Below are 115,343 nucleotides of genomic sequence, written 5' to 3' on the forward strand. Positions count from 1 at the left end.
GGCCAGTGGTAGAAAGTACTTGGACATGACCGAGTACTTGGAGTGGCGAAAATCCAAAGAAAAACCTCAGCCAAAAGTCACACGCATAAGTTGAACGCCGACTTTTTCTGACCGTGGAAATTTACACATAATTTTGGACTTGATCCTGATCAATCATTAATTATATTATATTTAAAATTTGGATATTATTATGAAAATAATACCTGCCTTTTTTATATGGAGGTGGAAGGGATTTAATGCGTAATTTGATCATCATTTTCTTTTCTATTTTCGTTTTGGCAGGGTGTACAATGCATGAAGAATCAAAGAAAACCAATATCGTAAAAGTCGATGATCGAGCCTTTTTCATTTCAGATCAGCAATTTCCTGAAAGAGCATCGTTCTTTCGAAAAGCTTTCAGAGTAACGAAGACCGCTGCTTGTACGTTGGATCGTAAAAATGCAGGAGCCAGAAACAAAGAAGCGTTAAAGAGCTATCCACCAAAGGATGGATTTGATCGGGTGCAGTGGCCGCTTGCCATTTGCAGGGAAGGCGGGGCCGGCGCTTATGTTGAGTATATTGAGAGTGAAAAGAATGAACAGGTTGAGAAATGGTTACAAAAAGAGTTAAGTAAGTATCCTGATGGTACACCTCTTTTCTTTCACATAGGAGATCGTCCGAAGATGAATATCATAACAGATCAAAAGGAACGAAATTAGTATGAAGCACTCTTGCTTGAAATAAGTTTCCTTCAAACAATCCGTGCTTTAAATAGTAGGAAGATGAAGAAAAAATGAGCTTTTATCTGTCTGCTGATTTGTTTGAAGGCGATCATCCCGCATGGGATCAAGTTTTATGAGAACGAGGGCGATTTAAATCCGAATTTAAACTGGGAGTGCTCTTGTTTCGATTAACGCAATTGCCGATACAACTGGGAGATATTCCTGAGAAGTGAATTGGGGTGTGGACAGACAGCAGCTTTGAAGTTGATTAAACCATAAAGCGAGCCTTCATGTTGAGCCTCGCTTTTTCTTTATGGTAAGATAAACCAACTGAGTTTGGAAAAGTGGAGTGATCTTTCCGTGAAAAAAGCCAACCGATTAATCAACGAAAAATCTCCTTACCTTCTGCAACACGCCTATAATCCTGTCGATTGGTATCCATGGGGACCGGAAGCATTTGAGAAGGCAAAACTGGAAGACAAACCGATTTTTCTTTCGATCGGCTACAGCACTTGCCATTGGTGCCATGTGATGGAACGCGAAAGTTTTGAAGATGAACAGGTTGCGAAGGTATTAAATGAAAATTTTGTTTCGATCAAGGTGGATCGTGAGGAGCGTCCGGATGTGGATCACATCTACATGACGGTGTGCCAGGCGATGACGGGACATGGCGGTTGGCCGCTGACGATCATTATGACGCCGGAGCAGAAGCCGTTTTTTGCCGGCACTTACTTTCCGAAAGAGAGCCGGTACGGACGGACGGGCCTGATTGAGCTGCTTGAACGGGTGGCACGGCTTTGGAAGTCGGAGCGCAAGCGGGCCGATGAGATGAGTGGCCGGGTCACGGAGGCGGTGCAAGCTTATCTTGCTCCCGATGAAGCAGGGGAGTGGGGCAAGGAATTGTTTGATTATGCTTTTGAACAATTTGCCAGTCAATTTGACGAGGTGTATGGCGGATTCGGGGATGCCCCGAAATTTCCGCGGCCGCACGATTTCCTCTTTTTGCTGCGGTATTGGCGGCAGACGGGTGAAAATGAAGCGTTGCGCATGGTGACGTCTTCACTTGCAGCGATGCGAAAAGGGGGTATTTTTGATCATCTCGGTTATGGATTTGCGCGCTATTCCGTTGACCGGGAATGGCTGGTTCCCCATTTTGAAAAAATGCTGTACGATCAGGCGCTCTTGGCGCTCGCTTACATAGAAGCGTTCCAGGCGACGGGTGAGAAAAGCCATGCGGAAGTGGCGAGCGAGATTTTTACTTATGTCCTGCGGGATATGACTTCCCCGGAAGGCGGTTTTTACTCGGCGGAAGATGCGGATTCCGAGGGAGTGGAAGGGAAATTTTATGTCTGGACTCCCGGGGAGATTCAGGAAGTGCTCGGACCGGAAGAAGGGGCGTTCTTTTGTGAAGTGTACGGAGTGACGGAAGAAGGGAATTTTGAACACGGTACATCGATTTTGAACCGGATTGGAGTTTCCCTGGAGGAGATGGCAAAACGACGCGGTTTGTCTGTGGAGGAGCTTAACCGGAAGCTGGCCGAACAGCGGGAAAAATTGTTTGCCGTCCGGGAGAAGCGGGTTCATCCGTACAAAGATGATAAAATCCTCACTTCCTGGAACGGGCTGATGATTGCGGCACTGGCCCGCGGCGGCCGGGTTTTGGGAGAGACGGAGTATACGGATGCGGCCGTGCGTGCGGTGGAGTTTATCTTTAACAATCTGACCCGGGAAGATGGCAGGTTGCTTGCCCGTTTTCGCGATGGAGAAGCGAAATACCCCGGTTATCTGGATGACTATGCTTTTTTGATTTGGGGTTTAATCGAGTTGTATGAGACGACATTCCAGGCAAACTATCTCACACGGGCCATTTATTTGACCAAAAAGATGATCGAGCTGTTTGGCGATGAGAAAAATGGCGGTTTTTATTTTTACGGAAAAGATGCGGAGACGCTTTTGGTCCGGCCCAAGGAGATTTATGACGGAGCGACACCTTCGGGCAATTCGGTGGCTGCTTACAATTTGATCCGGCTGGGAAAATTGACTTCGGACGAGCAGCTTTTGAAGGAGGCGGATCGCCAACTTCGTGCTTTTGCCAAGGCGATTGATTCCTCGCCGATTTCCCATTCCTTTTTCTTGATTGCCATGATGTTCGCCCAGGGGCCGAGCAAGGAGATCGTCATTTCCGGACGTCCCAATGATGTCGATACGAAGGAAATGATTCGGATGGTGCAGCGGGCTTATCTGCCGGAAGCGGTGATTGCACTGCAACCGCGGGGAGATGTGGCGACGACGATGAAAATTTTCATTCCCAATGTGAAGGAGAAAGAGCCGGCGCAAGCGGAAAAGCCTGCCGTTTACATCTGCGAGAATTATGCTTGCCAGGCGCCGATCAGGGAGATAAAAGAATTGAAAGAAGCGCTCAAATAATAAAAGGGACAATGAAGGGCACAACCGATCAAAAAGGTTGTGCTTTTTTCTGTTCCCTTCCCGGGATCATCTTGATGTGGAACTTTTTCTTTTGAGAGGCTTCGGTTTGGACGATTATATAAGTCGGCTGATACCCGTTTTTTTGGAAACGGAATTGATAACGGCCGGGAGGAACGTGCCATGCAAAACAGCCGTTTCGGTCTGTATAAACTGCAATGTCCGGGATCGGTCCGGCTGTTTTCCCGGCCGGTTCCGGAAAGACCAATACATGCTCCAGGGGAAAGCCATGATGATCGGTGACTTGACCGCTGATGGTGCTTTTGCCCTCATTGGCAAAGAGGGACGCGGAGAAGGGGAGGAGAAGAAGAAAAAGGAAAAAGAGAGTGTAACAAGCTGATGAATAGCGGGAAAATGTCATGGTTGGCCCAAACTCCTTTTGCCAAAAAGGTGTCCGCCAACATGAGAAAGCGCTTGGCGGACATCCTTCCTGTGTCGATTCAGGAGGCCGGAAAGCCCCTTTTTACTGTTGTCGCCATAGATTCAGGTTATTAAACACTTCCTGGGTGATCCTCGTTCCGCTATTATATCCGTTGTACCCGTAAACACCATTGGTATGGATCGCGATGGAGCATACCCCGCATCCCCGGGAATTTTCCTGATAGACCGGGGAACCGCTTTGTCCTCCATATGTATCGTTTGAATAATAGAGTTTGTACGCTGTGGATTTGCGAATCTGATCCCTGTCTTCCCATTGCGTGCCGTATTCTTTATCGCCGGGATAACCGCTAAGATTCTCAGGCGTTCCGTCCAGCGAACCGCTTTTCCAGAGATAACCGAACCAACCGGCTGAATCTCCGATATCCCAATTCAATTTGATCGCGCCATAATCGTAGGAGCCGTCTCCATCTTCCGTCCACCCGGTCACGGAATAGAACGTTCGGGCTTTGGCTGAGCCATAAGGAAGGTCGTTCCCGTTTCGGCCGGGGTACACATTGGCGAAACTGGCCCATTTATGTTTGTTTGGATCATATACACAATGTCCGGCGGTCACAACCGTATCCGGGCTGATCAGCCAACCGGTGCAGCCGCCGATATCGCTTTCAATTTTTACGATGGCACTGTAAGGATAGACGGAGGGATCCTGCACTTCGGTTCGTTCATCCTGTCCGATGACAGATTCCTCTCCCAAGTGTCCGGCAGATTGGTTCGATGTTCTTGAAGAAGATGGGGCGAATTCATGGATGCGTTTGTTCGTTCCCGGATGTCCTTTTACATAGGCTCCGTTTTGCGTCTGAATCACATCATCAGGCTGACCGAACACGGTGCGGTAAGAACCGTCACTGGAGACGGGGGTATGGGGGGAGTCATTGGCCGCAGACGCTTGTCGGATCGGAAGAACGCTTGTCAATGGAAGCAGGGTTAACCCCAGAAGCGCTGTTGCCATGATCGTTTGTCGCAAGCTGAATTTGTGTGACATGAGCAAATCTCCTTCCCAGTTTATGACTGTCACCGAATATTATAAATAAAACCAAAATTAGGGACAATTGGACATTCTTGTATAGACGGAGAAAATAACGGAAAAGTTGCATGTTGAAATAAAAACGAATTTGCATTGAATTATTTTTTATTTATGAATTAGTTTATTTTTCGTTTATTAAATACTGTTAAATCCAAATGATTTAACCCGAAGCTGCGGAACGCATGGATGAAAACGGGCAAGAAAATTTCTATTTTTGGACAAATTTATCGGCCTTTTTGCTTCTCCGGGCAAAGTTTCCGGTCAATCAGATGGTTCGCTCCCCTCTCCCAGTTTTTTCATCTCCGACATAGATGCCCGTTTTGAAAAACTCCTCCTGAGGGGATTTACTTTTAATGATTATCATATTATAATTATTATAAAAATGTTAACCTGAACAAACTTATTTGCAATCAATCAAAAACGAGAATCGTTTTCAATGGATGTGTGCGGCTCCGGCAAGCGGGGTCGCTTCGCTTGTTTTAAGGTAAATAAAAATGATCATTATTCTCAAAAGGCGGTGTGGCGAATATGCAAATGGAGGTCTTGCCGGATAAACGGCATGCAACAGTCTTCACTTGGCTTCATAATTGGGATTGGAAACGACATATGGAGATGATGGCTGCCGTAATTTGCGGTGTTTTGCTGTTCGTGGCCTGGTGGATGCAAAAAGAGAGATTGGGGCTGGCGCTTGCGTTGTTCATCGCTGCTTATGTGATCGGAGGATTTGCCAAAGCAAAAGAGGGGGCCGCCACCCTGATCCGGGAGAGAGAACTTGATGTAAATCTGCTCATGTTTGTGGCCGCGATCGGAGCAGCGGCAATCGGCTATTGGCTGGAAGGCGGCATGCTCATCTTTATTTTTGCGGTCAGCGGTGCCTTGGAGAGCTATACCTTGGCCAAAAGCGAAGGGGATCTGTCTTCGCTGATCAAACTGAAACCGGAACAGGCCCGCTTATGGACGGAGGATGGCGAAGAACACCTGGTGCCGGCAGGTCAATTGAAACAAGGGGATCTGATTCTGGTGAAACCCGGTGAACGGATCGCGGCGGACGGGATGATCAGAAAAGGAGTGTCATCGGTACATGAAGCGGCGATTACCGGCGAAGCGATGCCGGCAGAGAAAAAGGAAGGCAGCGAAGTGTATGCCGGGACGACCAATGGGGAAGGTTCCCTGATCATTGAAGTGACGAGGGCGGGGGATCAGAGTGTGGTCGCCCGGATGGTCCGGCTGATTGAACAGGCGCGTTCGGAAGTGCCGCCTGTGCAAACGAAGATTGAGCGAATCGAAAAAATCTATGTGAAGGCGGTATTGCTGCTGACTGGTTTGCTGATGCTTTTGCCCCCTGTTTTTTTTGACTGGTCGTGGAAAGAGAGCTTATACCGTGCGATGATTTTTCTGGTCGTCGCATCTCCCTGCGCCTTGGTCGCCTCCATTTTGCCTGCTCTGCTGGCGGCGATTTCAAACGGCGCGCGGCAAGGAATCCTGATCAAAAGCGGGAAGCAACTGACCAACCTGGCCGGCTTGAAGGTGATCGCTTTTGATAAAACGGGCACCTTGACGGCAGGACGTCCGCAAGTGACGGATATACGGCCTTTCGGAGAATGGTCGGAAACGGAACTGCTTCAGGCTGTCGCCTCGATTGAAGGGTTGTCCGAGCATCCGATCGCCCGGGCGTTTGCGGAATATGCAGCGGCCAACGGAGTGAAACCGGAAAAAGTGGAATCCTTAACGGCGCATCCCGGGAAAGGAATTGAAGCGGAGTATAAAGGGAGCCGTTGGTTTATCGGGAAACCGCGTGCATTTTCCGAGCAAAACCGGGAGGTCGGCGAAATCGTCCGAAAATGGGAGGATGAGGGGAAAACCGTTATTTTGGCGGCAAAGGACGGGGAGATAGCCGGTTGCTTCGCGCTGCGCGATCAGATTCGGCCGGAAGCGGCAGAGATGGTGCGCGAATTGAAAAAGCAGGGGATTCTCGTGGCCATGTTAACCGGCGATCAAAGGAAAACCGCAGAAGCGATCGCCGAAGAAGCGGGAGTTGATCTCGTCTTTGCCGATCTGCTGCCGGAAGAAAAAGTGCGGTTGGTCGAGGAGCTAAAAGAGACATACGGTGAGGTGGCGATGGTAGGGGACGGTGTCAATGATGCTCCTGCCCTCGCCCGTGCGGGAACCGGATTTGCCATGGGAGGAGAAGGGACGGATTTGGCTCTGGAAACGGCCGATGTCATCCTGATGAAAGACGATCTCTTGAAAATCCCGTATTTGATCAGGATGGCGAAAAAGCTGAACCGCGTCGTAAAGCAAAACGTGATCTTTGCTTTATCGGTGATCGGTCTGCTGGTGGCGGCCAATTTCATCCAGTGGATGAATCTGCCGTTTGGCGTGGTGGGGCATGAAGGAAGTACGATTTTGGTTATTTTAAATGGACTGCGTTTGTTGAAGTGAACTACAATGAAAAGGGAGAAGCTGACCGAATCCGGCGTTTCTCCCTTTTTGCTGTCTTCAAAACTTTTAAAGAAAAAACGTTGGTTGTGATGGTTATCAATTTCGGCGGTAAAAGCGGATCAGTTCGGCATTTGGTTTTTCATTTGCCAGACTTATCTGAATCATGCGGACCAATTTAGCCCGCGACCGGTGTGCTGATTCAATCATTGCTTCCAACATGGCATCGGCGTCAAGCGCATACCAGTCAATCTCATAGCCTGTATTCAAACCCAGACAGCGAATGAACTCCCGCTGAGCCCGTCCGTTTCCCTCGCGAAAAGGGTGAAGCATGTTGATCTCCGCGAGATAATAGGCGGCCCGGTCGGAGAAACTTTCGGCATCCAGTCCAGTCAGATACCTCTCGGACCGGAGTTCGGCAAAGATTCGTTCTGCTTGGGGACGAAGGAAATAAGGCAAACAAAAAACGGTCGGAGGTTTTGAGATCGTTTCCGTCCGGAGTTGACCTGCCCACTCGTACACATCTTGAAAGAGATACCAATGGATCCGTTGCAGATGGAGTAGATCAAAATGGCCGAGGATCGGTGACTCCATCAACTGCACCAGGCGTTTGGAAGTCATCAATCTCTCCCAGACAGCGAGTTTCTTCTGATCACGCAGGCCTCGTTTATTTTTCAAGATCGTTGTACCGGGATAAAAGTAAGGAGATTCCTTCAATCTCTGGTACTATCCTTTCAGTGCAAGCTCCAGTGCCTTGCGGTCATATTCTTCTTCGGAGATTCGCCCTTCGCAGTAAGCGAGGAGTAGTTCTTGTTCAGGTTTGCTCAGATGAACGCCTTCATGTTTCAGTGTCCCAACGGCCCCCCGGAACTTCGCTTTTGGCGATATCTGCTTGGGAGAGTCGGTGATTTGGTTGGCAACGCCCATTTGAGTTGGCATCCTTTCCATTTTGAGGTTCACCTCTATTTTATCATTTGCGGCCGGGGACCAACAATGTTCAGCCGCCCCGTTTACGGCACGTTCCTATTATAGGTGGGAGGGGATGTCTCTTATACCCGGAAACACGATGCAAAAAAAAGGCACAGATCTTCGGATCTGCCAGCTTGTTGACAAAGTTACGAAACCAAGGACTGCCGGGGCCGGGTGTTTTTCCTTGCTCCCGTTTCTACTGTCGCAAAAGCCACTGCTGAAAAACACCCATGCCCTCCTCTGGCGTTGTTAACAGTTTTGCAGATCTTCCTGAACTGCGCGCAATCGGCGATGATGAACATATTACTTCAACTGATGGGATTTAAACGCGACCAATCTCCCTGTTGTATGGAAAATGCGGTGAGGTTTGGTCACGTGGCCGTGTTTCGTCAGCCAAGCATAACCTTCCTTTTTGGCTTCTTCGTCCGTTTTCGCCTTGAGTGCTTCGTCGAATAACACTTCTCCCTTTTCATCATAAACGGTCATATGGTACACGACTGGCTCACCTCATCTTTTGTGTGAGTTGTGTGGCAAATCAAATTTATTATAGCATGTCAAAGTGAAGCATTCAGTTTGATCTGCGCCTGATCAAGCGCTTTTTTCAGATCTTTTCTCATTTCCCGCTCGACTTCGCTTTTCTTCTCATTTTCGGTTTGGGCGACGACACGAATCATCGCTTCAGTAGTGCTGATCGTTTCCACCCCCAGCACTGTCGGGCCGTTTATAATGCCAGCCATCTGCTGTTTGAGGCGGTTGCATTCCTGTTCCAGAACGGAAATGGCCCGGTCGAGGTCCGCATCTTCCGGGATGGGGAGATCGACCTGCGCCTGTTTAAACCCGCGTGAATGGTTGGTGAGCGATTTTACATCCCGGTTGAGGACAAAGTGAAGGTCCCCGTCACTGTCACGCAGTTTCAGCACGCGCAGACCGACATGCTCCACAGTGCCGGAATATCCGTTCACGGTAATTTCCTCGCCGACATGAACCTGATCTTCCATCAGCATAAAAAATCCGGTAACGATGTCGGCGACCAAATCTTTGGCCCCAAAGCCGATCGCCAGGCCCAGGACGCCGGCACTGGCCAAAATGGCAGAGATATCAATGCCGAATTCTTTGAGTACGGTAACCGCGGCAATAAAAAAGATTACATAGGTGGATACGTTGATCAACAAGCTTTGTATCGTTTTCAGGCGCTGCTGCGTTCCTTTGTTCAGCCGCTTGCTCTGATTGGTCAGGCGAATGATGATTTTGCGGATGACGGAAAGAGCGATCAGTGAGATGACAATAATGAAGATGCTTGCGAGCAGGGAATCGAAGATTTTGGTGAAATCGATGTGAATCCAATTGGATAAATCAGGCATAAAAAAGTTCTCCTCCTTGTTGCGCATTCGGATTGAACGGTCTATAATCCTCTTCATGATATTTTGATTGCAGAAAAAGGGAGGTGCTGAATCGATGGTCGAACGGTGGTCGATTGCACGGTTTCGCATATTGGTGCTGATCGTCTGTGTTGCCGGGATGACCCAGGGATTGCTCATTCCGCTCCTTACCACTTTACTTGACGAGCAGGGAATAAATCCGGCCGTCAACGGTTTGAGCGCAGCAGCTCTTTATATCGGAATGCTCATCGCTTCGCCGTTTGGGGCAAGGGTGGTGAAGCGGAAAGGATTGAAATGGACAATTTTGTTTGGTTTGTGCACAGTGGGTGGAGCGACCATTCTGTTTCCTCTCTCGTCCAATGTCTGGATTTGGAGTTTCCTGCGTCTTGTTGTCGGAGCAGGTGACAGCTTATTGCATTATGCGACCCAGCTGTGGATTACGACAACCGCTCCTGCCGTACAAAGGGGAAAACGGATTTCCCAGTACGGTTTTGCCTATGGGCTCGGTTTTGGCATCGGCCCTCTCGGCATGAATTTGCTTGTTTTTGGAAAGTTTATGCCGTTTTTGGCTGTCCTGGCCGTTTTGGGCATCTCTCTTTGCTTGTCGCTGCGTCTCGATAATGGAAGCCTGCCGGAGTCGGCAGAGGTTGCTTCCGGGAAAAGGCAGCGGAACGGGGCGCAATTGCGGCGAATTTATCTGACGGGTCTGGTTGCGCTGTGTCCTCCCGTTTTATACGGTTTTCTGGAAACGGCGCTGTCGGGAAACTTCCCGGTGATCGGTTTGAAAGAAGGTCTCTCCAAAGGATGGATCTCCATCCTGATCTCCGCCTTCGTCTGGGGGAGCTTGCTGTTGCAGGTACCGCTCGGAACGCTGGGAGACCGGATCGGCCGTAAACGAATCCTGATCGCGACCTGCTGTTTGGGTTCGCTCGGGATGTTTCTGATTCCTCTGTTGCTTTCAAATGTTATCTATCTGCTCATCGCTTTTACATTGATCGGAGGCTTCGTCGGTTCTCTGTTTTCCCTCGGCCTTGCTTATGCCACGGATCTTTTGGCTGCCGACGATTTGCCGGCAGCCAATGCGATTGCCGCCATGCATTTCAGTGTCGGCAGCATCCTCGGCCCCTATCTGGGCGGTTATCTGATCGAGTGGTTCGGGAGTCCGGCGTTGTTTTGGTTTATCGGCAGTTCGCTTTTGGTTTTTGTTCTGTTGGCGCTGCTGTATCCCGTCACGCATAAGCAGGAGGAAATCGTTCGGAAGAAAGCAGTCTAGAACGATTACGTCTGTTTCTGTTTAACTTCGCGCACCGGCAATTCATATTCGAAGCCGTCATGGGCGAGCAGCGTTTGCGGAAAGACGCTTCTGGCTTCTTCGAGCAATTCGGCACAATCTTCCTCTTGAAAGCGGGAACTGATATGATTTAGAATGAGACGTTTTGCTCCGGATTGTTTGGCCACTTCCGCCGCCTGGGTGCAGGTTGAATGAAAGAAAGAAAAAGCCAACTCTTCCTGTCCGGCCCGGTAGGTCGATTCATGGATGAGTATATCTGCATTGCCTGCGAGTTCGAATGCGGTCTTTGTGACGCGGGTATCACCGAGGATGGCGATGATTCTTCCCGGTACTGGCGGAGACAGGAACTCTTTGCCGTCGATGTGCCGCCCGTCCGGGAGCAAAACCGTTTTTCCTTCTTTCAATTCTTTGTAAACAGGACCGGGTGGAACGCCGATTTCCTTGAGGCGCTTGGCATCGAGCCGCCCGGGCTGTTCTTTTTCCATCAGCCGAAAGCCGAATGACGGGATGCCGTGATCCAATTTCTTGACCAGAATGGAGAACGCTCCTTCCGTAAACCGGCTGCCGTCGGCGATTTCCTCCACCTTCAGCGGATAGCGGAGGAATGTCCGGCTCGTTTTCAGAGAGATTTCAATGAATTCGGCCAATCCCGGGGGGCCGTATACGGTCAGCGGTGTTTCCGCTCCCTGAAAGGAACGGCTTCCCAGGACTCCAGGCAAGCCGTAGAGATGGTCCCCGTGCAGGTGGGTGATCCAGATGTGGCTTACCTTACTCAGCTTTACAGGTGAAACAAGTATTTGATGCTGGGTTGCCTCTCCGCAGTCAAACAGCCAGGTTTGTCCTCCGTATTCCGGCATGACCAGGGCGAGGGAAGAAACGTTGCGCATTCTGGAAGGAACCCCCGCGCCGGTACCGAGGAAATAGAAGATCATCCCTTTTGCATCCTTTCTTCATCAAGACCGCTTTCGGTCGCCTGTCTGTTCCGGTTAAAGTCCAGGACCCACCTGGCTGCTTCGGCTACGGAATGCACGATATGAGCCGCTTCTTTTTGCACAGCCGGGTCGGCACCAGCCATGGCAAAGCTGTGCGGAGTCATCCGGAGCATGGAGATATCGTTAAAGGAGTCACCGATGCAAGCGACTTCCTCAGCTTTCAGGCCCAACCTGTCGATTAATTTTTCAATGGCAGCACCTTTGGAAATCCCGTACGGCATGAAATCGATGCAATCTTTGTCGGAAATAAAGGTGTCCAATTGTCCGCGGTATTTGGTGTTAATGTGTTGTTCCAGTTTTTTGATGGTTTCGAGATCACCAAAAAAACAGAGTTTGCTTGGAAGGATCGAGTGACCGATTTGTTCCGGCACATGCGGATCTTCTTTCACCGGCATCTTCATGCGTTGTTCAATCGCCCGGATCTCCGGGGTTTTGGCCTTCACGAGCATGTCGTTTTCCTGATTGATGAAACAAGAAAGTCCGAACGGGAGTGCCTCCTGGTACAGTTGACGCGCGAGTTCACCGGGAAACACGGCGGAACTGAGCTTTTCATTTTCCGTCGTATAGAGAAAAGCGCCGTTTTGACTGATGCGGTGGGCATTGATGCCGATTTCTCCCGCGATGCGCGTCAGTTCTTTATCCATGCGGCCTGATGCGAGGCAGAGGATCACCCCTTCGCGCTCCAATGTCCGCAGGGCGGCCTGATCGGCTTCCGTAACGCGCTTTTCATGGTTAAGTAAGGTGTTGTCCAGATCGCTGACAAATAATCGAATCATGCTATACACTCTTTCTATGTCTTTTGTTCCACCGGTATCTCCCATAGCGTACCACAAAGTGTTTCATTTTTCATGATCCCGGATGACAGAGGGAAGATTCTTTTTCATCCATACATGGAAAATATTGAACGATCCGGAGATGAGACAGTTTAAGCCAACTCGGGAGGGTCATGGAGGAACCGGAAAGATAAGGGGATACCACGATCTGACCTGCAATAAACATTCACAGAAGGAGAAGACAAGCATTTATGATTATGGACAGCCTTTTTATCATCGGCTTGTTATTCATATTCCTTGTCATCGTTGTTTTGGTTTCGGTTTTCAGGCATTTTTCCCGGATGCCAAAACCTCTCTTCAAGGAGCCGGCCAACTTCCTTAAGCCAAAGTGCTGGAGCGATGAAGACGTTACTGTTGGCTGGGTCGGCCATTCGACGGTGCTGATTAATCTGTATGGCACCAAGATTCTGACCGATCCCGTTTTGGGGCGGCGCGTCGGCGTCCATCTGGGGATCCGGGACTGGACGATCGGTCCCAAACGGCATACGGGACCGGCTTTGTCCATTGAGGAGTTGGGACATGTCGATCTGATTCTGTTGTCTCATGCCCATATGGATCATTTTGATTTCCCGAGCTTGAAAAAATTGGCTCATTCCGGCACCAAGGTGGTTACGGCGTCAGGAACCGGACATTTATTGAAAAAGATGCCTTTTTCCGAGGTTTTTGAGCTGGGAGGAGAGGAAAGCATCGATTTTCGCGAATGGGGACTCACCATCACGGCGGTTCCGGTCAAGCACTGGGGGAACCGTTTTCCGTGGAATAAGAGTTACGGATACACGGGGTATTTGCTTGAAAAGAGGGAACAACGGATTTTTTATCCCGGTGATACCGCCTATACCCCGAATCTGTCCAAGCTGAAGGAAAAGGGGGAGATCGACCTGGCCCTGATGCCGATCGGCGCTTATTTCCCCGATTCGTTTCAGTGGGCGCACTGTACGCCGGAGCAAGCTTGGCAAATGTTTAAAGAGATCGGAGCAAAATGGCTGGCTCCGATCCACTGGAATACATTTGTCCTCTCCTATGAGCCGGTCGATGAACCGATCCGGCGCCTGAAGGAAGCAGCAGGGGAGGAAGCGGAACGGATTGTCTGGCAGGAACAGGGAGAAGTTTTTTGTTTGAGCAAAGCCGTCCGCTGATCCGGGTCATTTTGCCGTCGGGGAGAGAAGCTCCCTTTTGGCGATGGCTGCTTTTATGGCCATGTAGTCGACTTCCGGCGGCAGGGCGTCTTTGATCGGACGCAGTTTATGCGCACCCAGTTCCGCGATTTTTTGCATGATCAGCTTTTCCCAGCGCGGGGGAATAAAGTCGTCCCAGGAAAGATCCATTCCTTCCAGTCCGGCCCGGAGCAGATGATCTTCGACGGTGCTGCGGACAAGCCCTCTTTCCGCGGCGATTTCATCAATCGTTTTTCCCTGCACATACAAGTGATAGGTGACCAGGTGGCTCGGCTCTTTGTCAGAGGAGGCAGAGGCGGCCGGATCCGTTTCCGGAGAGAGATTATGTTTTTGCGCATATTGACGGATCGCTTCAAGAAAAGCGAGACCATATTTTTTGTATTTCCTCTCCCCGACACCGCTGATCGACCGCATCACCTCTTCCGTCAGCGGCAGGCGGCGGCACATTTCTTTTAATGTGCTGTCGCCGAAAATCATATAAGGCGGCAACTGTTCCTGTTCGGACAGTGTTTTGCGAAGCTGGCGCAGTTCTTCAAACAACCCGTGGGAACGTTTCGGTTCGGAATGGAGCGATTGATCATGATCCAGGCGGATTCTGACCGGTCTCATTCCTTTCAGGACTTCAATCGCTTTGTTAGTCAGTTTGGCGATGGGAAAGGACATTCCGCCTTCGTAAGCGAGGGAGATATACCCTTCCGCTGCCAACCGCTTGCATAAGCCGAGGATTTCCTTCTCCGTGTATTCACTCAGGATCCCGTAGGTGGACAGCTTGTGGAGATCCCACTCCATAACGCGTTTGCTTTTGGAACCGCGCAACACTTTGGAGATGATGGTGAGTCCGAAACGTTCCTGCATTCGCTTGATACAGGAGAAGATTTTTTGCGCCTCAATGGTGATATCGCTCAAGTCCCCCGCCTGATTCCGACAATTTCCGCACGTGCCGCAGGCGGTCGTCTCTTTTTCGCCAAAATAGGAGACGATCTCTTTTTGCAGGCATCCTCCGGCATGGCAGTAGTTGATCATCTTTTGCAGTTTGTTCAGCTCATAGGTTTTACGCTCCGGCGTCATGTCGCTGTGCGTGATCAGGTAGCGCTGGGTCGGGATGTCCTGCGGAGAGAAAAGGAGGATGCATTCGCTTTTCTCACCGTCCCGTCCGGCCCGTCCGGCTTCCTGATAGTAGCACTCCAAATTCCGGGGCATGTTGTAATGGATGACAAAGCGCACATTGGATTTGTCGATGCCCATCCCAAAAGCATTGGTGGCGATGATGGTCTGGATCTGGTCATAGGAAAACTGCTCTTGGGCGCGGTTTCGTTCTTCTTCACTCATTCCTCCGTGGTATTTGGCCACAGAAAAACCGGCTCCGGCGAGCAAGGCGTGAAGCTGGTCGGTTTCTTTTCGTGTGGCACAGTAGATGATCCCCGTTTTTCCCTCATTTTGCCGCAAATAGTTTTGGATGAATTCGCTTCTGTTCTCTTCATGTCTAACATAAAAAGAAAGGTTTTCCCGCCGCAATTTGGTTGAAAATATATGGGAAGGCGGAATTTTCATCAGGCTGGCAATATCCTCACGCACGTCGCTCGTCGCGGTTGCTGTAAGAGCGGCAATAATCGGGCGTCGCGGCAGCTTCAGGATCATGTCCGCCATGGAGCGGTAGCTTGGACGGAAATCGTGCCCCCACTGGGAGATGCAGTGAGCCTCATCAATGGTGACAAAGTAAATGGGCAAGCTTTCAAAAATCGTCTGGAAACGGTGGGAATCGAGACGCTCGGGAGCGAGATAGAGCAGCTTGTATTTCCCCTGTTTCAGCCGGATGATGCGTTGGTCGATTTGCTCCGCGCTCAGGGAGCTGTTTATGTAAGTGGCCGGGATTCCCAGCTCTTTCAGTCCGTCAACTTGATCCTTCATCAGAGAGATCAAGGGGGAAACCACAAGGGTGATACCCGGAAACATTAACGCGGGAATCTGGTAGCAGATTGATTTGCCGCCACCGGTCGGCATGATGCCCATCGTGTTGTGCCCGGCCAGGATGCTTTCGATGATCTTTTTTTGTCCGCTGCGAAATGTGGGATAACCGAAGTATTTTTGCAGGAGCAGTTCCGCTTGCTCAAGTGACAAAGCGATTCACCCCCCAAAGTCCATGAAACTTGACTGTAATCTATTGTACACAATGGCAGGGGGCTTGGCAGGCAGGAATTTGCTTCTGTCGGCAAAGGGTGACAAGGGTAATAAATTTATTTAGAATGAATGAGGTATGTGGATAATCTGCGAAATGCAAATCAAAGCGCCTGACGATTGGAAAGAAGGTGTGAAGAACCATGCTTTTTATTGACAATCAAAATGTAACCGATCCGCGAATCAATCTCGCGATCGAGGAATACGCTTTGAAACATTTGGATATCGAAAATACGTACCTGCTCTTTTATATAAACGAACCATCGATTATTATCGGCAAACACCAGAACACCGTTGAAGAGATTCATGTCGATTATGTGCGGGAACACGGCATCCATGTGGTGCGACGGCTGTCCGGCGGCGGAGCGGTCTACCATGATCTGGGGAATTTGAACTTCAGCTTCATCACCAAGGACGATGGCAAAAGCTTTGCCAATTTCCGCAAGTTCACTGATCCTGTGATCCGGGCATTGCGGGAATTGGGATTGGATGCGGAATTGAGCGGCCGGAATGATATCCTGATCGAAGGCCGGAAAATATCGGGGAATGCACAATTTTCCAGCCGGGGACGCATGTTCAGCCATGGAACGCTGATGTTTGATGTCAACCTGGATCGCGTGGAAAAGGCGCTCCAGGTCAAAAAGGATAAAATAGAGTCAAAAGGGATTAAATCGGTGCGCAGCCGCGTCGCCAATATTACTGACTTTCTCAGGCAGCCGATGACGATTTTGCAGTTTCGCTCTTATCTGTTGTCCCGCATTTTCGCCGGGCAAGATCCGATTCCCGAATATGTGTTGTCTGAAGCTGATTGGCGGGAAATTCACAGGATCGCAGACGAACGTTATAAAAATTGGGATTGGAACTTCGGGGAGTCTCCCGAGTTTAATGTGATGAGAAGCAAGCGGTTCCCCATCGGCTCGATCGATGTACGTCTGGATGTGGGGGAAAAAGGGATCATTAAAAACTGCAAGATTTACGGGGACTTTTTTGGGATCGGCGACGTTGCCGATATCGAGAAACGCCTCATCGGAAAACGGTATGATCGCGACGAGATCGAAGCGGCCCTTTCCGGTCTGGATGTGAAGCATTATTTCGGGGATATTACGAAGGAACAGTTTATCGATCTGCTTTACTGAACGAAGCGGGTTGAAGCAAAGGGAAAAGCTCGTACCGCGTTGTACGAGCTTTTCTTCCGTGATCAAATGATTCTCTTTAACAAAGAAGAGGGAGCATCCTGTTTGGCCAGCAGTTTTTGCAGTTTCGCTGCTTTGTATATCAGAATATGCTCCAAAACAAAATCCTGGTATCCTTTCAACAGCAATAAGTAGAGAACGCTGCGGTACAACTTTTGTTTCGGGGGTTGCAGCGGGTCGATGAGGATGAGGGAAACCTGCGTCCCTTGGTTGACTGTCAATGCAAATATTGAACCGAGAGAACTGTCTTTCCGGCGATATCGGTATTCCTCCAACTGATATTGATTGCGCGTTCCGGCAAATTTGACAACCTCCCGCGGGAGAAGCGGCAAATGTTGACGTTTTAACAGGTTGGCGGGGATGTATAGGTTGAGGCGATCGTTTTGTGAAGCATTAAAGCGGAGTACGGCTTTGTAGTTGGCGAGTGCGGGAATGAGTGAAATGCGTCCGATAAAGGTTTGGATGATTAAAGATCGATCGCTGATCTTGTAGCCGAACAGGATATCCTGGTCAATCAGGCCCCAGCCTTTGGGTGAAAGTTGAACCCGGCCCAGATGTAACAGTTGAATCATTCTTGAGCGCAAAAGATGTATGTCCGTGCATGGGCTGATCCGTTCATTCCAGCGGCGGAAAGCGTGAAAATCAAGGACGATTTGCAAATCTTTCGGCAATTGGCCCGGAATCCGCCCGCTTCGAGCTTTTTGCCTGGAAATCTGCCGAATCAGTGTCTCTTTGTCCAGTTGATCGTCAAAATGACGGCAGCATGTCCATTCGGTCACTTGAATCTCTTTGTTGACAAACGCCTTGTTATACAGAATCTGGTGAAAGCGGGGATGTTGTTTAAGCCGGTGAAGCAGTTCATCATGTTGATTGGAAGGGTGTAACATAGCGGTGTCATCCTTTCTCTGAAAATGATGACAAAACCGAACAGCCTTCTGGGTGAAATCCGGGATTACACGCTCCTCGAAAACAGTTCTGTATATTAATAGTAACATAATAAAAGTAATTTAGGTGAATGTTTTCATATAATTATAAAATTAGTTTCTGTTACTTATGTCAGAGGGGCACAGAAAAAAGCGCTTGGTTATTTGACCAAGCGCTTGCTTTTATCTTCTGAATTTTGGAATCATTTGACTTAATATTCATGTAAAATGCAAATTTATTAATCTAATTTTCCTCGCTTGGATGTTCTCTCCATTCTTTCAGGGTATCCTTGACAATTCGCTGTACCACCGCGGCCGGGTCCAATTGATGTTGCCGGGCAATCGCCTCCAATTGCTCAATTTCCTCTATGGTTAACCAGAAATGAAATGAGATAAAAGCATCTTCCACCAACTCTGACTGCTTCCGCCTGAAAAACACGTCTCAGCCCACCTTCCGTTTGCCGGCTAATGTTGTAATTACTGTTATATTTTGATATTTACATTCGTTTTCCTGTTAACGAAACGTGAAAGGATGGGGATTTGCTGCGGGAATTAACCGCATACTGAATGTGTCAGGGAAGAGCATCCTCAGGATGGTCATCTGCTTATTCAGCGAAAAAAACATGAAGATCTGAATTTGCTTAGGCTTTCATCTTCGGGTTGGCTGGGAGGAGATGCTTTTTTCTTATTCAAATAAAATAGCATTTATGAAAGATATAAAAGTAGCCTTGACAAATATTCGAAAATTCTATTAAGATAAAAACAAACAAGCGCTTGTTTTTGAGATTGTCTTTGCAGAAGTTGGAGAAAGGAATTGGATGATGGCCAGAGTTGGACGGAGAGAAGAGATTTTAGCCATTGCCTGCCGGCTTTTCAGCCAAAAAGGGTATCATGGCACTACCATTCGCGATATTTCTGAGGCCTGCGGAATTCTGTCAGGCAGTTTATACGCTCATATCAATACCAAGGAAGATTTGCTGTTTGAGATTACAGACCGGGGGGCGGAAGCGTTTTTGGGCTCCCTTGAGCCGATTGTGAAGAGCGGGAAGATTGCCTCGCAAAAACTGCGGGAAGCGGTCAAGGCGCATATGCATGTGATCGAGGCAAATCTGGAAGCAGCCACCGTGTTTTTTCATGAATGGAAAGCGCTGACCGGTGACCGGTATGAGCAAATTCGAAAAAAGCGCGATAGTTATGAGCGCTTGTGGGCAGCCATTTTGGAAGAGGGGATCAAGTCCGGGGAATTTAAGCAATTGGATGAAAAATTGGCCCGTCTGCTCGTATTGTCGGTGGCCAACTGGACTTACCAATGGTATCGCCCGGGAGGGAAACTGAAGGCGGATGAGGTTGCCGACCGGTTTGTGGAGATGATTCTCATCGGCTTTCAGGCGTAAAAAAGGGGGAGAAAAAGGATGGATCACCGGACCGAGGAGTTCGTGGAGCGCATCCGCCGCGGCGGGAAGGTGGAAGCGACCGACTGGATGCCGGATGAATACAGAAAGCTGTTGATCAAACTGATCCATATGCATGCGGTGAGCGAGATCATGGGGGCGTATCCGGAAAAGGAATGGGTGCCAAAAGCGCCGACGCTGCGGCGTAAACTGGCCATCATGGCCAAAGTCCAGGATGAAATGGGGCATGGCCAGTTGCTCCTGCGCGTGGTGGAAGATTTGGCTGCGCCCTTGGGCAAAACGCGTGAAGATCTCATAGCAGACATTTATACAGGGAAAGTGAAATTTCATAATGTTTTTCATATGGAAGCGCGTACCTGGGCGGATGCCGGGGTGATCGGGTGGCTTGTCGACGGAGCCGCGATCATCAACCAGGCGGCGTTGCTGGAAACTTCTTATGCGCCTTATGCCCGGGTGTTGAAGCGGATTTGTGCCGAGGAGAGCTTTCACATGCAGCACGGTGAAAATATTATTCTGGCATTGGCGATGGGAACGAAACAGCAACGGCAAATGCTACAAGAAGCACTCAATTACTGGTGGGAATCATTGCTCTTTTTCTTCGGGCCCAAAGAGGTGACCCCGGCAGCCGAACGCATGTTGTATTACCGGATACGCACGAAAACGAACGAGGAGCTTCGTCAGAAATTTTTGGACAAATACGTTCCGCGGATTCAATCGCTTGGCCTCACCATTCCCGATGAACAGCTCCACTATGATCGTGAACGGAAGGCATGGGTTTACTCTGAACCGGATTGGGACAAGTTCGGCCGGATTGTCCGGGAGAACCGGGGGCCGAAATCCAGGGAAAGAATGGAGCTGAGGCGATCCGCACACGAGGAACAGCGCTGGGTGAGAGAAGCGATGGCCAGATCCCATTTGCCGGCGGGATAAGGAGGGCAGATAATGACTGAAAAAACTTGGCAGTATGAAGAGTATGAAGTTTTTCTCCGGCGTTCGCATCAAGAACCTCAAGTCCATGTGGGAAGTTTGCTGGCTCCTTCGCCCGATGTTGCACTGATTCTGGCGCGCGAGAATTTTATGCGCCGGGATCCGGCGGTCAGCATCTGGGTGGTTCCAAGTAAACAAGTGACCGAAGCGACCGGTGAGTCCGGTTTTTTGAGCAGGGAAATGGATCGCAAATATCGCGAGGTCGCCGGTTATACAGAGAATGGCCGCTTGTGGCGGATGTTCAAAGAGAAGGCGATTACCCTGGAAGAGATCGTGGCTTATGTCGAAGGGAGAAACCAGGAAAGTAAACGGGAAAGAAGGGCAGAACGGGGGTGAAAGCGGATGAAAATGGAACAGGACACAAGGATAACGGACGGGCAAAAGTTTGAAACGGCCCTGAAATACTGGCTCGCCTGTCTGGCAGATGATGAATTGACGCTCGGGCATCGTGATTCCGAATGGCTTGGGCTTTGCCCGGATATTGAAGGGGATGTGGCGTTCAGTTCGATTGCTCAGGATGAAGTGGGACATGCCGTCTTTTATTTTGACCTGCTTCATCAACTGGGGGAGGGGGATCCCGACCGGCTGGCGTTCAGCCGCGATCAGCACTTGCGCCGTAACGCGATTCTCCTGGAGCGGCCGAACGGGGATTGGGCTTACTCGATTCTGCGTCACTATTTTTATGACCTGTTTGATGATCTGAGGCTGCAGTCGATGGAAAGTTCCAGCTATGCTCCCCTCAGGCAGGGCACACAAAAAATCCGGCGGGAAGAGTACTATCATTTGTTGCATATGAAGACGTTGTTTTCCCGCTTGGGAAGTGCCGGCGGACAAGCAAGGGAGAGGATGGAAGAGGCGCTGCTGAAAGTGTGGCCGGATCTTGGGGATTTATTCGATTTTGGCCCTTATGAAAAAGAATTGTTGGAATTTGGCATCATTTCTCTCTCCGGCAGTGAAGTTCGCCGCCGCTGGGAAGAGCAGGTACGTGATGCGCTCTTATCAATCGGATTCGAATGGCCGGGAGAAATCCCCTCTTCCTCCAGAAGCGGCCGAAGGGGTGAACACAGTTCCGACCTGCCGCCCCTGCTGGACACGCTCTGTGAAGTGTATGCCATCGACTCCAACGCGAGATGGTGAGGCTGCAAGGGAGGGGAGAGCGTGACGGAGACGGAAGTTTGGGATGCGCTGAAAGAAGTGACGGATCCGGAGATTCCGACGGTGAGCGTTGTCGATATGGGGATGGTTAACCGGGTGAAGGTAAGCGATGGGACCGTCGAGGTGGAAATGCTGCCGACCTTTGTCGGATGCCCGGCGCTTGATCTCATTCGCAAGCAGGTGGAACAGCGGCTCTTGAAAGGCGGAATAGTGCGCGAAGTGCAAGTGACGTTTCTCTTTGACCCGCCGTGGACGAGTGACCGGATTACGGATGAGGGAAAGCAGAAACTGAAGCAGTTCGGGATCGCCCCGCCTGTGGAAGGCCCTGCTGAGCCCCCGCCTTGCCCCTATTGTGGACAGGCCGGTGCCGACGTGATCAATCTGTTCGGACCTACCGCCTGCCGTGCCATCTATTATTGCAAACGCTGTCATCAGCCGTTTGAAGGGATGAAAAAGGTGTGACGGGGGTGAGGGAGATGTTTCAATCCGAATTTGAGGCAATGGAGCGGACCGAACTGGAGCGGTTACAGGAGAAGCGTTTGCGTGAGATCGTGACCAGGGTTTATCATCATGTGCCGTTTTACCGGAAGCAGCTGGATGAGCGCAAACTTTCACCTGATTGTTTTCGCGGGCTGGACGATTTGCCCCGGTTGCCGTTTACCACCAAAAAGGATTTGCGTGACCATTACCCGGCGGGTTTATTCGCGGTCGGAATGGAGGAAGTGAAACGGCTCCACGCTTCATCCGGGACAAAGGGAAAACCGACGGTTGTCGGGTATACGAGGCGAGATCTGCAAAGTTGGGCCGATGTCTGTGCCAGGGCGATCGTCGCTGCCGGCGGGAAAGAGGGAGACATTTTTCATAATGCGTATGGCTACGGATTGTTTACGGGAGGACTGGGGCTGCATCAAGGTGCGGAACGACTGGGGCAAACCGTGATCCCGGCTTCGGGCGGCAATCGCCTGCGGCAGTTAAGCATGATTTGCGACCTCAAACCCCGGGGAATTGCGGGCACTCCTTCTTTCATCCTCAGTCTGGGCGAGACATTGGCGGAAATGGGAGAAGATCCCCGGGAAACTTCGCTCGAATACGGAATTTTCGGAGCGGAGCCGTGGTCGGAGGCGATGCGTGAAAAACTGGAAGACTTATGGGGCATTCATGCCGTCGATATTTACGGCCTGTCCGAACTGACCGGCCCGGGAGTGGCGATTGAATGCTGGCAAGCAAAAGATGGTTTGCATATCGCCGAAGATCATTTTCTGGTGGAGGTGATTGATCCGGAAACGGGAGAGAGAAAGCCGGACGGGGAGATCGGCGAGCTGGTGTTCACCAGCCTGACCAAGGAAGCGATTCCGCTTCTGCGCTACCGTACCGGGGATTTGGCGGCAGTCGTGCGGGAACCGTGCCGCTGCGGCCGGACCCATGCGCGGATGTCCCGGGTAAAAGGGCGCATTGACGATATGCTGATTATCCGCGGAGTCAATGTTTATCCGATGGAAATTGAACCCGTGCTCATGAGGAAGTCCCACCTTGCCCCGCATTATCAATTGATCATTGAAAAGAGAGGAAGGCTGGACGAGCTGACTGTTGAGGTGGAAGTGACGGAAGCTGTGTGGCAGCAGCTTGGACGAAATGCCGCTCACGAAAAATTAAAAGCGCTGACAAAAGAGCTTGCGTCCGAGATCAAGGATCTGCTGGGGCTTAGTATACTCGTAAAAATCCATGCGCCAAAATCCATTCCGCGCAGCGAAGGAAAAGCGGTTCGCATCATCGACCGCCGCATGACAGCCGGTTCATGAGCACATTGCATTACGCAAAAATAATGGGAGGATGAGATCCATGGTGAAATTGGTTGCCTTGTACAAACAGCCGGAGGATAAACAAGCGTTTGATGACCACTATTTCAATATCCATCTTCCGCTTGCGGGCAAAATGCCGGGGCTGAAAAAAGTGACGGTTACCCGTTTCAGTGAGACCCCGATGGGAACGGAGGCTCCTTTTTACCTCAAAGCGGAAATGTTTTTTGACGATAAGGAAACCCTGATGCGGGCGATGGGATCGCCGGAAGGAAAAGCGGCCGCCAAAGATGTGATGTCGTTTGCCGGCAAATTGGTCACGATGATGATCGGTGAAGAGCTGGATGGCAATGAAAAGTGAAGGTCTGCGGATTCAGCGGCCGGCCGTGATCGGGGCCGGGACGATGGGAATGGGGATTGTCGAAGTTCTGGCCGGAAACGGATTTTCGGTTCAGGTGGTGGAACTGTCGCAAGACCTCTTTAATGATGCCCTGCAAAAGATGGACAAGCGCTTGCTCCGACGAGTGGAGAAGGGGAAGATGGCCGCGCGTGAGCGGGAGGAGATCCTCGGGCGGATTCGTTATGTACCGGCCATCAACAATCTGGATCAGGTGGATCTCGTGATTGAGGCCGTTGTCGAAAATCTCGCGGTGAAGCAGGAGGTCTTCAAGGATCTGGATGCATGCACCTCCCCGGATACGATTCTGGCCTCCAATACTTCTTCTCTGTCGATTACGGGAATTGCCGCCAAAACGACCCGGCCGGAGCGGGTGCTCGGTCTTCATTTCTTCAATCCCGTGCCGCGGATGGCCTTGGTGGAAGTGGTCGCCGGCATGGCCACATCGCCCGCGTTGGTGGAAGCCGTGAGCGAATGGATCAGGACGCTGGGAAAAGAACCGGTCAAAGTGAAGGATGTGCCGGGATTTCTGGTCAATCGCGTGGCCCGGCCGTTTCATACGGAAGCGTACCGGATCGTGCAGGAAGGAACGGCCGGTAAAGCGCAGGTGGATCGCATCATCCGTTCGGCCGGATTTAAAATGGGCCCGTTTGAGCTTCAGGATTTGATCGGCATCGACATCAATTATGCCGCTTCCGTTTCCGTTTACGAAGGATATTTTCACGATCCCCGCTTCCGCCCGCATTTTGTCCAGCAGCGAATGGTGGAGAGCGGAGCGCTGGGGCGCAAAACCGGAAAGGGGCACTATTCGTATGAGTCGTAATATAGCGGTCTTGGGAAAAGGAAGCTTGTTCACCGCGGTTTGCCGTTTTTTGCGGGAACGCGGCTTTGCGCCTCTGACGCTGGAACAACTGGCGGATCACGATGTTTGTGCGGTTGTGGATGTGAACCCGGGAGTGGACGGGCAAAAGAGGCAGCAGTTGCAGCTGGCCGAAGCGCGGATTTCGCCGCAAACGCCGATCTACACCTCGACGCTCCACCGAACGGCGACCGAAATCGCTTCCTGGCTGTCCGTGCCGGAACGGGTCGTCGGCTTCTCACCTCTCGGACTGGAGCAGTTTCCCGTGCTGGAAGTCGCCTGCCCTCTGCAAGCGGAAGAGGTAAAAGGTTGGGATCAACATCTTCGGCTGGCGGAGTCCTGGGGCAAACAGGTGGAGCGGGTCGGTGATCAACCCGGCCTGGTCTTCCCGCGGATTCTTTCGCTCCTGGTTAATGAAGCTGCTTTTGCCTTGAGTGAAGGGATTTCCAGCAAAGAAGAGATCGATACGGCCATGAAAAAGGGAACCAACCTTCCTTTTGGCCCTTTGGAATGGGCGGATCGGGTCGGAATTGAGCAAATTGCCGCCGTGTTGGAGGGAATGCAGCGCGAATGGGGCGACGATCGCTACCGTCCTGCACCGTTGCTGAAGAAGATGATCTATGCTGGTTATGTGGGGATTGCGGCAGGAAGAGGTTTTTATCACTATCAGGATGCCAAGCTGGGAGGGTGAACGATGCGCGAAGTGGTGATTGTCGATGCCGTCCGCACGCCGATCGGCCGTTATCTCGGAAGTTTGAGCAGAACGCGTGCGGATGATCTGGCCGCCCATGTCATCAAGGCGCTGCTTGATCGCAATCCTGGTTTGCCCCCTTCACTGGTCGAAGATGTTCTGCTCGGATGTGCCAACCAGGCGGGAGAAGATAATCGAAATGTGGCGCGCATGGCTGCATTGCTTGCCGGTTTGCCGCTGGAGGCCGGCGGGGTCACCGTCAACCGTTTGTGCGGTTCCGGTCTGGAGGCGGTCAATCAGGCCGTGGCTGCGATCGCTTTTGGAGCCGGCGATGCCATGATTGCCGGCGGCGTGGAAAATATGAGCCGCGCCCCGTTGGTGATGCTGAAGCCGGAGACGGGGTTGGCCCGCGGGAATCAGACGCTGGTCGATACAACCCTCGGCTGGCGCTTTGTCAACCCGAAACTGGCGGCGATGTACGATCCGGTCAGCATGGGTGAGACAGCCGAAAATGTTGCTGAAAAATACGGGATCTCGCGGGAAGAACAAGACCGGTTTGCGCTCGGCAGCCAGCAAAAAGCCCGTGCGGCATGGGAAGAGGGCAAATTTGCCGATGAAATCGTCGCGATTGAGGTAACCGAACCGGGAGGGGCAACCGTCGCATTTGCGCGGGATGAGCATCCCCGGCCGCAAACGACATTGGAAAAATTATCGCAGTTACGCCCCGCTTTTCGCCAGGGGGGAACCGTGACGGCCGGAAATGCTTCCGGGATCAATGACGGTGCTTCCGCGCTTCTTTTAATGGCCCGGGACGTGGCGGAAAGGCTCGGTCTGAAACCGATGGCAAAGGTTGTCGCGTTTGCCGTCGAGGGAACCAATCCGCTTTATATGGGCATAGGCCCGGTCGGAGCCACCCGCAAAGTGCTGAAACGGGCGGGGATCAGCGTGTCCGATCTCGATTTGGTCGAGTTAAACGAAGCATTTGCCGCACAGTCCTTGGCTTGCATTTCCGAGTTGGGTCTTGATCCGGACAGGGTGAATGTAAACGGTGGAGCAATTGCCTTGGGCCACCCGCTCGGAGCCAGCGGTGCACGTATTTTGACGACGCTGGTGCATGAATTGGAAAAGCGGCAGGGACGGTTTGGCCTGGCTACGATGTGCATTGGTGTCGGCCAGGGAATCGCCACCCTGATCGAACGGATTGACAGCTAAACCAAAAGGAGAGGATCAGGCATGTTAAAGGAAAAAGTAGCGCTTCTTAAGGAAAAATACGACCTGTTGATCGGCGGCGAACATGTGCCCAGTGAGTCGGGTGAATATTTTACCGTCTATAATCCCGCAAACGGAGAAGCGATTGCACAAGTGGCCAAAGCGACCCGCGCCGATGTGGACCGGGCGGTGCAATCCGCGCGCGATGCGCTTTCCAACAGCAAATGGGCACGCTGGCCCGCTTCCCGCCGCGGACAGATTTTAAACAAAATCGCGTCGATCATGCGGCAGCGCTTCAATGATTTGGTTGAACTCGAAGTGCTCAACAGCGGAAAAGCGTTGTCTGCCGCCAAAGGACAAGTGATGCAGGCCATTGAGGATTTTGAACTGTATGCCGGTGCGGTTACCACGATTCAGGGACATACAAAACCCGTTCCCAATGGTTTCTTTCACTATTCGGTGAAAGAGCCGGTCGGGGTTTGTGCGCAAATCGTTCCGTGGAACTATCCGCTTATGATGACGGCCTGGAAAGTGGCCCCGGCCCTGGCCGCAGGTTGTACCCTCATTTTGAAACCGGCCAGTTTAACCCCGCTCACTGCACTCGTACTCGCGGACATTTGCCATGAAGCGGGAGTTCCTGCCGGCGTGATCAATGTGATTACCGGGAGCGGCGCCGATGTCGGTTCCTACCTGGTCGAACACCCGGGAGTTGACAAAGTGGCCTTTACCGGGGAAACGACGACCGGGAAAGATATCATGGCCAAGGCTTCCGACACCTTGAAGCGCGTCACTCTGGAGCTCGGCGGGAAATCGCCGAATATCGTCTTTGCCGATGCTGATCTGGAAGCGGCGGTGAACGGCTCTGTCTACGGAATTTACTATAATACCGGCCAATCCTGCGAAGCTCGCTCCCGCCTGTTTGTTCACGAGGATATCTACGATGCCTTTATTGAGAAATTTGTGGAACAGACCAAAAAATTGAAATTGGGCGATCCGTTTAACGAAGAGACTCACGTCGGAGCAGTTATTTCCCAAGGGCAATGGGATACAATCGATTCATATGTCAAATTGGCGGAAAAAGAAGGCGCCCGGGTTCTCTATGGCGGCAAGCGTCCGGAAGGGGAGGAGTTTGCCAAAGGTTACTGGTATATGCCGACGGTGATCGTCGATGCAACCAATGACATGCGGGTGGCTCAAGAGGAGATTTTCGGTCCGGTTGTCGTTGTGATCAAGTTTAACGATGAAAAAGAAGTGGTAAAGCTGGCAAACGAAACGATGTACGGTCTCGCTGCGGCCGTATGGACCCGTGACTTCGGACGGGCGCATCGGGTTGCCTCCCAGCTGAAAGCCGGCGTGGTGATGATCAATAATCCGTTCTCCGCTTTCCCGGGCCTGCCGTTTGGCGGTTACAAACAATCCGGGTTCGGCCGCGAACTGGCCATCGAATCGCTGGAATTGTATATGGAGACGAAAAGTGTCCTCTCCTATGTAGGGCCAAAACCGCTCAATCCGTTCGGTGTGTAGGAGGAGCGAGATGAAAGCAGGACTGTCGCCGGGATACCAGGAAGAGATTACGATTACCGTAACCGAAGATATGGTCGCCTCCTTCGGGGGACAGATGGTTCATCCCGTGTTATCCACGGTATCGCTTGTCTATTATATGGAATGGGCGGGGCGAAAGGTGATCTTGCCTTTTTTGCAGGAGGGTGAAGAAGGAGTGGGAGCGTACATTGAGGTAAAACACCGCGCTCCGGCCCCGATTGGCAAGCAAGTCACCATTACTGCCACCGTGAAAGAAGTGACGGAACAAAAAGTGGTCTGTGATGTGATCGCCAGGCATGACCGCGCCGTTGTCGGGGAAAGTGAGTTTGTGCAAATCATCCTGCCGAAGGATAAACTGAAGGAAAATATTGAACGGATGAAATAAAAACCGGGGGAGTGATGGTTCCCCGGTTTTTTCATTGAGAATAAAAATAACCATTCAACCCCAAGAGGATGAATGGTTGATGAAGAGGTTTGCTTGTCTTCTTTATAAATTTGGCCGGCAAGCTTCTGCTTCGCCTCTGTGAACACCGGCGTTGCTGGAAAAAGAACCGGTGCCTCTAACTTAGAAACCAAATCCGCCGGCGACGAAGACGAAAATGGTCGCAATCACCAGCAGGAAGATTAACAGCCTTCTCCAGCCAAATCCAAAACCATAACCATAACTCATATTTCTCACCTCCAGAAACAAATTCAATATATCTTATTTCATGGGTGAAACAGTGGAAGTGCGTTCTCCTATTTTTTATTGAAATTGGACTAGTATCTTTTTCAGTTTTTTGGGTGCTTTTGAGGATGAAGAGAATGAGCAGACATCTCAAACAAGTGTTGCCGGCAATGGGAAAATTAAGGCAAATTGCCCAGTTGCGATTTGGATAAACGGTCATATTATAATCGTGTATCCCAGCTTAACAAGGAGTGAAGCGTATGGAACGAATGAAACCTCCGGTTTATCCAATGATGCCGATGCCGATGCCCCCGATGTATCCGATCTTTCACCATCCCAAACATCACAAAAAACATCACTATCCCAAACATCATCATAAAATGATAGATTATCATCATTTGCACGAAGCCTATCACCACAGCAAATGTGCCACGAAGCTCTTGAAACATATGCTCGGCCATCATCATCACCGCCATCACTATCATGACTGGTGTCACTGGGACAGCTCTTCCAGCAGTTCGCATTGGATGGACAGCAGCTCCTCCGGCAGTTCCCACTGGATGGACAGCTGCTCCTGAACGAAAGGAGGTTGAGAAAAAATGTATTATGGATATCCTTATTACTCCCCATACACGATTTCGACGGCTCGACGTGAACACAAGAATGAAGACATGTCACAGATGATCACAAGACATATGAGCATCGCGGAGGAGATTCAAAGAAGGATCAGCAGCATCGATGAGAGGTTTGGCCGAATCGAAAAAATGATTCAGGAACGCTTAAAGTGACCGGAGCGGGCCGAATCAACTTCTGATTAACCCCTCCTGATTAATTATCATCACATTGGTTGGTCCGTTATGAAGGCGGAACCGTGGCGGGTTCTGCAAAATGCCTGATTCCTGAAACCCGCCGTGCCAACTTGACATAAAACACCCTTACTTGGTGGTGGAAGCGATCGAAGTAAGGGTGTCATTTTTTGGATTTGATCGCAAAAGGGTTCGGCAAACACGGCGATGAGCGGGAAACCGGCTTTCAGCAGGTACCGGAGAAAGGTGTTTTTTTGCCGAATATTGCGAATCTCGATTTTCGGTTGACACGGCAGTGGATCCTTCGTATAATGTTTTTTGTCGATAAGAAATATGAGGATATGCCGAAGTGGCGGAATTGGCAGACGCGCACGACTCAAAATCGTGTTCCCAAAAGGAGTGTGGGTTCGAGTCCCACCTTCGGCACCAGTAAAACCAGGGAGAACGATCCCTGGTTTTTAATTTTCATAAAAATTTTCTTGTTGACAACACGATTTCTCCATGTTAAATTATATCTTGTTTCTGAAAATGATTGTTTTTGTATTTTGCCGGGACGTGGCTCAGCTTGGTAGAGCACCTGGTTTGGGACCAGGGGGTCGCAGGTTCAAATCCTGTCGTCCCGACCATTTTCAATTCACCTATTCGCTTTTTAAATCCATATAACGGGATGTGGCTCAGCTTGGTAGAGCACCTGGTTTGGGACCAGGGGGTCGCAGGTTCAAATCCTGTCATCCCGACCACATAGATAAATGAAGGAGACCCGGCTCGGAGGTCTCCCAAAGGTTGTTGGCAATCAAGGTCAACAACCTTTTTTTGTTTGGATCGCCTTTTCGGAATCATCAACGAAACCAGCTTCCATCCAATGATGGATTGGTGTGTCAGCCTGATCAGTAGCCAAAAGAGTTCCGGAAACATGGTGTTATGAACGTTGGGCTATGTCACAACGATGTGCTTCCGGTTATTCTGCATGGAGGATTATTTTGGCTCCTTTTTGCATGTCCATTAGTGAATGGGAAATGATGGGGTAATCTCCCTTTTCCTTGACAACAAATTCGACGATTGCGCTCCCACCGGGGGGAATGGTCACGGTTTGTTGCCCATGGAGCATGTCAGCGGGGTTTCCGTTTAGGTAGACACGGTCGAAGACTGCACCGATGACATGAAAAGCTGAAAAATGATTGGGACCGGCATTCACAATTTCCAAACGGATTCGTTCCCCGTTTCTGGCTGCAAGAGGTTTTTGCATGCTGAAATCTTTTCCGTTAAACACAACAGCTTGCGGAGTTCCGTTTTGCAGGGAATTAGAATTTGATTCATCATACCATTCGCTCTGTATCAAGGTGAACGTGCGATCCACTTGATTATCTGTCGGGTAACCGGATTTCGGTTTTACGATAATCATTCCAAACATCCCGTTTGCCACATGTTCCAACACCGGTTCAGTGTCACAGTGATACATGAAAATTCCGGGTGTATCCGTTGTATAGACAAATTCGCCTTACTTATTCGGCAGTACATTGGCAAAGTTTTTGGAAGGTGAGGCATTGACAGCATGAAAATCGACAGAATGAGGCATATTGGGGTCCAGGTTTTTAAATGATATGTGAAGTGTATCCCCCTGATTTACCTTTAAAATTGGGCCCGGAACCGTTCCGTTAAATGTCCAGGCCTGATGAATTATACCTGGGGCGATTTTCAGTTTTGTAACCTGAGCGGTCATTTGGATATACACATTATGGCCTTTTCGATGAATAACAGGTTTGATCGGATGTGAATATTTTTCTGTTTTTTTCGCGTATCTTATTGTCTGGTTCGAAGGATTAGTCGGCTCTTCGGTATTTAATGGGAAAAAATATAGTAATAAAAGTGTCAGGACTGTTGCCACAACACCTAATGCCAAAATATATTTTTTTCGCATCTTTATTCCCTTCTTCAAACTGGTTTATCTCATTCGTGTATGTGAAATGATGATCATATTGCTTTAACATCAATTGTTTATTATTAATACATACTATATTTTAAGGAGGTTGAAATCATCTTATTGTGATACAAATCACATACTGAGTCAGGAAAAGGCTCCAGCACCTCCAGCACCAAACGTCAGGGGTGGCAAGACTTTATCCAGACGGATGTTCTTTCTCTCCGCTGCGTTTGGTGCTTTTGCTTGGCACTGTTTTGAAGAGAGATTGGTTGCAACAACCGGTGGGTACAGGTGTACATGAAAAAGGTTCTGATTAATTTGTCACTTTTAAAATCCCAATGATTTTTTGGCTTCGGGTGAAATCTTTTCAGGAGTCCATGGTGGATCCCAAACAACTTCGACCTCAACGGATTGAATCGCCGGATGCAAACTCAATGCCGTTTTGACACCGTTCGAGAGCGTGTCATGAAGCGGGCAGCCAGGAGTAGTGAGGGTCATTTTGATAAACACCTGATTGTCCTTGATATCAACATCGTAGATTAATCCAAGGTCGACGACGTTAATCCCCAATTCCGGATCATACACATCTTTGAGCCGTTCAATAATCTCTTCTTTGGTTACATTCATTCTTGATACATCCCCAATCAGTTTTTAAATACCAATCCGATTAACAAGATATAAAACAGACTGAATAACAAAAACAGAATGAAACCCCCATTAAAAAGAAACGATGAAGAGACAGCCATTCCCAGTGTGGTTGCCAAAAATGAGCAAGCGACCCCGTTAAGTCCCCAACGCACACGTTTTTCATCAATCATCTGGTGAAGCAGGGGAACTTTTTCTTTCCCTACATGAGAGCCATATTTAAATGTCCACCATAAGAACGGTACGATTTTGGACAGGTATCCGATGATCGTGAAATAAACCCAACCCCATAAGCTGATCCAGATACTCATGATGAAGATTTCCTGCCCCGGAATGAAGAAAACAGCCCCGGCCAATAAGAGAAGATATAGAGCCATGAGGGCATTGATCTTTACGGTAAAGGCGACTCCGGCTCCCGGATTTTTTTTGATTCCGGATTGACGGATCTGATACGTGGCATAAACAAAGGACAGGAAAGCCAACGCGAGCAAAACGACAGGAAATCTCAGAAAGAGATTATCGAGGCCGCTCAATGCGCTCCCCGTTCCCAGAAGGATTGCGAGGTTAAGGAGAACCAAGGCGGTTTTTTGTGCTTTTACGGGGTAGTTGTGAGAAATGGAAAACATCGGTAACAACTTATAGGTGAATCCCATGATCAGGTTTCCAAACCATCCGACAGCACCAAGCCAAATATGGGTCAACAGCAGATGATTATGGTTCACTCCCAATTGTCCGTTTGCAAAATCATAGCCCATAAGCATTCCGGTAAATCCCGTCAACATCAAACTGATGGACGCACAAAGAACATGAATTGTAACCGTGTTCCATTGCTTTGCAGAAACCAGTGTGATGACAACATTTACGGCGAAGAGCAAGATTGAAAGGAAAAGTATTACGGCAAAACAGGCGATCCAATTCGGATTAAATCGTGAAAAACCGAGGATCAGCCCCAGATGGCCGATCATAAACAAACAGTAGTGAATAAAACCCATCCATTTGCTAAAGAGCGATCGATTAACGACAACCGGAACCAGCTGATAGACTGCTCCCATTGCCACCATTGAGGACCAGCCGAGTACAAAAAGGTGCGTAAAGGCCCAGCCCGACGGATACCTGGGAGCCGTAAAATTTATATCGGAAAGTGATACAAGTGAAAGCAGGCAAAAGACGACCATTTCAAGAATACCCGTAATGATAAAGAGCAAAGGGAGCTTAAGAGATGATGCATGGCTCTGAGATTGCAGGTTTGCAGGACCGACAGTTGTATTCATAAAATGTTTCACTTCCCGTTGGAATGTGATTTGTAAATCGTAACTTCAGCAGAGCCATCATCTTTTTGATCGATTTTATAGGAATAGCCAAGACTATCCAATTCCTCCAGCAAATAAACGGGTACCCGATCATTCCATATTACAACCTGATCGCCCGGTTTGGCTTTTTCCAGTTGATTCAGCGTTCGAACCATGGGTTCTGGCGGAATCAGGCCGCGATTGTCAAGCCGGTGGATTTTTGGTTCCGGGTTGGTGCTGTCAGCAGAGATGTTTTCGTTGGCAGGAGATTCCCGTCCTTCTTTGTTCTTATAAAAAATGCAAATCCAATGATCTGCCTCTTTTTTTGTTGTTTCGCAGGCATATCCTTTTAATTTTAAAATGCGAATCAATGGAACCGGTTTAAAAGTTGTATGCAAAATCAGGCGATCTCCATCCTTTAGGGATTGAACAGCATCCATAATTTTTTTAAAGGGCTCTATTTTTTTTCTCAAGTCCTCGCGGACGTCCAGTTCGATGGATCGTAGTTCTTTCTGGTTCATTTCTCATTCCCCTCCTTTTGCCTATACTATAACGCAATGATTTGGGAAAATTTTGTGACCAAGATCACATCTGATTTTTTTCAGTGAAAGTGTTAAATATCACAGAAATTTTTTAGAAAGGTAATTTAAGATTGAATCAAAATTTATGAAAAGGAGTGAATGGAATGAGCGAAAGTTTTAAAGCAACAGTTGATGCCAGAGAATACCCGCCGCGGGACAAGCATCGTGTCATTTTTGAAACATTTGATGGTTTGAAATCAGGGGAGACAATGTTGTTATTGAATGATCATGACCCAAAACCCCTGTATTACCAATTTCAAATGGAAAGGCCGGACGGTTTTGGATGGGAATACTTGGAGGAAGGACCTGAGGTTTGGCGTGTAGCGATCAGCAAGAAAGGTTAATCCTGAAGTTCATCTGAAAAGGATATCCTTTTCAGATGAACTTTTTTTGGCTAGGTTCAAACTGTGGATTTTGTGTGAACAAACTTCTGTATGTGAAAATGATCACATATATACTCGTTTGCCGGGCTTATATTGGCTATAGAAACCTGGGAGTACGGGAGTAAAGTGATCAGGGAGATTTTCCGTTTGTGGGAGTTTTTTTAATGTATGACATTACCTGATTATTCAATGAGTTGGAGTGCGATCTTTTTATAGTTTGGGAGGGTTGAAACAATGCAAATGGTCAGGATCGAAGAAAATCATTCTGGAAAAATGAAGGTTTTAGATTTTAACAAAGGAGAGGTCATAAATATTCGGTTAAAATCAGGTGAAACCATTCCCCGTCATTATTTAAACTCTGATGCAATTATTTTTTTGATTCGCGGGGAGATCATGTTTAGTGTATATAATCAGCGGTTCAGGCTGAAACCGTGTTCATTGCTGCAATTAAGCCAATATGAAATTTATGAGATGGAAGCGATTTTTGATACGAGTTTGCTTGTGTTTAAAATTTAATTGTGAATGGGAATCCAAAGAGGATCGCTTAAATTTTCCGCCGGGAAATTCGCCCGATCGACCAGGCGGAAATATTCCCCTCTTGCAGACCAGTAGTGACGTGTACGAAATATTGATGAAAATTCTAGAAAATTCATTCTTGTTGATAAACCATTCATCCAATGCCGTGGCTGGTAAATCCCCCCCTAGAAGTCTGATCATAAAGTTGTGATCATCTTAAATTCGTTTTCATCCGGGGTGTGAAAATAAATCGACAGAGCATATGGATTGTTTGCTCATACGTAAATTGATTCAACGAGCCCCGATCACGGCCGTTTCCGCAAGATGTTTCAATCTTCTTGCCCGAGGTGTATTCATTGATGCCGCCGGGATATTCAGTTCCGCTGATCGTTATTTCCTGGTTTCAATCCTCTTGCTAGAGGTGTATTCATTGATGCGGCGTTCATGAGATCCTTTCTGATTATTGAGTTTGTACGTGATTTTCCGAACACCTTTCTGATTCATCCGGGTTTCGGACCGTTTTGACAGGATCTTCTCCATTCAAAAAGTCTGATTCCCCTTTGTTTTTGCGACCTTTGGCGTTTCCGAACATCCCTTCGATCTGTTTCGAAGCTTCCGGTGTTCGCAAATGATGGCAGGGATCTTCTTGCAGCACCTTACTGCTAATATAGCAAATGAGAAAACAAAAAAACAGAAAAGGGCAGAATTTTTCACTTTTTATTTTGAGATAACCGGTTCCGCTTGAAGATCCAAGTGAGAACAATCCGGATACAAGTCTAAAGGAGACCCGGCAACAGGTCTCCTTTTCCATTCAGTTTGATGTTTGGGAAAGTGTTGGCAATAAATGATTTTGAATCAAATGCGCCACCGCGTTGTCGTTATTGGAAGGGAGGATCAGCTGCGCATGGTTTTGCGCCTGAGGGTGGGCGTTTTTTACGGCAGCGGGCAAACCGGCAATCCGGAACATTGAAAGGTCATTTAAATGGTCCCCGACGGCCGCCGCCTGGCTTGGCGAAAACCCGAGGGTTTTTAACACTTTCAGTAACGCATTCCCTTTGGAAGCTCCGGCTGGAAGAATTTCGAAATAATGATCCGCGGACAAAACGCAGTCGATCGGCAGATGGCTGTTCGCCCGGGACCATTGAACCAGTTCTTTCATCTCTTCCGTGTCTGCAACCGCGACCAATTTGACACAAACCACATCGTCGGGAAGAGAAGCGAAAGAGGGGAGCAGCTCAAGGGAAAAATCGGCATCGCTCCAGGCTTTGGTCAGTTCCCCGACCTGAGTGCCGTAGATTTTATCCGTACCGTAGACAAAAATATCAACCGATGAGGGCAATTTTTGCTCCAAATCCTTTAGAATAGATAGCATAAGCGAACGGGAGATCAAACAGACCGGATTCAATTGTCCGGTTGCCGGGTCGTAGATCATCGCTCCGTTATACAAAATGACGGGACAAGTCAGCTGCAACTGTTCGATGAATTTTATGCTTTCTTTGTAACTGCGCCCGGTAGCCAGTGTAAAGATCCCGCCATTTTCGCGGAACAGAGCAATGCTGTCTCTATTTTCAGCCGAGATTTCTTTCGAATCATTGAGAAGGGTGCCATCCAGATCAGATACGAGAAAGGGGTAAAACAATGATTTCATAAGTTCTGATCAACTCCTTTGCAATGCAAGTATAGCGAATTCGGATGAAGCGGGAGTTGAGGTTTTGTTCAATTATGGCAAAGTGATATGATTCCAAGAAGTATATCATAATTTTTCAGTTTCATATAGGGGAAAATTTGCTTAGGGGAAGAGTAGCATGGATTTACAAATGATCTTTCAACGGTATCGGAATTGCCGGATGTGTCCTTTACATACCCGCCGGACGCAAGTGGTAATCGGAGAGGGAAATCCCCATTCTCCGCTGATGATTGTCGGGGAAGGGCCCGGGGCGGATGAAGACCGGCAGGGGCGCCCCTTTGTCGGACGGGCCGGGCAGCTGTTAAATAAGATTTTGCAGGCGGCGGAGATTCCGCGGGAGGAAATTTATATCACCAACATTGTGAAATGCCGCCCGCCGGGCAACCGAACACCGCATGATGAGGAAATGGCCACTTGTATTCAGATTTTGCGCCAGCAATTTCTGGTGATTCGCCCCAAAATCATTGTCACTTTGGGATCGGCGCCTACCCGTGCCCTCATCGATCCCAGGGCGCGCATCACCAGAGTCAGGGGGAAATGGGTGGAGAAAAAAGGGGTTCGCTTTATGCCCACCTTTCATCCGGCTTATCTGTTGCGCAATCCGGCTGCGAAACGGGAAGCATGGGAAGATTTCAAGCAGATTCGCGACGCGTACCGGATGGTGCTGACACAAGAGAGAGGAGAAGGGCCAGCCAGATGGAAAGATTGAGTCAGATTTTGACACGAATTGATGGAAAAGGATACAAGGCATATAAGGATATTCAGGGAGAATACCGCTTTGGGAAATTCACCCTGTTTATTGACCACGTTCAGGGGGATCCGTTCGCTTCGCCTTCGCGCATCCGGATCAGAGTATCGCAGCGGATCACGAAACACCGTCCGGAATGGCTGAAAAACGCCTTGCGGCAGACAGCGCTGGAAGACTGGTGGGTGCGAAAATGGGCGGAGCGCATCGGACGTTTTTCCCGCCGGACAACAGGGACGGGGAAAAGCGGGCTGATTGCGATTGACCGTCCGGGCCAGCAGATATTGAAACGCGCGGCCGCGGTGGTTACTGCTGATCATCTCGAGGTGCGCCTTTCCGTCGGGTTGCCGGCTCGGGGCCGAACCGTGCTGGGAAAGCAGGCTCGGCAAATGCTTCTTGAGGATCTGCCGCAACTGGTGGATGAAACGTGTATCCTGCGGGAAGCGGATTTCCGCTCCATTGAAGCCAGAATGCAACTGGTCGACAACCAGCAGGCCATCCGGGAGGAGATGGACAGGAACGGCTGGGTTTCGTTTGTGGCCGACGGTTCAATCCTGCCGCGAAAAAGCGGCATCAATGACCAGCCGCTCAGAGGCGAGTCGGTGATTCCGTTCAGAACCCCGCCTTCCTTTAAAGTGTCGATTGCCGTGCCGCATGGTGCCCCGATCACGGGGATGGCCATTCCGCGAGGGGTTACGTTGATTGTCGGGGGTGGTTATCATGGGAAGAGCACCCTCTTAAAAGCCATTGAACGGGGGGTTTATCACCATATCGAGGGAGACGGGCGGGAATATGTGCTCACCGTTCCCGATGCCGTCAAGATTCGCTCCGAAGACGGGCGGCGGGTGGAAAAAGTGAATATCTCCCCGTTTATCAGCCGGTTGCCTTTTGGGAGAGCGACGGAGCGTTTTTCTACAGACGATGCGAGCGGAAGCACTTCGCAGGCGGCCAATATCATGGAAAGTTTGGAGATGGGTTGCTCCTGCCTGTTGATGGATGAGGATACCAGTGCCACCAACTTCATGATTCGCGATGCCCGAATGCAGGCGTTGGTCAGCAAAGGAAAAGAGCCGATCACTCCCTTTATCGACAAAGTGCGCCAGCTGTATGAAGAAAAGGGAGTTTCGACGATTCTGGTCCTGGGTGGATCAGGTGATTACTTTGATGTCGCCGACCATGTGATCATGATGGATCACTATACCCCCTGTGATGTAACCGAAGAAGCAAAGGACATCGCCCGGTCTTATCAGCTTGCGCGTAAACGGGAAGGCGGGGAATCTTTTGGTGAGGTGACGCCCCGGTTTCCGTTGGCGGAAGGATTTGATGCCCATAAGGGAAGAAAGGAAAAAGCAGATGCCTTGGGTCTTGATACGATCCAGTTGGGAACCGGCCGCATTGATCTTTCTGCATTGGAACAATTGGTCGATCCCAGCCAGACGAGAGCGATCGCCCAGATCTTACGCGTGCTGGGAGAGAAAGCGGACGGGAGCAAAAGTTTGCGCGAACTGATTGATGAGGTGTTTGCCGAGTTGAAGCAACAGGGCTTTGATGCGATTTCCCCGTATCGACGCGGGCATCACCCGGGTGATTTGGCCTTGCCGCGCAAGCTGGAAGTGGCGGGTGCGGTCAATCGCTTGCGTTCGCTCGAAGTGAGAGGAGAATAGTGAATGGATGAAGTGATCGTGTATACCGACGGTGCGTGTTCGTACAATCCGGGCCCCGGTGGCTGGGCAGCCATTTTGTTGCATGGGTCGCGCCGCAAGGAAATTTCCGGCGGGGAACGGGAGACCACGAACAATCGCATGGAGCTGACAGCCGTGATCCGGGCCTTGGAAGCCCTGAAAAAACCGTGCCGGGTGAAGGTACACTCCGACAGTGCCTATATCGTCAATTGTTTCAAGCAAAAATGGCATGTTAAATGGCAAAAAAACGGCTGGGTGACCGCCAGTAAAAAGCCGGTCGAAAACAAAGACCTGTGGCAGCGGCTGCTCGAACTGATGAAACAGCACGAGGTTGAGTTTATTAAGGTGAAAGGGCACAGCGACGTGGAATTAAATAATCGTTGTGATGAATTGGCCCGGGCTGCTGTTCCCAGATGAGGGTATGCAAACCGACCGATTGGTGTTATGATGGAATGTTGGATGTTCGATCAAAAATAAGGAGGTGGTACAGGTGAGACCCGACCAATTGAAGCAAAAATTGATCGAAAAAGCCAGGGAGATCGGAATTGACAAGATCGGTTTTGCCAGCGCTGACCCCTTTGTTGAACTGAAGGAGCGGCTCAGGGAAAGCCGGGAAAAAGGTTATGCTTCCGGATTTGAAGAACCGGATTTGGAAAAGAGGGTATGCCCCGAACTCTCATTGCCCGAGGTCAAATCGCTGATCGCGATTGCGCTCGCCTACCCCTCCAAATTAAAAAATCCTCCCCATTCGGAACCGGGGGCATACCGCGGGATTTTTTGCCGGGCTTCCTGGGGGGAAGATTATCATGTCGTGCTGCGCGAGAAACTGATGCAACTGGAAGCTTATTTAAAAACGCTGGTGCCGGGTGTCCGGACGCAGGTTATGGTCGATACCGGCGCCCTGTCCGACCGCGCCGTCGCTGAACGGGCCGGAATCGGCTTTGTTGGCAAGAATACAGCGTTGATTACCGAGGAATTCGGTTCCTGGGTTTATCTGGGTGAGATGTTGACCGACGTTTACCTGCCGCCGGATGAGCCCGTTCTTGATGGGTGCGGTGATTGCACCCTTTGTATGGATGCCTGTCCGACGGGAGCGCTGGTCCAGCCGGGGCAGTTGAACGCCAAAAGTTGCATTGCTTATTTGACGCAAACCAAAGACTTGCTGCCCGATGCCTACCGGACAAAGCTGGGAAACCGATTGTACGGATGCGACACCTGTCAAACGGTCTGCCCCAAGAACCGCAAGCTGCATTTTGACCATCATGAAGCGTTCCGGCCGGATCCCGAGAAGGTAAAGCCGCTTTTAAAACCCCTTCTCACGATGAGCAATCGCCAGTTTAAGGAGAAATTCGGCCTGATGTCCGGTTCATGGCGGGGCAAAAAACCGATTCAACGGAACGCGATTATCGCCCTGGCTCATTTTAAAGACCGGACTGCGATTCCGGACCTGATTTCCCTTCTGCACGAGGATCCCCGCCCCGTCATTCGCGGCACTTCCGCCTGGGCTTTGGGGAGAATCGGAGGCGAGGAAGCCAGACAGGCATTGCTGAAGGCGAAACAGAAGGAACAGGAAGAAGAAGTATTGGCGGAAATTGATAAAGGATTGGACATGCTTGCGGAAGAATGCATCTGAAAGAAAAGCATGTGAAAAAGCGGCGTGATTTTGCCCCTTGAAGATGAAAGCTGCCCGTTTGCCGGGGCAGCTCTTTTTTTCTTAATAAAAGCCGCCCTCAATTGTGCGCAAAATCGGCGGGTTCAAAAAGGAGGGAGGATCGTTTTTCATCAATCATTGGATACAAAAGGATAGCGATGGATCAAAAACGAACTGATGATAAAGCAAGCAAATGCGAAAATGAAGTTGTATAATAATTGATTCCAATAGACAGATAGATGAAAAATACCATCCTGAAACATATCGAAAAATGACGGAAACATAACAGGGGAAAATTCTCTCAGGAAGATGCCTCGGAGAGATCCGACTCCCAGTATTAAAATGATTATTGTGATTATGATATGAAACGAAACTGAGTTTTTGAAAATCAAAGATGTCATTTGACTGAAAATGGAGATGGCGATCATGCCGGTAACAAGGATGAGAAAGATAAACATCATCAGGATGGGAGGGTCGAATTGCAATTTTAATGTCTTTAAATAAAACGATTGAGCAAAAGAGCTCCAACTTTTAGCTGCCGGGAAAAATAAAAAACCTACGATCAAATGGACAAACAAATACCATGTACAATACAGGATCACGATAATAGCAGTGGAAATGATCTTGGAACCCCACCACCCCTGACGCGACTTTATACGCGTAAGTACAAAAGTATCAAAGCCTCCTGTGACCCCCGTCAGATCGTACAGATAGAAAAAAATCGGAGAAATCATGCTGAACCATCCGATGAATTTCCATATGTGATCATGCGCAAAAAGCCCACCCGACGAGATCACCAAGTAGTCCCAGAGATTGGGGGATAACTGTGCTGCACTTGCAGTCACATGAAGAAAATTCACCTGTGCAAGAGCAAGAACGATAAATAAAACGGTTGTTATTAACAGATTTTTCAAACGAAGAACAAGTAACAAATTCAAGTGAATCAGTGTTTTCATACGATCCATCCTAAATTGATCGAGTTAAATTGATTCGTCTGAACAGTAATAATCCCAACAGGACTGAGAAAGTAAAAAGAAGAAAATGATATGTAAGTGACCAATGAGTCGTAAATCCAGGTGTGTTTACGATTAATTTATTTGGATACTGAGATAAAAACATCATCTGAGAAGTTGGGAACCATTTCTCAATTTCCCTCATTTTTAACCAAGCAACATATGACAGGATATTCATAAATGCCCCTGTTCCCCAAGTGAACACAGTGTTTCGCAAAATCAATGAAACCATAAGCAAAAATGTTCCATAAGCGGTTAAACCAAAAATATATAAACATTCGATCATGATCAGTACAAATGATGGAGAAGTCTCCTCTGTAAACAGTGAATGGGAACTCCATGTAAAATCAAGCGGCAAACCTGAAAGCAAACCTGAGATCAGATATATAACAGTACATATCATTGTAAATAAAAAAGCACAGACAAATAAGACGCAGATTTTAGCCAGTAGCCAGGAGAGCCTGGATCTGGCACGTGTCAAAATTAATCCCGCATACCCATTGTTAAGATCACTCAGGATTAAATCCGCAACGAGAATCAGAAAAATGGAAGGAAGCATTACCATACAATTAAACTGTTGTGTCAATGCATTTATGATGTAATCCAGTACGTTCAGTGATTGAATTCCATTTCTGCGAGAGAAAAAAATGACAAAAGAAAAATGATCACAAACACAACTAACCAGCGCCATTTTCGACGATAAAACAGCTGCATAAGCTCAAATGTAATCATTTTCAACCTCTCTTACATCGACAGTTTTTACTCCGATCTCTGTTAAAAATGACATCATCTCATCCCGATTTTTCCATTTTCCTTTGCATATGCCGGCAGGATAACCGTCTACTCTTTCCGTGATTTGCAATAATAAACCTTGTTGATAAATATGTTCCAAATCACTCAGATTGTTTGTGATAATCAGCCAACTTTTATCACGCTGCTCTCTGACCGGATGCAAGGTGCCGTTTTGTATCATAAAAACCCGGTCACAATATCTGTTTATTTCTTCTTTATTGTGCGATACCATCATTACAGCTGCTCCCTGCTCCACCTGCTCTTTCATAATCCCGGAAAAAAGAATCTTTCCCTCTTGATCCAAACCGTTGGTGGGCTCGTCAAACAACAAAATATTCGGCTTTTCCATTATAGCCTGTGCAATACCCAGTCGTTGGCGCATTCCCAATGAATAAGACTTAACGGGTTTTCGGTTGTCAGGATCCAAACCCACTCGTTTAATGGCTTCTCTTACGGCTTGCTCATTTATTTTTTGCTGTATATCGGCCAGTATTGTTAAATTCTTCAGACCGGAAAGTTGTGGCAGGAAAGCAGGGGATTCGATCAGTGCTCCAACAGATGCGGGTAATTCACCGATCAAACCAAGGCGAACCGCTCTGCCTGACACCCGAACTTCTCCCCTGTCAGGATATATCAACCCTGTAACCAATCGTAACAGAGTGGTTTTCCCGCAACCATTTGGACCAACGATCCCCACTACTTCACCGGAAGCAACGGTTAAGTTGATATCATTTAACACTTGTTTGTTCCCCAGTTTTTTAGATACTTTAGTGAACTCTACCAAATTGTTGATTTTATCCATTGTAAACCCTCGCTTTAAAGTTTCTGGCAAAGAAAAAGTAGGTTAACGTGTAAAATACAATGGATAAGACAATCCAAATGAAAGGAATTTCAAGTGTACGATAACTGAAATGATTCAATATGTACGCTCCGACTAAGTCGAGGGGGGCATATCGGGTTAAATTTATAGAATAAAGAACGAAATGTAATACGATGAATAACAGCCAGGGAGTCGCAACAACGATGTAAATATTTTTGACTGTTGTGGAAACGAAAACCGATACCATTGAGATGAATACGGCTGACAGGGCACTGTTGAAAATGATCAGCAAGATATAGAGAAACGGATGGTCGATAAACAAAGATCCGGCATATTTTGGGATGAATGAACTGTGGATTTTATTGATATCGCTTATATTTGGAAATTGTATTGCAGCCAAAACGAAACAAAACAGTTCTGATATGAATACAAATACAAAACTGACAACAGATGCAGAAACCATTTTTCCCACAATGTAAGTTTTGTAAGAAGTTCTCATAAGCACATATTGTATAAAGCCTGACTTCTTATCCCATGCCAGCGAATCACCGGCAGCCAAAGAAACGATCAGCGCAAATACCAAAGGCAATAAACCTGAGGCTCCATTACCGTGTGCATATAAAAAAGCGAAGTAAAAATTATGATTTGCCGTTACGGGTACAAGCGGTCCAGGACGGTATGCTTCAAAACCTTGAATAAAAAAAGCCGACATGATTAAAAAAGCCACTAATGCCTGCCGGCGAAAGAACGCCCGCCTTATTTCCATTTTTGTGATTTTTGTTAACAAATCGGCCCCTCCTTTCCCAAAAAAACAAGAAGAATAAGAGAGTGTGTTTACGACTCTCCCATTCTTATAAGAATAATGGTGACTTTGTGTATCAAGATGAGAGACCCTGTTATTAATTTTTGCTTCAGCATTTAGAATCCTTCATATTTTTGATTATTAATCGAATAATTTTTTGATGATGGTCAATATTTGATTATTGTGATTTTCTGTCGCATGCCATCTTTACATATTTTCTTCGGAACGTGGATTAAATCGAGCAGCCCTTGTTGAAGGGGGCAAAAAATCCGTAATTATCCCACAGATCCCGGCTATCCGATCAATATTATTTTTTCATTTTTCGTAAAGGAAAAATTTTTGTATCGATTCCTTGTGTGTATGAATGTTATTGTAATATAATATTATATCTTTCCTTCTGGATAACGAGCTTCATTTCCTCAAAAGGGAGTGTGATGCTTCTTCCTTGCATGGCAGTATTCTTCAGTTTTCGGAAGTGTGGCGGGGCTGTCATTCGTGTGGTTCCCGCATTATTGGCATTTAAAGCTGAAGCGGTCTTAACCACGACTGGTTAAGGTGGCTGGGAGTCCGCAGCAGTGCCGAAATGGGTTAAAATATTTTTGAAACTTTTTCTCTTTTTTTTCGTCTGTTTTATAGGAGATCTGCTGCGAGGCAATGTTGGTTGAAATAGAAGCATTTTGGCAAACAAAACAGTCTTGTTGCAATCCTTCCAATATGATGCAATTTTATTCGCCATATTACATGTTATGGTGTTGGTAAGGAGGGTTTTCATTCAGTTCGTTATTTGTGATAAAATTTTTGCAATCCCAAGTAGGAGGGTATTTTCGATGGCTTCCGGATCACAGGTCATAGCATGGAGCCAGATGGAAAGTCCGGTCGGACCACTGACTCTTGTGGCCAGCCATCATGGGTTGTGCCACCTCGATTTTGCCAAAAAAAGCGCCCCGACAGTTGGAATTCAGATCTGGTTGAATCAATGGTTTAACCATTACCGTTTGGAACGGAATGAGCAAGCCTTATTGCCGTACATGCAACAATTGAACGAATATTTTAATAAACAGCGGCGGGAGTTTGATATTCCGCTCGACCTGCACGGTACGGCATTTCAAAAGTTGGTATGGAGATACCTTCGGACGATTCCATATGGTGAAGTGCGCTCATATAAAGATGTGGCACTGGGGATCGGAGCACCTAAAGCCGTGCGCGCCGTAGGAGGGGCAAACAATAAAAATCCCATTTCGATCATTATTCCCTGCCACCGCGTGATCGGATCCAACGGATCGCTGGTCGGTTACGGCGGCGGGCTTCATATTAAAGAATATCTGTTAACACTTGAAGGCTGGTTAAAACCGAAAGAGGAATCATAAGGAAAGATGGCGGATCAGGAACATCCGCCTTTTTTAGTGAGTGGCATTGCCGGTCAGCTGTACCCCCGCTCCTTTCTTTTTTGCTTCACTCATCCTCGTGAGACCGGGCGGAGGGAAAAGTATACCTTTTCTGACATTTTTCATACAGTGTGGTATAAAAGGAAAGGAGTTTTCGCTTTATGAGCAGCAGTGGAGAAAATTGGATGGAGGCCGGCATTCGCGCGTACAATCCGCTGGCGGCAGTGCAATATGCCAGCACTTATTGGAATGGAGCAAACCGCGCTTATCGTTTTTTTCATGACGATTGTACCAACTTCATCTCGCAGTGCCTGCATGCCGGAGGGCTGCCGATGGTTTTTTCGTCCAAATCAGGCCGGGAATGGTGGTACCGCCGGGGAGCAAAGGGGCACTCCTGGAGTTACAGTTGGACCGTAGCCCATGCGTTTCACCATATGTTGCAGGCAGGCGGGCCGACGGGTCGTTGCCGCAGATTGAGCAGTCCGGCTGAACTTCGGCTCGGGGATGTGATCTGCTACGATTTTGAAGGGGACGGGCGCTGGAATCACAATACGATTGTGACCGGATTTGACGCTGCCGGGCAACCGCTGGTCACGGCCCATACGTATAACTGCCACAACCGGCGCTGGGAATATTACGATTCCGTTGCGTATACCCCGAGGATTCGCTATGATTTTTTTCACATCAGTTGAAGCCCGGTTTGCCATTTGGGTAAAATAAAAGAGATGTTTCGAGAATGGAAGGGATGAAGGCACGTGCCATTTCACATTGTACTCGTTGAACCGGAGATTCCGCAAAATACGGGGAATATTGCACGCACGTGTTCAGTGACGGGAGTCAAGTTGCATCTGGTTCATCCGCTCGGCTTTAAAATTGACGATACCAAATTGAAGCGCGCGGGTCTGGATTATTGGCATGAACTGGATATTGAGCATCACGATTCATTTGCCCAGTTGCAAGCAAAATATCCGGCCGGGCGCTTTTTTTGTGCCACGACGAAGGCAAGCCGCGCACATACCGATTTTCAGTACGAAGAAGGCGACTTTTTTGTGTTTGGCAAGGAAACCAAAGGACTCCCGCCGGAAATACTGAACCGGCATCGTGAAACATTGATTCGGATCCCGATGCGGCCGTCGACCCGCTCGCTCAACCTCTCCAATTCGGTGGCGATCGTGGTTTATGAGGCGCTTCGGCAATTGAATTTCCCCGGGCTTTCCTGAATGAAAACCAGCATCTTTTTTGTGACAGGACCCGGGGACGAAAGGATTTAATCTATTTGGGACGTCGTGGTTCCGCATGGACCAGCGCACGCTGAATGGCTTTTGGCCGCCAGGGTTTGAAATCATTTGCAGAGAGTGGGGGAAGGCATGATAAAAGCCTGTTTATTCGATCTGGATGGAACTCTTTTGCCGCTTGATACCGAAGCTTTTGTAAAAGTATATTTGCAAGCCTTGGCCCCTTATGTAGCCCATGTCGTTCCGCCGGACAAGCTGGTTCCGATCATCTGGAAAGCGACGGGGGCGATGATTGAAAACGACCAGGCTGACCTGACCAACGAAGAAGTATTCACCCGGGCTTTTTTGCAGCTGTCAGGACTTGAAAAAGAGGAAATTTGGCCTTTGTTTGACCGCTTCTATAAAGAAGAATTTCCGAAGCTGGAGAAACATGCGGAAAAAAGTGCCCTTGCCCGCCAGGTGGTCCAGGCTGCTCTTGACCGGGGATATCAGGTGGCGGTTGCGACCAACCCCGTTTTTCCGAGAGAGGCGATTTATGAGCGGTTGCGTTGGGCGGGATTGGACGATCTTCCTTTTGCCACGGTAACCGTTTATGAAGAAACGCATTTTTGCAAGCCGCATCCCGGTTATTACAGGGAAGTGGCCGGACGGTTGGGCGTGTCGCCGGAAGAGTGCGTGATGATCGGCAATGACATGCAGGAGGATATGGTGGCCTCCGTTGTGGGCATGCGCACTTTTTTCCTGATAGAATACCGGATTGACCGTGGGCGCCCGTCCTACGACTTTGATCAGGAGGGAACCATGGAAGATTTGTTCCAATCCATTTGCAAGGGGACGGGTGTTTTTCAAAAGGAACATCCGGTAAAAAAATAAAAACAGTCTCGAAAAACCTTGGATTTTTGCCAAGGTTTTTCTATCTTTTTCCTTTGAAATTTGATAAAATAGAAGTAACAACTTTCTATTTGTAGCATATACATGATATAAAATATCGCCTTACTCTTTCCTATTTCAGTAATCTATAGTCACTAGGGGATACTGACGAGGCAGGTATAAAATCAGAAAAGTCTAACTCAGGGTTTGTCTTTCACTGAAGGAGAGGAGGCTTTCCATGGATATTCTCAAACGGATTGCCGAGTACCGCGATCGCGAGAAAAAGCTGATGTGGGAAGGAACCTTCGCCGACTACCTGGACATCGTGAAGAAGAACCCCCGTGTGGCTCAAACCGCTCATTCCAGAGTTTATGATATGATTGCGAAAGCAGGCATTGAGACAGATGCCCAAGGAAATAAAAAGTACTTGTTTTTCAGCAAGGAGCTGTTCGGGCTGGATCACGCCATCGAACGACTGGTGGAAGAGTATTTTCATTCAGCAGCGCGGCGCTTGGATGTGCGCAAACGCATTTTGCTTCTGATGGGTCCTGTCAGCGGCGGGAAGTCGACGATTGTGACGATGCTGAAAAAAGGGCTGGAGGAATACTCGCGCACGGATGAAGGGGCCTTGTACGCGATCAAAGGCTGCCCGATGCATGAAGAGCCGCTGAACCTGATCCCGCGCGAACTTCGTCCTGAGTTTGAAAAAGAATTCGGAGTGCGGATTGAAGGAAACCTCTGCCCCTATTGCCGCTTCCGTTTGCAAGAGGAATACGGGGGCCGGATCGAGGATATGGCCGTGTACCGCGTCCTGCTCTCAGAAGATGAGCGCATCGGGATCGGTACATTCAGCCCGTCTGACCCGAAATCTCAGGATATTGCCGACTTGACGGGAAGCATCGACTTCTCCACCATCACCGACTACGGTTCGGAGTCCGATCCGCGGGCTTACCGTTTTGACGGTGAGTTGAACAAGGCGAACAGGGGTCTGATGGAGTTCCAGGAAATGCTCAAATGTGATGAGAAATTTCTCTGGAATTTGCTTTCCCTCACACAGGAAGGCAATTTCAAAGCAGGCCGTTTTGCCTTGATCTCGGCCGATGAAGTGATCATTGCCCATACCAATGAGTCGGAGTACAAAGCATTTATCGCCAACAAGAAAAATGAAGCTCTGCAATCACGGATTATCGTGATGCCGATTCCATACAATTTGAGTGTAACAGAAGAAGAGAAAATTTACAAAAAATTGATCGGACAAAGCGACCTCGCCCATATTCACATCGCTCCCCACTCGCTGCGAACCGCCGCCATTTTTTCCGTCCTGACCCGGCTGAAAGAATCGAAAAAACAAGGTGTCGACCTGCTGAAGAAAATGCGCCTGTACGATGGTGAAGCAGTTGAAGGCGCCAATGACATCGATTTGGATGAATTGCGCAATGAGCACCTGGACGAAGGGATGTCCGGAATCGATCCCCGCTATGTGATCAACCGGATCTCCAGCGCCCTGATCAAAACGGATGCCGATTTTATCAACGCACTTGATATCCTTCGTTCCCTCAAGGAAGGATTGGACCAACATCCTTCGATCACTCCCGAGCAACGAGAAAAATACCTCCACTTTATTTCCATCGCCCGCAAAGAATACGATGAAATCGCCAAAAAAGAAGTACAAAAAGCATTTGTCTACTCTTATGAAGAATCGGCCAAAGTCCTGATGGATAACTATCTGGACAATGTGGAAGCTTACTGCAACTGGCAAAAAATCCGCGATCCCATCACCGGTGAAGAGCTGGAGCCGGATGAAAAACTGATGCGCTCGATCGAAGAGCAGATCGGCATCTCGGAAAATGCGAAAAAGGCGTTCCGGGAAGAGATATTAATCCGCATTTCCGCGTATGCCCGCAAAGGCAAACGCTTCGATTACAATACCCATCCCCGCCTGAGGGAAGCGATTCAGAAGAAACTGTTTGCCGATTTGAAAGATGTCGTCAAAATCACCACCTCAACCAAAACGCCGGATGAAAACCAGTTGAAAAAAATCAATGAAGTGATTGCCAGACTGGTGGAAGAATACGGCTACACACCCGCCAGCGCCAATGAGCTGCTGCGTTATGTCGGGAGCTTGCTCAATCGCTAAGCCCGCACTTCGGTGCGATTCTAAATGGGAGGTGAAAGAACATGAAGCACCCCCTGTTTATCGTCTCGGAAGAAGACTGGTCCCTGCACCGCAAGGGCTATGAAGACCAGATGCGGCACCAGGAAAAGGTGAAGGAAGCGATCCGCAAAAATTTGCCCGATTTGGTCAGCGAGGAAAGTATCATCATGTCGGATGGGCAGCAAATCATCAAAATCCCGATTCGCTCGATGGAAGAATACCGTTTTCGCTATAACTACAACAAGGGAAAACACGTTGGCCAAGGGGACGGCAACAGCAAAGTGGGCGACGTGCTCGGCCAAGATCCGACAGATGGCAAACCGGGCCCGGGGAAAGGCCAGGGAGCAGGTGATCAGGCCGGAATTGATTACTACGAAGCGGAAATTTCCATCGCCGAACTGGAAGGGATTCTCTTCTCCGAGCTGGAGCTCCCGCACATGGAACGGAAAGAACAGGTCGACATGACCGTTGAAGATATTCGCTTCAATGATGTACGGAAGAAAGGCTTGATGGGCAATATCGACAAAAAGAGAACGCTGCTGGAAGCGATCAAGCGCAATGCGCTCAATGGAAAGAAGAAGAAAGTGCAAATTTCCGTCGATGACTTGCGGTTTAAAACATGGGAAGAGATCGTGACCCCGCACTCCAACGCCGTGGTCATCGCAATGATGGATACCAGCGGTTCGATGGGAATCTTTGAAAAGTACATTGCACGCAGCTTCTTCTTTTGGATGGTTCGCTTTCTCAGAACCAAATACCAACATGTCGAAATCGTCTTCATCGCCCATCATACCGAAGCCAAGGAAGTAAGCGAAGAATCTTTTTTCACCAAAGGGGAAAGCGGCGGAACCATCTGTTCCTCCGCCTATCGGAAAGCATTGGAAATCATTGATACCCGTTATTCACCTGACCGCTACAACATTTATCCTTTTCACTTCTCCGATGGCGACAACCTCAGTTCCGACAATGAGCGCTGTGTCGAACTGGTTAAGGAAATCCTCAAACGTGCCAATATGTTCGGCTACGGTGAAGTAAATCAGTACAACCGGCATTCCACGCTGATGACAGCCTACCGCCACATCAAAGAACCGCGTTTTTCCCACTTTGTGATCAGAGAAAAAAGCCAGGTGTATGATGCTTTGAAGCATTTTTTCGGGAAGAAAGAGGTCCATTAATGCAAAAAGCCAACCGCCTTCTCCGGCAGTCTCGGAGAGGCGGTTTTTTTTATTCTTCCCATTATCGGGGGTTTTCCCGCAAATACCGGACCGGAACGAATTCCGTCAGCCAGACGCCATTGGCCGATTGGAAAAACGTATACCCATCCCGATGCATTTCCCGGGACAGAATCTGAAGGACGACCGGGGTTCCGTGTCTTTTTCCGACCCGGCGGGCTGTGACGGGATCCGGGGACAGATGGACATGATGACGATTTCCCTTGAGTAATCCTTTTTTGCGGATGGAGGGGAGAAAGCGAAGAGCTGTTCCGTGAAAGAGCAGGTCCGGCGGTTTTACCGGATCCAAATTCAGGTCAATCGCGACGGAATGGCCTTGATTCGCCCGGATTTTTTGCCTGTCTTCACTGAAGGCGAAGCGCTGTTTGTTATTGGTTCGGACGATCTGTTCCAGAGTCTCGCGGTCCAATGGCACTCCGTGTTTCCGGCAAGCGTGGATGAGTTCCTCCACGTTTACCCATCCGTTCGGATCCAGTTGAATCCCGATGAGATCAGGCCGATGCCGCAACACTTTGCTGAGGAATTTGCTTGATTTGATAGATTCCGCCCGCATAAAATCCACTCCTGTTAAATGGGTAAGATTCCGCTGATATCCCATGACTTTATCATGTTATATTATTCTTAAACTTCCGGTCAAAACCCTGATCACAAGGAGTGGCATGATGCCTGCTTACAACAAACTGGTGCGTGATTTGATTCCCCGGGTCATTGAACATGCCGGAAAGAAGTGCAGGACCCGTGTTTTGGATGAGAAAGAATACAAAGCGGAATTACAAAAAAAATTGCGCGAAGAGGTTAATGAATACTTAAGCAGCCGCAATGATCAAGAAGCATTGGAAGAGCTGGCCGACGTGCTGGAGATTTTGCATGCGCTGACGGAATCCCATGGTTTTGCAATCAAAGATCTGGAAGATTTGCGCCGAAGGAAAGCGGAGGAGAGAGGACGGTTTAAGCAAAAAATCTTTCTGATCGATGTGGAGGATTAAAACAGGAAACGAAAAGGGAGATCGGACGGATTGCGTTTGTGTCTGATCAGGTGTTGCCCGCTTTTTCTCTTCAGGGAAAAGAGCGGGCAATTTTATCTTTACTAATGGCGTAAATCGGAGTAATATACGATTAATTCTATATTAAGCGCTGAATCTGTACAGAGCGGGGGAACCGAAAAAGCAACGATTTGCTTTAGGGGTGAATCCCGGGTGTTTCCCGGGTAGGGTCACTCTCATGACCCGAATCCGTCAGCTAACCTCGTAAGCGTTATGGGAGGGAAACGGTATGTGATAAACCACGGAAGGAGTTTCTCTTTTTTGTGGTTTTTTCTATTGCTTCATTTATGAAAAGCGGCTGTCTTGATTAACCGCGCACAGAGCGAATCGGAACTTCGGAGAAGGCGGCAAGAGCTGCGGACACATAGTTTTTGATGTCCTGTCAATATTATGCAATAAATACCACCGGTTACCGGGAACACTATTTACTGTTGCATGATTCACCAGTTTTTCAGGTTTTGGAGGAATCATATGTTCAGCAAAATCAAACGCATTCTGATTGGAAGACCATTGAGGTCGAATGAGTTGCACAGCCAGAAATTAAACAATTTGAAAGCATTGGCCACTCTCTCTTCTGATGCGCTCTCTTCTGTGGCCTACGGCCCGGAGCAAATTCTCATCGTCCTTGCTACGGTCGGTGCATTGGCCTTTTGGTATTCCCTGCCCATCGCGGTGGGCGTGCTCATATTATTGGTGGCCTTGATCTTATCCTATCGCCAGATCATTTATGCCTACCCTCAGGGCGGCGGGTCTTATATGGTGGCGAAGGAAAATCTGGGGATGAATATTGGCCTTGTTGCGGGCGGGTCATTGTTGATCGACTATATCCTGACCGTCGCGGTGAGCGTTTCGGCCGGGACGGATGCGATTACCTCCGCCTTTCCGGTGGTGCATCCCCATAAAGTGGGGATCGCGGTCTGCATTGTGGTTGTGATCACGATTTTGAATTTGCGGGGACTGACCGAATCAGCTTCCATTTTGGCCTATCCCGTCTATTTGTTCGTATTTGCCCTGGCTATGCTGATTGTTGTCGGCTTGTATCAGGTATTGACAGGGGCAGCCCCGGCTCATGTGCATGCAAGCATCGGAACACCGGTGGCGGGGATCAGCCTGTTTCTCCTCCTGAAGGCTTTTTCTTCAGGATGTTCTGCGTTGACGGGGGTTGAAGCCATTTCCAACGCGATTCCCAACTTTAAAGAACCCGCTCCCAAAAATGCGGCCTTTACCTTGGTGATCATGGGACTTATTTTAGCGTCCCTTTTTTCCGGCATTGTCTTTTTGGCCTATTGGTATGGGATCGCACCCTCAGCAAAGGAGACGGTGCTTTCTCAACTGGGACGGGCTGTCTTTGGTCGGAATGGCTTCTATTATTTCATTCAGGCGACCACCGCGCTGATCTTGGTGCTGGCGGCCAATACCGGGTTTTCGGCCTTCCCGTTACTCGCATACAGCTTGGCCAAGGATAAATTTATGCCGCGAGCCTTTACCGTAAGGGGAGACCGCCTTGGCTATTCCAACGGAATCGTTACCCTGGGTCTGGCCTCAATTATCTTGATTATCGTTTTTCAGGGAAATACAGAAAATCTGATTCCTCTGTATGCGGTAGGGGTATTTATCCCGTTTACGCTGTCACAAACCGGGATGATTCTGAAGTGGGTCAGGTCAAAGCCGAAAGGCTGGATCGGCAAATTGGCGGCCAACCTTGCCGGGGCCCTGATTTGTTTTCTGATTTTGATCATCTTTTTTATCACCAAATTTCAGCATGTATGGATGAGTCTTGTTTTCATTCCGATCTGTGTGTTTATTTTCCATAAAATTCATCAGCACTATGTCGCGGTCGGCGATCAGCTGCGCGTCGACTTGTCACATAAGCTGAGCGAGATCAAAACAGCCGGCAACGTGGTGATCGTGCCGGTTGCCGGGATAACGAAAGTGGTGGAGCAATCCCTCGTTTATGCCAAATCGTTGTCCGATAACGTGGTTGCTGTCTATATCGGATCAAGCCCGGAAGCCATCGATCGCATGGAAAGAGAATGGGCCGAATGGCAGACGGGAGTCAGACTGGTGACGTTGCATTCCTTATACCGCAGTGTATTAACGCCGCTGAGTGAATTTATCGATATGGTGAAAGCGAAAGCGGACAAAAAAGGAGCCAGGGTGACTGTGGTCATGCCCCAATTTATCACCAAGAAGTGGTGGCACGGGATTCTGCACAATCAGTCGGGATTTCTCATCATGGCCTATCTGTTGCGCATGCGCGATGTGATTGTCACGATCGTTCCATACCAGTTGCAAAAATAAATGTTTACTTCGGGGAGCCCGTCTTTTGGGGGCTCCTTTTTTGATGGCAGGCATCCTTCACAAGGCTGTTCCTCGTCGATGGATCAGGACCAGTCCGAAAACAATCAAAAGCATCCCCGAAAAAGCAAGGAGAGAGAGCGGATCATGAAAGATCAGATAATCGAAAAGCGCCGTGACCGGGGGGACACCGTAAAACAGGCTGGTGACATTGGTCAGATTCCCTTTTTGGATCAAGAAGTACAGCATCATGGAAGCACCGACAGAGATCACCAACGACATCCACGATAAACTGAGGAGAAACACGGGACTCCAGTGAACCTGCCATCCCCCGAAAAAAGGAAGCAAGAGAAGAATCACCAGCAACCCTCCGGAATATTGAATTGCCATGTTTACCGGCTGACTCAGTTTGATCCGTTTTTGCATAAACGTTCCGGCCGTAATGCAACCGAGGCACAACAGGGCGCTTGCCAGTCCGGATAACGGAAAGTGCGGAGCGGAAATGTGATCGGCCACCACGAGAACGAGACCGCTTAATCCCAAAAACAGACCTGACCATTGGCCATATCTGATTTTTGTGGCAGCAAAAAAGGCTGTGATGATCGGCTGGGCCCCCAGGATGATGGCCAGGATCCCCGGGGCCAGATGATTATTCAGCGCAATAAAGTAGAAGATTTGATACCCGGCTTGCAGCAACAGGCCGGTGAGTATGACATATCCCCATTCCTTGCCGGATTTGGGATAAGGGGATCGGGCAGACAGGCAGATGATCCAAAGCACAGCTGTTGAAATGAGGAAACGGAGAAAGACAAAGGTAAAGGGATTGGCGTACTGCAATCCCAATTTGACAAAGATCGCCCCGCTGCTCCACGTTAAAACAAAGGCGGCGGGAATGAGGGAACTCCATTTGTTTATTTGCTGCGGGGCTTTTGGCAGAAACCGGGTTTCTTTGTTCATGCTGTTTCACCTCTCTCTGGAAACAAAAATATTCATTATCATGAAAATTTTAATTATAGCAAACCACTCTCCTGCCTTCAGGTCAAGGATGCCTTGTTTGGATTGCAATGTTGTTTCAGTCGCCTGCATCACTTTCAACAAATTTTCAGTTTCCCTTCAGTATGGATTCAGTTAGGGCTAAGATAATAGAAGCGGAATGACTTCGGTGAAGGTGGTGGATGTAAGATGCACCAGATAAGGGGAATCAGAATATTGGCAGTCGATGATGAGCCGAATATCCTGCAATTTTTGGAGCTCGGCCTGCAAAATGAGGGATTCGAGGTGAGGACGGCCCAAGACGGTATGGAAGCCCTGAACCTCATGAAGCAGTTCCAGCCGCATGTGGTCATCCTGGATGTCATGATGCCCGGGATCGACGGCTTTGAATTATGCCGCATGTTGAAAAAAATGCAGAATGTGGCGGTGATCATGCTCACTGCCAAGGATGAAGTGGATGACAGGGTGAAGGGCCTCACGCTCGGAGCGGATGATTACATGGTGAAACCGTTCAGCTTTGAGGAGTTGTTGGCGCGGATCCATGCCCGGCTCCGCAATCAGTTCCCCGATCTGTTCGGAGAAGTGGTGATCGGGCCGTTTCAGATTGCAGACCGCCGCAAAGAAATCAGGTTCAGGGACCGGGTGTTGGAACTTTCCCCGACGGAGTATGCACTGCTTAAATTTTTGGTTCTCAATCATGGGCTGGTTTTAAGCAAAACGATGATTTTGGAAAAGGTATGGGGTTATGACTTCCAGGGAGATGAAAATATCGTTGAGGTTTATATCCGTTCATTGCGGGCCAAATTGAACGATAAAAATCATGAATTGATCCGGACCTTGCGTGGCTCAGGCTATCGGGTTGATCTTTCATGAATCGGAAACTGCGGGATGGCTTACGCACCATTTTTGCCTTTGATTCGCTTAAGATTCAACTCCTGTCCAGGTCATTGCTCGTCCTGGCCGGCTTGCTTATGCTGATCGGGCTTTTTCAGTATGTTTTTATGCAAGGGGTGATCTACAAAAACAAGGCGACCAGCATGCAGAGCCAAATTCTCGCCATTCCCCGCTTTGCCTGGGAGCAACTCGTTACAAACCCCGGCAGTCTGGACATAAATCCGGGAGACGACTTGCATCGCCCGTATTTTCTCATCCCTGACGTCAGTCTGGCTTTTGTTGATATGCAGGGGAATTTCCAGTTTGTCTCCATCAGTCCCGAAAGCGCCGCTCCTCCGAAGTTGGCTGCCGAGCAGTATCTGGATGCGCTGCGCAATGATCCGGAGGCGGATTATCAGGTAACGGCCGGCCCGGACGGGGTGGAGCAATTGCTGGTTCTGCAGCCGATTGTTTCGCATGACCGGGTGCTCGGAGTAGTTCAGGCAAGTACGCCAACCGGCCCGCTCAAGGAGCTGCTGATCCGGCAACTGTTCACCTTTTTGAGCCTCTCCCTCGCAGCGATGCTGGTGGGGTTGCTCGGATTTATGCCTGTGCTCAAACGCACGTTGGTTCCTTTGTTCAATATGGTGAACATAGCCGAACAGATCGATGCGGGCAATTTGGCCAAACGCTTTCCCGCCCGGCAAGGGCAGATGGAGATCGACCGACTGGCGGAATCCTTCAATGGCATGCTGGAGCGGCTGGAGGCTTCTTTTGCGGCAGAAAGGGAAACGAAAGAACAGATGCGCCGCTTTATCGCGGATGCTTCCCATGAACTTCGCACTCCGTTAACCTCGATACACGGTTTTTTGGAAGTGCTGCTGCGCGGTGCGGCCAACAACCCGGAGCAGCTGGACAAAGCCCTGAAAAGCATGCACAGTGAATCGGCACGCCTCAATAAATTGGTTCACGATCTTCTGCTCCTGGCCAAGCTGGATCGGACGCCTCATATGGAGCTTGCAGAAGGATGCCTGGATGCCATGTTGCGGGAGATGGAACCGCAGCTGCACATTCTGGCCGGGAACCGGAGCCTCTGCCTGTCCGTCGAACCCGATCAGAAATGCAAATACGATGCGGATAAAATGAAGCAGGTGATTTTAAATCTGTTTCAAAATGCAGTGCAGCATACCGATCCTGAAACAGGCCATATTCAAATTTCCCTGTCAGGTGAGAAGAATGGAGTCAAATTGTCCGTCCGGGATAATGGCCCGGGGATCGACGAACAGCATCTGCCCCATGTATTTGACCGATTTTACCGTATTGACACGTCCAGGGCCCGCAAACACGGCGGAGCAGGTCTGGGTCTTTCCATCACCAAATCCATTGTTGATGCGCATGGCGGAACCATTCATGTGGACAGCAAGGTGGGAGAAGGAAGCACCTTCACGGTTTGGCTTCCCAAACGTTGACGGCATTCAACCGGCGAATTCAGCTGGATTGAATGCTTTTTTTATGAAAGTTGCTCCGTTTCCCTCTGCCGTTGTGCCTTTTCAGCAAACATTCAGCCAATTCTCAAGCAATATTCAGTTACCCTTAAGCGTCAATTCAGCCAGAGCAGATAAGATAGCAGAGAAATGAAGACAGCGCATGATATCAAACAAAGAGGAGTGAATTCGCAACCATGACAGGACAAACGAAGCAGAGGCTGCGGATCGATTGGCTCTTGATCGTGATTGCCCTGCTGGCTGCTTTTTTGAACATTTTCGATATTTGGAAGGATAGATACGCGAATGCTTACTACACCGCTGCAGTCACCAGCATGCTTCAGAGCTTTCACAATTTCTTCTACGCTTCTTTTGATCCCGGCGGCTACGTGACGGTTGACAAACCGCCGGTCGTGTTCTGGATTCAGACGATGTTCGCTGCTGTTTTCGGGGTTCACGGCTGGAGCGTGATTTTGCCGCAGGCTTTGGCGGGTGTCGGCTCCGTCCTGATGATGTACATACTGGTCAAACCGTCATTCGGAAAAACAGCGGCCCGGCTCGCCAGCCTGGTCATGGCCTGCACACCGGTCGCGGCAGCGATCAGCCGGAGCAATAATATTGACAGCATGCTGGTGTTTGCCCTGCTTCTGGCCACCTGGATGTTGTTCAAAGGAATGCGACGGCAAAAGATTTCCTGGATTTTGGGCGCATTTGCCATGATCGGTGTCGGCTTCAACATGAAGATGCTGGAAGCCTATATGGTCGTACCGGCTATTTATCTCTTTTATCTCCTCGCTTTTAAGAGCGGATGGAAAAAGAAACTGACGGTGTTGGCCGCAGCAACGGTACTTATGGCCGCTGTTTCCCTCTCTTGGGCGGTCGTGGTCGATTCCATTCCGGCAGATCAACGGCCCTATATCGGCAGCAGCCAAACCAATTCCGTGCTGGAGCTCGCTTTCGGATATAACGGAATGAGCCGACTTACAGGAATGCACGGGGGAGGCAAGGGTGCCAGCGGCAAGAGCTGGATGAACGGAGAGCATCTGCGCCAGGCACAGGGGAACGGACGAAACATGGCGGGCGATCAGCATACGGCTCCGAACGGGAAACGGATGCCGGGACCGTTCGGAATGTCCAATGGCAAACCGGGCCAAATGCCCCGATTTGACCGAGCACAAGGCCCGGGATCTGGCGGCATGTTCGGCACCGGGCAACCGGGTCCGCTCCGCCTGTTTCAAAGCGAACTTTCCGGGCAAATCAGCTGGCTCCTGCCCTTTGTCGCCTTTGCCTCAGCAGGTCTGCTTGCCGGTGTTCGCCGTAAAAAGCCGCTTACGGATCAGCAACAAGAAACATTATTCTGGCTCGGCTGGTTGCTTCCGGTGATGGCGTTTTTCAGTGTGGCCGGTTTTTTCCATCAATACTATCTGGTCATGCTGGCTCCGCCGATCGCGGCCCTTACCGGAACGGGCTGGGTGGCGCTGTGGCGGCAATACCGGAACAAGGAGGAATGGAAACGCTGGCTGCTGCCTTCAGGGATTTTGGCGACGACCGCGTTTGAACTGGTGGTGCTTCACCCGTACCAGCAGCAGATCGGTGTCGGCTGGTCGATCGGCATCGGAGCGGCCGGCATCGGCTTGTCACTGGTCTTGTTCGTTGCCGCCAGTGAGAAATGGATCCCCGTCGTGGCCCTTGCCGGCATGCTCGTGCTGCTGGTGGCCCCTTTGTACTGGGCAGCGACCCCGATCATTTACGGTGAAAACAGCATGATTCCGGAGGCCGGACCGGTGCAGCGGGGCTTTGGTCCGGGAATGGCAATGGGGAAACGCTTTGCCAATCCGCAGATGTCTGCCAATCAAGAATCGCGCGAATCTCACCCGTTCTCCTCAGGAAGGACAAGGGGAGGACGCGAGACGCAAATCAACTCCAAATTGCTGCAATATGTGACCAGTCACAATACGGGTGAAAAGTATCTGTTTGCCACGACCAATGCGATGTCAGCCGCCCCGTATATCATCGAAACGGGCAAACCTGTGATGGCGATGGGTGGATTTTCGGGTTCCGACCCGATTCTCACTGTCTCCAAACTGGAAGAGATGGTGAAAACCAAAGAAGTGAAGTTTTTCCTGATTCCTTCCCAAGACGGTTTCAGGGGATTTGGGGACGGCAATGAAAGCAACCGGGTATTCGAGTGGATCCGGGCGCACGGCAAGGAAGTGCCCAAGTCCGAGTGGCAGCCGGACTCATCTCCCGATCACGGATTCCCCATGCACTTTGGCGGCGGGGAAACATTATACGAAATTGAGCAATAAGTAAGGAGGGCCGAACATGAATGAAGCGATTCGCTATTCCATCATCATTCCGGTCTACAATGAAGAAGCCGTTATCCATGAAACGCACCGCCGGCTCACGCAGGTGATGGAATCGCTAGCCGAACCGTATGAATTGCTGTTTGTCAACGATGGGAGCCAGGATCGCACAGAGGAAATCATCACGGAATTAAAAGAGGCTGATCCTCATGTCAAGCTGTTGGATTTCTCGCGCAACTTCGGCCATCAGATCGCAATCACGGCAGGGATGGATCATGCCCTCGGCGATGCGATCGTGATTATTGATGCCGATTTGCAAGATCCGCCCGAACTGATTCCGCAAATGATCGAGAAATGGAAGGAAGGGTATGAAGTCGTCTATGCCAAGCGCTCAAAACGCAAAGGGGAGACGCTGTTCAAAAAGTGGACGGCGGCTCTTTTTTACCGGACGCTCCGCGCGTTGACCGAGGTAAACATTCCGCTCGATACGGGCGACTTCCGCCTGATCGACAGGAAAGTGGCAGAGGCCATGAAGGGCATCCGCGAGAAGAACCGCTTTGTCCGTGGTCTGGTCAGCTGGGTGGGTTTCCGGCAGACAGCGATTGAGTACGTGCGGGATGAGCGGTTTGCCGGGGAAACGAAATACCCGTTGAAGAAAATGTTGCGGTTCTCGATGGACGGGATCACCTCCTTCTCTTATAAACCGCTGAAACTGGCTACATATCTCGGTTTTTTCATTTCCTTCGCCAGCTTTCTCTATCTGTTGGTCTCGCTCGGGGAAAGATTGTTCACGACGAGCACGGTTGCCGGGTGGACGTCGCTGATCGCCTGTGTGCTGCTCCTCAACGGGGTGATTCTGATCATTTTGGGGATTCTCGGCGAGTATGTCGGCAGAATCTATGATGAAACAAAGAACCGTCCCCTCTATATCCTCCGCAACAGGCCGAATGTGGAACAGAGAGAGCAGCAAGAGGTGAAGCAGGGTGTTCGCCCATAAGCAGGAGGCTGTTTTGCTCATTCGCTTCTGCGCTGTCGGGGTGGCCAATACGGCCGTCGATTTCGGCGTCTTCTGCCTGCTGACACTGGGCGGGATGCCGTTCCTTCCCGCTCAGGCATTCTCCTATACGGCCGGGATTGCCAACAGTTTTATCTTGAACCGGAAATGGACGTTTCGCATCAGGCGCAAGGCGAACACCCCGGAGTTGATGAAGTTTCTTTTGGTAAACGTTTTTTCACTGCTGGTGTCATCCGGCCTGCTTTACCTCTTGCGCGATGTCAATCATCTTTCGCTTTGGATTGCCAAACTGGCAGCCACCGGGGGCGGAATGGCGGTCAACTTTATCGGAAGCCGCCTCTGGGTGTTTTCAGGAACCAAAACCAAGGGGAGTGAAGTTTCATGAGGGTAAGGAAAGCAGTCATCCCGGCGGCGGGACTGGGTACGCGATTTCTTCCGGCGACGAAAGCCCAGCCAAAGGAAATGCTGCCGATTGTCGATAAACCCGCCATTCAATATATCGTCGAAGAAGCAGTCCAATCGGGGATTGAAAGCATCATCATCGTCACAGGGAGAAACAAGCGGTCGATTGAGGATCATTTTGACCGTTCCGTGGAGCTGGAACAGACCCTCCGGGACAAAGGGAAAACGGATCTCCTGCAGGAGCTGAAGCAGATTTCTAACATGGCGGCCATTCATTATATCCGGCAAAAGGTGCCGTTGGGGCTGGGGCATGCCATCTTGTGCGCTGAGCAGTTTATCGGGGATGAGCCGTTTGCGGTTCTCCTGGGGGATGACATGATGGTCTCGGAAAAGCCGGCCCTAAAGCAGCTGATCGATTTGTTTGCCGAAGCGGAAACCGAAGTGGTCGGGGTGCAATCGGTGCCGTCGTCAGAAGTGCATAAATATGGCATTATCGATGCCCGCAAACAAAGGGGAAGCGTCTATGAGGTTCGCGATTTGGTCGAAAAACCTTCCCTTCATGAAGCGCCTTCCCGCATGGCGATTATGGGACGTTATATCTTGAAGCCCGCCATCTTCCCGATCTTGCGGACGGTCGGCAGGGGGGCCGGAAATGAAATCCAGTTGACCGATGCCCTGCGGGTAATCTGCAAAAAGAAGCCGATCCTCGCCCGGGAACTGAAGGGAAGCCGCTATGATATCGGAGACAAATTGGGTTACCTGAAAGCCGGCATTGAGATCGGTTTGCGGCGGAAGGAAATGAGAGAGCCGTTTCTCTCCTATCTGGAGGACGTCTTGAAAAGGGAAATGGAGGGAGAGGTGTTACGATGAAATCCGTTTTGGTGACAGGGGGAGCCGGTTACATCGGCAGCCACACTGTTCGGGAATTGAAAAAGCGCCGGATCCATGTGGTCGTGCTGGACAACTTGTCCACCGGACACCGTGAGGCGGTGCAAACCCCTTATTTTTATGAAGGGGATATTGCTGATGAATCGTTAGTAAAAGAGATTGTGCAAAAGCATCGGATCGATGCCGTGATCCATTTTGCCGCCAAAAGTCTTGTCTCTGAATCGGTCAAAAAGCCGGACCTGTATTTCAGGGAAAATACGATGAAATCCTGTTCCTTTTTCGAAACGGTCATCCGCGAAGGAGTCCGGAACATTGTTTTCTCCTCGACGGCAGCGGTTTACGGATCGGCTCACTCCGCCCCGATCAGGGAAGATGACTCTTTGCGGCCTGTCAATCCCTATGGGCAATCCAAGTTGAAAACGGAAAAATATTTGCAATGGGCTGGGGCGAACCGAGGCGTAAAATGGGTCGCCCTGCGTTATTTCAATGCGGCCGGTGCTGCGCTCGACGGGGCGATCGGGGAAGATCATCAGCCGGAGAGCCATCTGATCCCCCTTGTCCTTCAAACCGCACTTGGACAACGTGAGTCGGTCGCCATCTACGGTGATGATTATCCGACTCCTGACGGAACCTGCATCCGCGACTACATCCATGTTCTCGATCTGGCGGTAGCTCACATTTTGGCTCTTCAGGCGCTTGGTGAAGGCCATCTCCCGCAAAATTGCTATAACGTGGGAACCGGGTCGGGCTATTCCGTCCGTGAGATCATCGACATGGCCGGACGCGTTACCGGAAAGGCGATCCGCAGCACGATCGCTCCCCGCCGGGAAGGAGATCCGCCTATGCTTGTGGCCGACAGCAAGGCCTTACGGGAGCACTTGGGCTGGAAACCTCAATACAGCGATTTGCAGACGATCATAATGAGTGCGTGGAAATGGCATCAAACCCATCCATTTGGCTTTGAAAAAAGGGGATGAAAATCGCGGTGTTTCGTCATAAGTTGCGAATCGGCTTGTTCCTGATCCTGGCCGCATCGATTTTGTTATGTGCCTTCTCCGTATGGAAAGCCCGTGGCGATGCCTCTCAGTCCAATGATCTGCCTCCGGCTGGCCACGCGGGCTGGCACAAACATTCAGGCCACCGGATGCATCAGGCGCACCCGGGCCAAAAGATTCCCGCCAGTCATCCGATGTGGAGAAACGGTGGCAATCCATCACCGGACGGAAAACATTTTTTTGGCAACTTTCGCGGGGCGAATCTTGCGATCGTGTTTTCCGCAAAAAGGGAAAGATTGCGCCTCAGCAGCAGAAGGCCTTTTTGTGGAGCTTGTTGGGAGCCGGCTTGTGCTTGAGGGTGGCTCTCGCTCCATGGGTCGGGGGGCAATCGTTTGATCTCAATCTCTTCAAAAGTTGGGCCTTGGCCGCAGCCGAAAACTTCAGTGGATTTTATCTTCATGGTTCCAGCGATTACCCACCCTTGTACATTTACATTTTGTATCTGGTTGGCAAGGCAGTCTCGCTTCCGGCGTTGGGTTCCTATTTTACCCTGTTGATCAAGCTGCCGTCCATCGCGGCCGATTTGCTCACCGCTGCTCTCCTTTACCGGCTGGCCGCCAAGCATCTTTCGGTGGAGACCGGCCTTCTGCTGTCGGCGTTTTATCTTTTTAGTCCGGCAGTATTCATCAACTCCACTTTTTGGGGGCAGGTCGATTCCTTCTTCACATGGGTTGTAGTCGTGGCGGTATGGTTGCTGACGGAGAAAAGGGTGTACGGCTCGGCAGCGCTTTTTGCCGCAGCCGTCCTGATGAAACCGCAAGGGATCATCTTTTTGCCTGTTCTGTTATTTGAGCTGGTGCGGCTGAAGAGTGTCAAGCGTTTTTTCATTGCCGCATTTACTGCATTGGCCACGGCTCTGGTCATCATCCTGCCCTTTTCCTTCCGGCAAAGTCCGCTTTGGATTGTCAAACTGTTCGCCGGGACCATCGGGGAATATCCGTATGCCTCAGTCAATGCTTATAACTTCTTCAGTCTGATCGGGGCCAATTACAAGCCGGATACAACCGTGATGTTGTTTTTCAGTTACTATACCTGGGGGATGATTTTCATTGTCCTCATTACCCTTTTCACCGGGTTTCTCTATTACAGAGGACGCAGCGCCAAGCATGCTTTCCTGGCGGCGCTGATTCAGATTGCCGGTGTCTTCACCTTTTCCGTCAGTATGCATGAAAGGTATCTGTTCCCCGCAGTGGCCCTGTCCTTGCTGGCATTTATCTTTCTTAAGGACAAAAGGTTGCTTTGGCTGTCCGTCGGATTGAGTGCCACCAGTTTTATCAACACCGCCACCGTTTTGTACGGCATGACCCGCGGAGGAGTCCCTTATAATGTTCCCATGTTTCTCACCTCGCTTCTAAATGTTGTTCTCTTCATTTTCCTGGCGAAGGCAGGCTGGGATCTGGCAGCGGGAACGAACAAGAAAGAGGATGCTTTGCGCACAAAATGAGGATCTTCATTTTCTCTGATCCATTGCGGCCTTCGTCTGAGATCGAATCGGACACCGCTTTGAGGCACTTGAAATAAAATCCTCAGCAAAAAACGCCGAAAACGCTATTTTAAGGAAGCGATTCGGCGTTTAAATACATCGCTTCTTCACCGTTATTTGCATACTCCGGACAGACTGCCAGCCATCTTCACATCCTTTTGCCATGCTTTCTCTCTCCCTTGATTTTCGGGTGGTGCATACTATTTGCTTCATGCTGAGTGAAACAAGTTTTGAGCTTTGGACAACTTTGTGTGATTCCGCGGCACCGGACTTTTCCTCCTGCATTCAATCGTCCTGTAGTCTCCTCACAGGCAGGGGGATGGTGCCTGAGATCATCCTCGCCCTTGATCTGCGGGGAAATAGGGTTAAGATAGAAGTATGTACTGCGGATGTTGGGTGAGAGGATGTTACGATGAGCAAAACAGTGGTATTGGCAGAAAAGCCCTCCGTGGGCAGAGATATAGCGAAAGTGCTGGGTTGTCACAAACAGGGAAATGGCTATATGGAAGGGGATCAATATGTGGTGACGTGGGCGTTCGGCCATCTGGTCACGTTGGCAGACCCGGAAGCCTATGGAGAGAAATACAAGACCTGGCGGTTGGAAGACCTGCCTCTTCTCCCGGACCGTATGAAGCTGGTGGTGATCAAAAAGACGGCCCGGCAGTTCCAGCAGGTGAAAAATTTGATGTCACGACCGGATGTGAAGCGGATCGTCATCGCCACCGACGCCGGACGCGAAGGGGAGCTGGTGGCCCGATGGATCATCGAAAAAGCCAGGATCAAGAAGCCGGTGAAGCGCCTCTGGATTTCCTCGGTGACGGACAAAGCGATCAAGGAAGGATTTCGGCAGCTGCGAGACGGCAAACAGTACGAAAACTTGTATGCCTCAGCCGTGGCGCGGGCGGAAGCCGACTGGATGGTGGGCATCAACGCGTCGCGGGCTTTGACGTGCAAACATAATGCCAGCCTTTCCTGCGGCCGGGTGCAAACGCCCACCCTGGCGATGATTGCTGCAAGGGAAGAGGAGATCCGGAATTTTCAGCCGAGAGCCTTCTACGGGTTGGAGGCGGTCACGGCCAATGGCCTGAAGTTGGTCTGGCAGGACGGCAAAACCAAAGACTGGCGAAGTTTTGCCAAAGAGAAATGCGAGCGTCTACTTTCCCGGTTAACGGGGCAAGAAGCGATCGTCACCGAAGTGAAAAAGGCGAAGAAAAAAAGCTATGCACCCCCGCTCTATGATTTGACGGAATTACAGCGGGAGGCAAACCAGCGCTTCGGTTTTTCCGCGAAAGAAACACTGTCCGTCCTGCAAGGGTTGTATGAAAATCATAAGGTGTTGACTTATCCGCGAACCGATTCCCGTTATCTTTCCACCGATATCGTCGACACTCTGAAGGACCGGCTGGAGGCTTGCGGGGTCGGCCCGTACCGCAAGCTGGCCCACCAGGCTTCCCGATCGCTGAAGCCAAACAAACGCTTCGTGGATAACAGCAAGGTTTCCGACCATCATGCGATTATTCCGACCGAAGAACCGGTCTTTTTGGACAAACTGAGCGCCAAGGAGAAAAAGATTTACGACCTCGTCGTCAAACGTTTCCTTGCCGTGATGTTTCCACCCTTTGAGTATGAGCAGACCACCGTTCAGACAAATATCGGCGGCGAGACCTTCATTGCCCGCGGAAAAGTGATCCGGGCGCAGGGATGGAAACAAGTTTACGGTGACCAGTGGCAGGAGGAGGAGCAAACCGAAGGGATGCCGGAGCAGATTCTGCCCGAAATCAAGGAAGGAGATCGCCTGGCGATCCGGTCTGTCAAATTGACCCGGGGAGAGACCAAACCGCCGGAACCGTTCACGGAAGGAAGCTTGATCGCCGCTATGGAGAATCCCGGAAAATATATGGGAAATCAGCGGAAAGATTTGCTCAGGACGCTGGGGGAAACGGGCGGGCTGGGAACGGTGGCTACCCGCGCGGACATTATTGAGAAGCTGTTTGACAGTTTCCTGATCGAGAAGAAAGGCAAGCATATTGCCATCACATCCAAGGGAAAACAGCTGCTCGACCTGGTTCCTGAGGAGCTGAAGTCGCCCGCTTTGACCGCCGAATGGGAGCAGAAACTGGGCGCCATTGCCAAAGGGAAATTAAACAAGGAATCCTTCCTTGCCGAAATGAGAGAATATGCGCAGGCGGTTGTCCGGGAGATCAAAGAGAGCGAAAAAAACTTTAAACACGATAACCTCACAACCAGCCGCTGCCCTGATTGCGGCAAACGGCTGTTGGAAGTCAGCAGCAAAAAAGGGAGAATGCTCGTTTGCCAGGATCGCGCTTGCGGTTACCGCAAAGGAATTGCCCGCGTGACCAATGCGCGCTGTCCGGAATGCCGGAAAAAGCTGGAGCTGCGCGGAGAAGGGGATGGGCGGATTTTTGTGTGTGCTTGCGGCTACCGCGAAAAATACGCTTCCTTCCAGGAACGCAAAAGCAAGGAAAAAAAGAGCATGGTTTCGCGAAAAGAGATTTCCAGGTATCTGAAACAGCAGGAACGGCAGCAGGATGAGGGAAATCCCGCGTTGAAAGAAGCATTGGCCAAATGGTTTCAGCAGAATGAGTGAAGAATTTATGCCTTCTCAAGTGATCGCTTGGGAAGGCATTTTTTAAGACAAAAAGATTTACAAACGTCTGTTCGTATGGTATCATAATTTTGACAACAAGAATTCACAAAAAGGAGAGCGAAGATGGCCAAAATAACAGAGAGAAGCACCAAGGCAACCATTTTGGCAGCACTTCGGGAAGCGGAAAAAAGAATCGCTGAACTGGAAAAAGGGAAACTGGACCCTGAAAGTGAAACTCAGGCGAAAAAAACGGCAGAAACCATCAAAAAAGCGGACAATCTCATGGAAGAGAACATCGACGTCAAAATTATGGACTTGTCCAAATCGGTCACCCGATTGCTGAGTAAAATCAGCGAGGACATTCTCGAGCAGACGCAAAACCTGAAAACGGTAAAAGAAGCCATTTCCATGAAAGAAGCTGAATTGAAGGAACTGTACGGGATTGAAAAACAGGCCCATACCCTGGCTGCACTGGTCAACGCCCATCAGGAACTGAAGTTGTCGCAAGAAAAAGAGTTGGCCGAAGAGAAAGAAAAAGCTTCCTCCGAACTGGCCGAGATCCTCAAACAAATCGAAACAGCTCGCAAAGAGCATGAATCGCTCCTCAAGGAACAAAAAGAGAAACTGGCGCAATTGAAAAAAAGGGAAGAAGAAGAGTTTAAATACGAGTTCGCCAGACATAAAAAACAAGCGCACGACCAACTGGAAGACGAATTGGCCAGCAAGCGGAAAACGTTTGAAGCGGAATTGGAAAAAAGGAAAAAAGAGTTGGATACATATAAGAAATCGCTCGACGAGCGCGAAGAAAAAATTCAAAAACGGGAAGAAAAAATGGAGGAGCTGGAAGCTGAAGTAGCCTCCATCCCAGACAAAATCGCCCAAGTGAAAAAAGAGGCCAAGGAAAAGGCAGATGCGGAAATGAAGAAAGTCTTGGCCATTCGCGAAGCGGCGTTCAAAAAAGAAGTGGAAGCGGACAAACGGATTCTGGAAAAGGAACGGGACAACCTCAAAAATCAATTGCAAATGGCCAACGAAACGATCGCCACATTGCAGGCGAAGCTGGATGAAGCATACAAACGAATTCAGGAGATGGGGATTCAGATGGTGTCCAGCTCCAATGAATCCAAAACCTTTGATAAAATCGCAGCTTTGGTGTCGGAGAAAAACAGCAAATAAGTTTGGAAGAAAGAGGGAGTTCAAGGCTTCCTCTTTTTTTGTCCCCCTTCTTCATTGATACATGGAGAAGATGATCTTTTCTTCCCTGTCCGACAAATCAAACTTGATATGTTTAATCTTGTCTTCATCCAAAGGTTCTTTTTGAATCGGGATCCTGTATTTCAGCAGTTGATGATAAACCCGGTTCAGTCCGTTTACATCCGTGGCTAATACACTTCTCATGCCCACTGTGCACACTTCCCCGTCATGAAAGTGAAGATCAAAATAGACATGGGGATGTCCCTTGTCCAAGGATGTGTCCAGAACGGCATACTTGATGTCATTCCATCGATAGGCTTTTCCTTCCAATACGATTTGATCCTCCTTCAGATACGGACCATCGGCAAATGTAGAGTGGTAGTAAAACACAAGCAACAGGATGACGACAAGGCAACCGATACAAAATTTACGCGCCTTCAGCAGGGAGCCGACAAATGTAAGTACAATGGTCAAGCCGATGAATATGATCGGAATCACATCGGGTTCGTAAATCCAAATGTGGTTTTTCGGGGCGTAAGTGAGCTTCGGCCAGGCGTATAAACCGGCTCCGACCCCGAGCGCCAGGAGGAAGACCAGAATCGCTTTTAAATTCGTCAGATCCTCTTTTTCAGGTGGATCGCTGTTCATGTGTGTCATTTTTTAGATCCTCCCATAACTTATTTACAAATTTCGAAATCGCTTTTTGCAAGGAGGAAAACCCTTTTTTCAAACAGCCCCTTTTGTTTTGTCAACAATTTGGCATAAGTGAATGAGGAAATTTAGGCTTCGATATTAAGACTCCTTTTCACATTTGTTAATCAAACAATCAAGTTCTCCTGCTTTTCTTTATTCATTTCTATTAAAAAATCCTGGTTGTTTCAAGGATGAGTGATGTGAGTCCAAACGCAATAAAGCAGTAACATCAGGGAGGTTTGTGATCCTTCTTTAATATTTTGGAAAAATAACCGGACCTTTTCTGGACAAGTGTAACCGGTGTTCCTGTAGTTTATGGTCCAATTTGTGACAAGTGGAGCGATCCTGATCCCCCTTCTGTCATGCATCGGTCTCTCAATTCTGTCCAATGATCCGGCAGCCTTTTTAACTTAATCTTCTTGCCTTCCTGGTCACCAAGCGATATAATGCAGTTAAATCATGAACAAATAATAATTTTGTTCATATGTTCATAAAAAGGGGATAAACCATAAGAGAGGAATGACCATGCGCGGATTCAGTGAAGCGGAAAAAGAACAAATCAGACAAAAACTGTTCGAAGTGGGGTGTGAGCTCTTCGGGACCTATGGCCTGAAAAAAACGGGAATCCGGGAAATCGCCCGGGCGGTGGGGATTTCACAGGGGGCTTTTTATCTTTTCTTCCCTTCCAAAGAGGCATTATACTTCGCCATCCTTGAGCGAGAAGAGGAGAAGATCAAAACCAGGCTCTTGGAAACAGCGTTGAAAGAGGAGTCAAGTGGTTTTGAACGAGTGAAAAACCTGCTTTTGGAAGGATTGAAACTAGTTTATGAAAACAAGATTGTTCGCCGGCTCTACATGGAAAAGGAATATATGCCAAAATTCCCCCTTGAATTGTTGGAAAATCACAACAAACGGGATCTGTACGATTTGACGCCGCTGGTGGATGCGTGGGCACGGGAAGGAATCATCCGCCCGGAAAAGCCGGAATTGATCGCGGGGATGATTCGCGCGTTTTTCCTTCTTCCCATCCACCAGCGGGAAATCGGGAAGGACGTATTTTCCGAGACGATGGAAAAACTGGCGGAAAGCATCGCCTTATATCTGACCACCGGTGCAGAGAAAGGGGAGGCGCATCGTGATTGAAGTAAAGGGGCTCACTTACCGCTACCCAGGCACGGAAAAAACGGCACTCCGCGATGTGTCGTTCACCGTTTCCCGCGGGGAAATCTTCGGCTTCCTCGGCCCTTCCGGGGTGGGCAAAAGCACTTTGCAAAAGGTGATGATCGGCATTCTGAAAGATTATGCTGGCAGTGTAAAAGTGGAAGGGCAAGAGCTGCGCGAAACGGGTGCGGAATACCTTGAAAAGATCGGAGTGGCGTTTGAGACGCCCTATTTCTACCACAAATTCACCGCACTCGAAAACTTGCGTTTTTTTTCTTCCCTCTATCGAAATAAAACGCTTTCCCCGGTGGATTTGCTGAAACAAGTGGGCTTATCGGACGCTGTCCATCAACGCGTATCCAGCTTTTCCAAAGGGATGAAAACACGGCTCAATGTCTGCCGCGCTTTTCTGCATGATCCGGAATTGGTATTCCTGGATGAGCCGACATCCGGCTTGGATCCGGTCAGCACGGAAGCGGTAAAAAAGTTGATATTGGAGAAGAAAGCAGAGGGGAAAACCATTCTCCTCACCACCCACCATATGGCCATCGCTGAAGAACTGTGCGACCGAGTAGCCTTAATTGTGGACGGGAAGATCGCGTTAATTGATGCGCCGCGGGTGATGAAACTGAAGTACGGGCGCAAAATGGTGCGCGTCGAATACCGAGACGGGGATCGATTGCTGGCGCGGGAGTTTCCGCTGTCGGGTCTTGCCCAAAATGACGCCTTTCTCCGCCTGCTGTCCCATGACGGTTTGGAGACCATCCACACCCAAGAAACTACGCTTGAACGAATTTTTATCGCCGTCACGGGGAGGAAGTTGGCATGAGGTGGTCAAAGGCCTTGATCCAAGACGTTCGCTTCCAGTGGCGCCATGGTTTCTATGCCGTTTATGCCATCATCAGCACGCTGTATATCCTTTTCCTGCGCTTCGTTCCGGAAAAATACCAAGAAGATTTGACCATCACTATTTTGTATAGCGATCCTTCTTTTTTGGGGTTTTATTTCGTCGGAGGAATTGTGCTGTTGGAAAAAGTGCAAAAGATTTTGCAGCCGTTGTGGGTGACGCCGCTCCGCTTGTCAGAATATTTAAGCGCGAAATTGGTTTCACTGGCGTTTCTCTCCAGCTTGTCCAGTATGACCATTGCGATGGGGGTTCACGGCTTCAGCGGAAAAAGCCTTCTCATGGTCATTGGCATTTTCTTCAGTTCCATCTGTTTCACCTGCTGGGGCATGATACTGGTTGTGCATGTACAGACAATCAACGCTTTTCTTGTAGGTTCACAAGTTTTTTTGCTCCCGATCGCTCTCCCTCTGCTGGGATATTGGGGATTGGCGGGCGGGTTGTGGGCCGATATCTGGCCGGGAAGCGCCGCTTTCAGCCTCCTGGAATGGGCCCTGTCCAAGCCTTTCGTTTCTTTTCCGCTGCGTGATTTTCTTCTGCTCATCGCGTGGTGTGCAGTTTCATTCTATGGGGCGAAACGCTCGCTATTTCAAGCATTCACAAAAGAATGGGGAGGGGTGCGGGCATGACCCGATGGCTGTATCTTATTCTCGGGGATGTGCGGCGGTTGCGACATGATTGGGTTTTGCTGATGTCGTTCGCCTCCCCTCTTTTTCTCTTGATCTTCGTTTGGGTCGTCCTTCCTTGGATGGAATGGGGTGTTCAGCACGTATTCCATTTCTCCATCCGGCCCCATTTGGATTTCATTATGAGTTTTCTCGCACTCGTCACTCCGATGACGATCGGAATGCTGGCCGGTTTCCTGTTGCTGGATGACCGCGATGAGGGCATGTTGTTGGTGTTGGCGGTCACTCCAATGACGAAGAGGGGATATCTGGTGTATCGATTGGTTTTACCCGTTTTACTTGGTTTTTTCTTCACGGGGGCCTTCATTCTGCTCGCAAACCTTGTCCAATTCGATTCCGCACGTTTGCTTCCCTCCCTCTTGATGTTGTCATTGGAAGCGCCGCTCGCCACATTGTTCCTGGGCGCCTGGGCGCAAAACAAAGTGGAGGGGTTGGCCATTTCCAAGTTGATGGGGCTTTCCTTTTTTGGGCCCGTCGCCGTGTGTTTTCTCCCGCCGCAGTGGCAATGGGCTGCGTGGTGGCTCCCCACTTACTGGGCCTCTGCAGCTTTTTTATCGGGATTGCCTGCGGGACAGCATTTTTTTGTTGCGCACGGGATGGGATTCGTGATCCATGGTTTGTGGATGTGGGTGGCTTATCGGATGTTCATTCGTCGAGTGGAATAGATTGGCCGGAAACTGTGAGGCGACTTAAGTAGTTCTCCGATTTGAGAATAGATAGCAGAATAAAATCCTTCAAATGGTCGATGGTTTGTTTCTCCAAAGGTGATAGATGATTTGACTATAAAGAAAAAAGCTGCCCTTTTGTCGGGGGCAGTTTTAATGATCCCGGGGAACAGCGGTGCTTCATAACCAGGGGCGAAAATAATGCCTGAGCAGTTACTGTGTCGGCAGATTTACATTCGTTCTTCACTAATCAACAGCTTTGCTCAACCCTTTTTCTGAAGGTGTCGTGTGGCGATGATTAAACCTGATGGTTTCCGGCATCCGCCCCGGGGTATATTCCTGATTTGTGCATGGCGGGGATCATGACGGGAATGACGCCGATCAAGAGGTTGATGATGACCGGGCATTTTCCCTGATCGTGTCCGTCAATTCCTTAAAGCTTTTGCCGCTGACATCATCGGGGAAGTTCGTTTCCCCTTCCATCTGGATGTTAATCTCTTTTCCGTTTGCTTTCACCATCTGGGGACTGAACGCTTCCGGCTGTTTCAACACAGCTTGATCCTGATCGTTGAACTTGATTTCATAGTTGGCAAATGAGCCGGAGTAGGTGTTTTCCATATAGGGGTATTTGTCCAGAAAAAGAATGTATTTTATACCCGTTTCCGGCTTGAGAAAAGTGGAATTGGGGACATGGATATCCAATGGCTGGCCATTCTCATCCTTCAGTTCCTTTATCTCCTGGCTGTAAACTTTATGAATCAGGATGGACTCGTTCGTGATCGTCCCTTTTAAGACCTGATCCACTTTGAATTCGTATACCTTGGCTTCATCGTAGACATCTTTGGCCGGTTCGGCAGGGTTTTGCACGTCCCTCGCCGCATTCACGGATGTTACGTATTTTATATAATGACCAACTACAATGAATGGGGCCTTCTCTGTCATATCTTTCAGATCTTTGGCGACGATCAGGTCGTCAGCACCGATGTGAATGGTGGGAACCCCTGTTGCCGGTAAATTCGAACAGCCGGAAAGTGAAAGAAGACTGATCATCACAACAACCGCCAAAATGATCCTTTTTTTCATTTCAAGTCCTCCGTGATTGATCAAAATAATCTTTAATCTTCGGACGTTTTTACTGCGGATTATGTTTCAGCTAATAGAGATTATTCACCCCGTTGATATCGTCCGTTTGCGGGGTGTACATGGAATAGCGATTCCGGCTGGTGTTCATGATGGCGGGATTATTGGTATGGGCCAGTCCCAGGATGTGCCCCAGTTCATGGTTTGCCGTGCTGCGGGCAGGAGTAAATTCATGCGTGAGCGAATAATATCGGTTAATCTTGGATACCCAGGAAGTGACACAGCCGAGCAAGTTAGTATACCAAATCGAGTTTCCGTACTTCCCGTCTTTTTCGCTGTATGTGTCCAATGCGCCCGAAGCATCGGAACCGCCATTGACATAGCGACGGGCATTTTGACTGTTGTTCCAGTCCGTCAAAGCTTGTTGAAATGCATTTTGGAAGACCGCCTCGCCGTTCAGGAGTGTTCCCCCCCAGCGCCATTCCACATAGTAGTTACACTGTTCGGAACCTGTATAGCTGTAAGCGAAACCATTCAGCGGAAAAAGGATGAGGGTCAACATCAGCATCACAAGTCCAGGAGAGAATCTTTTTCTTTTCATTTCTTACCTCCTGAAATTCTATGCGATATATAATTTGTAATAATTTAATTATAACAATAATTATGCAAAATTAAAAATCATTTATTCAGAAGAGTGTGTTTCTGATATTTGTGGACGGCGACTAGACACGAAAAACTTTCTTGTTTTTCGGCATTTTCTTCTCCAACGTTTTTGCAAAAATGCCGGCAAAAAATTTTTGGGTTCCAGAGCAAACCGTGTAATTTCAGAAGAAAACAGTGTAAATTGTCAAAAAGAAAAAATATTGACAAATATGTTAACGAACAGGAATTTACCGAATTTGGGTTGAATACCAGTATATAGAACGGGAGGTGGCATGAGTGATTGTAGCATTTTTGCACTTGGTTGCTGGATTGCTTGTTATTCTGTAAGTTGGAACTGGAAAATTCAGAATTAACTCATAGAACGGGAGGTCATCAGGATGATCGTAGCACTTTTGCACTTGTTTGCCGGCTTGGCCGTTATCCTGTAGATTGAAAATTGGAAATTGCGATACAAAAGCTCCTCGAAAGCTCCTCATTTGCGAGGAGCTTTTGTGTTGGATCCGGGTTGTATTGGACAGGGACCGAGCTGCTGAATTGCCGGGTTAGTTGATCACCATTCGCTTCAGCCGGGAGATGATGTTTAAACTGAAAAACAGCAGGATCAATAAATAGACCAGAAGCGCGACATTCGCCCGGAACCCGTCGCTCATGGCGAAACTGTCGTAAACGCCGTGAAAAAAAGCGGGAATGGCAAAGGCAGCGGAGAGCCGGCTCCGTCCCATTTTGGCCCGGGAGAAATAATAGCCCATGATGATGCCAAAAAACATATGCCCGGGAATGGCTGTAACTGAGCGCAAAAAAGCAGTGGCCAGGCCGTAACTGGACACGTACAGTATATTTTCCACCATGGCAAACCCGAGCGAGACGGCCACAGCATAAACAACGCCGTCAATCGGTTCGTCAAATTCACGATGGCGGTAGATTCCTTTATAGAAAAAAAGCGCTTTTAATAGTTCTTCCACCGCACCCGCCACGAAGAACGCCGTCAGCAAAATGCCAACCAGGCTTTGCGGATTGGGGCTTAACGCTTTGGTGATCAGCAGATGCCGTTCGATCAAAGCGGCAGGCAGCGGCACAAGGGCTCCCATTACAAATAAGCGCAACACATGCCGTTTCGGCTCCGGATGGAGTTGATCCCACTTGTAGATCCAGATCATCAACAAGACGGCGGGAATGACAGCGCTAAACAACAGGATGAACAAGCCAACACCTCCTGACGGGGATGATGTGGATGAAACGGTAAAAGGGGGGATTAAACCTGACAGTATCTGTGATGGTTTTGTAAATCATGCAAAATCAACGATAGTATGCCCGATTTTGCCGTTGCCATTTCCTGCATGATGCGGATCAACATCAAGTCGGTTAAATCGTTGAGTTCCGGGTCCGGGGAAGATCCGATGACTTGAACCATTAAAAAAACCGCTTTCCCGGTAATCGCGGAAAAGCGGTTTTTTCTGGTCAGTCGCAGGAATATTCCATGGCCAGAGCGTTGCTGACCTGGCCGTATTCGGAAGCATGCGGCCTGTCATCGCCGTCCGAATATCCGTAATCAAGCATGCGGTTGCGATTGAGGCAGAGTTTGGTGAACTTGGGTTTGAGCAGATCAAACAGCTCATACCGCTCTTTCCAGTCCGGAAAACGGTTCTGGTAGCGGATGATCGTGTCCCGGACCATGCCCCAGAATTTTGCTTCCGGGAACTGATGATGGATTTCGAGCAGATCGGACAGATAGCGGAAATGGCAGATAAACAAACCGGTGAAAATAAATTGGCAGAGTCCTTCCGGCGGCTCGCTGCGCAATACCTCTTTAAGGTCTGCCGGCAGATCCGACAATTCCGGGAGCGGATGGCGGCTGACATTGACATCATCGACAAAATCTTTCACGGCCAGGCGACGGGGAGCGGAATCTTTCAGCACGAGAATCGTATTTTGCCCGTGAGGGGAGAAGACAACCCCATAACGATACAAATAATGGAGCAGGGGAGGAAGGAGGACAGAGAATAAGCGATTCAACCACTCCTCCAGGGTTAATCCCGACTGCTTCACGAGGGAGGAAACGTAGGGATTGCCTTTCCCGTCCACATAAAGGAGCGAAGCGAGCGTGACCGGTTTTTCATCTTCCTCTACATACGAATAGATGCTTTCGCGCCAAATCGCGCCCAGTAATTCCAGGTATTGATAAGGAGCTCCGGTCAGTTTGGAAAAATAGGGATGATCATAGTTTAAGCTGGCAATTTCCCCGGGCAGGATCATCCGGCATTCCTCTTTTAAAAACCGGTCTTTCTCCCAGATTCCTTTGATGTATTCCGTGATCTTGGGGGCGAGAACGGTTCGTTCTCCCGGAAGACCACGGTAGACGAGCGTATTCAGAATGCTCATCGGCAATTTGAGATGATGCCGCCGCTTATGGCTGATATTGACAAAGGTGCGGATCGACTGTTGGGGCAGATACCGGTCTTCTCCTTCTCCGAGAAAGATGATCGAGCGGTTGGCCAACTCTTCACCGAATAACGGGACGATATAATGATTCCACTGCCAGTCGTGAACCGGCATGAAGAAGTATTCCTGGGGATCGGTTCCCTGCTCTGCCAGCTGCCGTTGAAACCGGGCAAATTGTTCACCGAGCTCTTGTTTCAGCAAATCCTCATGGCTCAGGCCGGATACGGCGTGAAATTCCGCCTTTTGACGGTGGACGGCGATCCAGGAAAGCCGGACGGGCCGCTTTTGTTCAGGTGCATAGGCAAGGTAATCATCATAGCCGAACCCGATGCGTCCTTTGTTATAGGTAATCCAGGGATGGCCTTCCATTTCTCCTTCCAATTCCGCGTAATCGAGTGTGGTCACGTCGGCTTTTTGATCTTGTTTTTTATGGAGGAGATGAGCGTCTGCCATCAAGGTGTGATTGTATTCGCGAATCAGATGTCCGGTGGTCTCAGGCGACATGCCGACCGTATCCTGTATGTCGAGCAGAAACTGAATCGGACTCACTGCCGGATGGATTGCATCCGCTTCATGCCGCATGATGCTGCCGGAATCGACACGGTAACTGCCAAAGGGGCGTTCTTTTGCGGAAAAGGTGTAGGTCACCCCGTTTTTCAGGGAGAGGCGGTAGGTGCCGAACTCTCCCGCCTGCTCAATCAATTCCGGCGAAATGATTTCTTCATACATAAATTCGGAGATCATCTTGGTCAGCAGATTGCGTGAGACGATTTCCCAGGATTTCGGATTGAATACCGAGGGTACGATTGTGGTTTGATCTTTCATGCGAGACACTCCTTCCGCATTGGCCAGTGAAAGTTTGTTCTTGTCAGGGGCGGTGCTTTCACAATCCTCATGAGTTTGCCAAAGCCTTCATCCCCGGGTCGTGCTGAAAAGAGATGAATCTTTTCTGTCAGAGAGGACGGGAGCATCCGGCTCAGGAGACCGGAGCCCGAACTGTTGGAACACGTTTTTGCGGAAAACGGGATAAACGGTTTGTCCCGTCAAAGTATTGATGATCACGGAATTGCGATGAGCTCCCAGCCCGAGATCCGGAGCGCCGACTCCGTGGGTGTGCAGTTCGCCGTTTTGCACAAAAATGGCACAATCCGTTTTTTCCGTCAGCTCCAATCGATAATCCGCTTTTACCACATATCTTCCCTGATCATCCCAGCAAAGCAGGGGATGGAGAGCGGAGAGGCATCCGGGGATTTGGCGGGTGTAGCCCGTTGCCAGGATCACCACTTCGCTTTCGTGCTGAAACCGTTGATCCTGTTCCCGGTGCAGGCAGCTTAACTGATATCTGCGTTTTCCCCCGCCGGACACAGGCGTGATTTCCTGCACTTCCGTTTGGGCGAGCAGGCGAACCGGAGGCGATTCTCCGGCGACAGTCCGTTCGTAGAGCAAATCATAGAGATCGGCAATCGTCTTGGCACTGATGCCTTTATACAGCAAATCCTGCTTACGAAGGCGGCTGTCCCGTTTCGCCTGCGGCAGCGAATAAAAATATTCCGTGTAATCGGGCGAAAAATGCTCCAATCCCAGCTTGGAGTATTCCATGGGAAAAAAGCCGTCCGACCGGGTAAGCCAATCCAGCCGGTATCCATGGTCTTTCTGTTCCTGTAAAAGGGTGTAAAAAATCTCCGCGGCACTCTGGCCCGACCCGATCACCGTGATGGACGAGGCCTGTCGGCAACGATCAAGCCGGTTCAAAAATTCGCCGGAATGAAAAACATCGTCCCCGGGCAGATTATGCAGGTCAGGCGGGATATGGGGAACGCTGCCCACTCCCAAAACCAGATTTTTCGCCCGGTATTCCGACTGCTGACTGGTGCTTTCCGTCACTTTGACACGAAAGTGATCATGCGGCTCCGCCTTGACCCATTCGATCGAGGTAACTTCAGAGCCGAAGCGACAGGAAGGCAGCTGCCCGGCCACCCATCGGCAATAGTGATTGTATTCACGGCGCGGAATGTGGAACCGCTCCAAAAAGTAAAACTGGTACAAGCGATTCTGCTCTTTCAGGTAGTTTAGAAAGCTGTATGGGCTTGTCGGATCAGCCATGGTCACCAAATCGGCCATAAAGGGAACTTGCAGGGTGGTTCCTTCGATCAACAACCCGGGATGCCAGTTGAAGGAAGGCTTTCGCTCAAAAAAGACGGCCTTCACTTCGGGCACTTTGGTTATCATGGCCGCCAGCCCCAGGTTAAAAGGGCCGATTCCAACACCGATCAGATCGAACAACGGATGTTCATGAACGCGCGGCATCCTCCCACCTCCTGAAAAACGATTCCCGGTAACAATACATGAGCAAGGCGCGTTTATCCGGGAGATCGATCTCTTTTTGCCTTTCAAATCCGCATTTTTGAAAAATGTGGATCATCTTTTCATTCCGGAAATCCGGTTCGGCTATCACTTTTTCTGTTTTTTCGCATTGGAATAATCGGGATATGATCGTTCTTAATAATGGCAAGGCATATCCTTTGCCCAAAAAGGAAGGCGGACCGATCAGCAGGTGCACTCCCTGATCCCAGGGATGCACATCATAGTGTTTGCCGACAATATCATCTTTGGCCCAGTATGTTTCCCAGTAACTCATGGGAACACCGTCCAAATAACCGATTCTGAGCGTTTGGTGCGGATCGCGCAAAGACTTGTGCAAATGTTCCTTGTATTTTGTGAACGGAATATTCAGGTTCCAAAAGGGAATCACATGCGGTTGATGCATCCAGACAAAGAGCATGTTCAGGTCATGTTCAAAAGAGACCTTGCGAAATGAGATGGTTTTGTTGATTGAGGAATCATATTGTTCAAATTCCGGCTGAAGACTCATGACGTTTTTCCACCACCTTCGACAGCGGATTAGCGATTTGTACGTAAACTGATTGGCTTTCCAGCGGCCCCGCCAATTCGTCCATTTCATAAAAACGGGTGAGCAGATTTGCCTTGCAGGAGAGTTTTTCATTGTGCAACAAATTGTCAAGCAAGGTGGAAGGCCGGCGGTTCCACGGCAGAAAACGGCTTAATTCATGCTTCAGTTCGTTTAACAATTCCTGTTCTCCGATCAGACTGGATGCTCCGAAGACGTTGATCAGCCCGAATAAATGATTGATGAAAAAGTAGTAACAAAATCTCTCATCGGCGACGGCATCGGCGCACACCGTCTCGCTTTTTTTGCTGATTCCGGGCAAAATCCGCTTGAGTGCAGGATAGGTGGATTCACAGTAGTAGTAACCCTGATTGTCCCGGTAGAAAAATTGATGCGGATATCCTTGATAAAGCCGGATGAGGCTGTTTTGCTGGTGTGCTTCCAAAGCGATGCCGTAACGGAGATAGAGCCACATCAACGGCCGCAGTGAAAGATTTAAGTAGCGGCGGAACCAGTCGAGGCTGACTTCCCGATTGGTTCGTTTTTCTTTTTCGGCCAGTTCTGAGATGATGTTGAAAAGCCTTGTTTTCCCACCCTTGATTGGATCCTGGACCAGTCCGGCGATCAGCGTGACATTCTCATCCGCACCGGCGGTAAACGGATTTTCGCGAAGGCATACTTCAAAACCGGACTCTTTGCTGCCCGGGATCGCGAGGGTGATATAAGCCGGGTCCTGGATTATTTGGAACCGGGGGAATTGTTCCGCCAGTTCTTTGCCGATCCTGCTCTGCAAGATGCGTGAGACCTCCACTCCGCGTTCCAGCTCCTTCCGCTGGTTCAGCCGCAGGGAGTTGGTGATTTTGATATGGAGTGAGCATTTCAGCATAAAGCGGGCCTGCGGATGATAGAGAGTGCGAAGTGACGAGGTGGGGGAATAAGCTCTTCCCATGACTCCCAAATCTTCAATCAGGCCTTGCCGGAGCAATTTTTGCACCTCCGGGCGGCGGAGCAAATGCTCTGCCTGAAAAGGATGAAGCGGCAAGATCGCGTAATCGTCCTCTTGCAAGCAGGTGTTTTTAAAGGTTTCGTCCAGCTCCGGGTCGTTTTGCAGCTCTTCCTTGATCAATTGTGTCGCCGTTTGGGGCAGGGCGGAATCCTCTTTGACGATCGAACGGTGGGCACGGAAATAATGAAGGGGAAACTTCCCTTTTTGTTCCGGAGAATAGAGTGCCTGGTCAAGTTCGGAGAGGCCCTGCCGGCTTTTCGGTGTCGGATGCAGCAAATGGCCGAAGATCAATGACTGCTCTGCATCCAAAAAGGAAAATTGCGGTTCATACAGCTCATGCGCGTCCGCCTGGCGGGAAGCGATGAACGATTTGATGTTGTCAGAGCTTTGCAAGGCACGGTAAACAAGCTCACTCTGACCGCCGGTTGCATTCCGGAAAATGGCCAGTTCTTTGGTTACCATTGCTGCCAGCGTCACCAGATCCAGTTGGTGGGAAGCACCGTTTGCGGTTGTGTAATAGAGCGGGAAGTGGAAAAGATGGCGGCCGGTCAACGACCAATATTTTACGGGAGCGATGATGTTAAACCCATGATGCGGGAGGGGACAGATGATCAATTGATCAGACGGGCACTCGGCGAAAAGCGAGCGATAGGGGCTTTGCTCCTTTTTTACCAGCTCATATCTTCCCGTCTCCCTCAGATAACAGTTTAAAAATGCTTCGATACTGGCTTGTTCTGCAGTTTTGTCGGGCATGGCGATCGTTCTCCTTTCCTCAGTTCCAGCAGCGAGCCGGTTCGTTTGACTTCCTCCAAAATGAACTTGACATCGTCGAGGGTGGTGCGCGGATTGAGCAAAGTCAGCTTTAAACAGTGCATGCCGTCCACCTTCGTTTGCGCGATCACGGCTTTTCCCTCCCATAACAGGGAACGGCGAATTTCGCGATTGAGTTTGTTTTGCCTGCTCTGCTCCGCTTCATTTCCGATGTAGCGAAAAACAACGGCGTTCAGGGCCGGCTCCCGATTGATGCATTCCAGCTTCGGATCTTGGGCGATCAGGTTTGCTGTTTGCTGCGCCAATTCGATCGTATGGTTAATCATTCTGGCAAAGGCGGCACGGCCGATGGTCTGCATCGAAATAAACAGTTTGAGTGCATCAAACCGCCTGGTCGTCGAAAGCGATTTGCCCACGAGATTCGGGATGCCCTGATCTTCATCTTCCTCCGGATTCAAGTAATCCGCATTTGACTTGATCAGTTCAAAATGGCGGCCGTTTTTCGTAAGAAAGGCTCCGCAACTGATTGGCTGGTAAAAGAGTTTGTGAAAATCGACGGACATGGAGTCGGCGTGTTCAATCCCGTCCAGCTTGCTTCGATGTTGATCACTCAGCATCACTGTTCCGCCGTAAGCGGCATCGACATGCAACCAGAGGCCGTATTGCTTTGCTCTGTCGGCTAAAGCGGGCAACGGATCAATTGCGCCGAAATCAGTGGAGCCGGCCGTAGCGACCACGGCAAACGGGAGCAATCCCACGAAACGGAGTCTGGCCAGTTTTTGGTCCAGATCGTCGAGGCACAGGCGCTGGTGTTCATCCGTTTCGATGCTGACAACCGCTTTTTCCCCCAATCCCAGCAGGGCAGCTGATTTTTGCACTGTAAAGTGGGCCGTTTTGGCGCACAGGATGCGCATCCGCTCCGCTTCCGGGGGCAGTCCGTCCTTTTGCACATTCCGGCCGAACTGCTCCTTGATGTACCAGTCCCTTGCCAACAGCAGACCCAGCAAATTGGACTGGGTGCCACCGCTGGTAAAAACTCCGTCCGCCTGGCCGGTGTAGCCGAACAGCCGGCACAGCCATTTGACCAGCTTTTCTTCCAGCAAGGTGGCAGCACCGCTTTGATCCCATGAATCCATCGATTGATTGGCGGCACTGATGATCGCCTCCGCCGCAAGGGAAGGGATCAGCGGCGGACAGTGAAGATGGGCGGCACAAGCCGGATGATGGACCGCGAGCAAATTTTTCAGAATGACCTCTCCTGTTTCCTCCAAAACTTCAAGCAAATCACGGCCATGTTCCGGGCAGGGCTCCAGGTCACCGATCCGGTTGGAAAGCTCTTGGACTGAGCGCCCGCTGAAGGGTTGCCGTGCATTGGCAAACTGTTCCAACAGGATCTTTTCCGCATTGGAGATCGCCAACCGGTATTCCCGCGCCGATTGCCGAGACCCATTGAGAAACAACCGCTCTGTATCTGTTTTTGCTTTCTCGTGCATCCTCTGTTTTTTCCTCCTGTTCAATCGGCCATTTTCTTCTCGGCCGCTTGCACGGCTTCGGCAAAAACGGCGGAGATATGCTCCACTTGTTCCCCGGTAATGATCAATGGCGGCAAAAAGCGGACAACGCTGCCATGTCTGCCGCCCAACTCCAGGATTAATCCTCTGTTGAAGGATTCCCGCTGAATTTGCCGGGCCAGTTCGGGATAGGCCGGGTAGCTTCCCAGAGAATCGGGTTCGCGCTGCGTGTTGACAATTTCCACTCCGATCATCAAGCCTCTGCCGCGCACATCCCCGATGCAGGTCGACTCGTTTTGAATCGACTTCAGGCGGGACATCAGCCGTTCTCCCATTTGTGCGGCATTCACCTCCAGGCGGTTGTCGCGGATAAAGCGGATGGTGGCGATGCCGGCTGCCATGGCCATTTGGTTACCCCGGAATGTTCCCGTATGAGCACCGGGAGACCATTGATCCAGAGATTGATCGTAGACCACAACGGCCAGGGGCAGGGAACCGCCGATCGATTTGGACAAAACGAGCACATCCGGAATAATGCCGGCATGTTCAAAGGCGAATAATTTGCCGGTGCGGCCAAATCCGGTTTGGACTTCATCGACGATAAGCGGAACTTTGTGCTCCCGGGTGATTGAGCGAACGCTTTGCACCCAATTGTCCGGCGCGGGAATGACGCCGCCTTCGCCCTGCACGATTTCCATAATCATGCCCGCGGGAGGGGCGATTCCGCTTTCCGGATCGTTCAGCACGCGTTTGATGTAATGGATGCCCGTCTGTTCACCGAGTGTCCCGCCGAGGTTAAACGGACAGCGGTAGGCATAGGGATAGGGGAGAAAATGGACATCGGGCATCAGATTGGCGATCGGTTGTTTTGGTGCGAGATTGCCGGTCAGGCTGAGCGCACCGTGCGTCATGCCGTGAAAAGCACCGTGAAAAGAGAAGAGGGTTCGCCGTCCGGTTGCCGTTTTAACCAGCTTGATCGCCGCTTCCACCGCATCCGCACCGGATGGGCTGCAAAACTGGACTTTTGCGCGCGAAGCGAATGATTTCGGCAGGCTGGCAAACAACTCTTCGATGAACTCGTCTTTCACTGGAGTGGTCAAATCGAGTGTATGTAAAGGGAGCCGGCTGTCGAGCACTTGCCTGATCGCTTCGATGACAACGGGGTGATTATGCCCCAATGCCAGGGTTCCGGCACCTGACAAGCAGTCATAATAAACTTTTCCTTCCACATCTTTGACAAAAATGCCATTGGCTTCTTTGATGGCGATCGGAATCCGCCGGGGATAGGAGCGGGCATTTGATTCCCGCCGCTCCTGATTGGCGAGATAGTGGTCATTGCGCAGGACCAGACTCTGATTCAAGATGATCCCTCCAATTGATAATGATAATCATTATCGTTTATTTGAGATCAATATACCATTGAGCCGGATGAAAGTAAAGGGGGAGTTCGGAAAAAAATGAAGATGAAAATCATTATCAATGAAAGTCAGGCCATGACGGCCCGGGAGAAGGGTGCGGCCTTGGTGCTAATCCCCCCGGATCGTCAATAACTCGGACAGCGGAGTGCGGCGTTTTGGTTTTGGGGCTTGATCAAAATATCCCATCAGAAGGAGACCAACCAGTTTCTCGCCCGGCTTGAGCCCCAGTTTCTCCGGGTAAGCCCGCCCCAGATCTGTGCCGTAATAACTTTTCCATACCATGCCAAGCCCTTTCTCCCAGGCGAGAAGTTGAATATTTTGAATCAGGGCCGCAGTCGCGCAGAGATCATCTTCCCATTGCTGTCGTTCTTCGCTTTCCTCCATGATGACGAATAAATAGATGGGGACGGTGCGCAAGTACGTTTCAAATGCTTTTAAAGTCGGAGCAGGCAGATGGGAGTAAACTTTCATGGATAATGCGATAATTTCCTCCCTGCGATTTCCGTGCACCAGCAGGAAACGCCATGGCTCTTTTTCCTTGTGAAAGGGGGCCCAATTGGCAGTTTCCAAAATCTCCTTCATCACATCCAGCGGAACCGGATCAGGGCGGAACTGGCGTACGGTCCGCCGCTCCCGAATCACTTCGGTCAACGAACGAAGAGTGATTGATTTACTCATGTTTTGCCTCCCAGCGATCATGAATCAATTTATGATAACGATTATCATTATCATATACAGAATTGAGAGGTCTGACAAGACGAAAAAATTCTTGCAGACAACATCGGCACATTCTGAGATGATTCCGGCAAGGATGTGAGGGTCGCGGGGGATCTTTGAGTGACGATACGAAGTGCATGGAGGAGGAAGGTCAGCGCATTTTGCAATGCACTTTGCGAAAGAAATTTTAAATTTCCCATCAATTATTCAAATGGTTGTTTGAGTATTGTAATATAAGAAAATAACCGTCAGATTGTGGCGCGAGGTGCATGGTATGAGTGAAGACCGCTGTGAGATCTATTGTTTTGATGCCGATAAAGTGGAGCGGGTGCAAGCGCATTTGCAAGCGGTGAATCCGCTGGAGACGGCGCAACTGTTCAAGGCACTGGCCGATCCGACCCGCTTGAAGGTCGCTTATGCGCTCATGCAGGAGGGGGAGCTGTGCGTCTGCGATGTTGCCAATATTATTGAATCTTCTCTGGCGACCGCTTCCCATCACTTGCGCTTGCTGCGAAACATGGGACTGGCCAAATACCGGAAGGAAGGGAAGCTCGTTTTTTACTCGCTTGATGATGACCATGTACGGCAGTTGATCGAGATCGCATTTTTGCATCAGAAAGAAGTGGGAGAGAATGGGGAAAAACGATAATTGTCATATGTACAGGGTCAAGGGTTTGACCTGCGCCGGATGTGCCGCCAAATTTGAAAGGAACGTCAAGGCCCTGCCAGGCGTGGAGGATGCCCGGATCAATTTCGGTGCATCGAAGCTGACTGTTTACGGAACCGCCTCGCTTGAGGAATTGGAAAAAGCAGGGGCCTTTGAAAACCTGAAGCTGGTCCCGGACGGTCTGCGTGAAGAGGAGGAACGGACTCCGGTTTGGAAAAAGCGGGAGAATCAGCGGTTATTTTTCGCGCTGATCTTTCTCCTTCTGGGTTATGCTGCCGATGATCTGTATGGTGAAACGAGCGCCTTTGCGATTTTGACTATGGTGATCTCCATGCTCATCGGTGGCGCCGGGCTGTTTGTGAATGGGATCAAAAGCATGATCCGCCTCGATTTTGATATGAAAGCGCTGATGACGATCGCCGTCGTCGGGGCTGCCGCCATCGGGGAATGGGGCGAAGGAGCGACAGTTGTCGTACTGTTTGCCATCAGTGAAATTCTCGAGTCATACTCGATGGACAAGGCGAGGCAATCCATCCGCTCGCTGATGGATTTGGCCCCGAAACAGGCGACCGTGCGGCGCAATCAGGCTGAGATCACCCTGCCTGTCGATGAGATCGAAACAGGGGATATTCTGCTGGTCAAGCCGGGGCAGAAAATCGCCATGGATGGGGTCGTTGTGTCGGGTTCCTCCGCTGTCAACCAGGCCCCCATTACCGGTGAATCGATTCCGGTCGCCAAATCGGCGGGAGATGAGGTGTTTGCCGGCACCATAAATGAAGAAGGTTACCTGGAAATCAAGGTGACCAAGCAGGTTCGGGACACCACCCTTTCCAAAATCATTTATCTGGTGGAGGAAGCACAGGCGGAAAGGGCTTCTTCTCAAGCGTTCATCGACCGGTTTGCCAAAGTTTACACCCCGGCCGTTTTGCTCCTTGCCCTGCTCGTCGCCTTGATTCCGCCGCTGTTTTTTCACGGGGCTTGGTCTGTCTGGATTTACCGTGCGCTGGCGCTTCTGGTGGTCGGATGCCCATGTGCTCTGGTGATTTCCACTCCGGTAGCCATCGTCACGGCGATTGGAAACGCGGCACGAAACGGAGTTCTGATCAAGGGCGGAATCCATTTGGAGGAAGCGGGCTCCTTGACGGCCATCGCCTTTGATAAAACCGGAACCCTGACGCGGGGGCGCCCGGTGGTTACAGATTTTATTTCCTTCACCGGCCAAGAACAGGCCCACTTGCAAATTGCCGCCTCGATTGAACGTCATTCGCAGCACCCGCTGGCCGCCGCCCTGCTGGATAAAGCGAAGGAGTCGGCAGTTTTGGTTGGGGAAGCAGAAGATTTTCAATCGGTTACCGGAAAAGGCGTCCGGGCCAAAGTGGACGGAAAGCACTATTATGCGGGCCGTCCGGATTGGTTGGCAGAAATCCTGCCGAACGGCATTCCGATTGACATTGAAGAAAAGGTGAAAAGCTATCGAAAACAGGGGAAAACGGTCGTGCTGCTGGCTGATGAAGAGAAAGCCTTGGCACTGGCCGCCATTTCCGATGAACTTCGTGAGCACAGCCGGGAAGCGGTAGAGCGGTTGCACCGGATCGGAATCAGGAGAACCGTCATGCTGACAGGGGATAACCGCGAGACAGCCGACGCCATAGGCAACCGGTTGGGGATCAGGGAAATTGAAGCGGAGCTTTTGCCTGAGGAAAAATTGGAGCGGATCAAAGCGGTCCGTAACAGCGGAAACCGGGTGGCAATGGTCGGAGACGGCGTCAATGATGCCCCGGCCTTGGCTGCTGCAACAGTCGGCATTGCCATGGGCGGGGCAGGAACAGACGCGGCATTGGAGACAGCGGATATTGTGCTTATGGGAGATGACTTGCGAAAACTTCCGTTTACCATCCGGCTGAGCCGCAAAACGCTTGGCATTATCAAGCAAAACATCACCATCTCTTTTGCCATCAAGCTTCTCGCTTTGCTGCTTATCATTCCGGGATGGTTAACGCTGTGGATGGCCGTTTTTGCCGATATGGGCAGCACCCTGATCGTCACTCTGAATGCGATGAGACTTCTGAAAATCAAGGAATAAAGCCGTTTTATACGGAAGCGGACACAGGCGCCGAATGCGAAAGAAAGATTCTTCCCGCAAGTTCGGCGCCTGTTTTGCAAAGATCACCCGTTCGTGGGCAATGGTGAATCCTCATCATAGATTTTCGATCTCTTTTACAGATAATCAATAATTTGTTTGCCGATCAGAAGAATGGTGACCGAGACAAACAGCACTTTGACATAGGAGGCCCCTTTGCGCAGAGCGACATTTGAGCCGACCAGCGCGCCCAACAGCATGGCTGTTCCCATGGGAATTCCATAGACAAAATTGACATCATGTAGACAGATAAAAAAGATGAGTGCGGCTATGTTGCTGGTGAAGTTGAGCAACCGGGCTTTTGCCGCAGCCTGGATGAAATCAAACCCCAGCAGCAAAAACGAAAACATGAGAAAAGAACCGGTTCCCCCACCGAAAAAACCATCATAAAAACCGATGGCAAAGCTGGCCATGGCAATGAAAATACCGGTCTTGACCGTAAATTGTTCAAACTTCGATTCCCGCCCCCACTCCTTTTTCAGCAAAGAATAAAACGTAACCAGGATTAAGAAAATGATGATCAACGGTCTTAAAAAATCGGAAGAGATTTGCTTGACAGTATAAACGCCCAATATCGAACCGGCGAACGACAAAGGAAGGAGATATTTGACCAGTCGAAAATTGATTTTCCCGGAACGGATATATGTAATGGTACTGGTCAGAGAGGAAATCGTGCCCGCCAGTTTGTTGGTTCCCAGCACGACGGTGGGCGGCAGCCCGGTCATCATCAGGGCGGGAATGGAGATCAGGCCGCCTCCCCCCACCACGGAGTCGATAAACGAGGCCAAAAAGCCGGATGCGATCAAAAACAGAAGCATGCCAATGTTTAAATGTTCCATCTCTTGGGTGTCTCCTATACTGTAATTTTTGCGTTTTTTGTGTGGTAAAATCGTTTTTTTTTATATTACCACGATTTTCACCGCTGATCGCAAAATGAATTTTCCGGGCAATCATCGCGCAAACTAAGGATTCAAAAGGAGGCATCGGAATGAAGGAAAAGCAGAAAGAAGCGAACAAAATCGCTCCCGGGTTAAACGATCATGAGGAATTGGAGAAGAAAGCGACGAAAGAGGAAATTGCCCGGGGCGATTATACAGAGGTCACAACTTTGTCTTTAGATGAAGTCGATCCATCTGACTGAAACAAACCCGCCGCCCGGCATGTGATCGGGAAGGCGGGTTTTCCTGTTTGCTGTGCCGGATTTTCAGGAACAAACCTTGATCAGGCGCGCCAGGTTTCGGGCGGTTTCCATCAGAAGGGAAGCGGTTTGGTCCATGGCCTCTTCCAGAGAGAGCGGTCTTCGTTGAATGGAGTGCAGACTGACAAAATGGCTGCTTAAAGCTTCGGCTCCCGGTTCGATGCTGCCGGAGAGGAGGAGTGCTTTGGCACCGTGTTTTTGCGCCAATTGCGCCACGAAAACGGGAAGCTTGCCGTATTGGGTCTGGAAGTCAGTTTTTCCTTCGCCGGTAATCACCCAGTCAGCTCCGGCGATTTTTTCCTCCAAATGAACCAGGTCTGCGATCAGCTTTGCCCCGCTTTTTATTTTGGCTTGCAACAGGAGGAAAGCAAATCCCAGACCGCCGGCAGCCCCGGCTCCGGGAACCGTTTGCAGTGACCTGCCTGTCAGTGTTTCGAGGCACCGCGCATACTTTTGCATGCCCCGTTCCAGCTGTTTCAGCTGTTCGGGGGTTGCCCCCTTTTGCGGACCGAAGACGCTGGTTGCTCCCTGGTCGCCACACAGCGGATTTTGCACATCGCTGGCGACGAGAATTTCACTTTCAAACAGACGGGGATCCAATCCGCTGAGGTCGGTTTTGACAACGTGATCGAGCGAGATTCCGACCGGGGGCAGCGGTTGATTTTGTGCATCGAGGAAAGTGGCTCCCAGCGCCTGAAGCATGCCCATTCCCCCGTCATTGGTCGCACTTCCCCCCAGTCCGACGATAAAGCGCCGGTAGCCTTGATCCAAGGCATGTCTGATCGCTTGCCCGATGCCGAGGGTTGAAGTGTGCAACGGGTTTCGCTCGTTTTTGGGCACCATGGGCAAGCCGGCGATATTGGCTGTTTCAATGACTGCCGTTTGTTTGTCGATCACACCGTAGCAGGTCGTGACAGGCTTGAGGAGCGGTCCTGCCACTTCGACGGATTGTGTTTTACCGCCGGTGGCATAAACCACTGCGTCAATCGTGCCTTCACCACCGTCCGCCATCGGAATCACCGTTACCTCAGCCTCGGGAATTTCCGATGTAAACGCCTTCATAATGGTGAGTCCTACTTCTTTGGCCGGCAAACTGCCTTTATACGAATCGGGTGCAATGATGATTCTCATAAAGCTTCCTCTCAGTGTATGGGTGTTTTCGTTTATGGTAATTCATTTTCAGATAAAAGTCATTCTGCTCTTTAAAAAATAAAATCCCGTTTTTCCAGCCACAGAGGGAGGAATAACGGGATTTTGGCAAATCAGGAGGATTTCCGCTTGCGAATGAGGAGCAGGTAGCTGAGAACGGCGCCGGCTTCGGCCAGAGCGATGATGATTCCCATAGGCACGGCGGAATGGTTACCGGCGATGCCCACGAGCGGGGCAGCGATTCCGCCGGAAACATAGGAGAGCAATCCGAGCAATGCCGAAGCGCTCCCTGCTGCTTTTCCCTGGTTTTGCATCGCCAGAGAAAAACTTGCGCTCGAAACCATTCCGACGCTGGAGACCACCATGAACAAGGGAGGTAAAATGGCTGCCAGACCGGCACCGAGCAAAATGGCGGCCAGCAGCAGAACCCCGCCGGTTGCGGCTATGCCAAGCCCGATGAGGAGAAGCTTTGCTTCGCCGACCCGCCCTGCCAGTCTCCCGGTGACCTGGCTGGCGATGATGATGCCGGAGCCGTTAATGGCAAAGAAGAGGCTGAACATTTGCGGCGAGACGCCAAAAATGTCTTGCAGGACAAACGGAGAACCGGAAACATAGGCAAACAAGGCGGTGGTCACCATTCCTTGCGCCAGCACATAGCCCATGAAAAGACGGTCACCGGCGAGATTGCGGATGGTGGACAGGGTATTTTTGATTCCGCCTTTGGCCCGGCGATCGACAGGCAGTGTTTCCGGCAGGGTGTACAAAGTGGAGAGCATCATGATCGCACCCGCAATGCTCAGCACGATGAATACCCCGCGCCAAGAGGTGATGTTTAGCAACTGTCCGCCGATGATCGGAGCGAGGATCGGGGCCGCACCGTTGACCAGCATGAGAAGAGAAAAGAATTTGGTCAACTCCGGACCTGAGTAGAGATCGCGCACGATGGCACGGGCGATGACAATGCCCGCACCCCCCGACAGTCCCTGGATCAACCGGAGCAGGATCAAGACCCAAATCGAAGAGCTGAAAGCACATAACAGGGATGAAACGGTATAAAGGACGAGCCCGCAAAGAAGCGGAAGCCGCCGGCCGCGCGTATCGCTGAGCGGGCCTGCGACCAATTGCCCGAGCGAGAGCCCGATTAAACAGAATGTCAGGCTGAGCTGGGAGAGCGATGTGCTGGTGTGAAGCCCCTTGGCCAGAACGGGCAGCGAAGGCAAATACATGTCAATGGACAGAGGGCCGAAGGAGACAAGAGATCCCAGCAGAAAGATCATTCCAGCTCGGCGTGATCGGGTGGATTTCAGTAGGGTTGTGTCGTAACTGCCGAGCGATTTGCTCATCTATGTTGAAACCTCCCTCATGGTTAAATCAGATGATGCTGAACAAGTAATTTGTTAGAAATGGAAAGTTTTCGTTAATCGAAATGATTTTAAGGTATTCCAACATGGACGTCAACCTGATCTTTTCGGCTATTCCTTGTTGTTTCAATATTTTAAACTGATCTGGTTCCGCCGTTTTTTTTCTGATAAACTCTCTGTTATAAGAAGACCGGGAGGTTGAGAGAGGTGAAAGGAAAGAAGGCGCTGATCAACCTTTTTCGCGAGACGGAATTGCCCGAAGATTGGCTGAACCGGCATTTTCATGGTGGTTATATCAAAGAAGTGATCGTGGATCAGGAGAAACGAACCTGGCAACTCTGTTTGCATCTTGTTGAACCTCTCGATCCGGATATTTGGCAGGAGTTCCGGTCCAGGGTAAAAAAACATTTTCATCCGGCCATTCGCGTCTCCGTCCGGTTTGAGTATGACGCGGTTGAGCATCCGGTCGTGTTGCAAAAGTACAAATATTTTATTCAAAAAAATTTGCAGAAACTGGTTACACCCGCAGCGGCTACCTGGTTCGGGCAAGCGGAGTGGCGGATCAATGGTGCGAAGATTGAAGTGATTTTTGCCAATCCGGCTGTTTTGCAGATGGCGCGGCAGCGGGAGATCGATCGTCATGTAGAACGGTTTTACCGGCGCATTACGGGCAGGGGACTGCCGGTTGTTCTGTTATGCCGCCAACCGGATGAAGATCCTTCTTCTGAACGGTTTCCGGAATAAAAAAGGCGCAGGCAGAACAGCTTCAGGCCGTGCAAACATCAAAGGAGCATTGCTTCCGAAAATGAGCGATCGCGAACTGAAACGGCAGAAATTTTGCCCACTTTTAATCTGACCGGCGATGATTCAGGACGGGGATTGACTGAAAGTGCGGGGCCCGGCCGGTTTGATGTTTTTTCGCGCGATCTGATGCCGATTGACCATAAGAAAAGATCACCAGACTTACATGATGGCACAATCGCACCGTCTGGTGATCGATCTTTTGGCAGTTCCGATTTACAAGGGAACCGAGTCTCTTGCATCCAGAATACGGGACGTTTAAAGAGACCTGAGCCGTGTACGGTGAAATACGTGTGCACGGTTTTTAGAGGGGGAACGGCCCGCCCTGCCCGATACCGCTTATATCTCTTTTCCTTCAGGACCGTTTTGATTTAGATGCCAATCTGAAAGCAGCTTCTTCAGCTTCTTTAAATGCTTTTTGCAATACTTCATTTGGCTCCAATATATTAGTTCCTTGTGCACGGATGATTTGATAATCTTCGATCCCGAGGAAATTAAACATTGATTTCAGGTATTTGTGAGAGTATTCAACTTCTGTATACCAATCATTATTTGTATAGATTCCTCCGCTTGCTTGGATCACAAGCAATCTTCGTCCGTCTTTAAGCAGACCCACTGATCCGTTTTCGGTATACTTGAACGTTTCACGTGGGATCATGATATTATCCATATAATCTTTTAACTTTGATGGAATATTGAAATTATGCAAAGGCAAAACGATGACATACGTATTTGCGCTTTTGAATTGTTGTAAGATCTCCGACATGCGTTCTGTTACCTGTTGCTCCTGGCTGGTTAGCTCCTGTCCTTTTTGCTGCTTTTCCCATGCGCTTAAAACTGTTTTATCAATCATGGGCACGTCTTCACTGTACAGGTTAATCTGTTCAATTACTTCGCTTCCGTTTGTGAATTCTTTATAAGCTTTCAAAAAGTGGTTGAGAACCTGCAAGCTCACTGAAGAAGGATCATCTGTCTTTGGATGTGCGTTGATAATAAGCGTTTTGTTCATTTTTATTCCTCCGATAAAATGAATTTCAGTCCCTAATTATGGACTTAGTTAATCGACGATTACATTTATCCATAATAAAGACTTTCATCATCTTTGTCAAATGAAGAATCATTTAATCGCATCGATTTCTTTTATTTGACTAAGACTCTACATATTTCTAAGATACAACTGGATTAATCTTTAAAATCAAAAGAAGGTGAAGAAATATGCAGTATAGTGTCGGTGTTGAATATGCTTTACATTGTCTGGTTTATTTAATCGATGTTCCTTCCGATAAAAGTGTTGGGATAAAGGATTTGGCAGAATTCCAAGGGGTTTCTGAGACATATCTTTCCAAAGTTTTTGGTAAATTATCCAAGGCTGGGATTGTCAGTTCTGTACCTGGTGTAAAGGGAGGGTATAGGTTATCCAGGAAGCCGGAGGATATTTCCTTTTGGGATGTGATTGAAGCAGTTGAAGGTTCAAAGCCTATATTCCAATGTAAAAACATTAAAGACAATGGATATTTGTACAGGGAAAACTGTTGCTCTGCTCCCTCCTTTTGCACCATCAATTCAGTTATGCTCTCTGCGGAAGAAAAAATGCGTGATTACTTGCGCAGTAAAACACTGGCCTGGTTAAATGAAGAGCTTGATCGCGTCTTGCCCAAACATATACGCAAAGATACCCGGGAATATTTTTCGAAGAGCAACTGACATGTGTCAAGGCCGGAATTCAATTGATCCACTCCGGTGTTTGCTGACCCGGTTTCATGACCAAATCCTTATTTAAAGGAGAGGCCTAAATGAGCAAACAATTTAACGTCCATCTTTCTGACAAGCAAAAGCATCTCATGTCCAAAGAACTTGTTGTTGGGCATGTTGAGTATTTACGTTCATTAAAAGAAAAAAGGAAAATTACCATTTTGCGGTCCTTGTGTAGACGGCACAGCTTTAATGATTCTCAAAGCTGAATCACAAAAAGAAGCCGAGGAACTATTAAAGGGAGATCCTTTTTCCCAGGCAGGATACTATCAAACACAAAAAATCGTTGAGGTTCAAGAAGCCACTTTTGAAAACAATTTTCTTTTGGAAGAGGTATTGGACCGCCTTGAGGAATAACAATCGCTATTCTGGCGGATCGCGGAAACAAGGAGAATTCACGTCGATGGGGGAACTGAAAAAATGGAGGGGGACGGGTGCTTTTTCGCTGCGATCTTTGCGGTGAAGGAGACGGGAGTGAAGAGTAGCACCCGGACCCAGGGATTCCTGTTTTTTGAGGTTTTGTCAACAAGCGGACCTTTCAAGGGAAGGACCATTTTCCTTGAAAGGTTTTTTATTATCTTAATGAGCACACCGGGTTTGACAGGATTTTGGGGGGAGGGCGTTCTTTTTGAGACCGGAAAATCTTCCGACAATCTCCCGGCCGTCATGGTCGTTCAACGCATCGGAGCTCACTTTTCATCAGAATGATAGATTCCTTCCTGTTCCCACAAACGCTCCATTCTCTCCAAATGCCGGGTTACTTCCTGCCGGTTCATTCTTGCCACCGCCGTCAACAATGCATTGATCAGGCTGAGCGGAGCGACGAAAGAATCGAGAAAGGACGGCAGGCTGCTCGAGGCGATGAGACTAAGATCGGAGACCGCGGCGAGGGGGGAATGATGGGCATCAGTGATGGCCAGAGTCTGAACCCCGCGTTCCCGCACAAAGCGCATCGCTTCCACCGTTCTGGCTGTATACCGGGAAAAGCTGATGCCGATCACCAGATCTTCCTTGTTCAGGTGGGCCAGCTTTTCAAACATGGTATCGGAATCAGTGATGAACTGCGTGTTTTTTCGCAGTAACTGGAAGTAAAATGCGAGAAAGGAACCGAGTGAATGCGAGCTTCTCAGGGCGACAATGGTGACCGATGCGGCCTGATGGATCCGTTTTACCGCTTCGCTGAAGGTTTCCGCATCCAGCATCTGCATCGTTTGTTTCAGGTTGGCGATATCATCGGTGAGCACTTCGTAGGCAATCCGTTGTTCTTCAGGATAGAGGTCCGCATTCAAATCCAGCCGCTCCACCGTTGTCACCCGTCTGCGGAGCTGCTCCTGCAAATGCTGCTGCATTTCCGTGAAGCCCGAAAAGCCGAGGGCAGAGGCGAAGCGAACGACCGTCGCCTCGCCGACCCCCGCTTGCTTTGCCAATTTGGCCGTGGTTAAAAAAGGAACGGTATCCGGATGGGCTTCAAGATATGCTGCGATCCGCCGCTGGGCTTTGCTCATCCGGCCGCTTTGCGCACGGATTCTGGCAAAGATGTCGCTGTGTTCCGGCAAACGATCACGCCTTTCCTTTCAGTTTTTTCACCCCGTTTTCAAATCGTTCCAGTGTATCATCCACCACTTTTTCGGTATGGACAACCGACATGGAGAAGCGATTGAGGGGTTTGATAAAAATCCCGTTCTCCAGCAAATACTGATCCAGTTTTTTGCGCAGCGACAGATTTGAGGCCAATACGTCCTGAATTTGGCGCACCGGGCGGTCGGTGAACACCAGGTTGAAGATGCTCCCGACACCGACTGTCCGGGCGGTGATTCCATGGCGAACGGCAATTTCCTCAAATCCGGCTTTAAGCCGCGCGGTGTTCTCCTCCAGCTGCCGGTAAAGTTCGGGCTCGGCCAATGTCTGAATGGTCGCAAGCCCGGCGCTGAGGACTAATGGATGGCCGTTATACGTACCGCTGTGAAACAAGGGTTTGCCCTGAGAAGCAGCGCCGGCAGACTGGGTGGTCAAAATGTCAGTGCCGCCTGCAGGTGAGCATAATTCCATGATTTCCCGCCGGCCGCCGACGGCTCCGACCGGAAAACCGCCTCCCAGCACTTTTCCGAGGGCGGTTAAATCGGGCACAACCCCGTATAATCCCTGCGCTCCGGATATGCCGATGCGAAACCCGGTTTTTACCTCGTCAAAGATGAGCACAATCCCGTACTCACCGGTTAATTTTCTCAGCCCTTGCAAAAACGGAAGCTCCGGCGGAATGAATCCTCCCTGAATCGGTTCGAGAATCACGGCGGCAATTTCATGCCGGTGTCTGCTGAGGATTTCCGCCGTTTGTTCCAAATCGTTAAAAGGCAGAATGATGGTGTTTTTTGTATAATATTCCGGCAGGCCCCTTGAGTCGGGAGCCGGGGAAGGGGGTTCATGCCGGTTCCGTTTATGCGGATTGACGCTGATCAAAACCTGATCGTAAGCGCCGTGATAGTGGCCTTCAAATTTGGCCAGTTTTTTTCGGCCTGTCCAGGCCATGGCCAGACGAATGGCCAACAAAGTCGCCTCCAGGCCCGAATTGGTAAAGCGAACCTGGTCGATCCCCGGGTAAAGGCCGGCCAGCGTGCGGGCCATCTCCGTTTCCAGCTGATGGGGAGTGCCGAAGATCGTGGTTCCGATTTTCTCCAGTTGTGTTTGCAGCGCGTTTTTGACGTTGGGATGGCCATGTCCCAGGATTAACGCTCCGTAACATAAGTTGTAATCAATATAGCGATTTTCGTCAACATCGTACAGATAGGGGCCGTCAGCAGATTCCATGATGATCGGATACGGTTCAAAGTATTTGATGTTTGCCGTTACTCCGCCCGGAATCCATCTTGCCGCCTCCCGATAGGCTTCAGCAGAGCGTTTGGTTTTGGAGAGAAGGAGGGCGTGATGATCCATGATTTCCACCTCGTTTGTAATATATACTCCATTAAATATTCGCAACGGAGTATTTATTTCATTTTTCGCCGTTTCTCTCATTTTGTCGAATGTCATCAACAGCGTTCTGGAGGCGTTTCAGCCCGATTGGCGCGATCAATCCTTTCTTCCGCAATAATGCTCCCTTTTTTGACGGAACTGGCAGGGCATATAAAAAACCCCGCCTTTCGGCAGGGAATCAGTCAGTCTCTGGTTATGGCCTCAAGCGCCATCAACATCATATCGTGGAAAGTTGTTTGTCTCTCTTCCGCCGTCGTCTCTTCACCGGTAAAAATATGATCGCTGACGGTAAGGACGGACAGGGCGTGAACGCCGTATTTGGCGGCCAGAGTATAGAGGGCGGTCGTTTCCATTTCGACAGCCAATACACCGTAATCAGCCAGTTTTTTGACCGGCTCCATGCTGTCACGGTAGAAGGTATCCGAGGTTAACACATTTCCGACGCGAACGTGCAACCCTTTTTCCACACCAGCCTGATAAGCCTTGTTCAGCAAATCAAAGTCGGCGCAAGGGGCAAAGTCAAATCCGGGAAACGTTTGCCGGTTGACAGCGGAGTCGGTGCAGGATGTCATGGCCAAAATCACGTCACGAACCTTAACGTCTTTTTGGATCGCACCGCAGGTTCCGACACGGATCAGTTTTTTCACGCCGTATTCGCGAATCAATTCATTTACATAGATGGAGATGGAGGGCACTCCCATGCCGGTTCCCTGTACGGAGACTCGTTTCCCCTTATATGTACCGGTAAAACCGAGCATCCCGCGCACCTGATTATAGCAGGAAGGTTCCTCAAGAAAAGTTTCCGCGATATATTTTGCGCGGAGCGGGTCTCCGGGCAGCAGAATGTTTTCGGCAATTTGACCCTGTTTTGCTCCAATATGAACACTCATCTGTGATACCGTTACACCGATGGTTGGTAACGGCATTCACCTCCTCTTTTCCAGACTACGACCAATATTATCCCAATATCTTGCCGTTTCACAACTCTTTCTTGAAAACAGACAGAGAATTTCTCACTGAATGGAAGAAGCTTGCAGGGGAGAATGCCTTTGGGCCCCTGGAATGATTGGCGATGGAGCGAATATTTTAGAAAAGGAAGCATGAATATTTTCTGTCAGAGGTTTCAAGCTGCGAGAAAAAGTGAAAATAGACTCTGGAAAACATATAGGGAGGAAACAGGATGAAGCAGCCGTTTTCATTGGATTGCAAGGCAATCGAAACATTATCCGAGATGGTATTGTCGGGAGCGATTGAAGAAAGTTACCCGTTGCTCGGTGAGGGGTTAAGCGGCAAAGTGTATGATTATGAGGGATATGCAGTCAAGGTGTTCAAGGAAAATTACAGCGAAAACGATGACGATCGGGTATTGAATTACATGCGGGGCTATTCTGCTTTTCCCACGCTTTATTATAAAGAACGGCAGGGAAGATTTTTGGTTGTCGAGAAAGTGTCCGGTCACACGTTGGGTGAAATGGTGAAAGCGGGTGGAAAGCTGCCTGACCGGTATTACTGGCAACTGGAAAAATATGCGGAAGATTGTTACAAGAAAGGGATTATTCCAAGTGATTTACACTTGAACAATATGATGGTGGATCAAGACAACCGGATCAGAATTGTCGATACCGGCCGCTTTTTCTTTACCCGTGACAGTGCGCAGTTCAAGGAGAAAGTGGAAAGGAACCTGGAGATCCTGAAGTATTACTGCGGATTCTTCTCTTCCTCCTCATGGAAGAAACACCGGCGCCATCGCCGCCATTACCATTATCACTCTTATTCACACTCGCACAGTCACAGCCACAGCTACAGTCACAGCTATAGTCACAGCTACAGTCACAGTCACTCGTCTTCTTCTCACCGCCGTCATCGCCATCATCGTCACCATCACCATTTCTTCTCTTCATGAGTGAGCGAACCTCTGTTGGAGCATTTGTTCCGGCAGAGGTTTTTTCTAAATTCCCGGGTTTGGCCGCGTATGAGGCCCCCTTCTGAAAATCTCTCCCTCCAAATCCATATCGCTTCGTGGGCAAAATAAAGTAGGTTTTTTTATGCCTGTTGTAGAAAGAAATATAGTTAATCATATGAATGTGACAGGCATTCGATGGGCGTGATTTTGGAGAAAGTGTTCCGGCATGCCTGATCGGATCTGTCCCCTGCGTCAAGGAGGGATTTGATTGTCGATTAAGAAAAAAGGCCGTCTCAGAAGGCTGATCGCAGTAGTGGCAGTGGCGGGCCTGACAGCCGGACTGGTTCCGTGGGGAAGCAGTTTGGCCGGGAAGAGTTACGCTTTTCAAGTCTATGCGCAAACCGGCAATGACCGTCAACTTCAGGATGATTTCGCCAGCGCGGCCCGGGAGTTTAAAGTGCCGGAGGAGATCTTGCTGTCCGTCTCTTATAATGTTTCCCTTTTTGAACAGCATGACGGGAAGCCAAGTGTGTCGGGCGGGTACGGACTTATGCATTTGACTGATATTGACCCCGCTAAATTGCGCCGTAACGGCAAAGATGAAGCGGCTCGGCTGACGGTGAAAGAGGTGAGCCAAAACCTGGGGCTGCATACGCTGAAGACGGCGGCAGCGTTACTCGGAGAGAGCCCGGAACGGCTGAAGCAGGATCCCAGGCAAAACATCCGGGGAGCCGCAGCGCTCCTTGCGCAGTACGCCAGACAAACGACGGGAGAGGTTCCGTCCGAAATTGGCGATTGGTATGGGGCAGTGGCGAAGTACAGCGGTTCATCAGAGGCGGATGTGGCACTCGATTTTGCCGATCAGGTTTTTGATACCATCAATCAAGGTGTCGAACGGACAACGACGAGCGGGCAACAAGTGAAACTGCGGCCGGAGAAGGTTGAGCCGAATCGGCAAGCAGTGAAATCCCTTCATTTGCAGAATGCCGATTGGACGGGAGCTGACTGCCCCTCCGGTCTTCCCTGTCGCTTTATTCCGGCCGCTTATATACAGCGGAGTGAAGCTCCCGGAGATTACAGTAACTATGATCTGGCAGATCGCCCCGATTTCGGTGGGAAAATCCGCTATATCATCATTCATGATACAGAAGAAAACTATTTGGATACGATTAAACTGTTTGCCAATCCGGATGCATTTGTTTCCGCCCACTACGTGATCCGCTCCCAGGACGGCGAAGTGACCCAAATGGTGAAAAACAAGGATATCGCCTGGCAGGCGGGCAACTGGTACATCAATTCACACAGCATCGGAATTGAACATGAGGGTTATGCCATGGAAGGGGCAGCCTGGTATAACGAACAGCTTTACCGCTCTTCGGCCAAACTGGTGCGCTACTTGGCGCTTAAATACCGCATTCCGCTCGATCGGGCGCATATCTTCGGTCATGACGAAGTTCCCGGTCTGTCACCGAACTACCAGTCTTCCATGCATCAAGACCCCGGGCCGTTTTGGGATTGGAACCATTACATGGAGCTTCTGGGGGCCCCGATTATCCCGAAGTTCGGAAATAAAAATGTGGTCACAATCAAACCCAATTTCCAAACCAACCGGCCCCCGATTGATGGAGTGAACCCGCAGCCTTCCAACTTCGTTTACCTCTATTCAGAGCCGAGCTTTGATGCACCGTTGCTGGATGATCCGGCGCTGAATAGACCGGGGACCCGGCAAGGGCTCGACTGGGGGGACAAAGCGGTCACCGGACAAACGTATTACTTGGCGGAGCACAAGGGGGACTGGGATGCCATCTGGTACGGAGGGCAAAAAGCCTGGTTTTATAATCCGCATCATCAAAATACGGTGCCGGGCAGAGGAACTTTGATTGCGCCGAAAAAAGGAGTTCAGGAGATTCCCGTCTATGGGGCAGCCTATCCGGAGGATGCCGCTTATCCCGCGGGAATTACCCCCGCAGCCCTGATTCCCTTGCAGTACAAAATCCCGGCAGGGCAAGTCTATGTGGCCGAGGAAAAAGTGAAAGGCGATTATTATTACGCAAAGGTCTTCACCGATGATCCCTATGCCACTCATAAAATGATTTGCGGACAGCAAGAGTTTTACCGGATTCATTTCAACCACCGGTTCGCCTTTGTCCGGGCTTCGGATGTGGATGTGATCCATCCATAGATGCGAAATAAAAAAGAAGCCGTTATCTCCTGCGAGATAGCGGCTTTTTTCATTTTTCCTCAGGAACCGTTTTCCACAGAAATGACCAAAGTTTTGTTGGCTTGGGTCACTTTAAACTCTTTGGTCACGATTTTGCCCTGGTTATTGATTTCCAGTTTGTATGTTTTGTTCGGGGTTACTTCGGTTTCGAATTTTCCCGCTTGATCAGTGAGATTGGAGATCGTCGGAGTGACACGCCCTTTTGGCGTATCCTTCAATTCGATTCCGACGGGTTGTTGGGTGAGCGGGTTCCCTTTCGGGTCAACCAGTTGAATCGTGACCGGGACTGTGGTTTTCTCGAGCTGCGATGAATCGCTGCCCGCCTGTTCCGGCGCTTGTGTTGTACATCCGCTCAGCAATAAAAAAGGTACTGCGAGCAGGCCAACATGGCGAAAACGCAAGATATGATCACCTCAAACGATTTCTCTTTGATATATCAGGCAGCTTTTGCACGAGCTTGGAAGAGGTCGGAGAAGATTTTTCCGACGGGTGATAAGTGCCGCACGTTTTCAAAAATTCCTTCACCCAAATAAATCTTCTAAATTTAGTATAAAGTAAATGTTTCCAGTTGACAAAGTGAAAATTATTTTAAAGGGATTCATTTTTTTATCGTATCGATTCCGATCGGATAAAAATCAGGAACATCGCCGACAATCACTTGTTGGGCCAATGGCTGGTTGAATTTTAAATGAAGCCGGTCCTTAGTGAGCGGCAAAAGCGTTTTCACTTCGATGTCAGCGTTGAGATAGATATTGACTTGAGCCGTATTGATCCCCCGTGATACGATTTCGGATGAAAATGTCACATGCGGAGAACCTTCAATCCACAATTTTAAGGGAAGTTCGGGGCCGTAATCGGACAGGATGCTGCTTTGCGTGATTTCCCCGAGCGATAACTTTACGCTGTACTCCCGGGTTTTGTCCAACTCTTCAAGTAACTTTTCCGAGACGATTTTGTATATGGCTGCTTCGGTTTGCGTATTAAAACTCACTCCGGCGATTTTTCCCTGATGGTCTGTCTGCAGGGTGGCAATCGGTTGCAAACGGCCGTTCAAGGCTTTCTGCATTTGCTCGATGCCGTTGGAGAAAGCGTGCTGGGCGATTTTTTTCGCTTCCTCCTGGGCGATGGCCCTCAAAATGGGCTCCAATTCCCGCTCGAGATTCCACAAAGAGAAAATCAAGAAGGAAAACAGAATGATAATCATGATCGGAATGGATGCTCTCCTCAGGCGAAACACCGGATGGGGATGAAAACGGAAATGAAATGGCGCCGGCGTTTTTTTGCTGATTTTGTTTCTTCGGGGAAGAGAGAAGGACGGGAACCGGATCGATGGCAGCGGAAAGTGAAAGGGCCGCTTAAACCGGAGATGGTTTCGGTAGAACAAACGGCGGCGGAATGGCATGGTTTTGCTCACCCCTCAGTGTCCACATCATACTTTTTAAAACGTATTCAAGAGCCGGGGCGGTTAGAAGCGACCGGAACCGGTCGAAACGGAGAGATCGAGATGAGAGAGTTTTTGGTGATCGAGGATGAACAAAAAATTCGGGATGTGATCGTCTCATATTTGCAAAACGAGGGTTTTACTGTATGGGAAGCGGCAACGGGCACGGAAGGTTTGCGGCTGTTTGCCGGAAAAGCGATCGATTTTGTGATTCTCGATTTGATGCTGCCCGATGTGCCGGGAGAAACGTTGTGTCAACAAATCAGGGAACAGTCGCCGGTGCCGATCATCATGCTGACGGCGAAGGTCGGTGAAGAAGACCGGATCAAAGGCTTGGCGCTCGGGGCGGATGATTATGTGATCAAGCCGTTCAGCCCCCGGGAGCTGATTGCCCGCGTCAAGGCCATCTTGCGCAGGTCGGGACCGGATTTGCTGGCGACGAGAGTCACCTTCAACGGTGGCGATCTGGTCATCGATTCCGGGGCGCAGACGGTGTGGAAGCAGGGAAAAACGGTGCACCTCACGCCGGCTGAATACAAACTTCTTTCCGTGATGGCCCGTCACCCCGGCCGTCCTTTTTCCCGCGAAGAATTGGTGATCAAGGCTTTTGGCTATGATTACCACGGAGATGACCGGACCATTGACCAACATGTGAAAAACTTGCGCCACAAAATTGAATCCGACCCGCGGACGCCGGAATACATTCAGACTGTTTACGGATTTGGATACCGGTTTGCGCCAAGGGAGCGAAGCCGATGAAAAGGCGTTTGACCGGAGCGTTTATCGGTGTTGCCTGCGGGATGATCGGTTTGGCCATCCTCTTTTTGCTGCTGGAAATCCGTTATCACTTTTCGATGTATCTGCGTGAGTACCCGGAGCTTGATCCAGGCACGGTGCTGCTTGTTTATCATCTGCAGCAGGCATTGGTCCAATCAACCTTGTGGACGATGATCGGCACGATCGCACTGGCTGTCATGATCAGTCTCTATCTGGCCAAGCGCATCAGTGCGCCCCTGATCAAGATGAAGGAAGTGGCCGAACGGATGAAACAGGGCAAGTGGACATCCCGCATCGCCGTCTCGGGAAACGACGAATTGGCCGAACTCGGGCAGGCGCTCAATCACCTGACGGAGGAACTGCAAAAACAGGAGGCATTCCGCAAAAATTTGACCGCTGACTTGGCCCATGAGTTAAGAACCCCTCTGGCTACGCTGAAAAGCCATATGGAAGCTTTTGAGGACGGGATTTGGAGCCCGACCCCGGAACGTCTCCATGCTTGTTATGAAGAAATTGAACGGCTGATTCATTTGGTCGGCGACTTGGAACAATTACAGGGGCTGGATTCACCGCAATTCAAATTGAACCGGCAGCCGGAAAATCTCGTGGAGATCATCCGGCAATTCCTGCAAACGATGGAAACGCCGTTTGTGCAGAAGAAGGTGAATCTGAAATTTGCCGGGGAGGAGGCGGTGGTCGTGCCCGTCGATCGCTACCGCTTCACGCAAATATTGTTCAATCTGTTGTCCAACGCCCTTGATTTTACCCCTCCGGAGGGAACAGTCACCGTCAGGGTGACAAACAGGGAGGAGCAGGCCATCGTGGTGGTGGAGGACACGGGGATGGGGATCCCTGCTGAAGAAATCCCCAAGGTGTTTGAGCGGTTTTATCGTGGCGATCGGGCGGGAGGACGGCGCAAAGGGACAGGCATCGGTTTGACGATCGTAAAGAAGCTGGTTGAAGCCCATCAGGGAGAGATTTGCATCGAAAGTGAGGAGGGACGTGGAACGAGGGTGGTGCTCTCTTTGCCGAAATAAGCAGCAAAAAGGGACAAACCGGCACATACCGATTCGTCCCATATTTTCGGTTGCATGTCGGAGGAGTGGGGGAATCCACTCCTTTTTGCGTTGCATGGGTCTTCTTCCCGGATTTTCCGAAAAAGGAGCCGGTTTTCTATTCGTGCACTTGTTTGCGTTTGTCCGGATCAGTCCCTTTGTAGCCCTGGTATGTTACATCGGTCATCATGCCCATGGCTGCATGGTGCAGATCATGGCAGTGGAACATCCAGACACCGGGATTGTCCGCCTTAAAGGTGATCACAACCGTTTCCCCGGGGTTCACCTGGATTGTATCCTTGTAAACCTGGCCGGAAACGGGTTTTCCATTGACCGACAGCACGAGAAACTTGTGACCGTGCAGATGCATCGGGTGGACGGATTTTCCCTCATTTATCAGGGTGACCTCGACTTGTTCCCCGGCCCTGACCGGCAGAGGATCGGTGTTTGGCCATGTTTTGCCATTGATCGTATAGACTTGCACCCCGTTTTCCGTTTTCGTGTTGAGGTGGAGCGTGTACGAAGACCGGAAAGAGACGGGGGACTTCGTCTGATCCTGATTGTATTTGGCCAAATCCCAAACAGGCAGATTTTTTTCGTGATCGGCTTTTACGGTTGTCTGGCTGCCTTCCACTTCGACGGGAAGCAGGAAGGATTTGGCTCCCTTGGTTCTGTCATGAAGGTCGATGGCAAAACTGTGGTCGGCAACAAAGCTGATTTCATACCGTTCGGACGCTCCGACCGGAATCAGCTGATCCTTTACCTCCGCCGGATTTGGAATCGCATTGCCGTCTTCGGCAACGATTTTGAAGTTTTGTCCTTGCAGGTGCAGCATGTGGGTCTGATAACCGGCATTAATGAAGCGCAACCGAACCCGTTCTCCTTTTTTCACCCTCAGCGGCCGGATGGCGGACCCGGTCTTTCCGTTGACGGAATAGAGATCGTACATCATTTTCATCATTTCATCGTGATCCGTATTCATCTTTGAATGATCCGTGCCTTCCATGTGCATCCCCGAGTGATCCATGTCTCCCATGTCCGCCGAAGCGTGATCCATATTCATTTTCGAATGATCCATGCCTTCCATGTCCATTGAAGCGTAATCCATCTCCATTTTCGTTTGCGAGGACATCCATTCATCCAAAATCAGAACATAGTCGTGATCGTATTTTACCGTTTCTTTCTTGGGCAGGACGATGAAGGCTCCATATAACCCTCGATCCACCTGGGTGGAACTGTTATAGTGGGAGTGGTAAAAATAAGTTCCGGGAACTTTGGCTATGAAATCATACGTAAAGCTGTGCTTGGGAGCTACCGGAGCTTGAGTCAGACCGGCCACACCGTCCATTCCGTTGGGAACCGGGTAACCATGCCAATGAATAGTGACCGGTTCGTTCATCTGATTGATCAGTTGAACTTTGACATGATCTCCCTGAGTGACTTTGATTGTTTTTCCGGGAACGGTTCCGTCATAAGTCAGCGCATCAACCTGAATCCCCGGTTGCAGCGTCCAATTCGCCGGTTTGGCCGTGATGGTAAACTCCTTCAGGGGCCTTCCCTGCGCGTCTTTGGAAACTTTGGGAACGGCCAGTGCCGGAGTCGGATTTGCGCTGTCTTTTTCCCCGGAAAGGGTGACGGTCACCGCCGCGACAATGGCGATGATCGCGACGACGGCCACAAAAACGGAAAGAAGAATAACTCCTTTTTTCTTCATCAGCAATTCCTCCACTTTTCTTCAGCAAAGCCGTGATTGGCGAAATATATAAAAAGAAGTTGAAGGACGGGATGGGAGCGGAGCATGTCGAACAAATCCGCTCCCGTGATTTCATCATAAAAGTGAAATATGAAGAAATAATGAAGATAGAGGAAATGGAAGGAAAATCTGCGTATACGTTGATATCTTTTTCCCCGCTCCCCGTTGAAATACAGTAGGGGGGTATAGTATATTGAATGTGAAGAATGTTAATAAAGAACAGGTATGTTGATTGGCCAAACGCCGGATTTTGACAAAGGAAATGTTAAGTCTGCAAGTTACCATGAGTGCGCAACTCAAAAATCTTTTGTCGTTACCTAAAATCAATGTACCTGAATGAGGAGGAAATAGCGATGGCTCAAGTTACACTGAAAGTAAACGGCATGTCCTGCAACCATTGTGTCAATGCAGTTGAAACCAGCGTCGGGAAACTGAATGGCGTTCGCGAAGTCACGGTGCGCTTGAATGAGGGTCTGGTTGATATAGAATTTGAGGATGGTGCCGTGAATGTGGAGCAACTGATCGAGACGATTGAAGATCAAGGATATGATGTTGTCCGTTCGTAAGCGCCAAAGGGGATTTCCCCGGCTTCAAGCGGAGGGAGGTGAAGGACGTGGGGGATCAAGCGGCAGAACAAAAAAAGGGTTCGTTTGCAGTTGGCGGAATGACTTGTGCGGCCTGTGCGAACCGGATTGAAAAAGGCATCCGGCGCCTGGAAGGAATCCAAAATGCCAATGTGAATTTTGCCCTGGAACGGGTCGATTTCACCTATGACCCGCACAAGGTTTCCCCGGAAGCTGTGGGGAAGAAGATTGTTGATCTCGGTTATCAGGTTCTGACGGAAAAAGAGGAGTTGTCCATTGCCGGAATGACCTGCGCGGCCTGTGCTGCCCGCATTGAAAAAGGGCTGCGTCGCTTAAGCGGTGTCCTCCATGCCAATGTCAATCTTGCCTTGGAGTCGGCCACGGTCGAATATAACCCCGCCGAAGTCCAACTTGCCGACATCATCAAAAAGATCGAGGCGCTCGGTTATCATGCAACAGAAAAAGCGAATACGGGGGGAGAGCAAGAAGAGCGCAAACAAAAAGAGATTCGCCGCCAAACGTGGAAGCTTATCCTGTCAGCGGTTTTATCCCTTCCGCTCATTTGGAGCATGATAAGCCATTTTCGCTTTCTTTCCTTTATATGGATGCCGCATCTGTTCATGAACCCTTGGTTTCAGCTGATTTTGGCTACTCCCGTGCAGTTTCTCATCGGCAGACAGTTTTATATCGGGGCATACAAAGCGCTGCGCAACAAGAGCGCAAACATGGATGTATTGGTGGCGCTCGGTACGTCGGCAGCTTATTTCTACAGCTTGTACCAAGTGGTCTTATGGTCACTTGATCCGCACAAAACGGTAGAACTCTACTTTGAGACGAGCGCGATCCTGATTACGCTGATCTTGCTTGGAAAGCTGTTTGAGGCGAAAGCCAAGGGGCGTTCTTCCGAAGCGATCAAAAAATTGGCGGGCTTGAAAGCAAAAACGGCAACGGTCATCCGTGACGGGAAAGAGATGCAAATCCCGGTGGAAGATGTGGCCGCAGGGGATCTTGTTCTCGTCAGACCCGGTGAAAAAATACCGGTTGACGGTGAAGTGCTGGAAGGGCGTTCAGCCGTTGATGAATCCATGTTGACCGGTGAAAGCATCCCCGTGGAAAAAGCTCCGGGCGATCAGGTGATCGGGGCGACGATCAACAAAAACGGCCTGCTAAAAATCAAGGCGTCCCGGGTGGGAAAAGAAACGGCCTTGGCGCAAATTATCAAAGTGGTGGAAGAAGCGCAGGGTTCCAAGGCCCCGATCCAACGATTGGCCGATACCATTTCCGGCATCTTTGTTCCGATCGTCGTCGGCATTGCCCTGCTGACCTTCCTCATCTGGTATTTCCTTGTCTCTCCCGGCCATTTTGGTTCGGCTTTGGAAAAAATGATCGCTGTTCTCGTCATCGCTTGTCCGTGCGCATTGGGTTTGGCCACTCCCACCTCGATCATGGCCGGTTCCGGACGGGCTGCGGAGTTGGGAGTTTTATTCAAAGGCGGGGAGTATCTGGAGACCACTCATCTCATCGACACCGTCATTCTGGATAAAACCGGGACCGTCACCGTCGGCAAGCCGGTGCTGACCGATGTCATCCCCTTTGGTGTGGGAGAACGGGACTTTTTGCGCCTTGTCGCTTCCGCGGAAAACTTTTCCGAGCATCCGCTGGCAGAGGCGATTGTTGCCGGGGCGCGCGAACGCGGAATCGCGTTGGTGGAAGCTGCTGATTTTGAAGCGATCGCCGGATTTGGCATCAAGGCGCGGGTAGAGGGGAGAGAAGTGCTGGTCGGAACGCGCCGCCTGATGAATCAGCACGAAGTGGAGATGGCTGATGGTCTGAAATTGGCGGAACGTTTGGAGCAGGAAGGGAAAACGGCGATGTTTGCGGCCATTGACCGGAAATTATGCGGGGTGATGGCGGTCGCCGATGAGATCAAGGAAACATCCCGGCAAGCAGTTTATGCCTTGAAAGAGATGGGACTCGATGTGATCATGATCACCGGGGATAATGAACGGACGGCCGCAGCCATTGCCCGACAGGCAGGAATTGAGCACGTTATCGCCGAAGTCCTCCCGGAAGGAAAAGCGGCAGAAGTGAAAAATTTGCAGAAACAAGGGCGGAAAGTAGCGATGGTCGGGGATGGAATTAACGATGCCCCGGCATTGGCAACGGCCGATATTGGCATGGCGATCGGAACGGGAACCGATGTGGCGATGGAAACCGCAGAGATTACGCTGATGCGTGGGGATTTAACCGGTATCGTCGACGCCATTCGCATGAGCAAAAAGACCATTTCCAATATCAAACAAAACCTGTTTTGGGCCTTTGCATATAATACACTGGGGATTCCGGTTGCCGCGGCTGGATTTCTCGCTCCCTGGATCGCGGGAAGCGCCATGGCGTTCAGTTCCGTAACCGTTGTGTTAAACGCGCTGCGACTGCAAAGAGCAAAGTGACCAGACGGTACAGACCCGGAGATAAAAAACTCCCGACATTGTTGCGGGAGTTTCTCGTCCTTTTACAGACGATTTGGAACGCAGGGAGGCAGAAGAGGCCAAAAACTACCGACCTGCGACGGAAAATGAGGTGAAAACTGGGCCATGCATGTTCATACACATGGAGACCACGATCACGGGCATTTGCACCATCGCCATCAGCGGGCAGATAACAAAAAAGGATTGCTCATCGCTCTGCTGATTACCGTTGGCATTATGTTGCTCGAATTTTTCGGCGGATTGTTTACTCATAGTTTGGCTTTGTTGTCCGATTCAGGACATATGCTCAGCGATGCCGCTACCCTTTTCCTCAGCTTTGCCGCCCTGTGGTTTGCCGTTCGGCCTCCATCCCCGCGCAAAACTTATGGATATTACCGGTTTGAAATCCTGGCGGCACTTTTTAACGGAGTGTTGTTGTTCATCATTTCCGGATGGATTATTTGGGAGGCGGTTTTGCGCTTTTTCCATCCTGCCCGCGTTTCCAGCGGCCCGATGATCCTGATCGCGGCCGTCGGGCTTGTTGCCAATCTGCTGAGCGCCTGGGCTTTACTGAGCAAAGGGGATGTAAAAGGGAATGTGAATTTGCGCAGCGCTTATCTTCATGTTCTGGGAGATGCCCTCGGTTCTCTGGGAGCGATCGCGGCCGGGGTGCTGATCTACCTTTTTTCTTGGTATTACGCTGACCCCCTGATCAGTATTTTGGTTGCGGTCCTCATTTTGAAAGGAGCTTGGGGTGTGATTTCCCATTCGTTGCACATTTTGATGGAAGGTACGCCGGTAACGGTCGATTGTGATGAGGTGGACAAAATTTTGCGGAGCATTCCCGGGGTCATCAATGTGCATGACCTGCATGTCTGGACGATTACCTCCGGGCTCGATTCGCTCTCCTGCCACTTGCTGGTCGAGGAACAGATTGACCAGCAACAGATTTTGCAACAGGCAATCCGGCTGATCGCCGAACATTTTCAGATTCACCATACGACGATTCAGGTGGAAACGGAACAGCTTCAGCATCCTGAATTGCATTAAACACCCCGGGAGGAATCCCGGAGAAGCCTGGCGGAAGAGGCGGTGCAATCAGCTTCATCTCAAGGCTGTTGGGGAAGACAGAAGCTCGCAATGGGGCTTCTTTTTTATCGGGAAATATTGCATACATATTGGTATATACAACTATATGACTAAATGATAATATAAAAATGAAAGCATAGCCACCATAAATAACCAATTGCATATAAATGATCCATTTTTTCAAAAACTGATGATGTCTGTTGCAAATGGAACCGGACATTGAACCAGGTAAAGGGGAAAGTGGCAGTTTTCATAACGGAAGGAGGGGCCGCGATGCAGCTGATCAAGGCAAAAGATTATCCTGATCTCTGCCATAAGGCAGCCGAACTCATTTTAAGGAAGGTCAAAGGGCAGAAAAAGCTGACTTTGGGTCTGGCGACTGGTGGCACACCACAAGGGGTTTATCGAATACTGGTGGAAGAGGCGAGGCAAAACGGCACTACCTACCAGCACGTCACCACGTTTAATTTGGATGAATATGTAGGGCTGCCGCCTGATCATCCGCAAAGCTATCATACCTATATGAATAAAAAACTGTTTGATTTTATCGACATACCCCCGCAAAATGTCCATATACCCGATGGCATGGCGGAAAATCTGGAAGAGGAATGCAGACGTTATGAGCAAATGATCGACCAAAGCGGCGGAATTGATCTGCAACTGCTGGGGATTGGCATCAACGGGCATATCGGTTTCAATGAACCGGGAACTTCATTTCACTCCTTTACGCATGTTGTTAAATTGGAAGAATCGACCCGGATCGCCAACAGCCGATTTTTCTCTTCCCTGGAGGAAGTCCCGGCCTTCGCCGTCACGATGGGGATCGCATCGATCATGAAGAGTAAAGAGATCTTGCTGCTCGCCGTCGGCAAAAGAAAAGCGGAAGTGTTGCAGCGGCTCATTTACGGCGAGGTGACCGAAGAACTGCCGGCATCTGTTTTAAAAATGCATCAACATGTGACCATCATTGCCGATGAAGAAGCCCTTTCTTCTCTTTCCATCCGTTGTTAGGATGGTTGATCAGAAGAGGTCGTCCGGATTGCGGGCGGCTTCTTTTTGTATGTAGGAGTACAGGAAAGTTTCAATCGTTCACAATGCTCTTCACCCTCAAAAAACAGGGTTACGAAACATATGTTCCGGATTATAATCCCGAATAGAGGTGAAGACTGGATAAATATAACCGTTCATGAAAATGCGTTCCAACATTACATGAGGAAAGGAAGTCGAATGGACAGGTGATTCAGGCAAAAATTAATCCCTATTTGTACTTGCGGGGAAACAGTGAGGAAGCGATGTATTTTTATAGGGATGTTTTTGGCGGGGAAATCGTTACCCTTCGACGCTATGGAGATGTACCGGATATCTCTTGTGCTGAAGAGGACCGGGACAAAATTCTGCACGGTCATCTCAAGGTGGCGGATCAAGCGATCTATTTCTCAGATGCGATCGGAAACCAATCTGTCAACTTTGGAAATCAGGTGAGTCTGACATTGGAGTTGACAGAAGCGGATGTGATTGAAAAGGTGTACAACGCTTTGGCTGAAGGCGGAGAAGTTCTTATGCCGCTTCAGGACACTTTTTGGGGGGCGAAATACGGGAAGCTGACCGACCGGTTCGGCATCAACTGGGACTTGAATTGTCAACTGTAATTTTCTGACGTAAGTCATTGAAAGGGGCTATTGTCCGTGTTGATACTGCATGGGTTTGCATGCTTGAGACTTTCAAGATCATGACGGAACTTTGCATCACGAAAGCAGTGACGGTTTCAAATGTGAATAGAATCTGCGTTTATAAAAAAACTGCTGCCCAGCCAGGTGGACAGTCAGTTTTTAAAGAACGAGGATCAGTTGGCGATTTTCATCTGTTCGTTGCTCTGCTCATCCTGTTTGCCTTGATAGGAAGGCAAAGCGCTGCGGATGCCCCAGAAATAAAATATCAGAGCTGCGATGACGACGACAACCATATCCATGCCGTAAGGGATGTGATTGGTTCCGCCGAATTTGCTGCTGCCCAGATAGGAAATTCCCATCATCACGATCAGATAGACGACCAGCCAGAGGCCGGCTTTAAAGTTGGCAGCAAAGTCTTTCCAGTTGTTTTTGGCTTGATAGTAGAAATAAACGGGCAATCCGATGATCATGATCAGGGTGACTTGACCGGTCAGCGGCCAGGTCGCCCAATACAGGATCAGCGATGCAACGATAAACGCCAGCGGCGCGATTACCGGCATGCCTTTGATTTTGAGAGGACGTGAAACATTTACGTCTTTCATGCGGCGGAATGCCATGACCGAGATCGGGCCGGTTACGTACGAGATCAGCGTCGCGACGGAAATAACCTCAGCCAGTGATCCCCATCCTCGGAAAATGAACAGGAATAAAAACGAAACAGCCAGGTTAAACCACATCGCCGGTCGCGGAACGCCGTAAACCGGGTGGATTTTTCCAAATATACGTGGGAAATAACCGTTTTGTTCCATACCGTAAATCATCCGGGCCGTGGTTGCCGTATAGGTCATACCCGTACCGGACGGAGAAACGAATGCATCTGCAAACAGCAGGAGGGCAAGCCAGTTCAGGTTTAGAGCCAAGGCCAGATCGGCGAAGGGAGAGCTAAAGTTCAGGACACCCCAGCCTTTGGCCAGCAGATGATCCGGCACTGCACCGATGTAAGCGGTTTGCAACAAGACATAGATGATTCCTGCCAGGAGAATCGAACCGGCGACTGCGATTGGAACGGAACGGCTTGGATTTTTTGCTTCTCCGGCCATATTGATCGGACTTTGAAATCCGTTAAAGGCAAAAACGATTCCCGATGTGGCCACAGCCGTCAGCACGCCTGCCCAGCCGTTCGGAGTGAAACCGCCGGGGGCATGAGTGAAGTTGTTAGCGTGAAAACCGGCGTAAATGAGCCCGATAATCGTCAGTCCGGGAATGAGGAATTTGAAGACGGTGATGGCCGTGTTAACACGGGCAAACAGCTTGACCGTCCAGTAGTTGATCAGGAAATAGACAACGACCAAACAGGCGGCGAGCACCAGCCCGACCGGGGAAAGCGTTTCTCCGTTGTACAGGGCTTTTGCCCATGCCCAAGGCCAGGAACTCATATATTGTATCGAAGCAACCGCTTCCACAGGAATGACGGAAACAATCGCGATCCAGTTGGCCCAGCCGGATATAAACCCAAGAAATGATCCGTGTGAATAATGGCCGTAACGTACCATTCCGCCTGCTTCGGGGAACATCGCGCCCAATTCGGCATAGGTCAAGCCGATGAACATAATGGCGATCATTCCAATGACCCATGCCCAGATCGCGGCGGGTCCGGCAACTGAGGCCGCTTTCCATGCTCCAAAGAGCCAGCCGGATCCAATAATCGAACCGAGGCCGGTCATCATAAGGGCAAATGTTCCAATATTTCTCTTCATCCCTTTCATATGGCTACCTCCAACTATAGCAGGATATACTAGTAGATTAATTCACTGATAATAGTATCGCATAAAAATGAATTGTAAATCAAATTAAAACCTTTTATTTACAAAAATTGTTATTTAGAAAACCGAAATATACCAGGGTTAAAGGCGAAAATTAACCCTTTTGAGTGATGATTTATTTTTATTTAACACGCATAAGAAGGAGAAAAGGTCGCTGTAGAAAATAATGTTCGGATTTTGCGTCATATGATGAAAAACAGTTTGATCAGCCTGGGGAGGTATACGAATAAAATAGAATGTATTTTAATAGATAAGCAGTGTTAATTGGAAAATAAAGGGATATGATGCAGGGGATTGCAAGCGGGCAGATCTGGTCTTCCTTGCTGCCTTGCAAGGAAGGAGATTCAAAAAACTTTTTCCAAGTGGATGTAAATCAACCTGTGGTTAACAGATCAATATCCTGTTTTTTTCGAGGACTTGTGAAAAGAAAGATAATTTGGTATAATGAAACCGGTTTCAAAAATAAATGAGCAGTTGGCATGAGGGACTGTAAAGATGGAAAATAAGAGACAAAAGAAGCAATCGGACCGTGCCACCATTTCAGATGTAGCAAGACTGGCCGGTGTGTCAAAAACGACGATTTCCCGCTATTTAAGCGGAAAGTACCATATGCTGTCTGACAGCACCTTGAACCGAATAGAAAAAGTCATTGCTGAGCTGAATTACCGTCCCAACAAAATGGCAAGAGGTTTGAAACGGGATCGCAGTTACCTGATCGGCATGGTGATCGCTGATATTACCAATCCTTTTTCCACCGCGATTTTGCGCGGGGCCGAGGATGTCTGCAAGCAGCGCGGATACAGCCTGATGGTTTGCAATACGGATAACGATCCGGCCAAAGAGCGTGAATACATTTTTATGCTGCAATCCCACCGGATCGACGGTTTGATCATCAATACGACCGGACGCAACAACAAGTTTTTGCAAGAATTGGCGACAGAGAAAACAGCCGTCGTCCTGGTCGACCGAAAAGTGCCTGAATTGGGATTTGACACCGTGACGCTTGACAATGAACAGGCGATGGCTGCTGGTGTCAACCACTTGCTCGCCCGGGGGTATAAGCACATCGCCCTTTTCAGCGAATCGATTGCCGGCGTGAGTTCGCGGGAGGAACGGGTGCGCACATTTCAAAACATGTTGTCCGATCGTGAAGTCTCCGCTGAAGTTCATGAGATTGATTTACGCGAGTTGCGCGAATTCTCCCTTCTGTTGGATGAGTTTTTTCAAAAGGCGCCGAAGGGAAAGCGGGCCGTCTTTGCGGCAAACGGGGTGATTCTGTTAAAAACGATCCATCTGATTCAGGAGAAAGGAATCGA

Annotated in this window: 110 protein-coding genes, 3 tRNA genes and 1 riboswitch (1 of these 114 running past the window's edge); of the genes, 69 read left to right on the forward strand and 44 right to left on the reverse strand. The window is 49.7% G+C overall.

The genetic code is table 11. The features are described from left to right. Positions 1-236: 236 nt before the first annotated feature. Entirely contained in the window at positions 237-698 is a 462-nt protein-coding gene (locus I8U17_RS01955) for a hypothetical protein (protein ID WP_052154152.1), read from the forward strand. A gap of 363 nt (positions 699-1,061) precedes the next feature. Continuing rightward, positions 1,062-3,128, forward strand: coding sequence for a thioredoxin domain-containing protein (locus I8U17_RS01960; RefSeq protein WP_198055503.1), 2,067 nt, complete (start codon positions 1,062-1,064; stop codon positions 3,126-3,128). Between the two features lie 28 nt (positions 3,129-3,156). Here the strand turns inward: I8U17_RS01960 and I8U17_RS18695 are convergent, their stop codons facing one another. Next, positions 3,157-3,393: a carboxypeptidase-like regulatory domain-containing protein gene (locus tag I8U17_RS18695; RefSeq protein WP_370589200.1), complete on the reverse strand. Its 237-nt coding sequence runs from the start codon at positions 3,391-3,393 to the stop codon at positions 3,157-3,159. A gap of 255 nt (positions 3,394-3,648) precedes the next feature. Beyond that, on the reverse strand, positions 3,649-4,605 hold the full coding sequence (locus I8U17_RS01970) for a trypsin-like serine peptidase (RefSeq protein WP_232330851.1): 957 nt from the start codon (positions 4,603-4,605) through the stop codon (positions 3,649-3,651). A gap of 570 nt (positions 4,606-5,175) precedes the next feature. On the opposite strand from I8U17_RS01970, the gene I8U17_RS01975 reads away from it, so the two are divergent. Continuing rightward, positions 5,176-7,089: a heavy metal translocating P-type ATPase gene (locus I8U17_RS01975; protein WP_198055502.1), complete on the forward strand. Its 1,914-nt coding sequence runs from the start codon at positions 5,176-5,178 to the stop codon at positions 7,087-7,089. Between the two features lie 96 nt (positions 7,090-7,185). On the opposite strand, the gene I8U17_RS01980 is transcribed toward I8U17_RS01975, so the two are convergent. From I8U17_RS01980 to I8U17_RS01995, 4 genes are all read right to left on the reverse strand, one after another. After that, complete coding sequence (locus I8U17_RS01980) at positions 7,186-7,707, reverse strand: Fic/DOC family protein (protein ID WP_152568533.1); 522 nt, start codon at positions 7,705-7,707, stop codon at positions 7,186-7,188. Between the two features lie 105 nt (positions 7,708-7,812). Next, on the reverse strand, positions 7,813-8,034 hold the full coding sequence (locus I8U17_RS01985) for a hypothetical protein (RefSeq protein WP_033100840.1): 222 nt from the start codon (positions 8,032-8,034) through the stop codon (positions 7,813-7,815). Between the two features lie 324 nt (positions 8,035-8,358). Further along, positions 8,359-8,541 carry a YhzD family protein gene (locus tag I8U17_RS01990; RefSeq protein ID WP_232330858.1) on the reverse strand — a complete coding sequence of 61 codons (183 nt, stop codon included), beginning with the start codon at positions 8,539-8,541 and terminating at the stop codon, positions 8,359-8,361. A 68-nt stretch (positions 8,542-8,609) separates the two neighbouring features. Beyond that, a complete protein-coding gene (locus tag I8U17_RS01995) occupies positions 8,610-9,416 on the reverse strand; it encodes a mechanosensitive ion channel family protein (protein ID WP_198058962.1) in 807 nt (268 codons plus the stop codon). A gap of 94 nt (positions 9,417-9,510) precedes the next feature. Here I8U17_RS01995 and I8U17_RS02000 point away from each other — a divergent pair, with 94 nt between their 5' ends. Further along, complete coding sequence (locus I8U17_RS02000) at positions 9,511-10,707, forward strand: MFS transporter (protein WP_198058963.1); 1,197 nt, start codon at positions 9,511-9,513, stop codon at positions 10,705-10,707. Positions 10,708-10,712: 5 nt separating this feature from the next. Here I8U17_RS02000 and rnz read toward each other — a convergent pair whose 3' ends face one another. Together rnz and I8U17_RS02010 are read right to left on the reverse strand one after the other, a co-directional pair. Then, entirely contained in the window at positions 10,713-11,657 is a 945-nt protein-coding gene (gene rnz / locus I8U17_RS02005; RefSeq protein WP_033100844.1) for a ribonuclease Z, read from the reverse strand. Then, entirely contained in the window at positions 11,654-12,493 is an 840-nt protein-coding gene (locus I8U17_RS02010) for a Cof-type HAD-IIB family hydrolase (protein WP_033100845.1), read from the reverse strand. Before I8U17_RS02010 ends, rnz begins: the two co-directional genes overlap by 4 nt. A gap of 248 nt (positions 12,494-12,741) precedes the next feature. Here I8U17_RS02010 and I8U17_RS02015 point away from each other — a divergent pair, with 248 nt between their 5' ends. Further along, positions 12,742-13,686 (forward strand): MBL fold metallo-hydrolase, encoded by a 945-nt coding sequence (locus I8U17_RS02015; protein WP_198055500.1) that lies wholly within the window; start codon positions 12,742-12,744, stop codon positions 13,684-13,686. Positions 13,687-13,692: 6 nt separating this feature from the next. On the opposite strand, the gene recQ is transcribed toward I8U17_RS02015, so the two are convergent. Continuing rightward, positions 13,693-15,843: a DNA helicase RecQ gene (recQ, locus tag I8U17_RS02020; protein WP_198058964.1), complete on the reverse strand. Its 2,151-nt coding sequence runs from the start codon at positions 15,841-15,843 to the stop codon at positions 13,693-13,695. 200 nt (positions 15,844-16,043) lie between these two features. Here recQ and lplA point away from each other — a divergent pair, with 200 nt between their 5' ends. Next, on the forward strand, positions 16,044-17,036 hold the full coding sequence (gene lplA / locus I8U17_RS02025) for a lipoate--protein ligase (RefSeq protein WP_033100847.1): 993 nt from the start codon (positions 16,044-16,046) through the stop codon (positions 17,034-17,036). Between the two features lie 62 nt (positions 17,037-17,098). Here the strand turns inward: lplA and I8U17_RS02030 are convergent, their stop codons facing one another. Both I8U17_RS02030 and I8U17_RS02035 read right to left on the reverse strand, forming a co-directional pair. Continuing rightward, on the reverse strand, positions 17,099-17,980 hold the full coding sequence (locus I8U17_RS02030; protein ID WP_033100848.1) for a hypothetical protein: 882 nt from the start codon (positions 17,978-17,980) through the stop codon (positions 17,099-17,101). Between the two features lie 280 nt (positions 17,981-18,260). Next, positions 18,261-18,455 carry a hypothetical protein gene (locus tag I8U17_RS02035; protein ID WP_033100849.1) on the reverse strand — a complete coding sequence of 65 codons (195 nt, stop codon included), beginning with the start codon at positions 18,453-18,455 and terminating at the stop codon, positions 18,261-18,263. Positions 18,456-18,834: 379 nt separating this feature from the next. Between I8U17_RS02035 and I8U17_RS02040 the strand changes: the two genes are divergently transcribed. The 17 genes from I8U17_RS02040 to I8U17_RS02120 all read left to right on the forward strand — a co-directional run bounded on the left by I8U17_RS02040 (position 18,835) and on the right by I8U17_RS02120 (position 30,277). Beyond that, positions 18,835-19,410 (forward strand): TetR/AcrR family transcriptional regulator, encoded by a 576-nt coding sequence (locus tag I8U17_RS02040; RefSeq protein ID WP_232330852.1) that lies wholly within the window; start codon positions 18,835-18,837, stop codon positions 19,408-19,410. An 18-nt stretch (positions 19,411-19,428) separates the two neighbouring features. Next, a complete protein-coding gene (gene paaA, locus I8U17_RS02045; protein ID WP_198058965.1) occupies positions 19,429-20,358 on the forward strand; it encodes a 1,2-phenylacetyl-CoA epoxidase subunit PaaA in 930 nt (309 codons plus the stop codon). A gap of 12 nt (positions 20,359-20,370) precedes the next feature. Beyond that, positions 20,371-20,751 carry a hypothetical protein gene (locus I8U17_RS02050; protein WP_052154153.1) on the forward strand — a complete coding sequence of 127 codons (381 nt, stop codon included), beginning with the start codon at positions 20,371-20,373 and terminating at the stop codon, positions 20,749-20,751. A 6-nt stretch (positions 20,752-20,757) separates the two neighbouring features. Next, the gene (gene paaC, locus I8U17_RS02055; protein WP_198058966.1) at positions 20,758-21,552 is read left to right on the forward strand and encodes a 1,2-phenylacetyl-CoA epoxidase subunit PaaC; all 795 of its coding nucleotides are present in this window, start codon (positions 20,758-20,760) and stop codon (positions 21,550-21,552) included. Between the two features lie 21 nt (positions 21,553-21,573). Then, positions 21,574-22,032, forward strand: coding sequence for a 1,2-phenylacetyl-CoA epoxidase subunit PaaD (paaD, locus tag I8U17_RS02060; RefSeq protein WP_198055496.1), 459 nt, complete (start codon positions 21,574-21,576; stop codon positions 22,030-22,032). Positions 22,033-22,046: 14 nt separating this feature from the next. Continuing rightward, entirely contained in the window at positions 22,047-23,369 is a 1,323-nt protein-coding gene (locus tag I8U17_RS02065; protein ID WP_198058967.1) for a phenylacetate--CoA ligase family protein, read from the forward strand. A gap of 40 nt (positions 23,370-23,409) precedes the next feature. Then, complete coding sequence (locus tag I8U17_RS02070; RefSeq protein WP_033100853.1) at positions 23,410-23,727, forward strand: EthD family reductase; 318 nt, start codon at positions 23,410-23,412, stop codon at positions 23,725-23,727. Continuing rightward, a complete protein-coding gene (locus tag I8U17_RS02075) occupies positions 23,711-24,586 on the forward strand; it encodes a 3-hydroxyacyl-CoA dehydrogenase family protein (RefSeq protein ID WP_232330853.1) in 876 nt (291 codons plus the stop codon). Before I8U17_RS02070 ends, I8U17_RS02075 begins: the two co-directional genes overlap by 17 nt. Further along, positions 24,576-25,313, forward strand: a complete 738-nt coding sequence (locus I8U17_RS02080) for a 3-hydroxyacyl-CoA dehydrogenase family protein (RefSeq protein ID WP_198058968.1) — start codon at positions 24,576-24,578, stop codon at positions 25,311-25,313. The genes I8U17_RS02075 and I8U17_RS02080 overlap by 11 nt, the downstream gene beginning before the upstream one ends. 3 nt (positions 25,314-25,316) lie before the next feature. Beyond that, positions 25,317-26,525, forward strand: a complete 1,209-nt coding sequence (locus I8U17_RS02085; RefSeq protein ID WP_198055493.1) for a thiolase family protein — start codon at positions 25,317-25,319, stop codon at positions 26,523-26,525. Between the two features lie 21 nt (positions 26,526-26,546). Continuing rightward, positions 26,547-28,046: an aldehyde dehydrogenase family protein gene (locus tag I8U17_RS02090; protein ID WP_198058969.1), complete on the forward strand. Its 1,500-nt coding sequence runs from the start codon at positions 26,547-26,549 to the stop codon at positions 28,044-28,046. Between the two features lie 10 nt (positions 28,047-28,056). After that, positions 28,057-28,449: a thioesterase family protein gene (locus tag I8U17_RS02095; protein WP_033100858.1), complete on the forward strand. Its 393-nt coding sequence runs from the start codon at positions 28,057-28,059 to the stop codon at positions 28,447-28,449. 542 nt (positions 28,450-28,991) lie between these two features. Further along, entirely contained in the window at positions 28,992-29,309 is a 318-nt protein-coding gene (locus I8U17_RS02100; RefSeq protein ID WP_033100859.1) for a hypothetical protein, read from the forward strand. 21 nt (positions 29,310-29,330) lie between these two features. Then, positions 29,331-29,519: a hypothetical protein gene (locus tag I8U17_RS02105; protein ID WP_033100860.1), complete on the forward strand. Its 189-nt coding sequence runs from the start codon at positions 29,331-29,333 to the stop codon at positions 29,517-29,519. A gap of 361 nt (positions 29,520-29,880) precedes the next feature. Continuing rightward, a tRNA-Leu gene (locus I8U17_RS02110) sits at positions 29,881-29,966 on the forward strand. A 120-nt stretch (positions 29,967-30,086) separates the two neighbouring features. Next, positions 30,087-30,163 (forward strand) — tRNA-Pro (locus I8U17_RS02115). Positions 30,164-30,200: 37 nt separating this feature from the next. Next, positions 30,201-30,277: transfer RNA gene (locus I8U17_RS02120), tRNA-Pro, on the forward strand. A 218-nt stretch (positions 30,278-30,495) separates the two neighbouring features. Here the strand turns inward: I8U17_RS02120 and I8U17_RS02125 are convergent. The 5 genes from I8U17_RS02125 to I8U17_RS02145 all read right to left on the reverse strand — a co-directional run bounded on the left by I8U17_RS02125 (position 30,496) and on the right by I8U17_RS02145 (position 33,913). Next, on the reverse strand, positions 30,496-30,939 hold the full coding sequence (locus I8U17_RS02125; RefSeq protein WP_198058970.1) for a multicopper oxidase domain-containing protein: 444 nt from the start codon (positions 30,937-30,939) through the stop codon (positions 30,496-30,498). A 96-nt stretch (positions 30,940-31,035) separates the two neighbouring features. Further along, the gene (locus I8U17_RS02130) at positions 31,036-31,455 is read right to left on the reverse strand and encodes a multicopper oxidase domain-containing protein (protein WP_198058971.1); all 420 of its coding nucleotides are present in this window, start codon (positions 31,453-31,455) and stop codon (positions 31,036-31,038) included. 330 nt (positions 31,456-31,785) lie between these two features. After that, positions 31,786-32,085 (reverse strand): metal-sulfur cluster assembly factor, encoded by a 300-nt coding sequence (locus I8U17_RS02135; protein ID WP_198055490.1) that lies wholly within the window; start codon positions 32,083-32,085, stop codon positions 31,786-31,788. Between the two features lie 17 nt (positions 32,086-32,102). Beyond that, on the reverse strand, positions 32,103-33,161 hold the full coding sequence (locus I8U17_RS02140) for a hypothetical protein (RefSeq protein ID WP_198058972.1): 1,059 nt from the start codon (positions 33,159-33,161) through the stop codon (positions 32,103-32,105). A gap of 221 nt (positions 33,162-33,382) precedes the next feature. Further along, positions 33,383-33,913: a DUF2249 domain-containing protein gene (locus I8U17_RS02145; protein ID WP_198055488.1), complete on the reverse strand. Its 531-nt coding sequence runs from the start codon at positions 33,911-33,913 to the stop codon at positions 33,383-33,385. Positions 33,914-34,077: 164 nt separating this feature from the next. Between I8U17_RS02145 and I8U17_RS02150 the strand changes: the two genes are divergently transcribed. Continuing rightward, on the forward strand, positions 34,078-34,317 hold the full coding sequence (locus I8U17_RS02150) for a DUF2249 domain-containing protein (RefSeq protein ID WP_033100864.1): 240 nt from the start codon (positions 34,078-34,080) through the stop codon (positions 34,315-34,317). Between the two features lie 273 nt (positions 34,318-34,590). Continuing rightward, entirely contained in the window at positions 34,591-34,872 is a 282-nt protein-coding gene (locus I8U17_RS02155; RefSeq protein WP_033100865.1) for a hypothetical protein, read from the forward strand. 811 nt (positions 34,873-35,683) lie between these two features. Here I8U17_RS02155 and I8U17_RS02160 read toward each other — a convergent pair. Continuing rightward, positions 35,684-36,520: an HAD family hydrolase gene (locus tag I8U17_RS02160; RefSeq protein ID WP_198058973.1), complete on the reverse strand. Its 837-nt coding sequence runs from the start codon at positions 36,518-36,520 to the stop codon at positions 35,684-35,686. A gap of 157 nt (positions 36,521-36,677) precedes the next feature. Here I8U17_RS02160 and I8U17_RS02165 point away from each other — a divergent pair, with 157 nt between their 5' ends. From I8U17_RS02165 to queG, 4 genes are all read left to right on the forward strand, one after another. Next, entirely contained in the window at positions 36,678-37,268 is a 591-nt protein-coding gene (locus tag I8U17_RS02165; RefSeq protein WP_198058974.1) for a uracil-DNA glycosylase, read from the forward strand. Then, positions 37,256-38,968: an ABC-ATPase domain-containing protein gene (locus I8U17_RS02170; protein ID WP_033100868.1), complete on the forward strand. Its 1,713-nt coding sequence runs from the start codon at positions 37,256-37,258 to the stop codon at positions 38,966-38,968. Before I8U17_RS02165 ends, I8U17_RS02170 begins: the two co-directional genes overlap by 13 nt. A 3-nt stretch (positions 38,969-38,971) precedes the next feature. Further along, positions 38,972-39,403, forward strand: a complete 432-nt coding sequence (gene rnhA, locus I8U17_RS02175; RefSeq protein ID WP_033100869.1) for a ribonuclease HI — start codon at positions 38,972-38,974, stop codon at positions 39,401-39,403. A gap of 73 nt (positions 39,404-39,476) precedes the next feature. After that, the gene (queG, locus tag I8U17_RS02180; protein ID WP_198058975.1) at positions 39,477-40,619 is read left to right on the forward strand and encodes a tRNA epoxyqueuosine(34) reductase QueG; all 1,143 of its coding nucleotides are present in this window, start codon (positions 39,477-39,479) and stop codon (positions 40,617-40,619) included. 984 nt (positions 40,620-41,603) lie between these two features. Here queG and I8U17_RS18700 read toward each other — a convergent pair. From I8U17_RS18700 to I8U17_RS02195, 3 genes are read right to left on the reverse strand one after another with little or no spacing between them, the layout of a single operon-like run. After that, the gene (locus I8U17_RS18700) at positions 41,604-42,341 is read right to left on the reverse strand and encodes a DUF2705 family protein (RefSeq protein WP_152568536.1); all 738 of its coding nucleotides are present in this window, start codon (positions 42,339-42,341) and stop codon (positions 41,604-41,606) included. A 27-nt stretch (positions 42,342-42,368) separates the two neighbouring features. Further along, positions 42,369-43,244 (reverse strand): ABC transporter ATP-binding protein, encoded by an 876-nt coding sequence (locus I8U17_RS02190; RefSeq protein ID WP_052154157.1) that lies wholly within the window; start codon positions 43,242-43,244, stop codon positions 42,369-42,371. Next, complete coding sequence (locus tag I8U17_RS02195; protein ID WP_198055482.1) at positions 43,237-44,049, reverse strand: sulfate permease; 813 nt, start codon at positions 44,047-44,049, stop codon at positions 43,237-43,239. The genes I8U17_RS02190 and I8U17_RS02195 overlap by 8 nt, the downstream gene beginning before the upstream one ends. An 842-nt stretch (positions 44,050-44,891) precedes the next feature. Between I8U17_RS02195 and I8U17_RS02200 the strand changes: the two genes are divergently transcribed. From I8U17_RS02200 to yhbH, 6 genes are all read left to right on the forward strand, one after another. Next, positions 44,892-45,431, forward strand: a complete 540-nt coding sequence (locus I8U17_RS02200; protein WP_033100874.1) for a methylated-DNA--[protein]-cysteine S-methyltransferase — start codon at positions 44,892-44,894, stop codon at positions 45,429-45,431. 179 nt (positions 45,432-45,610) lie between these two features. Continuing rightward, complete coding sequence (locus I8U17_RS02205; RefSeq protein ID WP_052154158.1) at positions 45,611-46,141, forward strand: amidase domain-containing protein; 531 nt, start codon at positions 45,611-45,613, stop codon at positions 46,139-46,141. A gap of 63 nt (positions 46,142-46,204) precedes the next feature. Further along, on the forward strand, positions 46,205-46,669 hold the full coding sequence (gene trmL, locus I8U17_RS02210) for a tRNA (uridine(34)/cytosine(34)/5-carboxymethylaminomethyluridine(34)-2'-O)-methyltransferase TrmL (RefSeq protein ID WP_033100875.1): 465 nt from the start codon (positions 46,205-46,207) through the stop codon (positions 46,667-46,669). A 147-nt stretch (positions 46,670-46,816) separates the two neighbouring features. Beyond that, complete coding sequence (locus tag I8U17_RS02215; protein WP_198058976.1) at positions 46,817-47,557, forward strand: HAD family hydrolase; 741 nt, start codon at positions 46,817-46,819, stop codon at positions 47,555-47,557. Between the two features lie 235 nt (positions 47,558-47,792). Continuing rightward, the gene (locus I8U17_RS02220; RefSeq protein ID WP_033100877.1) at positions 47,793-49,691 is read left to right on the forward strand and encodes a PrkA family serine protein kinase; all 1,899 of its coding nucleotides are present in this window, start codon (positions 47,793-47,795) and stop codon (positions 49,689-49,691) included. Positions 49,692-49,732: 41 nt separating this feature from the next. Further along, positions 49,733-50,884, forward strand: coding sequence for a sporulation protein YhbH (gene yhbH, locus I8U17_RS02225; RefSeq protein ID WP_198055479.1), 1,152 nt, complete (start codon positions 49,733-49,735; stop codon positions 50,882-50,884). A 61-nt stretch (positions 50,885-50,945) separates the two neighbouring features. Here the strand turns inward: yhbH and I8U17_RS02230 are convergent, their stop codons facing one another. After that, positions 50,946-51,494, reverse strand: a complete 549-nt coding sequence (locus I8U17_RS02230; protein WP_198055478.1) for an RNA 2'-phosphotransferase — start codon at positions 51,492-51,494, stop codon at positions 50,946-50,948. A gap of 109 nt (positions 51,495-51,603) precedes the next feature. Between I8U17_RS02230 and I8U17_RS02235 the strand changes: the two genes are divergently transcribed. Next, positions 51,604-51,927 carry a nucleoside triphosphate pyrophosphohydrolase gene (locus tag I8U17_RS02235; RefSeq protein ID WP_033100879.1) on the forward strand — a complete coding sequence of 108 codons (324 nt, stop codon included), beginning with the start codon at positions 51,604-51,606 and terminating at the stop codon, positions 51,925-51,927. A 136-nt stretch (positions 51,928-52,063) separates the two neighbouring features. Beyond that, positions 52,064-52,210: riboswitch (cyclic di-AMP (ydaO/yuaA leader) on the forward strand. Positions 52,211-52,455: 245 nt separating this feature from the next. Continuing rightward, complete coding sequence (locus I8U17_RS02240) at positions 52,456-54,285, forward strand: APC family permease (RefSeq protein ID WP_198055477.1); 1,830 nt, start codon at positions 52,456-52,458, stop codon at positions 54,283-54,285. Between the two features lie 57 nt (positions 54,286-54,342). Here the strand turns inward: I8U17_RS02240 and I8U17_RS02245 are convergent, their stop codons facing one another. Further along, positions 54,343-55,239, reverse strand: a complete 897-nt coding sequence (locus tag I8U17_RS02245) for a DMT family transporter (RefSeq protein WP_052154159.1) — start codon at positions 55,237-55,239, stop codon at positions 54,343-54,345. A 225-nt stretch (positions 55,240-55,464) separates the two neighbouring features. Here I8U17_RS02245 and I8U17_RS02250 point away from each other — a divergent pair, with 225 nt between their 5' ends. From I8U17_RS02250 to I8U17_RS02295, 11 genes are all read left to right on the forward strand, one after another. Next, entirely contained in the window at positions 55,465-56,148 is a 684-nt protein-coding gene (locus tag I8U17_RS02250; RefSeq protein WP_033100881.1) for a response regulator transcription factor, read from the forward strand. Further along, positions 56,145-57,617, forward strand: coding sequence for a sensor histidine kinase (locus I8U17_RS02255; RefSeq protein WP_198055475.1), 1,473 nt, complete (start codon positions 56,145-56,147; stop codon positions 57,615-57,617). Before I8U17_RS02250 ends, I8U17_RS02255 begins: the two co-directional genes overlap by 4 nt. 212 nt (positions 57,618-57,829) lie before the next feature. Beyond that, entirely contained in the window at positions 57,830-59,941 is a 2,112-nt protein-coding gene (locus tag I8U17_RS02260; protein ID WP_198055474.1) for an ArnT family glycosyltransferase, read from the forward strand. Between the two features lie 16 nt (positions 59,942-59,957). Beyond that, positions 59,958-60,935: a glycosyltransferase family 2 protein gene (locus tag I8U17_RS02265; protein WP_198058977.1), complete on the forward strand. Its 978-nt coding sequence runs from the start codon at positions 59,958-59,960 to the stop codon at positions 60,933-60,935. Further along, positions 60,922-61,338 (forward strand): GtrA family protein, encoded by a 417-nt coding sequence (locus I8U17_RS02270; RefSeq protein WP_198055472.1) that lies wholly within the window; start codon positions 60,922-60,924, stop codon positions 61,336-61,338. Before I8U17_RS02265 ends, I8U17_RS02270 begins: the two co-directional genes overlap by 14 nt. Next, positions 61,335-62,225 carry a UTP--glucose-1-phosphate uridylyltransferase GalU gene (gene galU, locus I8U17_RS02275; RefSeq protein ID WP_198058978.1) on the forward strand — a complete coding sequence of 297 codons (891 nt, stop codon included), beginning with the start codon at positions 61,335-61,337 and terminating at the stop codon, positions 62,223-62,225. The genes I8U17_RS02270 and galU overlap by 4 nt, the downstream gene beginning before the upstream one ends. After that, positions 62,222-63,220, forward strand: coding sequence for a UDP-glucose 4-epimerase GalE (gene galE, locus I8U17_RS02280; RefSeq protein WP_198055470.1), 999 nt, complete (start codon positions 62,222-62,224; stop codon positions 63,218-63,220). The genes galU and galE overlap by 4 nt, the downstream gene beginning before the upstream one ends. 8 nt (positions 63,221-63,228) lie before the next feature. Next, a complete protein-coding gene (locus tag I8U17_RS18245; RefSeq protein ID WP_232330854.1) occupies positions 63,229-63,594 on the forward strand; it encodes a hypothetical protein in 366 nt (121 codons plus the stop codon). Next, complete coding sequence (locus tag I8U17_RS02285; protein ID WP_232330855.1) at positions 63,561-64,742, forward strand: hypothetical protein; 1,182 nt, start codon at positions 63,561-63,563, stop codon at positions 64,740-64,742. The genes I8U17_RS18245 and I8U17_RS02285 overlap by 34 nt, the downstream gene beginning before the upstream one ends. Positions 64,743-65,193: 451 nt before the next feature. Further along, on the forward strand, positions 65,194-67,389 hold the full coding sequence (locus I8U17_RS02290; protein ID WP_198058979.1) for a DNA topoisomerase III: 2,196 nt from the start codon (positions 65,194-65,196) through the stop codon (positions 67,387-67,389). A gap of 123 nt (positions 67,390-67,512) precedes the next feature. Next, complete coding sequence (locus I8U17_RS02295; RefSeq protein WP_198055467.1) at positions 67,513-68,565, forward strand: hypothetical protein; 1,053 nt, start codon at positions 67,513-67,515, stop codon at positions 68,563-68,565. Positions 68,566-68,616: 51 nt separating this feature from the next. On the opposite strand, the gene I8U17_RS02300 is transcribed toward I8U17_RS02295, so the two are convergent. After that, positions 68,617-69,240 carry a hypothetical protein gene (locus I8U17_RS02300; protein WP_198058980.1) on the reverse strand — a complete coding sequence of 208 codons (624 nt, stop codon included), beginning with the start codon at positions 69,238-69,240 and terminating at the stop codon, positions 68,617-68,619. Positions 69,241-69,801: 561 nt separating this feature from the next. On the opposite strand from I8U17_RS02300, the gene I8U17_RS02305 reads away from it, so the two are divergent. The 4 genes from I8U17_RS02305 to I8U17_RS02320 are packed head-to-tail and all read left to right on the forward strand — an operon-like array spanning position 69,802 to position 72,692. Then, complete coding sequence (locus I8U17_RS02305; protein ID WP_033101026.1) at positions 69,802-70,419, forward strand: TetR/AcrR family transcriptional regulator; 618 nt, start codon at positions 69,802-69,804, stop codon at positions 70,417-70,419. Next, the gene (locus I8U17_RS02310; protein WP_033101027.1) at positions 70,412-71,266 is read left to right on the forward strand and encodes an ABC transporter ATP-binding protein; all 855 of its coding nucleotides are present in this window, start codon (positions 70,412-70,414) and stop codon (positions 71,264-71,266) included. The genes I8U17_RS02305 and I8U17_RS02310 overlap by 8 nt, the downstream gene beginning before the upstream one ends. Continuing rightward, positions 71,263-71,970: a fluoroquinolone export ABC transporter permease subunit gene (locus tag I8U17_RS02315; protein ID WP_198055465.1), complete on the forward strand. Its 708-nt coding sequence runs from the start codon at positions 71,263-71,265 to the stop codon at positions 71,968-71,970. Before I8U17_RS02310 ends, I8U17_RS02315 begins: the two co-directional genes overlap by 4 nt. Further along, the gene (locus I8U17_RS02320; protein WP_033101028.1) at positions 71,967-72,692 is read left to right on the forward strand and encodes a hypothetical protein; all 726 of its coding nucleotides are present in this window, start codon (positions 71,967-71,969) and stop codon (positions 72,690-72,692) included. The genes I8U17_RS02315 and I8U17_RS02320 overlap by 4 nt, the downstream gene beginning before the upstream one ends. 381 nt (positions 72,693-73,073) lie before the next feature. Here I8U17_RS02320 and I8U17_RS02325 read toward each other — a convergent pair whose 3' ends face one another. The 10 genes from I8U17_RS02325 to I8U17_RS02370 all read right to left on the reverse strand — a co-directional run bounded on the left by I8U17_RS02325 (position 73,074) and on the right by I8U17_RS02370 (position 85,166). After that, positions 73,074-73,775 carry a hypothetical protein gene (locus I8U17_RS02325; protein ID WP_033101029.1) on the reverse strand — a complete coding sequence of 234 codons (702 nt, stop codon included), beginning with the start codon at positions 73,773-73,775 and terminating at the stop codon, positions 73,074-73,076. Positions 73,776-73,845: 70 nt separating this feature from the next. Further along, positions 73,846-74,373, reverse strand: a complete 528-nt coding sequence (locus tag I8U17_RS02330) for a matrixin family metalloprotease (protein WP_052154191.1) — start codon at positions 74,371-74,373, stop codon at positions 73,846-73,848. A gap of 604 nt (positions 74,374-74,977) precedes the next feature. Further along, entirely contained in the window at positions 74,978-75,637 is a 660-nt protein-coding gene (locus I8U17_RS02335; protein ID WP_033101030.1) for a PrsW family glutamic-type intramembrane protease, read from the reverse strand. A 256-nt stretch (positions 75,638-75,893) separates the two neighbouring features. Further along, positions 75,894-77,699, reverse strand: coding sequence for an IucA/IucC family protein (locus tag I8U17_RS02340; RefSeq protein ID WP_198058981.1), 1,806 nt, complete (start codon positions 77,697-77,699; stop codon positions 75,894-75,896). Between the two features lie 87 nt (positions 77,700-77,786). Then, a complete protein-coding gene (locus tag I8U17_RS02345; RefSeq protein WP_198058982.1) occupies positions 77,787-79,181 on the reverse strand; it encodes a lysine N(6)-hydroxylase/L-ornithine N(5)-oxygenase family protein in 1,395 nt (464 codons plus the stop codon). After that, positions 79,165-79,746 carry a GNAT family N-acetyltransferase gene (locus I8U17_RS02350; RefSeq protein ID WP_052154193.1) on the reverse strand — a complete coding sequence of 194 codons (582 nt, stop codon included), beginning with the start codon at positions 79,744-79,746 and terminating at the stop codon, positions 79,165-79,167. Before I8U17_RS02350 ends, I8U17_RS02345 begins: the two co-directional genes overlap by 17 nt. After that, on the reverse strand, positions 79,724-81,541 hold the full coding sequence (locus I8U17_RS02355) for an IucA/IucC family protein (RefSeq protein ID WP_198058983.1): 1,818 nt from the start codon (positions 81,539-81,541) through the stop codon (positions 79,724-79,726). Before I8U17_RS02355 ends, I8U17_RS02350 begins: the two co-directional genes overlap by 23 nt. Then, positions 81,496-83,052 carry a pyridoxal phosphate-dependent decarboxylase family protein gene (locus I8U17_RS02360; protein WP_052154194.1) on the reverse strand — a complete coding sequence of 519 codons (1,557 nt, stop codon included), beginning with the start codon at positions 83,050-83,052 and terminating at the stop codon, positions 81,496-81,498. Before I8U17_RS02360 ends, I8U17_RS02355 begins: the two co-directional genes overlap by 46 nt. A 20-nt stretch (positions 83,053-83,072) precedes the next feature. Then, a complete protein-coding gene (locus I8U17_RS02365; protein ID WP_198058984.1) occupies positions 83,073-84,431 on the reverse strand; it encodes an aspartate aminotransferase family protein in 1,359 nt (452 codons plus the stop codon). A gap of 165 nt (positions 84,432-84,596) precedes the next feature. Further along, positions 84,597-85,166, reverse strand: coding sequence for a nitroreductase family protein (locus I8U17_RS02370; RefSeq protein WP_198055459.1), 570 nt, complete (start codon positions 85,164-85,166; stop codon positions 84,597-84,599). A gap of 313 nt (positions 85,167-85,479) precedes the next feature. On the opposite strand from I8U17_RS02370, the gene I8U17_RS02375 reads away from it, so the two are divergent. Next, positions 85,480-85,854, forward strand: coding sequence for an ArsR/SmtB family transcription factor (locus I8U17_RS02375; RefSeq protein ID WP_033101034.1), 375 nt, complete (start codon positions 85,480-85,482; stop codon positions 85,852-85,854). Continuing rightward, positions 85,838-87,955, forward strand: coding sequence for a heavy metal translocating P-type ATPase (locus I8U17_RS02380; RefSeq protein WP_198055458.1), 2,118 nt, complete (start codon positions 85,838-85,840; stop codon positions 87,953-87,955). The genes I8U17_RS02375 and I8U17_RS02380 overlap by 17 nt, the downstream gene beginning before the upstream one ends. A 134-nt stretch (positions 87,956-88,089) precedes the next feature. Here I8U17_RS02380 and I8U17_RS02385 read toward each other — a convergent pair whose 3' ends face one another. Continuing rightward, the gene (locus tag I8U17_RS02385; protein WP_198055457.1) at positions 88,090-88,851 is read right to left on the reverse strand and encodes a sulfite exporter TauE/SafE family protein; all 762 of its coding nucleotides are present in this window, start codon (positions 88,849-88,851) and stop codon (positions 88,090-88,092) included. A 149-nt stretch (positions 88,852-89,000) separates the two neighbouring features. On the opposite strand from I8U17_RS02385, the gene I8U17_RS02390 reads away from it, so the two are divergent. Beyond that, the gene (locus I8U17_RS02390) at positions 89,001-89,153 is read left to right on the forward strand and encodes a hypothetical protein (protein WP_181735391.1); all 153 of its coding nucleotides are present in this window, start codon (positions 89,001-89,003) and stop codon (positions 89,151-89,153) included. A gap of 63 nt (positions 89,154-89,216) precedes the next feature. Here the strand turns inward: I8U17_RS02390 and I8U17_RS02395 are convergent, their stop codons facing one another. Together I8U17_RS02395 and I8U17_RS02400 are read right to left on the reverse strand one after the other, a co-directional pair. Beyond that, on the reverse strand, positions 89,217-90,341 hold the full coding sequence (locus tag I8U17_RS02395; RefSeq protein ID WP_198058985.1) for a glycerate kinase: 1,125 nt from the start codon (positions 90,339-90,341) through the stop codon (positions 89,217-89,219). Positions 90,342-90,472: 131 nt separating this feature from the next. Next, positions 90,473-91,702, reverse strand: coding sequence for a multidrug effflux MFS transporter (locus I8U17_RS02400; RefSeq protein ID WP_033101038.1), 1,230 nt, complete (start codon positions 91,700-91,702; stop codon positions 90,473-90,475). 225 nt (positions 91,703-91,927) lie between these two features. Between I8U17_RS02400 and I8U17_RS02405 the strand changes: the two genes are divergently transcribed. Beyond that, positions 91,928-92,464 (forward strand): PolC-type DNA polymerase III N-terminal domain-containing protein, encoded by a 537-nt coding sequence (locus I8U17_RS02405; RefSeq protein ID WP_033101039.1) that lies wholly within the window; start codon positions 91,928-91,930, stop codon positions 92,462-92,464. A gap of 412 nt (positions 92,465-92,876) precedes the next feature. Here I8U17_RS02405 and I8U17_RS02410 read toward each other — a convergent pair whose 3' ends face one another. Continuing rightward, positions 92,877-93,530 (reverse strand): FMN-dependent NADH-azoreductase, encoded by a 654-nt coding sequence (locus tag I8U17_RS02410; protein ID WP_198055455.1) that lies wholly within the window; start codon positions 93,528-93,530, stop codon positions 92,877-92,879. Positions 93,531-93,736: 206 nt separating this feature from the next. On the opposite strand from I8U17_RS02410, the gene I8U17_RS02415 reads away from it, so the two are divergent. The 3 genes from I8U17_RS02415 to I8U17_RS18705 all read left to right on the forward strand — a co-directional run bounded on the left by I8U17_RS02415 (position 93,737) and on the right by I8U17_RS18705 (position 94,630). After that, complete coding sequence (locus I8U17_RS02415) at positions 93,737-94,225, forward strand: RrF2 family transcriptional regulator (RefSeq protein WP_033101041.1); 489 nt, start codon at positions 93,737-93,739, stop codon at positions 94,223-94,225. 89 nt (positions 94,226-94,314) lie between these two features. Beyond that, a complete protein-coding gene (locus I8U17_RS02420) occupies positions 94,315-94,482 on the forward strand; it encodes a hypothetical protein (protein ID WP_198055515.1) in 168 nt (55 codons plus the stop codon). Beyond that, a complete protein-coding gene (locus tag I8U17_RS18705; RefSeq protein ID WP_198055454.1) occupies positions 94,466-94,630 on the forward strand; it encodes a YciI family protein in 165 nt (54 codons plus the stop codon). The genes I8U17_RS02420 and I8U17_RS18705 overlap by 17 nt, the downstream gene beginning before the upstream one ends. A 332-nt stretch (positions 94,631-94,962) precedes the next feature. Here I8U17_RS18705 and I8U17_RS02430 read toward each other — a convergent pair whose 3' ends face one another. From I8U17_RS02430 to deoD, 3 genes are all read right to left on the reverse strand, one after another. Next, entirely contained in the window at positions 94,963-95,829 is an 867-nt protein-coding gene (locus I8U17_RS02430; RefSeq protein ID WP_033101043.1) for a MurR/RpiR family transcriptional regulator, read from the reverse strand. A gap of 4 nt (positions 95,830-95,833) precedes the next feature. Beyond that, positions 95,834-97,204: an aspartate aminotransferase family protein gene (locus I8U17_RS02435; protein WP_198055453.1), complete on the reverse strand. Its 1,371-nt coding sequence runs from the start codon at positions 97,202-97,204 to the stop codon at positions 95,834-95,836. Between the two features lie 221 nt (positions 97,205-97,425). Continuing rightward, positions 97,426-98,133 carry a purine-nucleoside phosphorylase gene (gene deoD / locus I8U17_RS02440; RefSeq protein WP_198059026.1) on the reverse strand — a complete coding sequence of 236 codons (708 nt, stop codon included), beginning with the start codon at positions 98,131-98,133 and terminating at the stop codon, positions 97,426-97,428. A gap of 290 nt (positions 98,134-98,423) precedes the next feature. On the opposite strand from deoD, the gene I8U17_RS02445 reads away from it, so the two are divergent. Both I8U17_RS02445 and I8U17_RS02450 read left to right on the forward strand, forming a co-directional pair. Further along, complete coding sequence (locus I8U17_RS02445) at positions 98,424-99,146, forward strand: BUD32 family EKC/KEOPS complex subunit (RefSeq protein ID WP_198058986.1); 723 nt, start codon at positions 98,424-98,426, stop codon at positions 99,144-99,146. A 268-nt stretch (positions 99,147-99,414) separates the two neighbouring features. Further along, complete coding sequence (locus tag I8U17_RS02450; RefSeq protein ID WP_198058987.1) at positions 99,415-101,328, forward strand: peptidoglycan recognition protein family protein; 1,914 nt, start codon at positions 99,415-99,417, stop codon at positions 101,326-101,328. Between the two features lie 59 nt (positions 101,329-101,387). On the opposite strand, the gene I8U17_RS02455 is transcribed toward I8U17_RS02450, so the two are convergent. Beyond that, on the reverse strand, positions 101,388-101,768 hold the full coding sequence (locus I8U17_RS02455) for a hypothetical protein (protein WP_198055450.1): 381 nt from the start codon (positions 101,766-101,768) through the stop codon (positions 101,388-101,390). Between the two features lie 197 nt (positions 101,769-101,965). Then, positions 101,966-102,604: a sporulation protein YunB gene (yunB, locus tag I8U17_RS02460; protein WP_309485156.1), complete on the reverse strand. Its 639-nt coding sequence runs from the start codon at positions 102,602-102,604 to the stop codon at positions 101,966-101,968. Positions 102,605-102,625: 21 nt separating this feature from the next. On the opposite strand from yunB, the gene I8U17_RS02465 reads away from it, so the two are divergent. Together I8U17_RS02465 and I8U17_RS02470 are read left to right on the forward strand one after the other, a co-directional pair. Beyond that, complete coding sequence (locus I8U17_RS02465; RefSeq protein ID WP_370589201.1) at positions 102,626-103,567, forward strand: response regulator transcription factor; 942 nt, start codon at positions 102,626-102,628, stop codon at positions 103,565-103,567. Continuing rightward, complete coding sequence (locus I8U17_RS02470; protein ID WP_033101046.1) at positions 103,564-104,622, forward strand: sensor histidine kinase; 1,059 nt, start codon at positions 103,564-103,566, stop codon at positions 104,620-104,622. The genes I8U17_RS02465 and I8U17_RS02470 overlap by 4 nt, the downstream gene beginning before the upstream one ends. Positions 104,623-104,758: 136 nt before the next feature. Here I8U17_RS02470 and I8U17_RS02475 read toward each other — a convergent pair whose 3' ends face one another. Further along, the gene (locus tag I8U17_RS02475; RefSeq protein WP_198055448.1) at positions 104,759-106,354 is read right to left on the reverse strand and encodes a multicopper oxidase family protein; all 1,596 of its coding nucleotides are present in this window, start codon (positions 106,352-106,354) and stop codon (positions 104,759-104,761) included. A 392-nt stretch (positions 106,355-106,746) separates the two neighbouring features. On the opposite strand from I8U17_RS02475, the gene copZ reads away from it, so the two are divergent. From copZ to I8U17_RS02500, 5 genes are all read left to right on the forward strand, one after another. Continuing rightward, positions 106,747-106,959, forward strand: a complete 213-nt coding sequence (copZ, locus tag I8U17_RS02480) for a copper chaperone CopZ (protein ID WP_033101047.1) — start codon at positions 106,747-106,749, stop codon at positions 106,957-106,959. 47 nt (positions 106,960-107,006) lie between these two features. Then, on the forward strand, positions 107,007-109,427 hold the full coding sequence (locus tag I8U17_RS02485; RefSeq protein WP_370589202.1) for a heavy metal translocating P-type ATPase: 2,421 nt from the start codon (positions 107,007-107,009) through the stop codon (positions 109,425-109,427). A 144-nt stretch (positions 109,428-109,571) separates the two neighbouring features. After that, positions 109,572-110,495: a cation diffusion facilitator family transporter gene (locus tag I8U17_RS02490; RefSeq protein ID WP_198058988.1), complete on the forward strand. Its 924-nt coding sequence runs from the start codon at positions 109,572-109,574 to the stop codon at positions 110,493-110,495. A gap of 312 nt (positions 110,496-110,807) precedes the next feature. Next, complete coding sequence (gene nagB, locus I8U17_RS02495) at positions 110,808-111,545, forward strand: glucosamine-6-phosphate deaminase (RefSeq protein WP_198058989.1); 738 nt, start codon at positions 110,808-110,810, stop codon at positions 111,543-111,545. Between the two features lie 224 nt (positions 111,546-111,769). Continuing rightward, complete coding sequence (locus I8U17_RS02500) at positions 111,770-112,183, forward strand: VOC family protein (RefSeq protein WP_198058990.1); 414 nt, start codon at positions 111,770-111,772, stop codon at positions 112,181-112,183. A 194-nt stretch (positions 112,184-112,377) separates the two neighbouring features. Here the strand turns inward: I8U17_RS02500 and I8U17_RS02505 are convergent, their stop codons facing one another. Then, positions 112,378-113,970 carry an APC family permease gene (locus I8U17_RS02505; protein ID WP_198055445.1) on the reverse strand — a complete coding sequence of 531 codons (1,593 nt, stop codon included), beginning with the start codon at positions 113,968-113,970 and terminating at the stop codon, positions 112,378-112,380. Positions 113,971-114,522: 552 nt separating this feature from the next. Between I8U17_RS02505 and I8U17_RS02510 the strand changes: the two genes are divergently transcribed. Beyond that, positions 114,523-115,343, forward strand: partial view of a LacI family DNA-binding transcriptional regulator gene (locus I8U17_RS02510; protein ID WP_198055444.1) — the 5' portion only. Its footprint extends 220 nt past the window's final position; 821 of the gene's 1,041 nt are visible here — the first part of the coding sequence; it begins with the start codon at positions 114,523-114,525; the stop codon falls past the right edge of the window.

Source organism: Thermoactinomyces sp. CICC 10521 (genome assembly GCF_016055135.1).
GTDB lineage: Bacteria > Bacillota > Bacilli > Thermoactinomycetales > Thermoactinomycetaceae > Thermoactinomyces_A > Thermoactinomyces_A daqus.

Bases quoted from the DNA above. Each gene is read 5' to 3' on its own strand.
- I8U17_RS01955 (WP_052154152.1), top strand. From the start codon at position 237: ATGCGTAATTTGATCATCATTTTCTTTTCTATTTTCGTTTTGGCAGGG.
- I8U17_RS01970 (WP_232330851.1), bottom strand. From the start codon at position 4,605: ATGTCACACAAATTCAGCTTGCGACAAACGATCATGGCAACAGCGCTT.
- I8U17_RS01975 (WP_198055502.1), top strand. From the start codon at position 5,176: ATGCAAATGGAGGTCTTGCCGGATAAACGGCATGCAACAGTCTTCACT.
- I8U17_RS01980 (WP_152568533.1), bottom strand. From the start codon at position 7,707: ATGACTTCCAAACGCCTGGTGCAGTTGATGGAGTCACCGATCCTCGGC.
- I8U17_RS01985 (WP_033100840.1), bottom strand. From the start codon at position 8,034: ATGGAAAGGATGCCAACTCAAATGGGCGTTGCCAACCAAATCACCGAC.
- I8U17_RS01990 (WP_232330858.1), bottom strand. From the start codon at position 8,541: ATGACCGTTTATGATGAAAAGGGAGAAGTGTTATTCGACGAAGCACTC.
- I8U17_RS01995 (WP_198058962.1), bottom strand. From the start codon at position 9,416: ATGCCTGATTTATCCAATTGGATTCACATCGATTTCACCAAAATCTTC.
- I8U17_RS02000 (WP_198058963.1), top strand. From the start codon at position 9,511: ATGGTCGAACGGTGGTCGATTGCACGGTTTCGCATATTGGTGCTGATC.
- rnz (WP_033100844.1), bottom strand. From the start codon at position 11,657: ATGATCTTCTATTTCCTCGGTACCGGCGCGGGGGTTCCTTCCAGAATG.
- I8U17_RS02010 (WP_033100845.1), bottom strand. From the start codon at position 12,493: ATGATTCGATTATTTGTCAGCGATCTGGACAACACCTTACTTAACCAT.
- I8U17_RS02015 (WP_198055500.1), top strand. From the start codon at position 12,742: ATGATTATGGACAGCCTTTTTATCATCGGCTTGTTATTCATATTCCTT.
- lplA (WP_033100847.1), top strand. From the start codon at position 16,044: ATGCTTTTTATTGACAATCAAAATGTAACCGATCCGCGAATCAATCTC.
- I8U17_RS02030 (WP_033100848.1), bottom strand. From the start codon at position 17,980: ATGTTACACCCTTCCAATCAACATGATGAACTGCTTCACCGGCTTAAA.
- I8U17_RS02040 (WP_232330852.1), top strand. From the start codon at position 18,835: ATGATGGCCAGAGTTGGACGGAGAGAAGAGATTTTAGCCATTGCCTGC.
- paaA (WP_198058965.1), top strand. From the start codon at position 19,429: ATGGATCACCGGACCGAGGAGTTCGTGGAGCGCATCCGCCGCGGCGGG.
- I8U17_RS02050 (WP_052154153.1), top strand. From the start codon at position 20,371: ATGACTGAAAAAACTTGGCAGTATGAAGAGTATGAAGTTTTTCTCCGG.
- paaC (WP_198058966.1), top strand. From the start codon at position 20,758: ATGAAAATGGAACAGGACACAAGGATAACGGACGGGCAAAAGTTTGAA.
- I8U17_RS02065 (WP_198058967.1), top strand. From the start codon at position 22,047: ATGTTTCAATCCGAATTTGAGGCAATGGAGCGGACCGAACTGGAGCGG.
- I8U17_RS02070 (WP_033100853.1), top strand. From the start codon at position 23,410: ATGGTGAAATTGGTTGCCTTGTACAAACAGCCGGAGGATAAACAAGCG.
- I8U17_RS02075 (WP_232330853.1), top strand. From the start codon at position 23,711: ATGGCAATGAAAAGTGAAGGTCTGCGGATTCAGCGGCCGGCCGTGATC.
- I8U17_RS02080 (WP_198058968.1), top strand. From the start codon at position 24,576: ATGAGTCGTAATATAGCGGTCTTGGGAAAAGGAAGCTTGTTCACCGCG.
- I8U17_RS02085 (WP_198055493.1), top strand. From the start codon at position 25,317: ATGCGCGAAGTGGTGATTGTCGATGCCGTCCGCACGCCGATCGGCCGT.
- I8U17_RS02090 (WP_198058969.1), top strand. From the start codon at position 26,547: ATGTTAAAGGAAAAAGTAGCGCTTCTTAAGGAAAAATACGACCTGTTG.
- I8U17_RS02095 (WP_033100858.1), top strand. From the start codon at position 28,057: ATGAAAGCAGGACTGTCGCCGGGATACCAGGAAGAGATTACGATTACC.
- I8U17_RS02100 (WP_033100859.1), top strand. From the start codon at position 28,992: ATGGAACGAATGAAACCTCCGGTTTATCCAATGATGCCGATGCCGATG.
- I8U17_RS02105 (WP_033100860.1), top strand. From the start codon at position 29,331: ATGTATTATGGATATCCTTATTACTCCCCATACACGATTTCGACGGCT.
- I8U17_RS02125 (WP_198058970.1), bottom strand. From the start codon at position 30,939: ATGATTATCGTAAAACCGAAATCCGGTTACCCGACAGATAATCAAGTG.
- I8U17_RS02130 (WP_198058971.1), bottom strand. From the start codon at position 31,455: ATGCGAAAAAAATATATTTTGGCATTAGGTGTTGTGGCAACAGTCCTG.
- I8U17_RS02135 (WP_198055490.1), bottom strand. From the start codon at position 32,085: ATGAATGTAACCAAAGAAGAGATTATTGAACGGCTCAAAGATGTGTAT.
- I8U17_RS02145 (WP_198055488.1), bottom strand. From the start codon at position 33,913: ATGAACCAGAAAGAACTACGATCCATCGAACTGGACGTCCGCGAGGAC.
- I8U17_RS02150 (WP_033100864.1), top strand. From the start codon at position 34,078: ATGAGCGAAAGTTTTAAAGCAACAGTTGATGCCAGAGAATACCCGCCG.
- I8U17_RS02155 (WP_033100865.1), top strand. From the start codon at position 34,591: ATGCAAATGGTCAGGATCGAAGAAAATCATTCTGGAAAAATGAAGGTT.
- I8U17_RS02160 (WP_198058973.1), bottom strand. From the start codon at position 36,520: ATGAAATCATTGTTTTACCCCTTTCTCGTATCTGATCTGGATGGCACC.
- I8U17_RS02165 (WP_198058974.1), top strand. From the start codon at position 36,678: ATGGATTTACAAATGATCTTTCAACGGTATCGGAATTGCCGGATGTGT.
- I8U17_RS02170 (WP_033100868.1), top strand. From the start codon at position 37,256: ATGGAAAGATTGAGTCAGATTTTGACACGAATTGATGGAAAAGGATAC.
- rnhA (WP_033100869.1), top strand. From the start codon at position 38,972: ATGGATGAAGTGATCGTGTATACCGACGGTGCGTGTTCGTACAATCCG.
- I8U17_RS18700 (WP_152568536.1), bottom strand. From the start codon at position 42,341: ATGGCGCTGGTTAGTTGTGTTTGTGATCATTTTTCTTTTGTCATTTTT.
- I8U17_RS02190 (WP_052154157.1), bottom strand. From the start codon at position 43,244: ATGGATAAAATCAACAATTTGGTAGAGTTCACTAAAGTATCTAAAAAA.
- I8U17_RS02200 (WP_033100874.1), top strand. From the start codon at position 44,892: ATGGCTTCCGGATCACAGGTCATAGCATGGAGCCAGATGGAAAGTCCG.
- I8U17_RS02205 (WP_052154158.1), top strand. From the start codon at position 45,611: ATGAGCAGCAGTGGAGAAAATTGGATGGAGGCCGGCATTCGCGCGTAC.
- I8U17_RS02215 (WP_198058976.1), top strand. From the start codon at position 46,817: ATGATAAAAGCCTGTTTATTCGATCTGGATGGAACTCTTTTGCCGCTT.
- I8U17_RS02220 (WP_033100877.1), top strand. From the start codon at position 47,793: ATGGATATTCTCAAACGGATTGCCGAGTACCGCGATCGCGAGAAAAAG.
- yhbH (WP_198055479.1), top strand. From the start codon at position 49,733: ATGAAGCACCCCCTGTTTATCGTCTCGGAAGAAGACTGGTCCCTGCAC.
- I8U17_RS02230 (WP_198055478.1), bottom strand. From the start codon at position 51,494: ATGCGGGCGGAATCTATCAAATCAAGCAAATTCCTCAGCAAAGTGTTG.
- I8U17_RS02235 (WP_033100879.1), top strand. From the start codon at position 51,604: ATGCCTGCTTACAACAAACTGGTGCGTGATTTGATTCCCCGGGTCATT.
- I8U17_RS02240 (WP_198055477.1), top strand. From the start codon at position 52,456: ATGTTCAGCAAAATCAAACGCATTCTGATTGGAAGACCATTGAGGTCG.
- I8U17_RS02245 (WP_052154159.1), bottom strand. From the start codon at position 55,239: ATGAACAAAGAAACCCGGTTTCTGCCAAAAGCCCCGCAGCAAATAAAC.
- I8U17_RS02250 (WP_033100881.1), top strand. From the start codon at position 55,465: ATGCACCAGATAAGGGGAATCAGAATATTGGCAGTCGATGATGAGCCG.
- I8U17_RS02255 (WP_198055475.1), top strand. From the start codon at position 56,145: ATGAATCGGAAACTGCGGGATGGCTTACGCACCATTTTTGCCTTTGAT.
- I8U17_RS02260 (WP_198055474.1), top strand. From the start codon at position 57,830: ATGACAGGACAAACGAAGCAGAGGCTGCGGATCGATTGGCTCTTGATC.
- I8U17_RS02265 (WP_198058977.1), top strand. From the start codon at position 59,958: ATGAATGAAGCGATTCGCTATTCCATCATCATTCCGGTCTACAATGAA.
- galU (WP_198058978.1), top strand. From the start codon at position 61,335: ATGAGGGTAAGGAAAGCAGTCATCCCGGCGGCGGGACTGGGTACGCGA.
- galE (WP_198055470.1), top strand. From the start codon at position 62,222: ATGAAATCCGTTTTGGTGACAGGGGGAGCCGGTTACATCGGCAGCCAC.
- I8U17_RS02290 (WP_198058979.1), top strand. From the start codon at position 65,194: ATGAGCAAAACAGTGGTATTGGCAGAAAAGCCCTCCGTGGGCAGAGAT.
- I8U17_RS02295 (WP_198055467.1), top strand. From the start codon at position 67,513: ATGGCCAAAATAACAGAGAGAAGCACCAAGGCAACCATTTTGGCAGCA.
- I8U17_RS02300 (WP_198058980.1), bottom strand. From the start codon at position 69,240: ATGACACACATGAACAGCGATCCACCTGAAAAAGAGGATCTGACGAAT.
- I8U17_RS02305 (WP_033101026.1), top strand. From the start codon at position 69,802: ATGCGCGGATTCAGTGAAGCGGAAAAAGAACAAATCAGACAAAAACTG.
- I8U17_RS02315 (WP_198055465.1), top strand. From the start codon at position 71,263: ATGAGGTGGTCAAAGGCCTTGATCCAAGACGTTCGCTTCCAGTGGCGC.
- I8U17_RS02320 (WP_033101028.1), top strand. From the start codon at position 71,967: ATGACCCGATGGCTGTATCTTATTCTCGGGGATGTGCGGCGGTTGCGA.
- I8U17_RS02325 (WP_033101029.1), bottom strand. From the start codon at position 73,775: ATGAAAAAAAGGATCATTTTGGCGGTTGTTGTGATGATCAGTCTTCTT.
- I8U17_RS02330 (WP_052154191.1), bottom strand. From the start codon at position 74,373: ATGAAAAGAAAAAGATTCTCTCCTGGACTTGTGATGCTGATGTTGACC.
- I8U17_RS02340 (WP_198058981.1), bottom strand. From the start codon at position 77,699: ATGAAAGATCAAACCACAATCGTACCCTCGGTATTCAATCCGAAATCC.
- I8U17_RS02345 (WP_198058982.1), bottom strand. From the start codon at position 79,181: ATGCCGCGCGTTCATGAACATCCGTTGTTCGATCTGATCGGTGTTGGA.
- I8U17_RS02350 (WP_052154193.1), bottom strand. From the start codon at position 79,746: ATGAGTCTTCAGCCGGAATTTGAACAATATGATTCCTCAATCAACAAA.
- I8U17_RS02355 (WP_198058983.1), bottom strand. From the start codon at position 81,541: ATGCCCGACAAAACTGCAGAACAAGCCAGTATCGAAGCATTTTTAAAC.
- I8U17_RS02360 (WP_052154194.1), bottom strand. From the start codon at position 83,052: ATGCACGAGAAAGCAAAAACAGATACAGAGCGGTTGTTTCTCAATGGG.
- I8U17_RS02370 (WP_198055459.1), bottom strand. From the start codon at position 85,166: ATGAGTAAATCAATCACTCTTCGTTCGTTGACCGAAGTGATTCGGGAG.
- I8U17_RS02375 (WP_033101034.1), top strand. From the start codon at position 85,480: ATGAGTGAAGACCGCTGTGAGATCTATTGTTTTGATGCCGATAAAGTG.
- I8U17_RS02380 (WP_198055458.1), top strand. From the start codon at position 85,838: ATGGGGAAAAACGATAATTGTCATATGTACAGGGTCAAGGGTTTGACC.
- I8U17_RS02385 (WP_198055457.1), bottom strand. From the start codon at position 88,851: ATGGAACATTTAAACATTGGCATGCTTCTGTTTTTGATCGCATCCGGC.
- I8U17_RS02390 (WP_181735391.1), top strand. From the start codon at position 89,001: ATGAAGGAAAAGCAGAAAGAAGCGAACAAAATCGCTCCCGGGTTAAAC.
- I8U17_RS02395 (WP_198058985.1), bottom strand. From the start codon at position 90,341: ATGAGAATCATCATTGCACCCGATTCGTATAAAGGCAGTTTGCCGGCC.
- I8U17_RS02400 (WP_033101038.1), bottom strand. From the start codon at position 91,702: ATGAGCAAATCGCTCGGCAGTTACGACACAACCCTACTGAAATCCACC.
- I8U17_RS02410 (WP_198055455.1), bottom strand. From the start codon at position 93,530: ATGAACAAAACGCTTATTATCAACGCACATCCAAAGACAGATGATCCT.
- I8U17_RS02415 (WP_033101041.1), top strand. From the start codon at position 93,737: ATGCAGTATAGTGTCGGTGTTGAATATGCTTTACATTGTCTGGTTTAT.
- I8U17_RS02420 (WP_198055515.1), top strand. From the start codon at position 94,315: ATGAGCAAACAATTTAACGTCCATCTTTCTGACAAGCAAAAGCATCTC.
- I8U17_RS18705 (WP_198055454.1), top strand. From the start codon at position 94,466: ATGATTCTCAAAGCTGAATCACAAAAAGAAGCCGAGGAACTATTAAAG.
- I8U17_RS02435 (WP_198055453.1), bottom strand. From the start codon at position 97,204: ATGGATCATCACGCCCTCCTTCTCTCCAAAACCAAACGCTCTGCTGAA.
- deoD (WP_198059026.1), bottom strand. From the start codon at position 98,133: ATGAGTGTTCATATTGGAGCAAAACAGGGTCAAATTGCCGAAAACATT.
- I8U17_RS02445 (WP_198058986.1), top strand. From the start codon at position 98,424: ATGAAGCAGCCGTTTTCATTGGATTGCAAGGCAATCGAAACATTATCC.
- I8U17_RS02465 (WP_370589201.1), top strand. From the start codon at position 102,626: ATGAAATGGCGCCGGCGTTTTTTTGCTGATTTTGTTTCTTCGGGGAAG.
- I8U17_RS02470 (WP_033101046.1), top strand. From the start codon at position 103,564: ATGAAAAGGCGTTTGACCGGAGCGTTTATCGGTGTTGCCTGCGGGATG.
- I8U17_RS02475 (WP_198055448.1), bottom strand. From the start codon at position 106,354: ATGAAGAAAAAAGGAGTTATTCTTCTTTCCGTTTTTGTGGCCGTCGTC.
- copZ (WP_033101047.1), top strand. From the start codon at position 106,747: ATGGCTCAAGTTACACTGAAAGTAAACGGCATGTCCTGCAACCATTGT.
- I8U17_RS02490 (WP_198058988.1), top strand. From the start codon at position 109,572: ATGCATGTTCATACACATGGAGACCACGATCACGGGCATTTGCACCAT.
- nagB (WP_198058989.1), top strand. From the start codon at position 110,808: ATGCAGCTGATCAAGGCAAAAGATTATCCTGATCTCTGCCATAAGGCA.
- I8U17_RS02505 (WP_198055445.1), bottom strand. From the start codon at position 113,970: ATGAAAGGGATGAAGAGAAATATTGGAACATTTGCCCTTATGATGACC.